Source organism: Leptolyngbya sp. AN10 (assembly GCF_050565645.1).
Taxonomy (GTDB): Bacteria; Cyanobacteriota; Cyanobacteriia; order Leptolyngbyales; family Leptolyngbyaceae; genus Leptolyngbya.
This window is the reverse complement of the sequence record NZ_JBNXVP010000001.1, coordinates 172,165-283,581: the sequence shown is the minus strand read 5'-3', so window position 1 is coordinate 283,581 and position 111,417 is coordinate 172,165. Positions and strand designations below refer to the sequence as shown.

General features: G+C 46.4%; 124 protein-coding genes and 5 pseudogenes (1 of these 129 only partly in view). 67 read left to right on the top strand and 62 right to left on the bottom strand.

Going from position 1 to position 111,417, the window contains the following annotated elements; all coding sequences use genetic code 11:
• Positions 1-101 precede the first annotated feature (101 nt).
• The 3 genes from ACQ4M5_RS01445 to ACQ4M5_RS01435 all read left to right on the top strand — a co-directional run bounded on the left by ACQ4M5_RS01445 (position 102) and on the right by ACQ4M5_RS01435 (position 3,873).
• On the top strand, positions 102-674 hold the full coding sequence (locus ACQ4M5_RS01445; protein WP_430673824.1) for a hypothetical protein: 573 nt from the start codon (positions 102-104) through the stop codon (positions 672-674).
• A 126-nt stretch (positions 675-800) separates the two neighbouring features.
• Positions 801-1,199, top strand: coding sequence for a hypothetical protein (locus tag ACQ4M5_RS01440; RefSeq protein ID WP_430673823.1), 399 nt, complete (start codon positions 801-803; stop codon positions 1,197-1,199).
• A 250-nt stretch (positions 1,200-1,449) separates the two neighbouring features.
• Positions 1,450-3,873 carry a calcium-binding protein gene (locus ACQ4M5_RS01435; RefSeq protein ID WP_430673822.1) on the top strand — a complete coding sequence of 808 codons (2,424 nt, stop codon included), beginning with the start codon at positions 1,450-1,452 and terminating at the stop codon, positions 3,871-3,873.
• 263 nt (positions 3,874-4,136) lie between these two features.
• On the opposite strand, the gene ACQ4M5_RS01430 is transcribed toward ACQ4M5_RS01435, so the two are convergent.
• Together ACQ4M5_RS01430 and ACQ4M5_RS01425 are read right to left on the bottom strand one after the other, a co-directional pair.
• Positions 4,137-6,215 carry a tetratricopeptide repeat protein gene (locus ACQ4M5_RS01430; protein ID WP_430673821.1) on the bottom strand — a complete coding sequence of 693 codons (2,079 nt, stop codon included), beginning with the start codon at positions 6,213-6,215 and terminating at the stop codon, positions 4,137-4,139.
• 15 nt (positions 6,216-6,230) lie between these two features.
• Complete coding sequence (locus ACQ4M5_RS01425) at positions 6,231-8,204, bottom strand: tetratricopeptide repeat protein (RefSeq protein ID WP_430673820.1); 1,974 nt, start codon at positions 8,202-8,204, stop codon at positions 6,231-6,233.
• Positions 8,205-8,577: 373 nt separating this feature from the next.
• Between ACQ4M5_RS01425 and ACQ4M5_RS01420 the strand changes: the two genes are divergently transcribed.
• On the top strand, positions 8,578-8,895 hold the full coding sequence (locus ACQ4M5_RS01420; protein ID WP_068394512.1) for a hypothetical protein: 318 nt from the start codon (positions 8,578-8,580) through the stop codon (positions 8,893-8,895).
• On the opposite strand, the gene ACQ4M5_RS01415 is transcribed toward ACQ4M5_RS01420, so the two are convergent.
• The 5 genes from ACQ4M5_RS01415 to ACQ4M5_RS01395 all read right to left on the bottom strand — a co-directional run bounded on the left by ACQ4M5_RS01415 (position 8,869) and on the right by ACQ4M5_RS01395 (position 13,359).
• Positions 8,869-10,356, bottom strand: a complete 1,488-nt coding sequence (locus ACQ4M5_RS01415) for an adenylate/guanylate cyclase domain-containing protein (RefSeq protein WP_430673819.1) — start codon at positions 10,354-10,356, stop codon at positions 8,869-8,871. The genes ACQ4M5_RS01420 and ACQ4M5_RS01415 overlap by 27 nt on opposite strands.
• Positions 10,353-11,399 (bottom strand): molybdopterin-dependent oxidoreductase, encoded by a 1,047-nt coding sequence (locus tag ACQ4M5_RS01410; RefSeq protein WP_430673818.1) that lies wholly within the window; start codon positions 11,397-11,399, stop codon positions 10,353-10,355. Before ACQ4M5_RS01410 ends, ACQ4M5_RS01415 begins: the two co-directional genes overlap by 4 nt.
• A gap of 54 nt (positions 11,400-11,453) precedes the next feature.
• Positions 11,454-12,116 carry a pyridoxamine 5'-phosphate oxidase family protein gene (locus ACQ4M5_RS01405; RefSeq protein WP_430673817.1) on the bottom strand — a complete coding sequence of 221 codons (663 nt, stop codon included), beginning with the start codon at positions 12,114-12,116 and terminating at the stop codon, positions 11,454-11,456.
• 105 nt (positions 12,117-12,221) lie between these two features.
• Complete coding sequence (locus ACQ4M5_RS01400) at positions 12,222-12,776, bottom strand: META domain-containing protein (RefSeq protein ID WP_430673816.1); 555 nt, start codon at positions 12,774-12,776, stop codon at positions 12,222-12,224.
• An 82-nt stretch (positions 12,777-12,858) separates the two neighbouring features.
• Positions 12,859-13,359, bottom strand: a complete 501-nt coding sequence (locus ACQ4M5_RS01395) for a hypothetical protein (RefSeq protein WP_430673815.1) — start codon at positions 13,357-13,359, stop codon at positions 12,859-12,861.
• Positions 13,360-13,714: 355 nt separating this feature from the next.
• On the opposite strand from ACQ4M5_RS01395, the gene ACQ4M5_RS01390 reads away from it, so the two are divergent.
• The 6 genes from ACQ4M5_RS01390 (at position 13,715) to egtD (ending at position 19,859) form a co-directional block, all read left to right on the top strand.
• A protein-coding gene (locus ACQ4M5_RS01390) for an IS630 family transposase (RefSeq protein ID WP_430673814.1) occupies positions 13,715-14,588 on the top strand; the annotation gives its coding sequence in 2 pieces (ribosomal slippage) (positions 13,715-14,041 and positions 14,043-14,588; 873 coding nt in all).
• Positions 14,589-14,922: 334 nt separating this feature from the next.
• The gene (locus ACQ4M5_RS01385) at positions 14,923-15,720 is read left to right on the top strand and encodes an SDR family NAD(P)-dependent oxidoreductase (RefSeq protein ID WP_430673813.1); all 798 of its coding nucleotides are present in this window, start codon (positions 14,923-14,925) and stop codon (positions 15,718-15,720) included.
• A 2-nt stretch (positions 15,721-15,722) separates the two neighbouring features.
• The gene (locus ACQ4M5_RS01380; RefSeq protein WP_430673812.1) at positions 15,723-16,283 is read left to right on the top strand and encodes an NADPH-dependent FMN reductase; all 561 of its coding nucleotides are present in this window, start codon (positions 15,723-15,725) and stop codon (positions 16,281-16,283) included.
• A complete protein-coding gene (locus ACQ4M5_RS01375; protein WP_430673811.1) occupies positions 16,280-17,833 on the top strand; it encodes a GMC oxidoreductase in 1,554 nt (517 codons plus the stop codon). The genes ACQ4M5_RS01380 and ACQ4M5_RS01375 overlap by 4 nt, the downstream gene beginning before the upstream one ends.
• Positions 17,834-17,986: 153 nt before the next feature.
• Positions 17,987-18,724 carry a DUF2808 domain-containing protein gene (locus tag ACQ4M5_RS01370; protein ID WP_430673810.1) on the top strand — a complete coding sequence of 246 codons (738 nt, stop codon included), beginning with the start codon at positions 17,987-17,989 and terminating at the stop codon, positions 18,722-18,724.
• 166 nt (positions 18,725-18,890) lie between these two features.
• Positions 18,891-19,859: an L-histidine N(alpha)-methyltransferase gene (egtD, locus tag ACQ4M5_RS01365; protein WP_430673809.1), complete on the top strand. Its 969-nt coding sequence runs from the start codon at positions 18,891-18,893 to the stop codon at positions 19,857-19,859.
• An 83-nt stretch (positions 19,860-19,942) separates the two neighbouring features.
• On the opposite strand, the gene ACQ4M5_RS01360 is transcribed toward egtD, so the two are convergent.
• Entirely contained in the window at positions 19,943-20,428 is a 486-nt protein-coding gene (locus ACQ4M5_RS01360) for a DUF2721 domain-containing protein (protein WP_430673807.1), read from the bottom strand.
• 32 nt (positions 20,429-20,460) lie between these two features.
• A complete protein-coding gene (locus tag ACQ4M5_RS01355; RefSeq protein WP_430673806.1) occupies positions 20,461-20,817 on the bottom strand; it encodes a hypothetical protein in 357 nt (118 codons plus the stop codon).
• A gap of 268 nt (positions 20,818-21,085) precedes the next feature.
• Between ACQ4M5_RS01355 and ACQ4M5_RS01350 the strand changes: the two genes are divergently transcribed.
• Together ACQ4M5_RS01350 and ACQ4M5_RS01345 are read left to right on the top strand one after the other, a co-directional pair.
• Positions 21,086-21,463 (top strand): hypothetical protein, encoded by a 378-nt coding sequence (locus tag ACQ4M5_RS01350; RefSeq protein ID WP_430673805.1) that lies wholly within the window; start codon positions 21,086-21,088, stop codon positions 21,461-21,463.
• Positions 21,464-22,720, top strand: coding sequence for a DMT family transporter (locus ACQ4M5_RS01345; protein WP_430673804.1), 1,257 nt, complete (start codon positions 21,464-21,466; stop codon positions 22,718-22,720).
• A 7-nt stretch (positions 22,721-22,727) separates the two neighbouring features.
• Here the strand turns inward: ACQ4M5_RS01345 and ACQ4M5_RS01340 are convergent, their stop codons facing one another.
• From ACQ4M5_RS01340 to ACQ4M5_RS01320, 5 genes are all read right to left on the bottom strand, one after another.
• Positions 22,728-25,379, bottom strand: a complete 2,652-nt coding sequence (locus tag ACQ4M5_RS01340; RefSeq protein WP_430673803.1) for an MGH1-like glycoside hydrolase domain-containing protein — start codon at positions 25,377-25,379, stop codon at positions 22,728-22,730.
• 212 nt (positions 25,380-25,591) lie between these two features.
• Complete coding sequence (folE, locus tag ACQ4M5_RS01335) at positions 25,592-26,206, bottom strand: GTP cyclohydrolase I FolE (protein WP_430673802.1); 615 nt, start codon at positions 26,204-26,206, stop codon at positions 25,592-25,594.
• A 169-nt stretch (positions 26,207-26,375) separates the two neighbouring features.
• Entirely contained in the window at positions 26,376-26,870 is a 495-nt protein-coding gene (locus ACQ4M5_RS01330; RefSeq protein ID WP_430673801.1) for a hypothetical protein, read from the bottom strand.
• Between the two features lie 161 nt (positions 26,871-27,031).
• Positions 27,032-28,270 (bottom strand): ATP-binding protein, encoded by a 1,239-nt coding sequence (locus ACQ4M5_RS01325; RefSeq protein ID WP_430673800.1) that lies wholly within the window; start codon positions 28,268-28,270, stop codon positions 27,032-27,034.
• A gap of 124 nt (positions 28,271-28,394) precedes the next feature.
• Positions 28,395-28,991, bottom strand: coding sequence for a Crp/Fnr family transcriptional regulator (locus tag ACQ4M5_RS01320; RefSeq protein ID WP_430673799.1), 597 nt, complete (start codon positions 28,989-28,991; stop codon positions 28,395-28,397).
• A 144-nt stretch (positions 28,992-29,135) separates the two neighbouring features.
• Between ACQ4M5_RS01320 and ACQ4M5_RS01315 the strand changes: the two genes are divergently transcribed.
• The 9 genes from ACQ4M5_RS01315 to ACQ4M5_RS01275 all read left to right on the top strand — a co-directional run bounded on the left by ACQ4M5_RS01315 (position 29,136) and on the right by ACQ4M5_RS01275 (position 37,629).
• Complete coding sequence (locus tag ACQ4M5_RS01315; RefSeq protein ID WP_430673798.1) at positions 29,136-29,546, top strand: response regulator transcription factor; 411 nt, start codon at positions 29,136-29,138, stop codon at positions 29,544-29,546.
• 136 nt (positions 29,547-29,682) lie between these two features.
• On the top strand, positions 29,683-31,104 hold the full coding sequence (locus tag ACQ4M5_RS01310; RefSeq protein ID WP_430673797.1) for an NAD(P)/FAD-dependent oxidoreductase: 1,422 nt from the start codon (positions 29,683-29,685) through the stop codon (positions 31,102-31,104).
• A 42-nt stretch (positions 31,105-31,146) separates the two neighbouring features.
• Complete coding sequence (locus ACQ4M5_RS01305) at positions 31,147-31,644, top strand: MauE/DoxX family redox-associated membrane protein (RefSeq protein WP_430673796.1); 498 nt, start codon at positions 31,147-31,149, stop codon at positions 31,642-31,644.
• A 56-nt stretch (positions 31,645-31,700) separates the two neighbouring features.
• Positions 31,701-32,471: an SDR family oxidoreductase gene (locus ACQ4M5_RS01300; protein ID WP_430673795.1), complete on the top strand. Its 771-nt coding sequence runs from the start codon at positions 31,701-31,703 to the stop codon at positions 32,469-32,471.
• A 180-nt stretch (positions 32,472-32,651) separates the two neighbouring features.
• Positions 32,652-34,370, top strand: coding sequence for a GAF domain-containing sensor histidine kinase (locus ACQ4M5_RS01295; RefSeq protein WP_430673794.1), 1,719 nt, complete (start codon positions 32,652-32,654; stop codon positions 34,368-34,370).
• A 24-nt stretch (positions 34,371-34,394) separates the two neighbouring features.
• Complete coding sequence (locus ACQ4M5_RS01290; RefSeq protein ID WP_430673793.1) at positions 34,395-35,030, top strand: response regulator; 636 nt, start codon at positions 34,395-34,397, stop codon at positions 35,028-35,030.
• A 128-nt stretch (positions 35,031-35,158) separates the two neighbouring features.
• Positions 35,159-35,698 (top strand): DsbA family protein, encoded by a 540-nt coding sequence (locus ACQ4M5_RS01285; protein ID WP_430673792.1) that lies wholly within the window; start codon positions 35,159-35,161, stop codon positions 35,696-35,698.
• A 32-nt stretch (positions 35,699-35,730) separates the two neighbouring features.
• The gene (locus ACQ4M5_RS01280) at positions 35,731-36,996 is read left to right on the top strand and encodes an ATP-binding protein (protein WP_430673791.1); all 1,266 of its coding nucleotides are present in this window, start codon (positions 35,731-35,733) and stop codon (positions 36,994-36,996) included.
• A gap of 117 nt (positions 36,997-37,113) precedes the next feature.
• On the top strand, positions 37,114-37,629 hold the full coding sequence (locus ACQ4M5_RS01275; protein WP_430673790.1) for a DM13 domain-containing protein: 516 nt from the start codon (positions 37,114-37,116) through the stop codon (positions 37,627-37,629).
• 74 nt (positions 37,630-37,703) lie between these two features.
• Here ACQ4M5_RS01275 and ACQ4M5_RS01270 read toward each other — a convergent pair whose 3' ends face one another.
• On the bottom strand, positions 37,704-38,261 hold the full coding sequence (locus ACQ4M5_RS01270; protein WP_430673789.1) for a chlorite dismutase family protein: 558 nt from the start codon (positions 38,259-38,261) through the stop codon (positions 37,704-37,706).
• A 215-nt stretch (positions 38,262-38,476) separates the two neighbouring features.
• Between ACQ4M5_RS01270 and msrA the strand changes: the two genes are divergently transcribed.
• The 6 genes and pseudogenes from msrA to fbp all read left to right on the top strand — a co-directional run bounded on the left by msrA (position 38,477) and on the right by fbp (position 45,330).
• Entirely contained in the window at positions 38,477-39,229 is a 753-nt protein-coding gene (msrA, locus tag ACQ4M5_RS01265; RefSeq protein WP_430673788.1) for a peptide-methionine (S)-S-oxide reductase MsrA, read from the top strand.
• Between the two features lie 24 nt (positions 39,230-39,253).
• Entirely contained in the window at positions 39,254-40,285 is a 1,032-nt protein-coding gene (locus tag ACQ4M5_RS01260; RefSeq protein ID WP_430673787.1) for a glucokinase, read from the top strand.
• 15 nt (positions 40,286-40,300) lie between these two features.
• Entirely contained in the window at positions 40,301-43,189 is a 2,889-nt protein-coding gene (locus ACQ4M5_RS01255; RefSeq protein WP_430673786.1) for a bifunctional transaldolase/phosoglucose isomerase, read from the top strand.
• Between the two features lie 46 nt (positions 43,190-43,235).
• Positions 43,236-44,225 (top strand): annotated as a pseudogene (gene gnd, locus ACQ4M5_RS01250) (phosphogluconate dehydrogenase (NAD(+)-dependent, decarboxylating)).
• Positions 44,222-44,344, top strand: coding sequence for a hypothetical protein (locus ACQ4M5_RS01245; protein ID WP_430673785.1), 123 nt, complete (start codon positions 44,222-44,224; stop codon positions 44,342-44,344). Before gnd ends, ACQ4M5_RS01245 begins: the two are co-directional and overlap by 4 nt.
• Positions 44,341-45,330 (top strand): class 1 fructose-bisphosphatase, encoded by a 990-nt coding sequence (gene fbp / locus ACQ4M5_RS01240; RefSeq protein WP_430673784.1) that lies wholly within the window; start codon positions 44,341-44,343, stop codon positions 45,328-45,330. The genes ACQ4M5_RS01245 and fbp overlap by 4 nt, the downstream gene beginning before the upstream one ends.
• Before the next feature lie 43 nt (positions 45,331-45,373).
• On the opposite strand, the gene ACQ4M5_RS01235 is transcribed toward fbp, so the two are convergent.
• Positions 45,374-45,973, bottom strand: coding sequence for a Crp/Fnr family transcriptional regulator (locus tag ACQ4M5_RS01235; protein WP_430673783.1), 600 nt, complete (start codon positions 45,971-45,973; stop codon positions 45,374-45,376).
• Positions 45,974-46,332: 359 nt separating this feature from the next.
• Here ACQ4M5_RS01235 and ACQ4M5_RS01230 point away from each other — a divergent pair, with 359 nt between their 5' ends.
• Positions 46,333-46,983, top strand: coding sequence for a class I fructose-bisphosphate aldolase (locus ACQ4M5_RS01230; protein ID WP_430673782.1), 651 nt, complete (start codon positions 46,333-46,335; stop codon positions 46,981-46,983).
• Here the strand turns inward: ACQ4M5_RS01230 and ACQ4M5_RS01225 are convergent.
• The gene (locus tag ACQ4M5_RS01225; protein WP_430673781.1) at positions 46,945-48,120 is read right to left on the bottom strand and encodes a transposase; all 1,176 of its coding nucleotides are present in this window, start codon (positions 48,118-48,120) and stop codon (positions 46,945-46,947) included. The two genes, ACQ4M5_RS01230 and ACQ4M5_RS01225, sit on opposite strands and share 39 nt — an antisense overlap.
• A gap of 221 nt (positions 48,121-48,341) precedes the next feature.
• Between ACQ4M5_RS01225 and ACQ4M5_RS01220 the strand changes: the two genes are divergently transcribed.
• From ACQ4M5_RS01220 to ACQ4M5_RS01180, 9 genes and pseudogenes are all read left to right on the top strand, one after another.
• Positions 48,342-48,542, top strand: coding sequence for a hypothetical protein (locus ACQ4M5_RS01220; RefSeq protein ID WP_430673780.1), 201 nt, complete (start codon positions 48,342-48,344; stop codon positions 48,540-48,542).
• 174 nt (positions 48,543-48,716) lie between these two features.
• Positions 48,717-49,019 (top strand): hypothetical protein, encoded by a 303-nt coding sequence (locus ACQ4M5_RS01215; RefSeq protein ID WP_430673779.1) that lies wholly within the window; start codon positions 48,717-48,719, stop codon positions 49,017-49,019.
• 81 nt (positions 49,020-49,100) lie between these two features.
• Positions 49,101-49,709, top strand: a complete 609-nt coding sequence (locus ACQ4M5_RS01210) for a thioredoxin family protein (protein ID WP_430673778.1) — start codon at positions 49,101-49,103, stop codon at positions 49,707-49,709.
• A gap of 5 nt (positions 49,710-49,714) precedes the next feature.
• Positions 49,715-50,407 carry a cytochrome c biogenesis CcdA family protein gene (locus tag ACQ4M5_RS01205; protein ID WP_430673777.1) on the top strand — a complete coding sequence of 231 codons (693 nt, stop codon included), beginning with the start codon at positions 49,715-49,717 and terminating at the stop codon, positions 50,405-50,407.
• An 11-nt stretch (positions 50,408-50,418) separates the two neighbouring features.
• The gene (locus ACQ4M5_RS01200; RefSeq protein WP_430673776.1) at positions 50,419-51,027 is read left to right on the top strand and encodes a cytochrome b/b6 domain-containing protein; all 609 of its coding nucleotides are present in this window, start codon (positions 50,419-50,421) and stop codon (positions 51,025-51,027) included.
• A gap of 13 nt (positions 51,028-51,040) precedes the next feature.
• On the top strand, positions 51,041-51,742 hold the full coding sequence (locus tag ACQ4M5_RS01195; protein ID WP_430673775.1) for a molybdopterin-dependent oxidoreductase: 702 nt from the start codon (positions 51,041-51,043) through the stop codon (positions 51,740-51,742).
• Positions 51,743-51,818: 76 nt separating this feature from the next.
• Positions 51,819-52,931, top strand: a complete 1,113-nt coding sequence (locus ACQ4M5_RS01190) for a sensor histidine kinase (protein ID WP_430673774.1) — start codon at positions 51,819-51,821, stop codon at positions 52,929-52,931.
• A 2-nt stretch (positions 52,932-52,933) separates the two neighbouring features.
• A complete protein-coding gene (locus tag ACQ4M5_RS01185; RefSeq protein WP_430673773.1) occupies positions 52,934-53,611 on the top strand; it encodes a response regulator transcription factor in 678 nt (225 codons plus the stop codon).
• Positions 53,612-53,671: 60 nt separating this feature from the next.
• Positions 53,672-54,439, top strand: a pseudogene (locus ACQ4M5_RS01180) (IS1 family transposase).
• On the opposite strand, the gene ACQ4M5_RS01175 reads toward ACQ4M5_RS01180, so the two are convergent.
• A complete protein-coding gene (locus tag ACQ4M5_RS01175) occupies positions 54,371-55,864 on the bottom strand; it encodes an ABC transporter permease (protein WP_430673772.1) in 1,494 nt (497 codons plus the stop codon). The pseudogene ACQ4M5_RS01180 and the gene ACQ4M5_RS01175 overlap by 69 nt on opposite strands.
• Positions 55,864-56,589, bottom strand: a complete 726-nt coding sequence (locus ACQ4M5_RS01170; RefSeq protein ID WP_430673771.1) for an ABC transporter ATP-binding protein — start codon at positions 56,587-56,589, stop codon at positions 55,864-55,866. Before ACQ4M5_RS01170 ends, ACQ4M5_RS01175 begins: the two co-directional genes overlap by 1 nt.
• 251 nt (positions 56,590-56,840) lie before the next feature.
• Here ACQ4M5_RS01170 and ACQ4M5_RS01165 point away from each other — a divergent pair, with 251 nt between their 5' ends.
• The 3 genes from ACQ4M5_RS01165 to ACQ4M5_RS01155 all read left to right on the top strand — a co-directional run bounded on the left by ACQ4M5_RS01165 (position 56,841) and on the right by ACQ4M5_RS01155 (position 58,082).
• Positions 56,841-57,263 (top strand): universal stress protein, encoded by a 423-nt coding sequence (locus ACQ4M5_RS01165; RefSeq protein ID WP_430673770.1) that lies wholly within the window; start codon positions 56,841-56,843, stop codon positions 57,261-57,263.
• A gap of 270 nt (positions 57,264-57,533) precedes the next feature.
• Positions 57,534-57,761, top strand: a complete 228-nt coding sequence (locus tag ACQ4M5_RS01160; protein WP_430673769.1) for a hypothetical protein — start codon at positions 57,534-57,536, stop codon at positions 57,759-57,761.
• 24 nt (positions 57,762-57,785) lie between these two features.
• Positions 57,786-58,082 (top strand): PIN domain-containing protein, encoded by a 297-nt coding sequence (locus ACQ4M5_RS01155; RefSeq protein ID WP_430673768.1) that lies wholly within the window; start codon positions 57,786-57,788, stop codon positions 58,080-58,082.
• A 7-nt stretch (positions 58,083-58,089) separates the two neighbouring features.
• Here ACQ4M5_RS01155 and ACQ4M5_RS01150 read toward each other — a convergent pair whose 3' ends face one another.
• The gene (locus ACQ4M5_RS01150) at positions 58,090-58,590 is read right to left on the bottom strand and encodes a universal stress protein (RefSeq protein ID WP_430673767.1); all 501 of its coding nucleotides are present in this window, start codon (positions 58,588-58,590) and stop codon (positions 58,090-58,092) included.
• 79 nt (positions 58,591-58,669) lie between these two features.
• Between ACQ4M5_RS01150 and ACQ4M5_RS01145 the strand changes: the two genes are divergently transcribed.
• From ACQ4M5_RS01145 to ACQ4M5_RS01125, 5 genes are all read left to right on the top strand, one after another.
• On the top strand, positions 58,670-59,209 hold the full coding sequence (locus ACQ4M5_RS01145; RefSeq protein ID WP_430673766.1) for a GNAT family N-acetyltransferase: 540 nt from the start codon (positions 58,670-58,672) through the stop codon (positions 59,207-59,209).
• Between the two features lie 99 nt (positions 59,210-59,308).
• Positions 59,309-59,767, top strand: coding sequence for a GNAT family N-acetyltransferase (locus tag ACQ4M5_RS01140; protein WP_430673765.1), 459 nt, complete (start codon positions 59,309-59,311; stop codon positions 59,765-59,767).
• A 248-nt stretch (positions 59,768-60,015) separates the two neighbouring features.
• Positions 60,016-62,367: a response regulator gene (locus ACQ4M5_RS01135; protein WP_430673764.1), complete on the top strand. Its 2,352-nt coding sequence runs from the start codon at positions 60,016-60,018 to the stop codon at positions 62,365-62,367.
• Between the two features lie 85 nt (positions 62,368-62,452).
• The gene (locus ACQ4M5_RS01130; RefSeq protein WP_430673763.1) at positions 62,453-62,686 is read left to right on the top strand and encodes a hypothetical protein; all 234 of its coding nucleotides are present in this window, start codon (positions 62,453-62,455) and stop codon (positions 62,684-62,686) included.
• A gap of 30 nt (positions 62,687-62,716) precedes the next feature.
• Entirely contained in the window at positions 62,717-62,887 is a 171-nt protein-coding gene (locus ACQ4M5_RS01125) for a hypothetical protein (RefSeq protein ID WP_430673762.1), read from the top strand.
• Between the two features lie 142 nt (positions 62,888-63,029).
• On the opposite strand, the gene ACQ4M5_RS01120 is transcribed toward ACQ4M5_RS01125, so the two are convergent.
• Positions 63,030-63,566 (bottom strand): universal stress protein, encoded by a 537-nt coding sequence (locus tag ACQ4M5_RS01120; protein WP_430673761.1) that lies wholly within the window; start codon positions 63,564-63,566, stop codon positions 63,030-63,032.
• Positions 63,567-64,055: 489 nt separating this feature from the next.
• On the opposite strand from ACQ4M5_RS01120, the pseudogene ACQ4M5_RS01115 reads away from it, so the two are divergent.
• Positions 64,056-64,574: pseudogene (locus ACQ4M5_RS01115) on the top strand (universal stress protein).
• An 8-nt stretch (positions 64,575-64,582) separates the two neighbouring features.
• A complete protein-coding gene (locus tag ACQ4M5_RS01110; RefSeq protein ID WP_430673760.1) occupies positions 64,583-65,113 on the top strand; it encodes a hypothetical protein in 531 nt (176 codons plus the stop codon).
• A 169-nt stretch (positions 65,114-65,282) separates the two neighbouring features.
• Here the strand turns inward: ACQ4M5_RS01110 and ACQ4M5_RS01105 are convergent, their stop codons facing one another.
• A complete protein-coding gene (locus ACQ4M5_RS01105; RefSeq protein ID WP_430673759.1) occupies positions 65,283-65,933 on the bottom strand; it encodes a cation transporting ATPase C-terminal domain-containing protein in 651 nt (216 codons plus the stop codon).
• An 87-nt stretch (positions 65,934-66,020) separates the two neighbouring features.
• Positions 66,021-67,703, bottom strand: a complete 1,683-nt coding sequence (locus tag ACQ4M5_RS01100; RefSeq protein ID WP_430673758.1) for an ISL3 family transposase — start codon at positions 67,701-67,703, stop codon at positions 66,021-66,023.
• Between the two features lie 36 nt (positions 67,704-67,739).
• Here ACQ4M5_RS01100 and ACQ4M5_RS01095 point away from each other — a divergent pair, with 36 nt between their 5' ends.
• The gene (locus ACQ4M5_RS01095; RefSeq protein ID WP_430673757.1) at positions 67,740-67,883 is read left to right on the top strand and encodes a hypothetical protein; all 144 of its coding nucleotides are present in this window, start codon (positions 67,740-67,742) and stop codon (positions 67,881-67,883) included.
• On the opposite strand, the gene ACQ4M5_RS01090 is transcribed toward ACQ4M5_RS01095, so the two are convergent.
• From ACQ4M5_RS01090 to ACQ4M5_RS01070, 5 genes are all read right to left on the bottom strand, one after another.
• Positions 67,837-68,475 carry a catalase gene (locus ACQ4M5_RS01090; RefSeq protein WP_430673756.1) on the bottom strand — a complete coding sequence of 213 codons (639 nt, stop codon included), beginning with the start codon at positions 68,473-68,475 and terminating at the stop codon, positions 67,837-67,839. The two genes, ACQ4M5_RS01095 and ACQ4M5_RS01090, sit on opposite strands and share 47 nt — an antisense overlap.
• Positions 68,476-68,730: 255 nt before the next feature.
• The gene (locus ACQ4M5_RS01085; RefSeq protein WP_430673755.1) at positions 68,731-69,363 is read right to left on the bottom strand and encodes an isochorismatase family protein; all 633 of its coding nucleotides are present in this window, start codon (positions 69,361-69,363) and stop codon (positions 68,731-68,733) included.
• A gap of 148 nt (positions 69,364-69,511) precedes the next feature.
• Positions 69,512-70,177, bottom strand: coding sequence for a helix-turn-helix domain-containing protein (locus tag ACQ4M5_RS01080; protein WP_430673754.1), 666 nt, complete (start codon positions 70,175-70,177; stop codon positions 69,512-69,514).
• A gap of 422 nt (positions 70,178-70,599) precedes the next feature.
• Positions 70,600-70,830 (bottom strand): hypothetical protein, encoded by a 231-nt coding sequence (locus ACQ4M5_RS01075; protein ID WP_430673753.1) that lies wholly within the window; start codon positions 70,828-70,830, stop codon positions 70,600-70,602.
• A 64-nt stretch (positions 70,831-70,894) separates the two neighbouring features.
• Complete coding sequence (locus ACQ4M5_RS01070) at positions 70,895-71,437, bottom strand: DsbA family protein (protein WP_430673752.1); 543 nt, start codon at positions 71,435-71,437, stop codon at positions 70,895-70,897.
• A gap of 214 nt (positions 71,438-71,651) precedes the next feature.
• Here ACQ4M5_RS01070 and ACQ4M5_RS01065 point away from each other — a divergent pair, with 214 nt between their 5' ends.
• Positions 71,652-72,107: a DMT family transporter gene (locus ACQ4M5_RS01065; protein WP_430673751.1), complete on the top strand. Its 456-nt coding sequence runs from the start codon at positions 71,652-71,654 to the stop codon at positions 72,105-72,107.
• Positions 72,108-72,313: 206 nt separating this feature from the next.
• On the opposite strand, the gene ACQ4M5_RS01060 is transcribed toward ACQ4M5_RS01065, so the two are convergent.
• The 7 genes from ACQ4M5_RS01060 to ACQ4M5_RS01030 form a co-directional block, all read right to left on the bottom strand.
• A complete protein-coding gene (locus ACQ4M5_RS01060) occupies positions 72,314-72,871 on the bottom strand; it encodes an antibiotic biosynthesis monooxygenase (protein ID WP_430673750.1) in 558 nt (185 codons plus the stop codon).
• Positions 72,872-72,878: 7 nt separating this feature from the next.
• Positions 72,879-74,438: an iron uptake porin gene (locus tag ACQ4M5_RS01055; RefSeq protein ID WP_430673749.1), complete on the bottom strand. Its 1,560-nt coding sequence runs from the start codon at positions 74,436-74,438 to the stop codon at positions 72,879-72,881.
• A 28-nt stretch (positions 74,439-74,466) separates the two neighbouring features.
• Positions 74,467-75,054: an isochorismatase family protein gene (locus ACQ4M5_RS01050; RefSeq protein ID WP_430673748.1), complete on the bottom strand. Its 588-nt coding sequence runs from the start codon at positions 75,052-75,054 to the stop codon at positions 74,467-74,469.
• Positions 75,055-75,064: 10 nt separating this feature from the next.
• The gene (locus ACQ4M5_RS01045; RefSeq protein WP_430673747.1) at positions 75,065-75,652 is read right to left on the bottom strand and encodes a cytochrome b; all 588 of its coding nucleotides are present in this window, start codon (positions 75,650-75,652) and stop codon (positions 75,065-75,067) included.
• 12 nt (positions 75,653-75,664) lie between these two features.
• The gene (locus ACQ4M5_RS01040) at positions 75,665-76,399 is read right to left on the bottom strand and encodes an SDR family oxidoreductase (protein WP_430673746.1); all 735 of its coding nucleotides are present in this window, start codon (positions 76,397-76,399) and stop codon (positions 75,665-75,667) included.
• Between the two features lie 28 nt (positions 76,400-76,427).
• The gene (locus tag ACQ4M5_RS01035; protein WP_430673745.1) at positions 76,428-76,682 is read right to left on the bottom strand and encodes a CDGSH iron-sulfur domain-containing protein; all 255 of its coding nucleotides are present in this window, start codon (positions 76,680-76,682) and stop codon (positions 76,428-76,430) included.
• 148 nt (positions 76,683-76,830) lie between these two features.
• A complete protein-coding gene (locus tag ACQ4M5_RS01030) occupies positions 76,831-77,730 on the bottom strand; it encodes a helix-turn-helix domain-containing protein (protein ID WP_430673744.1) in 900 nt (299 codons plus the stop codon).
• A gap of 439 nt (positions 77,731-78,169) precedes the next feature.
• Between ACQ4M5_RS01030 and ACQ4M5_RS01025 the strand changes: the two genes are divergently transcribed.
• The 6 genes from ACQ4M5_RS01025 (at position 78,170) to ACQ4M5_RS01000 (ending at position 83,550) form a co-directional block, all read left to right on the top strand.
• Positions 78,170-79,072, top strand: coding sequence for a helix-turn-helix domain-containing protein (locus ACQ4M5_RS01025; protein WP_430673743.1), 903 nt, complete (start codon positions 78,170-78,172; stop codon positions 79,070-79,072).
• A gap of 121 nt (positions 79,073-79,193) precedes the next feature.
• On the top strand, positions 79,194-79,838 hold the full coding sequence (locus ACQ4M5_RS01020; protein WP_430673742.1) for an FMN-dependent NADH-azoreductase: 645 nt from the start codon (positions 79,194-79,196) through the stop codon (positions 79,836-79,838).
• Positions 79,839-79,852: 14 nt separating this feature from the next.
• Positions 79,853-81,013, top strand: a complete 1,161-nt coding sequence (locus ACQ4M5_RS01015) for an MFS transporter (protein WP_430673741.1) — start codon at positions 79,853-79,855, stop codon at positions 81,011-81,013.
• A gap of 42 nt (positions 81,014-81,055) precedes the next feature.
• Positions 81,056-81,589: a DUF2808 domain-containing protein gene (locus ACQ4M5_RS01010; protein ID WP_430673740.1), complete on the top strand. Its 534-nt coding sequence runs from the start codon at positions 81,056-81,058 to the stop codon at positions 81,587-81,589.
• Positions 81,590-81,618: 29 nt separating this feature from the next.
• Positions 81,619-83,160: an iron uptake porin gene (locus tag ACQ4M5_RS01005; RefSeq protein ID WP_430673739.1), complete on the top strand. Its 1,542-nt coding sequence runs from the start codon at positions 81,619-81,621 to the stop codon at positions 83,158-83,160.
• A 33-nt stretch (positions 83,161-83,193) separates the two neighbouring features.
• Positions 83,194-83,550 (top strand): hypothetical protein, encoded by a 357-nt coding sequence (locus ACQ4M5_RS01000; RefSeq protein ID WP_430673738.1) that lies wholly within the window; start codon positions 83,194-83,196, stop codon positions 83,548-83,550.
• 66 nt (positions 83,551-83,616) lie between these two features.
• Here the strand turns inward: ACQ4M5_RS01000 and ACQ4M5_RS00995 are convergent, their stop codons facing one another.
• From ACQ4M5_RS00995 to ACQ4M5_RS00970, 6 genes and pseudogenes are all read right to left on the bottom strand, one after another.
• On the bottom strand, positions 83,617-84,258 hold the full coding sequence (locus ACQ4M5_RS00995) for a response regulator (protein WP_430673737.1): 642 nt from the start codon (positions 84,256-84,258) through the stop codon (positions 83,617-83,619).
• Positions 84,259-84,344: 86 nt separating this feature from the next.
• Positions 84,345-85,043: a Uma2 family endonuclease gene (locus ACQ4M5_RS00990; RefSeq protein WP_430673736.1), complete on the bottom strand. Its 699-nt coding sequence runs from the start codon at positions 85,041-85,043 to the stop codon at positions 84,345-84,347.
• A 5-nt stretch (positions 85,044-85,048) separates the two neighbouring features.
• Positions 85,049-85,396 (bottom strand): HepT-like ribonuclease domain-containing protein, encoded by a 348-nt coding sequence (locus ACQ4M5_RS00985; protein ID WP_430673735.1) that lies wholly within the window; start codon positions 85,394-85,396, stop codon positions 85,049-85,051.
• A complete protein-coding gene (locus ACQ4M5_RS00980; RefSeq protein ID WP_430673734.1) occupies positions 85,383-85,700 on the bottom strand; it encodes a nucleotidyltransferase family protein in 318 nt (105 codons plus the stop codon). Before ACQ4M5_RS00980 ends, ACQ4M5_RS00985 begins: the two co-directional genes overlap by 14 nt.
• 31 nt (positions 85,701-85,731) lie before the next feature.
• A complete protein-coding gene (locus ACQ4M5_RS00975; RefSeq protein ID WP_430673733.1) occupies positions 85,732-88,491 on the bottom strand; it encodes a GAF domain-containing protein in 2,760 nt (919 codons plus the stop codon).
• Positions 88,492-88,566: 75 nt separating this feature from the next.
• A pseudogene (locus ACQ4M5_RS00970) lies at positions 88,567-88,917 on the bottom strand (TolC family protein); the annotation flags it as partial.
• A gap of 152 nt (positions 88,918-89,069) precedes the next feature.
• Between ACQ4M5_RS00970 and ACQ4M5_RS00965 the strand changes: the two are divergent.
• Positions 89,070-89,237: a response regulator transcription factor gene (locus ACQ4M5_RS00965; protein ID WP_430673732.1), complete on the top strand. Its 168-nt coding sequence runs from the start codon at positions 89,070-89,072 to the stop codon at positions 89,235-89,237.
• On the opposite strand, the gene ACQ4M5_RS00960 is transcribed toward ACQ4M5_RS00965, so the two are convergent.
• Positions 89,234-90,184 carry a proline dehydrogenase family protein gene (locus ACQ4M5_RS00960; protein ID WP_430673731.1) on the bottom strand — a complete coding sequence of 317 codons (951 nt, stop codon included), beginning with the start codon at positions 90,182-90,184 and terminating at the stop codon, positions 89,234-89,236. The two genes, ACQ4M5_RS00965 and ACQ4M5_RS00960, sit on opposite strands and share 4 nt — an antisense overlap.
• A gap of 245 nt (positions 90,185-90,429) precedes the next feature.
• Positions 90,430-91,011 (bottom strand): GNAT family N-acetyltransferase, encoded by a 582-nt coding sequence (locus tag ACQ4M5_RS00955; RefSeq protein ID WP_430673730.1) that lies wholly within the window; start codon positions 91,009-91,011, stop codon positions 90,430-90,432.
• 247 nt (positions 91,012-91,258) lie between these two features.
• Between ACQ4M5_RS00955 and ACQ4M5_RS00950 the strand changes: the two genes are divergently transcribed.
• A complete protein-coding gene (locus ACQ4M5_RS00950; RefSeq protein ID WP_430674082.1) occupies positions 91,259-91,567 on the top strand; it encodes a zinc-binding dehydrogenase in 309 nt (102 codons plus the stop codon).
• Here ACQ4M5_RS00950 and ACQ4M5_RS00945 read toward each other — a convergent pair.
• Positions 91,554-91,898 (bottom strand): hypothetical protein, encoded by a 345-nt coding sequence (locus ACQ4M5_RS00945; RefSeq protein ID WP_430673729.1) that lies wholly within the window; start codon positions 91,896-91,898, stop codon positions 91,554-91,556. The genes ACQ4M5_RS00950 and ACQ4M5_RS00945 overlap by 14 nt on opposite strands.
• On the opposite strand from ACQ4M5_RS00945, the gene ACQ4M5_RS00940 reads away from it, so the two are divergent.
• Genes ACQ4M5_RS00940 through ACQ4M5_RS00930 form a run of 3 tightly spaced genes read left to right on the top strand, consistent with a single transcriptional unit; the run spans position 91,890 to position 93,277 of the window.
• Entirely contained in the window at positions 91,890-92,336 is a 447-nt protein-coding gene (locus ACQ4M5_RS00940) for a transposase family protein (protein WP_430673728.1), read from the top strand. The two genes, ACQ4M5_RS00945 and ACQ4M5_RS00940, sit on opposite strands and share 9 nt — an antisense overlap.
• A complete protein-coding gene (locus tag ACQ4M5_RS00935; protein ID WP_430673727.1) occupies positions 92,296-93,093 on the top strand; it encodes an ISL3 family transposase in 798 nt (265 codons plus the stop codon). Before ACQ4M5_RS00940 ends, ACQ4M5_RS00935 begins: the two co-directional genes overlap by 41 nt.
• A gap of 37 nt (positions 93,094-93,130) precedes the next feature.
• Entirely contained in the window at positions 93,131-93,277 is a 147-nt protein-coding gene (locus tag ACQ4M5_RS00930; protein WP_430673726.1) for a hypothetical protein, read from the top strand.
• Here ACQ4M5_RS00930 and ACQ4M5_RS00925 read toward each other — a convergent pair.
• Positions 93,261-93,779: an SH3 domain-containing protein gene (locus ACQ4M5_RS00925; RefSeq protein ID WP_430673725.1), complete on the bottom strand. Its 519-nt coding sequence runs from the start codon at positions 93,777-93,779 to the stop codon at positions 93,261-93,263. The genes ACQ4M5_RS00930 and ACQ4M5_RS00925 overlap by 17 nt on opposite strands.
• Positions 93,780-93,951: 172 nt before the next feature.
• Here ACQ4M5_RS00925 and ACQ4M5_RS00920 point away from each other — a divergent pair, with 172 nt between their 5' ends.
• The 3 genes from ACQ4M5_RS00920 (at position 93,952) to ACQ4M5_RS00910 (ending at position 96,316) form a co-directional block, all read left to right on the top strand.
• Positions 93,952-95,262 (top strand): hypothetical protein, encoded by a 1,311-nt coding sequence (locus ACQ4M5_RS00920; RefSeq protein WP_430673724.1) that lies wholly within the window; start codon positions 93,952-93,954, stop codon positions 95,260-95,262.
• Positions 95,263-95,358: 96 nt separating this feature from the next.
• On the top strand, positions 95,359-95,913 hold the full coding sequence (locus tag ACQ4M5_RS00915) for a DUF4189 domain-containing protein (protein WP_430673723.1): 555 nt from the start codon (positions 95,359-95,361) through the stop codon (positions 95,911-95,913).
• Positions 95,914-95,980: 67 nt separating this feature from the next.
• Entirely contained in the window at positions 95,981-96,316 is a 336-nt protein-coding gene (locus ACQ4M5_RS00910) for a tetratricopeptide repeat protein (protein WP_430673722.1), read from the top strand.
• Positions 96,317-96,320: 4 nt separating this feature from the next.
• Here the strand turns inward: ACQ4M5_RS00910 and ACQ4M5_RS00905 are convergent.
• Positions 96,321-97,174 (bottom strand): annotated as a pseudogene (locus ACQ4M5_RS00905) (IS5 family transposase).
• Positions 97,175-97,206: 32 nt separating this feature from the next.
• On the opposite strand from ACQ4M5_RS00905, the gene ACQ4M5_RS00900 reads away from it, so the two are divergent.
• From ACQ4M5_RS00900 to ACQ4M5_RS00890, 3 genes are all read left to right on the top strand, one after another.
• A complete protein-coding gene (locus ACQ4M5_RS00900) occupies positions 97,207-98,616 on the top strand; it encodes a tetratricopeptide repeat protein (RefSeq protein ID WP_430673721.1) in 1,410 nt (469 codons plus the stop codon).
• 94 nt (positions 98,617-98,710) lie between these two features.
• The gene (locus ACQ4M5_RS00895) at positions 98,711-99,175 is read left to right on the top strand and encodes a hypothetical protein (RefSeq protein ID WP_430673720.1); all 465 of its coding nucleotides are present in this window, start codon (positions 98,711-98,713) and stop codon (positions 99,173-99,175) included.
• A gap of 157 nt (positions 99,176-99,332) precedes the next feature.
• Positions 99,333-100,025, top strand: coding sequence for a hypothetical protein (locus tag ACQ4M5_RS00890; protein WP_430673719.1), 693 nt, complete (start codon positions 99,333-99,335; stop codon positions 100,023-100,025).
• A 10-nt stretch (positions 100,026-100,035) separates the two neighbouring features.
• Here ACQ4M5_RS00890 and ACQ4M5_RS00885 read toward each other — a convergent pair whose 3' ends face one another.
• From ACQ4M5_RS00885 to ACQ4M5_RS00850, 8 genes are all read right to left on the bottom strand, one after another.
• The gene (locus tag ACQ4M5_RS00885) at positions 100,036-100,359 is read right to left on the bottom strand and encodes a hypothetical protein (RefSeq protein WP_430673718.1); all 324 of its coding nucleotides are present in this window, start codon (positions 100,357-100,359) and stop codon (positions 100,036-100,038) included.
• A 55-nt stretch (positions 100,360-100,414) separates the two neighbouring features.
• Positions 100,415-100,678, bottom strand: a complete 264-nt coding sequence (locus ACQ4M5_RS00880) for a hypothetical protein (protein WP_430673717.1) — start codon at positions 100,676-100,678, stop codon at positions 100,415-100,417.
• Positions 100,679-101,680: 1,002 nt separating this feature from the next.
• Complete coding sequence (locus ACQ4M5_RS00875; RefSeq protein ID WP_430673716.1) at positions 101,681-102,043, bottom strand: hypothetical protein; 363 nt, start codon at positions 102,041-102,043, stop codon at positions 101,681-101,683.
• A gap of 265 nt (positions 102,044-102,308) precedes the next feature.
• Positions 102,309-102,812, bottom strand: a complete 504-nt coding sequence (locus tag ACQ4M5_RS00870) for a hypothetical protein (RefSeq protein ID WP_430673715.1) — start codon at positions 102,810-102,812, stop codon at positions 102,309-102,311.
• A gap of 182 nt (positions 102,813-102,994) precedes the next feature.
• The gene (locus ACQ4M5_RS00865) at positions 102,995-103,279 is read right to left on the bottom strand and encodes a hypothetical protein (protein WP_430673714.1); all 285 of its coding nucleotides are present in this window, start codon (positions 103,277-103,279) and stop codon (positions 102,995-102,997) included.
• Complete coding sequence (locus ACQ4M5_RS00860) at positions 103,276-103,575, bottom strand: hypothetical protein (protein ID WP_430673713.1); 300 nt, start codon at positions 103,573-103,575, stop codon at positions 103,276-103,278. Before ACQ4M5_RS00860 ends, ACQ4M5_RS00865 begins: the two co-directional genes overlap by 4 nt.
• Positions 103,550-103,966: a hypothetical protein gene (locus ACQ4M5_RS00855; protein ID WP_430673712.1), complete on the bottom strand. Its 417-nt coding sequence runs from the start codon at positions 103,964-103,966 to the stop codon at positions 103,550-103,552. Before ACQ4M5_RS00855 ends, ACQ4M5_RS00860 begins: the two co-directional genes overlap by 26 nt.
• 102 nt (positions 103,967-104,068) lie before the next feature.
• Positions 104,069-104,617, bottom strand: coding sequence for a hypothetical protein (locus ACQ4M5_RS00850; RefSeq protein ID WP_430673711.1), 549 nt, complete (start codon positions 104,615-104,617; stop codon positions 104,069-104,071).
• A gap of 435 nt (positions 104,618-105,052) precedes the next feature.
• Here ACQ4M5_RS00850 and ACQ4M5_RS00845 point away from each other — a divergent pair, with 435 nt between their 5' ends.
• Positions 105,053-106,159, top strand: a complete 1,107-nt coding sequence (locus ACQ4M5_RS00845) for a hypothetical protein (protein WP_430673710.1) — start codon at positions 105,053-105,055, stop codon at positions 106,157-106,159.
• Between the two features lie 25 nt (positions 106,160-106,184).
• On the opposite strand, the gene ACQ4M5_RS00840 is transcribed toward ACQ4M5_RS00845, so the two are convergent.
• From ACQ4M5_RS00840 to ACQ4M5_RS00805, 8 genes are all read right to left on the bottom strand, one after another.
• Positions 106,185-107,123 (bottom strand): hypothetical protein, encoded by a 939-nt coding sequence (locus tag ACQ4M5_RS00840; protein WP_430673709.1) that lies wholly within the window; start codon positions 107,121-107,123, stop codon positions 106,185-106,187.
• A 167-nt stretch (positions 107,124-107,290) separates the two neighbouring features.
• Positions 107,291-108,160 carry a ThiF family adenylyltransferase gene (locus tag ACQ4M5_RS00835; RefSeq protein ID WP_430673708.1) on the bottom strand — a complete coding sequence of 290 codons (870 nt, stop codon included), beginning with the start codon at positions 108,158-108,160 and terminating at the stop codon, positions 107,291-107,293.
• Positions 108,145-108,750, bottom strand: a complete 606-nt coding sequence (locus ACQ4M5_RS00830) for a hypothetical protein (RefSeq protein WP_430673707.1) — start codon at positions 108,748-108,750, stop codon at positions 108,145-108,147. Before ACQ4M5_RS00830 ends, ACQ4M5_RS00835 begins: the two co-directional genes overlap by 16 nt.
• The gene (locus ACQ4M5_RS00825) at positions 108,740-109,432 is read right to left on the bottom strand and encodes a hypothetical protein (RefSeq protein WP_430673706.1); all 693 of its coding nucleotides are present in this window, start codon (positions 109,430-109,432) and stop codon (positions 108,740-108,742) included. Before ACQ4M5_RS00825 ends, ACQ4M5_RS00830 begins: the two co-directional genes overlap by 11 nt.
• Positions 109,408-110,220 carry a hypothetical protein gene (locus tag ACQ4M5_RS00820; protein WP_430673705.1) on the bottom strand — a complete coding sequence of 271 codons (813 nt, stop codon included), beginning with the start codon at positions 110,218-110,220 and terminating at the stop codon, positions 109,408-109,410. The genes ACQ4M5_RS00825 and ACQ4M5_RS00820 overlap by 25 nt, the downstream gene beginning before the upstream one ends.
• Positions 110,221-110,232: 12 nt before the next feature.
• Positions 110,233-110,658, bottom strand: a complete 426-nt coding sequence (locus tag ACQ4M5_RS00815) for a hypothetical protein (protein ID WP_430673704.1) — start codon at positions 110,656-110,658, stop codon at positions 110,233-110,235.
• Position 110,659: 1 nt separating this feature from the next.
• On the bottom strand, positions 110,660-111,067 hold the full coding sequence (locus tag ACQ4M5_RS00810; RefSeq protein WP_430673703.1) for a hypothetical protein: 408 nt from the start codon (positions 111,065-111,067) through the stop codon (positions 110,660-110,662).
• A gap of 327 nt (positions 111,068-111,394) precedes the next feature.
• Positions 111,395-111,417: the 3' end of a sigma-70 family RNA polymerase sigma factor gene (locus tag ACQ4M5_RS00805; protein WP_430673702.1), read on the bottom strand. The gene runs 940 nt beyond the window's last position; 23 of the gene's 963 nt are visible here — the last part of the coding sequence; its start codon lies beyond the right edge, outside the window — the gene reads right to left on this strand; it ends in the stop codon at positions 111,395-111,397.

Below are 111,417 nucleotides of genomic sequence, written 5' to 3'. Positions count from 1 at the left end.
TCGAGGATATGCAATTCACAAGTTGCGTCGTCGCTTCAAGGGATTGCATATCCCGACAAAAGCCAAACTCTAAACCTGCATAGATTCAATTTTCTGGGACGATGACTCATTCACCAAGACCGAACAAGCGCATCATGGACAACCGAATCAGATCTAGACAACGCGATCGCATTTTTCGAGCCGCCTTAGCTGCAAGTTTGTCATGCTTACCCGTCATTTTGTCCAGCTCAGCCTCATTCGCTTTGAGTCAAGAACCATCGCCTGTAACCCGATCGAACATTCGCTCTTACATCGGACTAACCTACCGAACTCTACCCAAAGGATTCCAGGATAACGGAGGATGGGTCGTTAAAGGGGGTCGATATCGAGCGGATTTTGTGCAGCGAGGCAATACCAGAATGATCTGGTTTACTAAAGTTCTCAAATGGAATCGGGGTGGGGCTGTTCCGGTACGAGTGGTGGACGTGATGGAGTTACCTACATTCCCACGATCGCAGGAACTCCACTTCGCTTTTTGCACCTTCAATGGGGAAGACGATCGAGAAATTTTTGCGATCGCAGAAGCGACAGACGAAGACATCCACACCAACATTCGTCGAGCTTGGAGAGCTAACACAAAGACCGAAAAGATTGAATCGATTAGCCCTAGAGGAGTTGCTTGCAAACAGATTTAATCGCGATTCACCTATTCAACAACAAATATCACTTGCTTATTTGCGTTCTTCACCGACCAACCCTTTATGCTTCTCAATCGATCACTCCCCGCAAAAATTATCTCAAGCTTAACCTTGATCAGTCTTATGAGCCTAGCTATCGGCTGTAATCAGACTGTTCAATCTAAAGCGATTCCCTCTGCTGCTGAAACCCCTGCGCCAAAGCCCGTCATTGCTCAAAGCCCAACAGATCCACCGCAACGCTTACCCCACTCCAGCGAAATCGCAAACCCTACAATTTTAGAAGGGCGATATTGGATTGGGCACACAGGGCAAGCATTGGAAGTCGAAGGCGATTTCTACCGATACGAAACTGAAGGCGGAACACAACCTTGGCGATCGATTACCGAGCTACAAGCGGTGAAAGAAGGTGTGATCTATGACGGAAACAGCTATTGGTGCTTATCGAGCATGGCTCCTCAAGGTCAAGTTGCATCTTGTTCTGAAAAAGGCTGGATCACCCCACCAGAATCCAATCCTCTCTAACGCATCCTGCTACTCAATGTAGATCGATCGCTGTTCCTACGAGTTCAATCTATCTCGCCCCATCTAAAGTTTTCTGCATAACCTCTCGAAGTGTGAACCTAAACGACTACAGCAAGTTAAAGCTATCACTTTTTGACTGATCGAGCAGGAGTGATGGAATTGTTGATACTCGACGTGAAACTGACGAACACCAACACGATACAGGGTGTTGAAGCTGAATTCTTCACAACAATCTTCAGGAGAGAATTAAATGAGTCTAACGGGCACTGCTGGAAATGATTCGCTCATCGGCAGCACCACAAATGATACTTTGTCGGGACGAACTGGCAATGATTATTTGGATGGTCGCGATGGAGCAGATACCTATCTCTTTAGTCGGGGAGATGGTCATGATACGATTGACGACAACAGCAATGATACAAGCATTGATCAACTGCTCTTTTCTGGGACGGGGCTAACCTCTACGAATGTTGTGGTTACTCGTGTGGGAGATAGCAATGATTTGAGAATCTCCTTTGGTGGAACTTCAGATGCGGTGACGCTCAAAAAACAGGTATACGGTGACGGAAATAGCCTCAATTATGGAGTTGAGCGCGTTCGATTCAGTGATGGTGTGATCTGGACAGAGGAACAACTCTGGAACTCTTACCTAACCCAAGGTGCTGCATCCAATGATAGATTGCAAGGTACAAATCTAAGCAACACCTTAAGAGGGGGTCTGGGCAACGATTACTTGGATGGACAAGCAGGAGCAGATATCTATCTCTTCAGTCGGGGAGATGGTCGCGATACGATCGATGACAGCAGCAATGATACGAGCATTGATCAATTGGTGTTTTCGGGAACTGGACTGACAGCGGGAAATGCGATCGTCACTCGTGTGGGAGATAGCAATGATTTGAGAATTTCCTTTGGCGGAACTTCGGATGCGGTGACGCTCAAAAAACAGGTGTATGGTGGCGGAAATAGTCTCAACTACGGAGTTGAGCGCGTTCGATTCAGTGATGGTGTGATTTGGACGGAAGAACAACTCTGGAATGCTTATCTCACTCAGGGAGCCGCAGGAAACGATCGACTGGAAGGCACAAAAAGCAGTAACACACTAAGAGGCGGTTTGGGCAATGACTATCTCGATGGTCAAGCAGGAGCCGATACTTACCTGTTTAATCGCGGCGATGGTTACGATACGATCGATGACAGCAGCAATGATTCGAGCATTGATCAATTGGTGTTTTCTGGGACTGGACTGACGGCAGGAAATGCGATCGTTACTCGCATTGATGGCACGAATGATCTCCGGATTTCTTTCAAGGGCAATCTTTCCGATGCGGTAATTCTCAAAAAGCAAATTTACGGTTCTGGAAATGTTTTGAACTATGGCATCGAGCGGATCAAGTTCAGTGACGGTGTAGTGTGGACTGAAGCACAACTTTGGAATACTTACCGAAATCAGCCGAATCAGACTCTATCCGGCACACTCAACAGCGATACGCTAGTCGGTGGAGTCGGAGACGATAAACTCTCAGGTCTGGGCGGAAATGACTCGCTAAGAGGCGGTTTGGGTAGTGATTATCTCGATGGTGGCGCTGGCGCAGATACTTATCTGTTTCAGCTTGGAGACGGGGCAGATACAATCTTTGACAATAGCAATGATACAAGCCTTGATCAGCTTGTATTCTCTGGGACAGGATTGACAGCAGCAAATGCGATCGTCACTCGCATTGATGGCGCAAATGATTTGCAGATTTCTTTCGGCGGCGGTTTTTCTGAGTCGATCGTGCTGAAAAATCAACTGTTTCTTGGATTTGCCAGCAACTACGGCGTTGAAAGCATCAAGTTCAGTGATGGAACCATCTGGAACGAGGCACAACTTTGGAATAGCTATCTGACTCGTGGGGCTGCAACCGACGACGATTTGCGGGGAACTCCGGTCAGCAATACCTTACGAGGTGGACTGGGCAATGATTATCTCGATGGCGACAATGGCGCAGATACCTATCTTTTCCAGCTTGGGGATGGAGCAGATACACTCTATGACAGTAGCAATGATGCTGCGATCGATCAACTTGTTCTATCAGGGGCAGGATTGACCGCAGGAAATGTGATTGTCGATCGTATCGACGGCACGAATGATTTGCAGCTTTCGTTTAGTGGTCTTTCTGAATCGATCGTGCTGAAGAATCAACTGTTTCTTGGATTCGCCAGCAATTACGGCGTTGAAAGCATTAAGTTCAGTGATGGAACAACCTGGAATGAGGCACAACTTTGGAATGCCTATCTGACTCGTGGGGCTGCAACCGATGATAATCTGCTCGGCACACCTGGTAATAATGTCTTGCGAGGTGGACTGGGCAATGATTACCTCGATGGTAAAAATGGTGCAGACACCTATCTTTTCAGTGCGCTTGATGGTGCAGATATCATCGATGATAGTAGTCCTGATGCAAGTGTAGATGTGCTGGTATTATCGGGAGCAGGTCTCGAATCGACAAATGTTCGGGCAACTCGTGTGAATACTGACGATGTGCAGCTTTCTTTTGGTGGAAGTTCAGCATCGATTCTGCTGAAGAATCAACTCTTTAGCGGTCTTTCTGCAAACTATGGGGTTGAAAGTATCCGGTTCAGCAATGGAACGACTTGGACAGAAGCTCAACTCCGGAGTGCGCTGAGCTAAGTACTTTTGAGAGAACAAGGCAAGGATTGAGTACTTACAATCGACAAGCGATTGTAAGTACTCAATCAATTTGTTCATGCGACAGATCCTTCGCCCCTAAATCCCCCGAATCGGGGGACTTTGAAACCTGAAGAATGCTTTGTTTATAAGGGACTCTTTCTCAAAGTCCCCCACGAGTGGGGGACTTAGGGGGCTTCCAAGATCTGTGGCACTCAAAGATCAATTTGGTATAAGTACTCAATTCCTGGACACCATAAAGCAATTTAGCGATTCGATAGTAGAGCTAAGGTCGTTTCTAGTAATCGAATCGCTTCTGTAGTTCGGTTGCGTTCAGAGTAAAGTTTTGCGATCGCAATAAACCGATCAATTCGCTCAGAACTGACTCGACTCGCACGCTGGGAAAGACGCTTAGCCTGTTGAAACCCATTCAGCGCAGTTTCTAATTGTCCGGCTTCGAGTGCTGCGATCGCGATGTGATCAAATAACTCTGCTTTGAACAGGCAAAGATGATCGGGGATTTGAGCAAGCAGGTTAGCGGCTTTAGTAAAGTTACGAGCTTGAGCATAGGCGCGGATGTATCGAGCTTCGTCCAAGGCACGGTTCTCTTCAGGAGTCAGCCGTAAGATTGGGGGTAGTTTGGGTGGTGGTTGAATGGCTCTTGGCTTCTTGGATTGCTTTGATAGAATTGATGGAATCGGTGAAATTCGTCGTTGAACAGGTCTTGTGTCTGGCGCACGTTGGGGGAGATTCACATCGAATAGGACGTTGGAAAAGAACACGCCTAGAGGTGTAGAGGGTTGGTCAATGGGGAGATCGAGCGGTGGAGCAACGACCGGGACTGGCAACACTGAAATTTTAGATTGAACTCGGTTGGTTCGCTGTTGATCAATCAATCGTGTGGCTTGATCGAATTCTCCGATCGCTGCGTATTGCTCTGCAATTTGCAAATTTAACCAAGCCAGATCGGGCTGTTGAACCAGTTCAGCAAGAAGCAAGCGGACACGGGTTCGTTCTCCCACTTGAACCAGGGCGCGGATCGTGTCAATCCATTGGAATCCTAGAGACTCGCCAGATTTGACTCGCTGCATTTCAGCAATGATTTGAGTGCTGAGAGCAGACTGTTTCGCTTGGTCAGCACGTTTTGCGATCGTTGCCATTGCTTCGAGGCGCATTTGAGGATCAGCGATCGAGGTTGCGATGTCATAAGCGGCAGGAAAGAGTTCTGCATCAGTCAAAAGCTTGACAACATCAAACGATGCGCGTGAGGCTGTCCATTGATCTCGGATGGATTGGAGAAACTGTTGAGCGCTGCGACTATCACCGAGTTCTGCGGCTTGTTTTGCTAGAGCGACATAGCTCTCTCTTGCATCACGCGAATCTAAGTTTTGAACGATTTGAAGGGCTTGAGTAGTTTGACCTGCGGCAGCATAAGCGAGAACTAACGACTGCTGAAGCGGTTTTACATTGCTACGATCGACAGATTTGATCAAAGCTTCGGCTTGATTCAAGAGTGGTAAAGCTTCAGAGGATTGTTTCAGCAACGCGAGTTCGTGCCCCGCTTTGATGAGGTTCTGAATCGCTCTTGGTCTGACGGTTTCTCCAGGTTGGGCTTCAATCCTACCTAACAACTGAGCCGTGATCGGAGTTAGAATTGTTCGAGCCTTTTCGGGTTGTTCAGCTTTGCGATAAGCTTCGACAAATTGCAGCGCTTCTGCATTGTTGTTCCAGTTCAGGAGCATTCGAGCCTGGTCAAGAATTTTCACAGCTTCGGTTGCCTTGCCTTGAGTGCGATAGTTTTCAGCAAGTAGCAGCATCCATTCCGCTTTAAGAGTTGGAAGATTCCACTGCTGTTGATAGTTCATCTCGTCTTCGTCAGGTTCTGGAAAATAGTCAACCGCTGGTAGAATCCAGGCGGCTTTTGCTTGTAGTGGAATTCTTTCGAGTTGAAGCGAGATCGATCGACGATACGCTTCTGGTCTTTTAAGTTCGGAAAATAGCGCAATCGCAGCTTGATTTTTGCCAGCTTCTAAGTTCTGAATCGTTCTTAAAACTGCCATTTCAGACGCTGAGAGTTCAAGCCGCGATCGCAGCGTTTCGTTGATTTGGTTCGCCCGATCCGGACGATTCGCACGAAGGAACTCGATCGCAATTGCAGCGCGTTGCTCCGCTTGTTGGAGTGAGATTCCTCGAACCGAACCAGTTAGATAGGTGGGAGGTGCAAATTGGGAAACTGCAATAGAATTTTTGCAAGCAGGCGTGGGGCGAGTCTGGGCAATCGTGGGAACAGAAACCGATTGAGCTAGAGAGCAGGTGAGGAGTCCGATCGTAAAACGTTGCAACATAGTTATCAACTGTGATCAAATTAGAGTGAGTGCAGATTCCAGTAAAAGAGCAGCTTCTTTGAATTGATTTCGCTGGGAGTAGCGTTTCGCGATCGCGATAAGTTGCATTCTGACGAAGTTCGGGTCAGGTTGTGAAGCACGTTGATTCAAGCGATCGCCCTTTTGCAAGGCATCAAGAGCGATTTCTAACTGGTCAGCCGCGATCGCGCTTTTTGTGACCTGTGCGAGAACATCAGATTTGAATGTGCAATATTGATTTGGAATTTGTTCGATCAGGGCAGTCGCTTTCTGGAAATTTTGAGCGATCGCATAATGTTTCGCTAATGCGCCCAGAATGGCAAATCGATTTGCTGTCGCGGTTGCAAGAGAAGGCTTTGCGATCGGAATTGTTGCGGGTTTGTCGAATTGTTTTTGCTGAGCAGCAGGAATTAATACAGACGGTGGGGCGAAACGAGCGGAAGAAAAGAACGATCCCAGTCCACTAATGGGTAATGGAGCAAGTTCAAAATGAGCTTCGTACTGATTTGTAGTCGGAGGATTAGTCAGAGCCGCAACTTCACGATCGACGTTAATGGCATCTAACCGCTGATTCGCAGTCTGAAAATCGCCAATTCGCGCATAGAGATAAGCGATCTTAAACTGAGATTTTAGATCTTTGGGTGAAACTTGACTGAGAAGTTGCCGCACTCGATTGACCGCACCAGCTTTAATTAAGTGGTCAGCCACTTCAAACATTGAAGTATTCGATTTAGAAGCAGACTGCAACATTTGAGTCACGATTCGATTCGCGATCGTCGATTGATTCGCACGATCGGCATATTTCACGATCGTTGCCAGCGATTTGAGCCGAAATAATGGAGCCTGAATCGAAGCTGTGACCTGTTGAGCTAGATCGAACTTGCCTGCTTTTGCATAGAATTCGACAATCTCCGGTAGTACGGTCAGCGGTTGTCTGTCAAAGCTCCAGGCTTTTGTCGCTTCAGGTCGAATCCGCTGAATGGCTTGGATTGCTAAACGATCGTCCCCCAATTCTGCCGCCTGTTTTGCCACTAACGCATGGGCTAAATCTATTTGATTGGGTTGCAGCAATTTGGTCACTTCAAATGCTTTTGTCGATCGACCCGAAGCAGCATAACCCAAGGCTAATAATTGAACGGACGACTGATAAATTGAGGTTGGAGATTTCCGCAACAACGTTTCCGCTTGAGTGAGATAGGAAAGTGATTTTTGCGATTGACCGAGTAGTGCAAGTTGATGCCCCAAATTCACTAGACTGAAAATTTTGGCGGAGTCGTCAAGCGATCGTGCTTCAGCTTCGATTCGAGCAGGTACAGTGTCGAGTATCGATCGTGCAATGTCCGGTTTTCCCAACTTGCGATAAGCTTCTGCCACTCGAATTAAGGTTACAGTCCTGATTTTGCCTGTACGAAGTCGAGCTTTCTCTAATAGCTCTAGTGCTTGCTTTTGATGGTTTGCTTCTTGATGTTGAGCCACTAAATTTAACAGCCAATCGGTTTTCTCTAATTCAAGGTAGCTCGAAGACTCTGGCATTGTTTCGAGTACTTTGAGTACCCATTGTGTTCTATCTTTCAACGGCAGTTCTAGAAGCTGAAGAGACACAGCAGGCGAGCTTATCCATGAAGGTTCAACCCTTGGAAAAAGCGCGATCGCATCATTTGTTCTTCCGACCGCTAGATTCTGCAACAGCTTTAATGTCGTCAAAGCTTCGGGTGAAAGCTTCATCTGCAATCGAATCGTGTCATTAATTTGATCGAGACGATCCGGACGATTAGCGCGAAGAAACTCGATCGCGATCTCAGCTTGCCAGATTGCTCGAATTTGCTGTTCAAACTCCGGTGAAATTGGCAAACGAGTCACTTGATCCGAAAGCCCTGGAGGATAGGGACTTTGACAAGCCGTTTGAGCGACTGCGGGGACTGCGATCAATGGAACCAAAGAGAGAAGCCCGATCGTAAACCGTTGAAACATAGTGTTCGACTAATTCGAGAGAATTTTTCGGTTATAGGGTTTCGCGATCGCAGACAGTTGCACTTTTACAAACGCAGAGATGCTATCCTGAAATTTGTCTGTTGGACTCTGGATTATCCTAACATTGACTGCGGGATCGACGACAAAGAGCGTCGGACGCGACACAATTTCCTCACCATTTGTTCGAGTTCCGCAATTCGCGTCTCCGCTGTGTGGATTTAAGTTCCACGTTTAGGAAGGTTATGGAAGCTCACAGAAATTTTTGATCAGAAATCAGATAGGGCTGCATAACCTCTCTTACAGATAAACCTAACTAGCGTTTGCGACAAGATAGGATTGATCAATTGCACTTAGATTTATCAAATTCAATAGTATGAAAAACATTCAAGTCATCGATCGCGCTGTGAACTGTGCTTATGATGTTTATCGTGCGACCGATGAGGAATTTCTCAAGATCTTTCCAGCACCCGATCAAGATATTCAGTTCAATGATGAGATTGAAGACGATCCTGAAATTCGGCAAATTCTCGCCCGACTATGGAAGAGACGCTTAAACAAATCAGAGGTGCAAGGCATTCACGGAACTCTATTCTATCAACTTCCTGAGAAAAAGCCGTTTTACCCGAACAGAAAGGAGCAGGATTTGACAGCCAATCGGAGTCGATCACAAGATTGCGAGAACTGGGTGTAGCTGATAGATTGCGATCGCAGTGACCTTTCCTTTCACTTTCACAGCATCCTTAACTAGCTCCAGGTAAAATATGTCAGGGTTAGACAGAGCCTCAACCACAGCATCTGTAACTAGGATCTCACAATTGTACTGTTTCGTTAATCCTTCAATTCGAGAAGACACATTCACCGCATCCCCAATCACCGTCGAATCAATCCGCGACACAAATCCAATCGTTCCCATCACGACTTCGCCATAGTGAATCCCAATCCCGCTTTCTACAGGTTGAAGCCCCTGGTGTAGCCGTTTTTGATTAAAAGTCTTGAGTGCTGCTTGCATTGCGATCGCAGCTTTCAAAGCACCATCTGTATGCGGCTCATCAAACAGTGCCATTACCGCATCGCCAATGTACTTATCAATGAAACCACCATTTTCCTCGATCGCTGCTCCAACACAAGCAATGTACTCATTCAAAAAATGAAAAGTCTCCTCAGCCGTTTGAGATTCTGACAGCGAAGTATAGCCGCAAATATCCGAAAATAAAATCGTCATATTTCGCTTCGCATACTCACCGACTGCAATATTCTCAATCCCACGCGGTGCAATCACTTGTAGAAACTTCTCTGGCACAAATCGCTCAAAAGAATCCAATGTCTGCTGCAATTGTCCAAACGAAATCTGAAGCGAATCAGACATCTCATTAAACGATCGAGCTAGAGCACCTAATTCATCTCGACTGCGGATCGGAACACGATGCGTCAAATCACCCGCAGCAATTTGAGCCGCACTCTGACGCAATTTTAGAATCGGCTGACTCAATCGCCATGCTAGATAGTAAGCAGCAGTGCCTCCGAAAAATAATGCGATCGCGCCAACTGCCAAAGTTCTCTTCACCGTCTTAGTAATTTGTGCATCGAGACTTCGCAGTGTAACACCAACCCGAAAAACTCCAACGACAGTTGGTGGACTTGTTGAAGTAACAATATCTGCCGCTGCTTCGATAATTGGCTCACCTTCCTGTCCTCGCAGCTTCTTCGGTGGAAATTCAATGTTCCGTAAAAGGTAAGTTTCCGAAATTCTCACCTGAGAATTCTGATGATTACTAAGGCGAATCGCGTTCTGGCTCACCGTAACAGGCACAACATCTGTAACGAACGAACCTGCAAGCTCAGGAGGAGCCGCCGCCGCGATTTGTTGTTTCTTCAAATCATGCACCATCGCATAGACCAAATCCTCATCGCCTTTGAGAAAGATGTTGAGCTTAATCCGCATATTTGCCCAATTCTCTTCAACCACTTCGCCCTGGAGTGTAGAACCAAATCCTAGCGCTAATGATTTCGCTTGCTGGATTTTTTGAGATCGATAAAACTCAGTCTCCGCGCTGATCCATAGCCAAGTCATCACAGTGACGATCGCAACAATCAAAATCGTCACTGCAACAATGATCCGAGTCTGAATCGATCGAAAAGCAACTCCTCTCATCGCTTCACAACCTCCACCGAAATAGATTCAACAAAAGGCAGCCACTCTAAATTGCGATCGAACTGACTGTCGCAATTTTTCCCATACGCTAAGGTCAGTGGACCCCCTTTTTTGGTCGTAATGGCTTGTTGACTAGCTCCCCAACGATAAGCCAGCATGACATCGCAATTGTTGATTAATTCGGCAGAGAGCAATGTTGATTTTTGTAGATTGTTCTTGTCCATTGCTTTGCGGCGAATTCGGATAGCAGTCTGAGCAGAAAGCTTGATCTTCTGACTCCGCAATAGATCTTTGAGCTTGACACCTGTTAACTGAACAGGCTCCGAACTCCAATTATGCTTGTAGCCAAAAATGCGAGTAAAGCGATGTTTGGGAAGCCGCTCTAAAGCAGCAAGATTCAGAGTTTTGCTCCCAATCTGCAATCGTAATGGCTCGTTGCCAACAATTAAATGCGTGACGTAGTAGACCCAAGTGCCATTTTCAGTCTTGACCTTTGAGCTAAGATCAAAAATTAACTGCAAAGGTCCACCATCATTACGACGCATTGGCTGACCATTTTCAGTGATTGCAAGCATTGCATTTTGCTCACGCACTTGTTGAAGTGTTGCGATCGTGTAATAGTCATCTGCTGCAACGCTAGTGATTTCGATCTGGCTATTTTCTGGAGCTTCGACGTTGACTCCTGCTTGCTTGAGGAGCCGCTCAACTGAAACTCCTCGATATGCAGCTACCTGAGTCTTATCAGGAAAGGGGGCAGCAGTATTGAGTTCGTGAGTTGCAAGTGCTTCGATCTGAGACCAGTTGAGAGTAATCGGTTCGGGAATTTGACCTTGGATAGTAAGTTTCCAGTTTTTTGTCAAGTCTTTGCTTTGCTTCTGGAGTAGTTTTTTGTTTTGTGCGATCGCTTCTTGTCTCTGGCTTGCGATCTGCTCTTTACTAATCCGAGACTGACAACTAGCGAGTCCAATGAGCAGGACACTAAGACAAACTAGTTTCGGGAGTCTTTTGCGCTTGAATAGGAACTCCATCTCTTTCATGAGCATTGAAACGTTGACTACGATTCAGAATGCCCAAACAGAGAGATTTGCCAACAGTAGCTATTCTGGCTCTAAACCCTCTTGACTCCAAGGACGTGGACAATCTTTTGCTTTGAAAGCATCCCCGCCTTTGTGCTGCACATCATCTGTGCCCCAATGAATCTTCTTGTCGAGCTTTTCCAGCAGAGGAATATGTTTGGAGCAGTGAATATAGGCTTCTTCTACTTCAACTAAGATCCAGCGCTCAGGACTCCGACCTCCGCGAATCTGGCTTGCTTCAATCACCTCTGAAGATACATTCGGCAGATGAGGTAGTTCATCATTTTCAACAACACAAGCTTTTCCGTTCACGTGCAAGCCAACCGTATAACGGAAAAAATCAATAAAAATCATCCCAATGTGCGGATTTTCTAAGATGTTCCCGACACTCGCCATCACGCCATTCCCTCGATATTCTGGATATACAAGTGTCTTATCGTCTAGTACTTTAACAAAGCCAGGATCACCTGCTCTAACTGAACAGTCACACTCTCCATGTGCATCAGATGTTGCAATAAATAGTAGCTCCTGATGTCCAATGAATTCGCGCATCAAGGGATTGAGGTAGGTTAGCATCTGCTTGTTGTAGAAGGCTAACGCACGCCGAGTTGTACCGAATTTTGCTTGGGCTAGGTGTTCACCTTTGGAGCCTGGTAATTGGATGTTGCCTTTTGCTGGAATCATAAATATTTTAGGTTAAGAAGCTCAATCGCTCATACGGTTTGAGATTTCGATCATATGCAACAATCAAAGCTAGATAGCACAGTTTTGTCAGTCAATCAGTCTATCTCAATCGTCAGGTAGTCTGAATGTCAGTACCCCTGTCTGATTTCCTTGTTGGAAGAACAGCTTCACGTTCTGAGCATGATTGATGATTTCATATCGTCGCACAGTTCCTAGTTTTGCTAGAAAACTCCGTTCAAGCTGCATTTGTGAGGGTGAACACATCTTCTCTGTCGTCGCAATTCCCCCAATTTTGATTCGATTCCGTGATGCTTCGTAAGCAGCAGAATATTCATTACATCCAGCAGATCCACCGATTGAATCTGCTGTGAATCTTAGTGTGATTGGCTGTGTTGTGGTTTGAGTTGTTGATCCGATTGTGATTGAGTGCAGTTGCCAATCTGTGTTTTGAAGCTGCAATCGCATTGGTGTAAAACCCAGAAATCCTTTACCAGTGATCCCTTCAAATGCAGATAAGTCAGGCTGATAGATGATATTGTCGGGACGGGGAATGGTGGCTATTGTAGATTGAGTCAGAATGCTAGAGAAACCCACGATCGTAATCGCGCCGACTAACATTGGGGTAAGTCTTTTGAAGGTAAAGCCGAATTTTTGCAACATCTTCTGAACTGGGTCACGTAATCATATCGATTCTGAGCTAGGTTGATAAGAATATTGATTGTGTTACAAATTTAGATACTGATCAACGACAAGTGCCTGCGGTCGATCGTACAAAATTCCCCCGGCTCAAATAGTGAACGATCTGCATTTGCTGGGGCTGTCCACGAGTGGGACGCAAGCTGGCGTAGAGTCCGTGTGTAGAACTGCTAACAGAATAGAGCCGGAACCCATTGTTAGATTGACCGCGAAACACACCTGTAAAGGGAAACTTAGAATAGTCTGCATCTGGAGCAATTTCCTCCAGATTATTGACTAGGACTCGATTCAAGAGAGTTTGGAGGTTTCCTGCGAGATCGCGACGCTGCACCGTCATGTTGATCGAAGTTCCGATCGGATTTTGAGGGCGATCAGACGTGGAATTTGGCACGATGCCATTGAATCGATAGATCAAGCGAGTGCCTTGACCGAGCGGAATCGCGGCTTCGCAAGTAATGGGTTTGGGTAAGACTTGAGCCGTTGCAGGCAAAACTGTACCTGCTACCAATCCAGCTAAAAATACAGGCGCGAAAACTTTAGATGCCATAGGATAACTCAATTTTGATTAGGGTAATACCGTAGAGTAGAGAACTTTGTTAGGTTTACGTTCATCACTGATGAGGATATGCAGACCATCGTGCGCTCGAACAGCAATTCTTATTATGACTTTTGACTATTCAAGACAATGAGAACGTGATAGTGTAATGGAATCAAAAGTCACCTGAGCGAGTCGAAGGCGTTGACTTCCACCCGCAAGTTCGACGGCATCATTGAGTTCTGCTGATTTGCACGAAGTTGTGAAAATACGCATGGTCAACTGCCGCCAAATGCTTGCATATATAGCTGTAGCCAACTGAGCTAGGACGATAGAGTATAAGCATCCTGATTCTTCCAATCGCGCAATGGCAAAAGCATACAGTGAGGACTTCCGCCGCAAAGTGATGCAGGCAATCGAGATGGACGGCTTGAAGAAGAGCGAAGCGAGTCAACTGTTCAACATCAGTCGCAACACGATTAACTTGTGGTGTCAGCGCAAAGCTCAAACCGGAGACATCTTGCCGAAGCCACGACAAACACCGCCCGTTCCCAGCAAAATCAGCGATTGGGAGAAGTTTGAGGCATTTGTGCAGGCGAATCACGACAAGACGCAAGCCGAACTGGCTCAACTGTGGGGCGGCGTGAGTCAGCGCACGATCTCACGAGTCTTACAGAAGATCAACCATACGCGCAAAAAAAACGTATGGCGACCAGCAACGTGACGAAGCGCGGCAGCGTGCATTCCGCAATCAAATTGGGGACTTAAAAGCCCCGCATCTCGTGTACGTCGATGAGTCGGGGATGGATGAGCGCGACGACTACGGCTATGGCTATGCCCGACGCGGAGAACGAGTCCATGCCCTCAAATCCGGCAACCGCCAAGGACGCATCAATATGATCGCAGATTATCGCAACGCTCAACTGATTGCTCCGTTCACCGTCGAAGGCTCCTGTAATCGAGTGGTGTTCGAGACCTGGCTCGAAACTTGTTTGCTTCCGGTCTTGCATCCCGGTGATTGTGTCATTCTCGACAGTGCCACCTTTCATCATGGCGGTCGCATTGCCGAACTCATCGATTCGGTCGGCGCTCAACTCGTCTACTTGCCGCCCTACTCACCCGACCTCAATCGCATTGAAAAGTGTTGGGCATGGCTAAAAAGTCGAACTCGCAAACAGTTACACCACGCGGAGTCATTACGCCATGCCATTGAATGGGTGCTGCACCAAGCCGCGTCTTAACTGGATTGGCTACAGCTATATGTCGCCGCTTTTTTCCCGAATAGTTCTGCGTCTGTTGTTGCGGGTCTTGCGGACGTTGAATGGGGCGCTTCGTGCCATCGATCATTACGCGCTCAACCTCCGGAAGGCGAAACGTTTTCGCACGATGATCGCCCACGACCCATCCGAGAATGCTCGGTTGAAAGTGATCGACAAGCTCTAGCTTATCGAGAATGCTGCAAGATTTGAGTTAAATTATCAGCTTTATCTCAACATCTCCTTAGCACCCTCTCATTTTTAACTCATTGCTTTCAGCCATAATCATTGCACACTCAATTCATTTAGGAGCGCAGTGATGAAGCTGGGAGGAAAAGTGGCACTCGTGACGGGGAGTAGCCAAGGAATTGGGCAAGCAATCGTTTTGCGACTTGCTGAGGCAGGAGCAGATGTTGTGATTCACTACCGCTCTCATCCAAAAGGTGCAGAAGAGACGTTAGAAAAAGTAAATGCGATCGATAGGCAATGCTATCTGGCTGAATGTCCTAGCTCTGATAGTTACACTGTTAGAGCAGATTTAGGTAGCGTCGATGAGATTCGGCAATTGCTGGCGGAGAGCATTGACCATTTTGGGAAGGTTGATATTTTAGTCAATAATGCTGGGATTGAGAATCACGCTCCATTCTGGGAAGTGACAGAAGCAGATTATGATGCAGTGATGAATGTGAATTTGAAAGGTGTTTTCTTCGCGACACAAGCTTTTGTCCGGCATTTAATCGAAACAAAGCGATCGGGAAAAGTGATCGATATTAGCTCGGTTCATGAAGAACTGCCTTTTCCGAATTTCACTGCTTACTGTGCAAGTAAAGGCGGTATGAGAATGATGACTCGCAATCTTGCCGTTGAGCTAGGGGCATTGGGAATCACAATTAATAATGTTGCTCCGGGAGCGATCGAGACTCCCATCAATACCAAACTATTGAACGATCCAGAGAAGCTAGGTGCATTGCTCAACAACATTCCACTGGGTCGTTTGGGACAACCACAAGATGTTGCATCTCTTGTCACTTTTCTTGCCTCTTCAGATGCAGATTACATCACAGGCAGCACTTTTGTTGTCGATGGTGGGTTACTTTGGAACTATCAGGAGCAGTAATCATGAATGCACCTTTGTTTATTCCTGTGATTCTGGGCACACCTCGTCAAGGTCGCCAGAGTGAGTTAGTTGCTCAATTTGTCGTCAAGCAAGTTTCTGCACGAGAAGGAGTTCAAACTGAGTTAATTGATATTCGGGATCTTGCTATTTCGATCAATGATGCAGGTGAAGCTATCAAAGATCCACAGTTCTCCGCCACAATAGAACGCGCAGATGGCTTAATTCTAGTTGTCCCTGAGTACAATCACGGCTATCCTGGCTTGCTCAAGCATGTTCTGGATACTTGCTTAAAAGAGTATATTCACAAGGCAGTTGGATTGTGCGGCGTTTCGGTAGGTGCGTTTGGTGGAACGCGGGTGATTCAGAATCTTTTACCTGTGATGCGCGAACTTGGGTTAGTCACAACTTTCTATGATCTCAATTTTAGTAATGTTCAGTCTTTGTTTGATGAGTCAGGTCAATTGATTGATGAGGACACTCAAATTCGTCGGCTCGATCGCTTCATGGATGAATTGGTGTGGATGGCGACTGTACTGCGATATGGACGGCAGGAGACACGATGAGTCACTACGACGTTATTATCATTGGCACAGGTGCGGGAGGCGGAACACTCGCCCATCGTCTCGCTCCAACTGGAAAGAAGATTTTAGTTCTGGAGCGAGGAACTTTCTTGCCTAGAGAGAAGGAAAACTGGGATACGGTTGAGGTTTTTCAGCGCGATCGCTATCACATGACTGAAGTTTGGCAAGACCAAGACGGACAGCCATTACATCCTGGAACGGGTTACTTTGTTGGTGGCAATACTAAAGTTTATGGGGGTGCGCTGTTTCGATGGCGCGAGCAAGATTTTGAGCAAGTCCAACATCAGGGCGGTATTTCTCCAGAATCGCCTTTAAAGTATCGCGATTTTGAACCTTACTACACACAAGCAGAGGCACTTTACGAAGTACATGGACAGCGAGGGTTAGACCCAACTGATCCAACTGCTAGTCAAGATTATCCTTTTCCAGCAATTCAGCATGAGCCTCGAATTCAAGAAATTCATGACGATCTACAAGCGAAAGGATTTCATCCGTTTTATATTCCTCTAGCTATCAAGCTCAATGAAGCAAATCGCCGTTTGAGTGATTGCATTCGCTGTAATACTTGTGATGGCTTTCCTTGCTTAGTCAATGCTAAAGCGGATGCTGATCTCAATTGTATTCGCCCTGCTGTCGATCGCGCTGATAATCTCACATTACTGACTTCTGCCAAGGTGCTGCGATTGCATACTAGCCTGTCAGGGCGAGAAGTCACTGCCGTAGAAGTTGATGCCGCAGGACAGGTTCAAACCTTTTCTGCGGATATTGTAGTTGTAGCTTGTGGCGCAATTAACTCGGCTGCGCTATTACTGCGATCACATAATGAGCAGCACCCAAATGGTTTAGCGAATCGTTCCGATCAAGTCGGACGAAACTTGATGAAACATCAGAATGGCGCGATCGTAGGTTTAACGAAAAAGCCAAACCTTACCCAATTTCAGAAAACAATGGTGATCAATGATTTCTACTGGGGAGAGAAAGGATTTAACTATCCGATGGGGCATGTGCAACTCTTTGGAAAAGTCAATGCAGATTTGATTGCACTAGATTCACCTTCGATCCCTGGCATTTCATTTCAAAACCATGAAGTCTTTACTGCCGTTGCTAGTCACTCAGTCGATTGGTGGCTTACAGCAGAGGATTTACCCGACCCAAACAATCGAGTTCAAATCAAAGGAGATACAATTCAGCTTCGCTATCAGGACAATAATACTGTTGCTTTCGAGCGCTTACTGCATCGCTGGACTGAAGTACTGAAATCGATCAATTGTGGTGAACGAATCTTACCTTGCTCGTTCTACTTCCGCAAAAGGATTCCATTGCAGGGTGTAGCTCATCAATGTGGCACTTGTTGCTATGGAGAAGACCCGGAGACCTCAGTGCTTGATCTAAATTGTCGAACTCATGATGTAGACAATCTCTATGTTGTGGATGGGAGTTTTTTCTGCTCTAGTGCTGCTGTGAATCCCACTTTGACGATCATCGCAAATGCGCTTCGCGTAGGCGATCATCTCATTGATCGAATGAAATAATCTGGTAGATTCTCATCTTCCTTTCAGTAAACGTTTATCTAACTCGAGCTTTGGCTTCAGGTAAATCTCAGACTGGCAACGTTTAATCAGACTCAAGCTTCGAGTCAATCTTGACGAGACGCAACCTATTTCTAATTCTATGGAGATTTGACCATGCTATTTCAGAAATTTGCGATTGGGACAATATTTGCGATCGCTGCAACGATTGGAACTCAAACCTCAGCTTTTTCACAGACAAACTTCAAAAACCCGACTCATCCTTACCTCTCAGAGATCGGAAACACTCAAACAACTATCTCACGTCGATCGTCTCAAAACCAGTTCAAGAACCCCACTCAACCTAAATTGTCTGAAATTGGCAATCTCAAATCGATGCAGCCTCCAATGGCTCAAACGCTTGACAATCCCATGAGCCAAGCTCCGATGAACAATGGACGAGCCTACTTCTCTCATCCTCCTCGATTAGTTCGTGCCTACACTTCTCAACCCCAAGCTTATGTTCCATCGACCTACGAATTTACGTTGACCGTTCCTGCCAATGCTGGACAGCCCCTGAAAGCAGTTCGGATTGCCCAAGAACAAAATTTGAGAACCGTAAAATTTGATGTGGGCAGAAGTAAGGCGTTTGCAGGAGGACGATTTGCAGCAGGGGCAGAAATTCCGCTAGCGAGTGTCGGTGGTGGGAAGTCTACTCCTGGGGAAGCTACGATCGTGTTTGATCAGCCTGTACAGCCTGGAAGTACTGTGACGGTTGCACTAGAGGCAAAAGCAAATCCAGATTTTGGAGGTATTTATGAATTCGGTGTGACTGTGTTTCCAGCAGGCGAGGACAGTTTAGGTCAATTTTTGGGATTTGGACGGCTCAGCTTCTACAGTGGCGGCGCAGACTAAGCTTTTTTGCCACGAGATGAGCTTCACTAAATTGAGTTTCAACATACAGTCGCGGCTACTATCATTCTTTCTTAGCAATGGTGGTAGCCATTTTCTTACTTCAGAAATGATGACCATAAAATACACTAAGCAACTAGACGATTCCCGCTTTCGTTGGATCTCTTTAATGGATGCAAATACGTTCATTGATACAGGCGAAGAAGTCATTCAAGGACTTGAAAGCACACCAAAAATCTTGCCTTGTCGTTATTTTTATGACGATCGCGGCTCTCATCTCTTCGAGCAAATCTGTGATACGCCAGAATACTATCCAACTCGCACCGAGCAGAGCATTCTAGAAGCTTATGCAGTGGATATTGTGAAGCTTACAGGAATAAGCGAATTGATTGAACTGGGAAGCGGTAGCTCACGAAAAACTCGTGTACTTCTCGAAGCTTATTCTCAACTGGGTCAGCCCCTACACTACTCTCCAATCGATGTTAGCGCAGGCATTCTAAAAAGTACTGCACTAGAGCTACTGACTCAATATCCAACGCTACATCTGTGTGGTCTAGCAGGAACCTATGAGCAGGTACTAGCAGATCTACCATCTCCATCATTGGAGAATCGAATGTTGATCTTTCTGGGTAGTACATTAGGCAATTTGGATAAACCTGCTCGCGATCGCTTTCTCACCCAAATTCAACAAGCCTTAAAACCTAGAGAATTCTTCCTACTTGGCGTTGATTTGCAGAAATCGATCGAAGTGATTGAAGATGCTTACAACGATGCTCAAGGAGTTACCGCAGCTTTCAATCTCAACATTCTCCGACATCTAAATCATCGCTTTCTAGGTAACTTTGATCTCACGCAATTTCAGCATCTTGCATTCTACAATTCTGTAGAACAGCGGATTGAGATGCACTTGAAGAGCCTGACTGCTCAAACAATTGATCTCAAAACATTGAATCATCAAGTCAGACTCGAAGCAGGAGAAACGATTCGGACAGAACTCTCGCACAAGTTTCATTTACCGACACTCACGATCGAACTTGAAAACCACGCACTAAAACCGCTCCAAATCTGGACTGATCCACAAACTTGGTTTGGATTGCTTCTCTGCCAGCGTCAAAGCTTAGGTTCGGATTGCCCATAGTTCGATGATTTAATACTTAAAAAAGGACAAAGCTCTTATGAAAGCTTTGTCCACATAGATATGATGCGACTGTAAAAAAAGATTTATTGCTGGCTTGGGAGAGTACTAAGATGTACCTCATAGCAAAGCGCCCGATGAGAAATGCGAACTGCTAAAGCGGTGAGAAAAACACCTGCCAGCAGCACACCTGTTCCAACTAAAAATAGAATTAACGCAATTGTCCCGATAACTTCAGCATTAATAGCAACTGAGAACGCGATCGCAAACATTGTCAGAATCAGAATTGCAGTCGCGCCATAGGTTAGCAAGACTGCTCTCTGGATCAGGCGATGACGACGAACCAGTAGAGGAACCTGACGATCGATCTCTTCCAGCCGTTCTGAGTCGAGATGGTTTTTTGCCTGACTGAAGCGCAATAGCTCAAACTGTTCATGAGACAACGCACGAATCCGTTGTCCGATCGCCGCATATCTTAGTAAAATTCCATTTTGGAACAACATGCAAGCGGTAATCATGACCACTGGGGCAATGATTAGCTGAATTGTTTGGGCAATGTCCGCAGCACTCATCGAATAAAACCTGAAAGCTGAATAAGAAACGTTTAATGCAAGTTCAATTCTCGCAGTTGATTGTCTAACGCGCTGAGGTAAGCCACGTTATTCAAGGTAGACGCGGGTAGCAGATTGGCAGCGATCGCGGCTTGCACAATGTCTCGGTTACTTACCTTTCCAGAAACATGATCCTGGATTAGCGTTCCATAGCCACTGATGCCTTGATTTTTGAAGTGCCCACGGTAAGCAAACGTTGCAAGATCAAATGGACTAAGCTGGATAATTTCTTGCGTCGTTGTCATACTGTAGCTCATTGCTCCTTGTGAATTAGTCTGAGCATTTGCTGAAACTTCTGAGAGAGTGGACAATAACATGAAAGAGAACAATGCTAGTAGAAAGTATTTCATAGTGACTCAAGTTTGAAGAATCAAGTAGGTGTTCGTCCTGCTGAATCACTTAAGAATGACAAATCAACCTGAGCATGGTCTGATGAAATCGTGAGAATTAACTGAGAAATGCCGTTTTACAGCAACAGCACAGTTTCCTGAGAAGAAGCTGAAATCAACCTGAACGTTCTATCTACAAAAATTCAACAACTTCTTAAGTTCAGCATAATCCTTTCTCAGGATTCATGCCTATGCTGAAAGTATCGAAATTATTTAGGACCTCACCGCTATGAAACTTTCTGCTTTACTTGCAACTGCGGCTTTAGTCGGGACGGTAACGCTCTGGGATGCTCCTTTGAAAGCAGTTAATCCTCAGTTAGTACAAGTATCTGCTCAAGAAATGAAAGATAGTACAGGTTTAACGATTCAGCAAAAGATCGCGAGAATCACTCAACACAAAGGACAGTTTGGCGGCGGTGATGAACTGCGACGCTATTTCTTTGGCGATTTGGAGCCGATTTCTGTGCAGCCCGGAGGTGCAGGAATGGTTGTCAATCTCTACAACAAGGCGAACAACATTACGTTTGCTTACTGTGCGACTTATGATGTTGTCGTCGCTCTAAAAACCGGAAGAGTGATGCAATTCGCATCTAGCGAAGTCAAATGATTGCAGTGCGAACGAGGAAGCATTAAATTCCTGCTAGAGTACAGTTTCACTCTGGATTATCCGTTTGAAAAAGGGCGCAAGTCCGGGCGAGTCGTACCAAGTCCTCTAGGATGGAACTTTGTTCAACTCGCCCGGACTTTTAATGGCAAAACGAACGCTAAAGAACTCACTCGATTCCTTCAAAAGATTGTGCCAAACTCAATACAACTCACTCGATTCCCAGCAAGACTTCCTGGTCAACTTTACCTTTGGCTTGCTGTTTTAATTTTTGGAGCTTCTAGCGCTGTGACTCGTAAGATCACTCAGCTTGGCGCTCAACATTTTATCGATGGGCAGAATCCAATTTCATTATGCAATGTTTTGTTTGTAGGTAATCTTTGTGCATTGCTTGTATTGCTTGCGTTGTATAACAGACAATGGAATCGAGCTAATCTAAAGCAGTTATCTCGGCGAGACTGGCTAAATCTAAGCATCGTTTCGCTGTTATCAGGCGCGATCGCACCCGCTTTGTTGTTTCAAGCTCTGGCATTGTCACCCGTTAACAATGTTGTGTTAATCGGGCGATTAGAGCCACCGCTTACATTTGCGCTATCGGTTTGGTTCCTTCAAGAACGCTCAAATCGCTGGGAGGCATTTGGAACCATTACTGCATTTATTGGTGTTTTCTTGACGATCGCGTTGCGGTCATCCTCGCAAATGATGCGGGTCGGCATTTTTAGCATTGGAGTTGGTGAACTATTTGCAGCAATTGCTGCGATCGCATTAGCAATCTCGACAATTATTGGGAAAAAACAGCTTTCTCAGGTTCCTTTAGGTATTTACGGAATTTTTCGGACTGCACTAGGAACGATCGTTTTCTTCTTTGCCGCATTACTTTTATATGGAGATCACCATTTTGCAGGCATCTTCTCGCCATTTCTGTGGCGCTGGATGTTGGTTTATGGATCAATCATTGTTGTGCTTGGGCAGTCATTCTGGATTCGGGGATTGAGAGCTTCTACTGTTTCGACTGCCTCGATCGTGAGTTCATTTACGCCAATCATCGGTGTTCTTGCTGCCTATTGGATTTTAGATGAAGTGCCAACTCAAGCTCAGTACATTGGCGGAAGTGTTATCTTAGCAGGTCTATTGCTTGGTCAGGTTGGCAACTTTCGGATTGCTCGACGGACAATACGCCATCAAACTTCGGTACAAACTGATTCACAACAAAGCGAATCAATGGAGGTTGAAAATGGAATCGGCTTCAAAGGCATCTAGGCTGTTCTCATTTCTCATGCTCGCTAATCTGGTGGATCAGCTTTGCAACTAGCCCTGTCCATCCTGTTTGATGACTTGCTCCAATTCCAGCCCCGTTATCGCCATGAAAGTACTCATAGAACAAAATCAAATCGCACCAGTGAGGATTACTCTGAAACGCTTCAGTGCCTCCATAAACTGGACGCTGCTCAGATGAGTTTCTGAGAAAGATTTGAGTGAGACGCTGAGATAGCTCTGAAGCAACCTCTGATAGAGTGAGCCATTTTCCTGATCCTGTCGGGCACTCGACCTTGAAGCTATCGCCTAGATAGTCGTGAAACTTTTGGAGCGATTCGATCAGGAGAAAGTTCACTGGAAACCAGATCGGACCTCGCCAGTTAGAATTACCCCCAAATAGTCCACTCGTCGATTCTGCGGGTTCATAGTTCACTCGAGACTCTGTTCCATTGGCATAAAAGCGGTAGGGATGGGCTGCATGATATCGAGAAATCGCACGAATGCCGTAATCACTCAGAAATTCAGTTTCATCTAGCATTTTCTGCAAAATTCGACTGAGCTTTTCTTTAGATACGATCGCTAATAGTCTCCTTGCTTTCATGCCAAGCGTATCCATGCAAGCGACATTCTTGCGTAAGTCAGGACGGTTTTGGGTAAACCACTCCAGCCGTTTTTTGAAGTTGGGAAGCTGCTCTAGTGTCTCTGGCTCCAAAAGTTCAACCGCAAAAAGCGGGATGAGTCCCACCATCGATCGAACTTTCATTTCGATTTGTCGATCGTCGGGCAAGTGCAGCACATCATAGTAAAATCCATCTTCCTCATTCCATAATGAAGCTTCCATCTTTCCAATGTGGTTCATTGCATCTGCAATGTAAAGGTAATGTTCAAAAAATTTGGTGGCAATATCTTCGTAAACAGGATTTATCTTTGCAAGTTCTAGCGCAATTTCCAGCATATTCAGACAATACATTCCCATCCAACTCGTACCATCAGATTGGTTGATGTATCCACCTGTTGGAAGTTCAGCACTGCGATCGAAGACTCCAATGTTATCCAGCCCTAAGAATCCGCCCTGAAAAACGTTATTGCCCTTCAAATCTTTGCGGTTCACCCACCAAGTAAAGTTCAGCATCAATTTCTGAAAGACGCGCTCTAGAAATTGTCGATCGGCTCTACCATAAAACTTCTGTTCAAGCTGATAAACGCGCCAAGCTGCCCACGCATGAACAGGCGGATTCACATCTCCAAATGCCCATTCATAAGCTGGAATCTGCCCATTTGGGTGCATATACCATTCGCGGGTTAGTACATCTAGCTGATACTTGGCAAAATCTGGATCGATCATAGCTAGAGAAATGCAGTGAAATGCTAAATCCCAAGCAGCAAACCAAGGATATTCCCACTTGTCGCACATTGATAAAATATCATCGGTGTAGAGATGAAACCATTCTCGATTTCTGCCTTGATGCCGCTCTGCTGGAGGCGTTGGAGCGGCAGAATCCCCTTTCAGCCAATTATCCACAATGTAATGATAGTATTGCTTACACCAAAGCATTCCAGCGAATGCTTGACGCTGAACAGCTTGCATATCTTCGCTCAATGGCAGTGGTGTAATTCGATGATAGAATTCGTCTGCTTCTTGTTTGCGACGGGCAAATATAGTCGTAAATTCGTCGCCAAATGGATTAATTAGACTAGGAGTATCACTTAGTCTTAGTTGGATAGTTTGAGCTTCTCCAGGAGCGATCGCTAAAACATGATGTAATGCTGCTTTGGTTCCAGTTTGATGCGGATTGACTGTATCCTTCTGACCTTGAACAACATAATCATTGATGCCATCTTTTACATAGCGAGAATGATTGGGAACACCAAACAATCGCTCATTGTTTGTTTCATTCTCTGTAAATAGCATCTTTGCGCTATTTTGAGCATAAAGCCATCGTTCCCCTAGCGTAGGATGCCATGCCTCAATAATATTACCTTGCTCAGACTGGATCGCTTGTAGAGTTGGTTTATCTGTTTCTCCATTCCATAACCATGTGTTGCGAAACCAGAGCGTCGGCAAAAGATGAAGGGTTCTCAGTTCAGTCCCTCGATTAATTGCCGTAATTTGGATCAAAATATCATCTGCGCTTTGTTTTGCATATTCGACAAAAACATCAAAGTAGCGATTCTCATTAAATATTCCTGTATCTAGTAACTCAAACTCTGGCTCTTGGCGATTTCGATGGCGGTTTTCTTCTACCAATTGAGTGTAGGGAAAAGCATGATGAGGATACTTGTACAATGCCTTCATGTAAGAATGAGTGGGTGTATTGTCCAAGTAGAAGTAATATTCTTTGACATCTTCTCCATGATTGCCTTCGTTGCCAGTTAGCCCAAACAATCGCTCTTTTAGGATAGAATCTTCACCGTTCCAAAGCGCGATCGCAAAACACAGCCGCTGATGGTTATCTGAAATGCCCAGCAAGCCATCTTCACCCCAACGGCAAGCTCTTGATCGAGCTTGATCATGACTAAAGTAATCCCAAGCAGCACCATAAGCACTGTAATCTTCGCGGACTGTTCCCCATTGACGATCGCTCAGATACGATCCCCATCTGCGCCAGTGAACCTTGCGAGACGATGCTTGTTGCAAGCGTTGTTCTTCTACGGTTGTCATGATGATAAGCAAGTGAGTTACAATAGATTAGAGCGTTCTTGTAGAGTCTAAAGCCACGATCGTATTCTCTTCCTTCTCCAATAATCTACAGGTCAAATTCAGAATAGGCACCTCTTGGTAGCAATGCCGACAAAACCAATAAACATGATGTCTATCAACATGACGCAGAGCCAGATTAGAGCAGAATGGACATTGAATCGCGCTCGTGTGCTTCACCAGAATGCAGGTTGATGGCGAATCAAGCTCAGAAACTCTTCGCGTGTTCTCTGATCTGCTTGAAATACGCCAATCATTGTACTGGTAACTGTCCAAGCACCAGACTTCTGTACTCCCCGCATTGCCATACACATATGAGTTGCTTCGATGACAACAGCAACCCCTTGAGGCTCCAGCACAGTCTGAATCGCATCTGCAATTTGACGAGTTAGCCGTTCTTGCACTTGTAAGCGTCGTGAATACATTTCGACAATTCGAGCCAGTTTGCTCAAACCAACCACTTTTTGATTGGGAATATAAGCAATATGCGCTCGACCTACGAAGGGCAGCAGATGATGTTCACAGAGGCTGAACATATCAATATCTCGAACTAATACCATTTCATGATGCCCTTCATCAAAAATTGCACCATTGATCAGTTCTTCTAGCGATCGCTGATAGCCACTCGTCAAAAACTGCATTGCTTTAGCAACACGATCGGGCGTTTTGAGTAATCCTTCTCGATTTGGGTCTTCACCAACACCTGAGAGAAGAATTTTTACTGCCTCTGTCATTGTCGTTTGGTTAGGAGCCACTTCGGAATTTTGCTGATTGTAAGAGGTCGCAGTCATATATCAATTCAGAAGATAGCAGAAGTCAGTCGATGAGGGATTTAATTGGTTCAGGTGATCTCAACTCGCATCGTTGATTTTTCCGCAAGTATCATCCATACCTCAATATGGAGGAAGCGGTAGATGTGATGCACTCAGACAGCTACCGCTTCCTCCATTTCGGCACAATTTAACCGCGCCCTGGCACTTGAATTCTGGCAGTTCCTACCGGAATCTCGCCTTGCAGTCCTACACGCTTCGCAGTGACTCCATACAGCAAGATTTCGCCCTCTTCTTCCACCGTCTCTGTTCCAATGATGTTAATTTGCAGAAGCTGTCCAGGTTCAACAGGTCGATCAAACGCGATCGCAACTTGTCTTTGATTTGATGTAACTTTCGCTGCAACTTCTTTTCCAGATCCGTCTGTCACCTGAATACGGCTGAATTTTCTCATTTGCGGTGGGATAGAAACCATCACGTCTTCCAAAGCCATCCCCACCACCATCACCTGAATGACATGGTTATCATTGAGCAATCCAGAACTGCTGATAAACGGGGCGGTAAACTTAAACGCCATGCTATCCAGTGCGACAGGTGCGATCGTTGGAGCAGAGGATAGAACGGGAGAGATGGTTGAAGCTGCAAGCAACAGTGCAGATAAGCCGCCAAACATTAGCTGTTTCATACTTGTTTTCGCTGAATAAAGTTCTCGATGATAGGTTCCAGCGAAGTTCTCTAAGCTTGCTGAAGGAACCTGATCTCTATACTGAACCCTCACCCTGAGAATTTACTGATAACACCCTGAGAATTTCTGAATGATTGACTGAGAATTCGTTTGTCGATCGTTCAACTAACAAATGGTAACTGAACACTAATCGTTGTTCCTGTTTTACAAGAATCAATGATCAGTTTACCGCGATGGGCTGTAACGATTCGTTTGACGATCGCTAACCCTAATCCAGTTCCAGAAGGCTTGGTTGAGTAAAAAGGCGTGGTCAGTTGGGGTAGAACTTCTGGTGGAATCGGAGTGCCCCCATTATGAATGTTGATGCAAATCAGTTTTGAGCAGAAGCGTCTCGTAATTTCGCAACTGACCTTCTCTCCAGGAGAAATCGCTTCAAAAGCATTCCGAACTAGATTAATGAAGACCTGTTTGAGCTTATCTTGATCTGCTAAAATATAGATATCTGATGTATCACAGATTAGCTCTATCCCTCGCTCGGTTGCTTCTGGCATTTCTCTAAGTTCAACTAGGAGTTCATTCAAGAACTGATTTAGATTCAGCTTTGATCGTTTTAGAACTTGTGGCTTTGTGTAAAGTAAGATTTCGGTTAGTAAATGCTTCAAGCGATGAGCTTCATTCAGCGCGAGTATTAATCGCTTTTGATCGGTGACTCCGGGCAGGAGCTTTCGAGCATAGTTCAAACCCATCTCGATCGTCGTGAGAGGACTGCGGATTTCATGAACAATTTGAGTAGTGAATTCTCCGATTTCAGCCAACCGTTCTTGATTTGCCAGTTTTGATTGGATTCTCTGTAGCTCTCTGACTCGTGGCGCTGCTTTGCAGATATCGCAAGGGTCGAGGTGCTGCTGATACAGTTGGTGATTGTCGATCGCCATTGCAGCCTGCTCTGCATACTGTCGAACGCTCGAAATCTTTTCTGTGCTGTGCTGGCAAGGCTGATGATGAAATGCGTATAGCGTCCCAACCACTTTGCCATAAATCGTTCGTAGCGGAATACCTAGAGCATAAGTGTAGCTTCCGAGTTGGTCTTGGTAGTCGAGTTGATGCTCAATTTCATCGATAGAGCAAAGTACTCCATGCTGAACGAGCAGCGCCGTAATCTCTCCATATAGAGAAGGGTTAGCTTCTGCCGTTTGCAGAGGTAGGCTGCTGGCTATCACTTGACCGCCTGTGCCTTCACAGACTGTAATGATCGACCAGTCTGAGTTCAGAAGTTGGCAGACATCACAGGTGATTCGGTACAAATACCGGTTGAGGATATAGGCGCGTTCATCTAATTCTGCTAGAGATTCTAAAACATGCTCCTGCTGTTCTACTGGCTGGCTGTCCTGCAAGTCCATAATCCATCTCCAGCAATCTCGTCAGAAGAATAATGTCAAAAGCTTAGAGGAGAAGGGTTGCATCAGTCCTTGATTTAAATCAAGTTTGAGCATCTTTCAGATTTTCTTAAGAATCTTGCTGTTTCTACATCAACGTGAGTAGACGCTTATTTCGCTGAATGATTCCTTGAGCTTCTAGTTGAGTCAGAGATCGAGATAATGCTTCAGGTGTGATCCCCAGATCGTAGGCGATCGACTTAAGCGGTTGTTCTAACAAAATGCTGTTCTGATTCGCAGGCATGATAAATCTCAAGTAGTGCAGCACTCGCTCCCGCGCTGGATGGATTCCGCGTAGCTCCAACATCACCTTAGTCGAGTGTAATCGGTGTGCAAGCTGCGACATAAAAGAGTGAGCGAGATCAGGATGCTGCTGAAGCGCCGCTAGAAACGACTGCTTTGGAAATGCTAAAACTTCGGTGGGTTCTTCCGCGATCGCAGTACAGGCATAGTGGTCGATAAACAGTACTACCTCTGCTAAAACTTGCCCCACAGTGACTTGATAATGATTCACGACTTGACCGCGCTCGGTGTAATGCAATAACCGAATTCGTCCAGTCTTAATCGCATACATCGCCGTAGAAACTTCACCCAAATGAAACAGAGGTTCTTTAGGTTGCAAAACTTGATGCTTCACAACTGACTGTAACGATTTGGGTAGCTGATCGAAATCTGAGAAGTTCATAGGGTTGTGGGAATTGAAGAAGCAATATCACTTTTAGCATATTTCAAAGGTTGACTTGATTCAGCGAGTTCTAATCTTCTTCTCAGGCTATCCGCAGTTTCATCAGACAGAATAATAAGCATCGAACTCTTTTTGTGCTGCTGTATGAAAACACATATTTTGCTCATCGAGGATCAGGTTAATCTAGCCCACTTCATTGCTTTAGAGTTACTAGCCGAAGGGTATAAAGTCAGCGTCGAGCATCATGCCAAAATCGGGCTGACAGCAGCCCAAGTTCTATGCCCTGACATAATTATATTGAGCTGGGATTTTCCTGGAGAAAGTGCCTCAAAAATTTATCACCAACTTAGGTCAATGGGAAATCAAATCTCGATCGTAGGAATGACCGTTGATGCGAGAAACCATACCATAGATCACTTGAAAAAAGATGGAATCATTTGGCTGATGAAGCCTTTTTCGATGCAAGATCTCCTCAATGCGATCCATCAAATTGACAGTAAAGCGTTTCCTCGTGTAGAGCATCCCCAAGCTGAGAAATTGCTGAGAACAGTCTGAGAATTTACTTATCAAATTATCAGCTTGAACTACAAAAATTCTTAGCTATCTATCATTCCTGACCAAGCTCACTCAGACACAATGAGCAAGAGCACTTCTCTGATACGACCGCTTCACCCTACGACAGGATATCGAGATGCGTGAACCGACTCTACCCACTGTAATCTTGGGCGCTGGCTTTACTGGATTGTTTGCAGCATTACATCTCTGCCATCGCCGCTATCCTCGGCATATTATACTCATCGATCGCTCAGAACGTTTTGCGTTTAAGCCTCTGCTGTATGAACTCTTGAGCGGCGAGATGATGGATATTCAAGTCCAGCCTCGGTATGCTGATCTGTTTGAGTGCGATAGTGTGACAGTTGTTCAAGACGAGATTCATACAATTGACTTAGAACAACAACAAATCAAGCTGGTATCAGGACTCTCTTATCGCTATAGCAATCTTGTTTTAGGACTAGGCAGCGTTCCAACTTACTTTGGCATTAAAGGGGCTGAAGACTATACGTTCGCGTTTCGGAATGGCGAAGATGCGATCGCATTACGACGGCAGTTACGAGATTGCCTGCAACGAGCAACTCAAGCGGATGATGAACAACGACAAGCACTACTAACAATTGCGATTGTGGGTGCTGGACCTTCAGGACTAGAAATGGCAGCCACATTAGCCGACTTGCTGCCGCAGTGGTACGACCGATTACACGGCGATCCCAAAGAAATCCGAATCGTTGTGCTAAATCGGAGCCACGAAATCCTCAAAGGGGATATCAATGGTCATCTGCGAGAAATTGTTCAGAAAGCACTCCAAACTCGATCGGTCGAAATCATTCAAGGGGTCGCAGTAAAATCTGTTTCAGCCGACGCGCTGGAATATGAGCAAGCGCATGAAATTAAAGTACTGCGGACTGCAACGATCATTTGGACAGCAGGCAATGGAGTGCATCCCCTGATTCAAACATTAGCCGTTTCACCTGAAAACCGCGATCGCACAGGTCGGCTAAATATTACTCCGACGCTCCAACTTCCTGATTTCCCTGAAGTATTTGTGGGTGGAGATTGTGCTGTTCTAGAAAAACCCCTACCTGCGACGGCTCAAGTTGCCTATCAGCAGGGAGCCGCGATCGCACACAACTTAAATGCGATCGCGCGAGGTCAACCCCTGAGACCTGCGACGGTTGCACTCCGAGGCACATTAATGAAGTTGGGCTTAGGCGAGAGCGTTGCGAATCTCTTCGATCGAGTTCCGATTACTGGGCGAGCAGGTCATGTTGTCCGGCATGGAACTTACCTCGAACTGTTACCAGTCTATGTTCACAATTTCAAAGCAACAGTAGGATGGCTCACGGATGAAGTGTTTCAGCGTCAGAGTCGATCTGCCTCTAAGCCTCGGATGCCAACCCGTTTGATTCAGAGGTTTGGAGATGTTGCGGCTGCGATCATCGTGATGAGTAGTGGATTATTGCTCTGGCGTGCTGCACAACCTTCTCAGTTTGAACAGACACTGCGATCGACACATCTGCCTGCGTTGCTCGATCGACTTCAGCAAAAACAAGGATAAACCTTACAATTTTTACCCTTCACTAAACCCAGGAAAACGCTCATGATTTTAGACACCCAGACTCAACCGGCGTTACGCAGCGAACAGCGTTTATTTCGACAATCCATTACGACAATGCGCTTTCTGTTAGGGCTTTTCTTTGTCCTTTCAGGCATTGCAAACTATCTCTACTTCAATGCTCCAGGCGGCTTTTTTGAAACAGTGACGCAACTCAAACTGAAGCTCTGGGGATGGGGCTTTGAGGGAATCGGTCCGTTACCACCATTGTTAGCCTATCCCTATGCTTACCTCTTGCCGATGGTTGAAATGGTCGTAGGGGCATTGTTTATGATCAATCGGTTTGTGCGCTGGGCAGGTATTGTAATGATGCTCATGCTGTTTAGCTTTATTCTCGCATTTGGTTTGATCGGACCAGATGGATTGCTTCCCAATAATCAAGGCAACTGGGATAAGAATGTATTTATGCTTGTGGGTGCTTGGATCTGTACAGCCTATGATCATTACCTTGTCGTTCGACGAGAAAAATCAGGTGAATTGTAGGCGCAACTCAAGTTTTATTTTCTAGAACAATCTGCACACATCAACGGAAATTCATCATGACTACATTGACCGGAAAGGTAGCGCTAGTGACTGGCGGAACTTCTGGAATTGGAAAAGCAACCGCGATCGCATTTGCTCAAGCTGGCGCAAAAGTCGTAGTTGCTGGGCGCAGACAATCGGAAGGAGAAGCAGTTGTTGATAAAATCCAGGCGAATGGCGGAGAAGCGTTTTTCATCAGAACTGATGTCAGCAACGAAGCGCAGGTTGAAACGTTAATTGAAACTGCAATGACAACTTATGGACGACTAGATCTTGCGTTCAACAATGCAGGTGTCGAGGGCGAGTTTGGTATTTCAACTGCGGAGCAAACGGCGGAACACTATCAGCAGGTGTTTGATATCAATGTGAAAGGCGTACTGCTTTCGATGAAACATGAAATTGCGGCAATGCTAGCTAGTGGAGGTGGTGCGATCGTGAATACGGCTTCGGTTGCGAGTACAATTGGGCTTCCTGGTGTCGGAATTTATGTTGCTAGTAAACACGCGGTACTCGGACTGACTCGCTCTGCGGCGTTGGAATACGCGCAACAAGGAATTCGGATTAATGCAATTAGTCCTGGTAGCGTGGAAACAGAGATGTTGCAACGTGCGGCTGGAGATCCCGCAGAAGCATCTGCGGGACGAACCTTCTTGAAAAACTTGCACCCGATCGGACGATTTGCAACACCCGAAGAAATCGCGGCTACAGTAGTGTTTCTTGTGTCTTCTGATGCTGCATTTGTGACGGGTGCAAATCTACTTGCAGATGGCGGTTGGACAGCACAGTAGTTCTATATTTGATACGATCGAAACCCAGAAGAATTACGGACAGTTACAGGGCTGTCCGTAATTCTTCTGGGCAAATGTTGTTTGAGGCTTGCTTTTTAGATCCACTGAAAATAAGATGGGTATAGCACGAACCATGAAAAATTGCTCCCTCACTATCATTCGTTTAATCATTCAATTCCCATGCTGCACAAGCGCGATCGCCTACTGGAAGCAACTGCTAGAGCCGCCAATGTACTGCTGACTTTAGATCAGATTGATGGAGCAATCAGCACTGCTTTGATGATGATTCTGGAAGCGATCGAGTGCGATCGCGTTGCAGTTCTAGAAAACAACTATATTGCCTCTTCCAAATTTCCAAGTTCCTCAACCACCATCTATGAGCAGTTTGCCCCCGGATTTGAAATATCCAATCGCTCGATCAGCGAAGTTCAGACAACCGAGGTAGATGCTACATTTGCTGCATTTGTAGAGCAGCACTTTCTCAACGGAGATGGGTTTGGTGGACTGGTGGAGGAATGGTGCGAACCACTGCGGAGTACGTTTGCGGCTGCGGGAATTCAGTCGGGTTACTCGATCGCGATTCGGGTAAATGGACATTGGTGGGGAGTTCTCTGTCTTGACTACTACCGCGCTCCGATTGAGATCACCCCGGCTGAAGTTGCGGTCATGCGAACGATCGCAGATTGTATGGGCAGCGCGATTCAGCGCGATCGCACTCAAAAAATGATTCTGCAAGCAGAGCAAAATCGAGCGATAGAACTGGCAAGAGTCAATGATGCTATGCGTCGTAGCATTAGTTGGCTGGCTCGTGATCCTGATATGAGTTCCTTCCTGGGGCATCTGCTGCAAGAATTTGCAGAACAGTTCGATGCTCAGGATGCTCAGATTGTTCTCTACAGTCCGCAAGATCGTACATTGCAAACCTTAGTCGGGTTACGGGATGGTGAGATTACTGCTGTCCTTCCCTACACCTCAAAGGTTCCTGCCGAACTGTGGCGCGGTTGGGAAGTACTACTACGATCGCCAAAGCCTAGACCTTTTAGTCTGGATGCAGAGGCTCATCTATTTTTGCCAGACTGTTTAGAGTCTCACCGTAAGCGCAACAATCAAGGCGTTGTCTGTACTTTGCTGTGGCAAGATGAACAGCCGCTAGGATTTATTGAGTTTGGGTATCGTAGTCGCGAAACCTTTTCAGAAAATGAACTGGAATTAGTTCAGTCACTCGCACAGCAAGCAACCTTAGCAATTCAATTGACCCGACTTGCAGAAGAAGCTCAGCAAGCAGCCCTCTTACAAGAGCGGACTCGCATGGCGCGGGAAATTCATGACACCTTAGCACAGGCATTTGCTGGAATTTTGATGCAGCTACAGGCGGTCAACTACTTTGCAACGGCTCAACCAGAACAAGCTCAATCTCACTTGCTCAATGCTCAAACGATCGCACAGGAAGGGCTAGCTGAAGCTCGGCGTTCAGTTTGGACGCTCTATCTCGAAACGACCGAATACGAAGACTTGGCACAAGCGATCGCTAAATTTATCGAACAACCTTCATTCAAGCAAGCCGCCTCAATTCAGTTCATCACAGAAGGAAGTCCCTACCGTCTGCATCCTGATTTGGGGTTGAATTTACTCCGAATTGCTCAAGAATCTCTCACCAATGCGATTCGCCATGCCAGTGCTCAAACCGTTCAAATTAAGCTGATCTACAGTCCCCATACCTTACAGCTTAGTGTTCACGATGATGGTTGCGGCTTTGAACCACAATCCCCGACTCAAGGATTTGGCTTGCTCGGAATGCAGCAGCGGGCATCTCGAATTGGAGCCACTTGGAATCTGATGAGTCAGCTAGGAAATGGAACGACGATTACTGTAATGTTAACTCATCCTGAAACGCGCTAGCTTTTACAATCTCACTGCTCTGTTATGCTGAATGAATCGACTAAAACTATCAAAATTCTGATTGCTGACGATCACCCGATCGTGAGTCAAGGGCTAGTTGCAATCTTGAACGATCAGCCAGATATGCAGGTTGTTGCTCAAGCTATGAACGGACGGGAGGCGATCGAACAGTTTCGTATTCTTCAGCCTGATGTCACTCTGCTTGATTTACGGATGCCAGAGGTCGGAGGTGTGGAAGCAATCACAACGATTCGCGCTGAATTTCCTGATGCCGCGATTATCATGTTTTCTATTTATGAAACCGATGAAGATATCTATCAGGGACTACGGGCGGGAGCGAAAGCTTATTTGCTGAAAGATACTCCCTGCCAGGAAATTTTAGAAGTGATTCGAGCTGTTAATGATGGGCAGCGATATATTCCAGCAGAAATTGGGACGAAGTTAGCGGCTCGGATGGAGCGTCCAAGTTTGAGCGATCGCGAATTTGAGGTCTTAGGATTAATGGCAAGAGGCAAAAACAACAAAGCGATCGCGGCTAACCTCGGAATTACTGAAAATACTGTTAAATTTCATGTGACTAATGTCATGATCAAACTGGGAGCCAGCGATCGTACTCATGCAGTCGTGAATGCGCTTCAGCAGGGTTTGATCAAGCTTTAATTTTAAGACCCTACCCATTTGGGTAGGTGAAAAGTCATCGCCTAGTTTAGTAATAAATTGAAGCATTTCCAATAAAGTACTCAATATCACCAGATAGCTACACGCTATCGTTATTTGAAGTTTTCCTGATGGCTCTATCTAATGAACCAAATTATCTTATGCTTCCTGTGAGCGATCGTGATCATTGCCAAGGTGATCCTACCGCAAAGATCACATTAGTTCAGTATGGTGACTATCAATGCCCTAGCTGTCAAGTGGCAGGTCAAATCATTCTATCGATTCAACAGCAATTAGGGGAGCAAATCCGATTCGTATTTCGTCACTTCCCACAAGTAAATCTTCACCCCCAAGCCCATCATGCTGCGGAAGCGGCAGAAGCTGCGGCTTCACAGAACAAGTTTTGGGAAATGCACCATCACCTACTGCACCATCAATCCCAACTTGCAGATGGTGATTTGGTTCAATATGCGATCGCGCTGTATCTTGATGTCAACCAGTTCTTAGCAGAAATGACAAGTGATTATCACATTGCGCGTGTCCAAGCAGATATTGAAAGTGGACTACAAAGCGGTGTTATCAAAACACCAACTTTCTTTATTAATGGTCTGAAATATAGTGATCAGCAATGCCTGGAAACGTTGCTAGAGACAGTTATATGCGCTCTATAAAGGTAGATTGACTCAAATCGAGACGATTGATTATGCCTAGACAGCCCCATTCATCTGTGAGTTTCTCGGAACTATCCCCTTTTACCCCAGGTCAACTAGATTTGGATCGCTTTACTACTTTGAACTACCAATCAGGCGATTTAGGAGACTACTTGAATGAAATTGTGCAGAGTGTTAGTCGATTGATTCAGTCGGATTGGACGATCGTTACGCTCTGTCAGGGAAAAATCGGTCAGGTGATTGTCAGTAGCATTGATTTGGCGCAGTCTAGCTTCTCAGTTCACGGAACACTAGCAGAAACAGTGATTGAATCTGGGCGATCGCTCATGATCGAAGACAGCCGCAATAGCTTGCAATATACTAATCTAGCAAGCGAATATCTTGCTTATTTAGGTGTTCCTCTAGCAACAAGAAATCAACAAATTATCGGTACAATCTGTTCTTTCCTCCGAGAGCCGCGTTCATTTACGGAGTCTGAAGTTAAGGTTATTGAATCATTTGCGGAGAGAGCCGCGACTGCGATCGGGAATTTCTGGCTCTATCAACAACAATTGCGATTTAATGAACAGTTGTCTCAGAAAGTTGCAGCTTGCTCAATGGATCTTAAACTCTCGCAAGAGAAGCTAGTTGAGCAGGAGCGATTGGCTGCGATTGGCGAATTTACGTCGATGATTGTGCATGAGATCCGAAATCCACTGACTACGATCGAAATGGGATTGAGATACGCTCAAAAAGTCTTACAGTCCGATTCTGATCAACAGCGTTTAATGCTTGCTTTGGGAGAATCTCACCGACTTCAGAATCTTTTGACTGAAATTCTGCACTATGCGAAACCCCAAGTTCTGCACCTCTCAAGATTTAACCTGGGTCAGTTCTTTGATGATTTGCTCATCCAAATTCAAGAGTTGCCTGAAGCTCCTGAACGCTGTATTACTTACATAAATGACTTTCCAGAAGCAGAAGTGATGGCAGATGTTGATAAGCTTAAACAAGTTTTCTTAAATTTATTTCGAAATGCTTTTGAAGCGATCGCGCTTCAAGAAACAGTTCGTTGCGAGATCGTTCAAGGTAGCAATCCAAGTCGAATTTGTATTCGGATTCAGAATGGCGGAACTCCAATTCCACCAGAGCTTTTACCTCAAATCACGACTCCATTCTGCTCGACGAAGCCTTCTGGCACAGGCTTAGGATTGGCAATTTCAAAGCGAATCATTGTCGCACATGGAGGAGAATTAGCGATCGCGTCTTCCAACTCAGGAACAACCGTCAGCATTTTTCTACCGTGCGAAGTTCAATAATCTGGCTTGAATATGAGAGGATTTTAATCGATCGCTCATCTTCAATTCATATCAGTTTGCGATATTCACTTTCATAAGTCAAACTCACGAAAGCCCTACACGGAAGAGATTTTTGATATGAAACGGCATTTTCGTTACATTCTACTATCCAGCCTGATTGCAGTCCTGATTGCAAGTTGTGGGAGTACAACGACCTCGACTTCTAGTTCATCGCCCCAAAGCACCAGTGTCGCCTCTCCAACCCCGACCGCTTCAGTATCTGCAATGGCAAAATCGACTGTCATTTCATCTGGTAATTTTGTCAGTGGTGAACACCCAACCCAGGGAAAAATCGAAATTGTCAACCAGAACGGCAAGCGCATTCTGAAATTGAGCGAGCAGTTTAAGACTTCGACTTCTGGACCTGATCTTGTCGTCGCGTTGCATCGATCGATGAATGTGATCGGAGAAACAACTCCTCCAGCTTATTCACTCAAAGAGGGAGACTATACTGTTCTAGCACCTTTGAAACAATATAGTGGAGCGCAGAGCTATGAGATCCCAGACAGTATCAACTTAGCTAACTTTCAGTCGGCAGTCATTTGGTGTCGTCGCTTTAACGCTACCTTTGGTTCTGCTGCTTTGAAGTCTTGATGATCTCAATCTTTACCATGATTACAATCTTTCTAGGAGGGTGGTGCTCTGGAGGTGTTCTCTTAAAACACCCTCTAGGCTCTGTAATCTCGGTTTAGACGAACCTCAACTTCACGCTCTACATATTGCCATTCTTTACTTGCACGCATCCGAACTAATAGTTCATCAAATGCTTGTGTATGTTCCGGTGCGAATTCAAACCACGTCAGAAAGTCAAACGCTTCGCCTAGATCTCGACAGTGCATGAGCCGACGAGCAACCCCTGGAAGATACTCCAATCCTACAGCCGTATGATGGGATTCTTCCTCAAAAATTGCTCGTCGTTCATCTTGTGCCATATCCCACCACTGAGCAGATTTTTTGATCGGAATCAACACCGCAGAAACGGCTTCTGAGCGATCGAGTTCAGGCTGCACGGCTCGAAGCGTACTAATCTCATCTCGGTTAGCATAGCGAATGTTGCTTGTAAAACTTTGCAGAACCCATGAACTGTCTGAGGGTGCTTCTGTGATAGCATCATTGACCACATCTAGCCGTTCAACTGCTTCTAACCCAGTCCCCAATATTGCACGTACCTCGACCACGCGCCAATCGCCCTGCCGACCTCCAATGAACGAATATCTATTGTTCATGACATTTACTCCAGTAAGTTACCAGGTTGTCTAATCGCTTCTAAACTCTCTCCCGCTAGGATAGCTCCAAACTAGCTGTTTTTGCGAAATCCGTATCTAGATTCTTTTTCTCAGTAAACTCTGCCGAAATTATCAGGATAGATTCATTTGATTCTCAGATACATCACGCAAGATAAGAAGCATACCTAATCCGAATCACAGAGAGTCTCAATAGTATGAGATCGCAACAATTAATTCGATCCCTGATCCCTGCTTTATCGATCGTATTTTTATGCGCGATCGCACTCACCTTGATTAGCCGAACAACGCTCCGAAACCCACTATCTCAGGCAAGTCATGAATCACCTACAAGTATCGGAATATTTCCCGATCCCACACTCGATATCCCCGCTTCTAACTCAGGTCAAAAACAGACCATTGTTTTAGCGGGTGGGTGTTTTTGGGGCGTAGAAGCTGTTTTCGAGCAATTGAAGGGTGTTTCCCAAGTTGTATCTGGCTACTCAGGCGGCAGTGCTGAAACTGCAAACTATAGCCAAGTCAGCTTGGGCAAAACGCCCCATGCAGAATCAGTAGGAATTACCTACGATCCCACTCAGATTTCCTATGGTCAATTGCTGAAAGTCTACTTTGCAGTGGCTCATGATCCCACTCAGCTTAATCAGCAGTATCCCGATCGTGGAACTCAGTATCGCTCCGCAATCTTTTTTGCGACCGATAAGCAGAAGCAAGTTGCACAAGCCTACATTGAGCAACTCAATCAAGCACAGAGCTTTCGTAAGCCAATTGTGACGCAGGTTGTTCCTTTAGAGAAATTCTATGCGGCTGAGACTGACCACCAAAATTTTGTCAAGCATAACCCAAACTATCCCTATGTGGTTGTCCATGACTTGCCAAAGCTGAAGCGACTCGAAAAGCGGTTTCCTAACCTATATCGAGATCAGCTTAAGTTATCTACAACAAGTCAGTAAGTATTCAATCGAGAAGGTGCTAGCATGATCATTCTGGCAGGAGACGTAGGAGGAACAAAGACAATTCTGCGTCTAACAGAAGCGCGATCGTCACAAACTTTATGCGAAGGGCGATATCGTAGTCAAGAGTTTTCCGATCTGAGCGAAGTTGTATCTAAATTTTTAGCCACTGCAACTCAAACACTTCAACAGTCTATTCATCCTGAGATAGCTTGCTTTGCGATCGCAGGTCCCGTCGTCAACAATTCTTCAGTCCTGACCAATCTCGGTTGGTCTTTAGAAGCATCACGCCTCAGTCAAGAGACTAAGATTCCAAACATCTCTTTGATCAATGATTTTGAGGCAGTCGGCTATGGAATATTAGAACTGAGTGCCAGTGATGTCTGTACGCTGCAAGCTGGCGATTTACGTCCTCATGCACTGATCGCGATGCTTGGAGCAGGTACAGGTTTAGGTGAAGGCTTTTTACTGTATCAGGGTGAGCGCTACCGGGTTTATGCTTCAGAAGGTGGACATGCTGACTTTGCTCCACATACTGAGTTAGAGTGTCAGCTATTGCACTATTTGTTAGAGCGATCGACGACTCAGCATGTCTCTGTCGAACAGATAGTCTCTGGCAATGGAATTCTAGCAATCTATCAATTTCTGCGTCATCATACTGGACTGGATCAGCTTCTATCCGGGGACGATGTTGATTTAACCTCAAAGATCTCTGATGCCGCGCTTACTGCACAAGATCCGTTAGCAGAGAAAGCGTTACAGATATTTGTTAAAGCCTATGGTGCAGAAGCAGGAAACCTTGCTTTGAAGCTTCTACCCTATGGAGGTATTTATATTGCAGGGGGTATTGCCGCTAAGATTCTGCCGTTGATGCAAGACGGGACTTTTTTAAAAGCATTTCTGAGTAAAGGCAGAATGAGTTCGCTCCTCGAAAAGATCCCAGTTCATATTGTCCTCAATCCTTATGTTGGTCTGATAGGTGCAACAAGATATGCCAGAACAATGGCAATCGAATTCTACCCGCATCACAGTAATTCTCTCATTGATTTGAGTTAGGAGGAATTTTGAGCAATGACTCAATCTATTGCACAGAACGAAGATCAGTCCATGAATTCGCTTCATTTTTTACAGCATCATGGACAATCAATTTGGTTAGATTACATTCGTCGCAGCTTACTGACCAGTGGTGAGCTTCAGGAATTAGTTGATTCTGGCACAGTACAGGGCGTAACCTCTAATCCTGCTATTTTCCAAACTGCGATCGCAGGCAGCACTGACTATGATGAAGCGATTGATGCACTTGAAAAAGCAGAAGATCGTGATGCGTTATCTCTGTATGAAGAACTCGCGATCGCAGATATTCAGGCTGCTGCGGACATCTTAATGCCAATCTACACTCGCACCCAAAAGCGGGATGGGTATGTGAGTTTGGAAGTGTCTCCCTATCTCGCCTATGATACTGTTGGGACAATTGCTGAAGCCCATCGTCTCTGGCAAGCTGTCGCACGACCTAATTTGATGATTAAAGTGCCTGCCACTTCTGAGGGAATTGCTGCGGTTGAGACATTGATCGGGAGTGGAATTAATGTAAACGTGACTCTGCTATTCTCTCAGGCTGCGTATAAAGCTGTAGCAGAGGCTTATATTACCGGGTTGGAAAGATTTTCTGCTCAAGGTGGGGATGTTAGCCAGATTGCAAGCGTCGCAAGCTTTTTTATTAGTCGAATTGATACTGCGATCGATGGATTGCTCAATGCAAAACTGAATCAAGATCCAGAGATTCATTTGCAAAATGTTCTCAAAAGTTTGCTAGGGAAATGTGCGATCGCAAATGCGAAATTGACGTATCGTAAATATCACGATCTCTATCAAAGTCCTCGTTGGTGGTCACTTGCCACACAGGGTGCACAGCCTCAACGATTGTTATGGGCAAGCACAGGCAGCAAAAATCCATACTATCGAGATGTCGTGTATATAGAAGAATTGATTGGCGCGGATACTGTGAACACTGTACCGCCTGTGACTTTAGCAGCTTTTATTGATCATGGACAGCCTCGCCTGAGCTTGATTGAACAGCCTGAAGTTGCAGAAACGATGTTATTCATGCTGCAACAGGTTGGTATTTCTCTGCCGCACATTGCAGAGAATCTGCTAGCACAAGGCGTAAAACTTTTTCAGGATGCGTTTGATGCACTTTTAAGTGCAGTCGCTCGGAAGCGAGAAGTGGTTTTGGGGAATCAAATCGATCGTATGTCTTATTGCCTTCCTGCTGCCCTCGCTGAATCTGTTCAGGCACATCTCACGGACTGGCGACAGAGCGGAAAAATTCGTCGTCTGTGGGCACAGGATGCCTCACTTTGGACAGATGCAGATGAAAATTATTGGTTAGGCTGGTTGGGGATTACAGACGATCAGCTTGCTCATCTTGAGCCACTCAATCAGCTTGCTCAAACGATTCGAGAACAACGGTTTAGTCACATTGTGTTGCTGGGTATGGGAGGATCGTCTCTTGGTCCTGAAGTGCTGAAGAAAACATTTGGCAAAGTTTCAGACTTTCCAGAATTGCATGTACTAGATTCGACTGATCCTGTTCAAATTCAAAGCATTGAGAATCAAATCGATCTCGCTCAAACCTTATTCATCGTCTCTAGCAAATCAGGAAGTATACTAGAGCCTCATCTCTTCAAGCAATACTTCTTCGATCGAGTACAGCAAATTGTAGGATCTAGCTTGGCTGGAAGACAATTTATAGCAATCACTGATCCTGGCTCTAAGCTGCAACAAATTGCTACAGCCGATCGCTTCTTCCAAACTTTTCTAGGACTGCCTTGTATTGGTGGGCGCTACTCGGTTCTGTCGAATTTTGGCATAGTTCCTGCTGCACTAATGGGCATTGATGTTGCAGAATTTTTGCGTCTAACCGAGGAGATGGTGCATTCCTGTGCCCCCTCTGTTCCTGCTGAGGACAATCCGGGCGTTATTCTTGGAACGATTCTAGGAGTCCTTGCAAATCAAGGATGTGACAAAGCTACATTCATTGCTTCACCGGGGATCGCTAGTTTGGGAGCTTGGCTAGAGCAATTGCTGGCAGAGTCAACCGGAAAGATTGGCAAAGGGATCATTCCGATTGATCAAGAAGAGATCGCAGAACCTGAAAATTACGGCAGCGATCGCCTTTTTATCTATATTCGGTTAGAATCTGCCCCTGATCCAGCGCAAGATTTGGCTGTCCTTGCTCTGGAGCAGGCTGGATTTCCGGTCGTAAGAATTTCACTTGCACATCCCGATTACATTGGGCAAGAATTTTTTCGATGGGAAATCGCGACTGCCGTTGCTGGAGCAACTCTGAACATCAATCCTTTTGACCAACCTGATGTTGAATCGAGCAAACTTGCGACAAAGCAGTTAATGCTAGATTACGAAAACACTGGAATTCTGGAGATTGAAGAGCCGCTTATCGTTCAATCAGGAATTCAGATCTATGCCGATCCTAAAAATGCTGCTGCCCTTGCGAAAGCAACCACAGAGAACTCCCTAACAAGCTACTTGTCGGCACATTTGAATCGGCTCAAAGCAGGAGACTATTTTGCTCTACTTGCCTATATTGAAATGAATGATCTGCATTACGAGTACCTGCAATCAATTCGTCACATGATTCGTGATGCAAAGCAAGTTGCAACCTGTTTAGGATTTGGACCAAGATTTCTTCACTCTACAGGGCAAGCATACAAAGGCGGAGCGAATACAGGAGTGTTTTTACAACTTACAAGCGATGATACGACTGATCTTGTTGTTCCTGGGCGGAATTATAGTTTTGGAATTGTCAAAGCAGCGCAGGCACGTGGAGATTTTCAAGTTCTAGCAGAGCGCAATCGACGAGCTTTGAGACTGCATCTCGGTAGCAATATAGAGGCAGATTTAGAAACTCTCAAGACAGCAGTGCAAGCGGCATTGTCATAGCTCTTCAAGTTTGATCTACTGTTGTCAGTTTTTACAGGAGAATGTCATGCAAATTGGTGTGTTTGGACTGGGACGCATGGGCGCAAACATTGCTCGTCGGTTACTAAAAGATGGGCATGAGTGCGTCGTTTTCAATCGGAATCTAGATAAAGTAAAACAACTTGCTACAGAGGGGGCGAAGGGAGCAAACACGCTGGATGAATTGATTGAACAATTGATTCCCCCTCGCGTGATTTGGGTGATGTTGCCAGCGGGAGCAGTCACCGAAGAAAGCATTCTAGAAGTTACGATGAAACTGTCTCCTGGAGATATCCTCATTGATGGCGGCAACTCTTACTACAAAGACGATGTTCGTTGATCGAAATGGCTTCACGATCGCAATATTCACTACATTGATGTGGGAACAAGCGGCGGAATCTGGGGGCTAGAACGAGGCTACTGCCTCATGATTGGAGGCGAAGCTTCTATCGTTGAAAAGCTCGATCCAATCTTCCGTTCTCTAGCTCCCGGAATGGGCAGTATCTCAAGGACTCCAGGGCAAGAACATTTGAAGTCTACGGCGGAAGCAGGATATTTATATTGTGGGTCTAGTGGCGCAGGACACTTTGTAAAAATGATTCACAATGGCATTGAATATGCACTGATGCAATCTTATGCAGAAGGATTTGATATTCTGCGTAATGCCAATTCTCCTGAAGTCAGTGAAGTGCATAGCTATGACTTTAATGTATCTGAGATTGCAGAAGTTTGGAGACGAGGAAGCGTAGTCGGGTCATGGTTGTTAGATCTCGCTGCGATCGCATTAACTGAGAATCCAACGCTCTCTAACTACACAGGCTATGTGCAAGACTCTGGCGAAGGGCGCTGGACAATTATGGCAGCGATCGAGTCTGCTGTTCCCGCAGAGGTTTTATCTGCTGCATTGTATGCTCGGTTTCGTTCTAGACAGGAACATACTTTTGCTGAGAAGGTTCTGTCTGCAATGCGCCAGCAGTTTGGAGGGCATGTGGAGCAAATTGTGGAGCAACAGAAATGACATCATCAAATTTGTTAGCTCCTGCTATTCCGCCTTGTGCGGTAGGAAGTTGGGGTCATGAAGAAGCAGACGACTTGTTGTACAAAGACCAGCGGCAATGGTGGGGAATCGGAATATGATTACGCAAGCAATGACCCTCGATCGACAACTTTGGCAACAGCAGCAAGAATTCAATATTCCAGTAGAACTCTCGATCGTAATGAGTCAAATGGGCTATGCTGCCAAGATTCTGACTCGTGAGATTAGCCGCGCTGCTCTAGTTGGGCAGTTGGGATTGGTTGGTGACAAAAATGCGACTGGAGATGCTCAGAAGAAACTTGATGTTTTCAGCAATCAGACGATTATTGAAGCCTTTTCAGACACGGGTTTAGTTGCTGCTCTTGTTTCTGAGGAACTAGAAACCCCTCAATTTATGGACTGTCGCAATAGTACGCCTTACATTCTTTGTATTGATCCGCTGGATGGCTCATCCAATATCGATAGTAGCGGAGCATTGGGAACAATCTTTGGTTTGTATCGCCGGAATACTCACAACGGGTGTTGCAGCTTAGAGGAAGATATTCTGCGGCGAGGAACCGAAATGGTCGCAGCGGGCTATATTCTCTATGGCACAAGTACTATTTTGGTCTACACCTGTGGTCATGGAGTGAATGGCTTTACTTTGGATACTAGCTTGGGTGAATTTCTCCACTCTCACAGCAACTTGCGTTGTCCAGGTGATGGGAAATACTACAGCGCAAATCTCAGCTACGCTCAACACTGGCAACCTCATATTCAAAAGTTCATAACTCATCTAAATCAGCAACAATCATCCTTGCGTTACAGTGGTGCGCTCGTTGCAGATGTCCATCGTAGTTTGATTGAAGGAGGAATTTATCTCTATCCCTCTACTCCCGATTATCCTGATGGCAAGCTGCGATTATTGTATGAATGTGCGCCTCTTGCATTTATTGTTGAGCAAGCTGGCGGTGCAGCCCTGACTGAAACTCAGAGAGTTTTAGAGATTCAGGCGGAAACGATTCATCAGAGATCGCCATTGATCATCGGGAGTAAGGCAGCAATTTCACTTTACGAGCAATTCCTTCAAGCGACTCATCAGGCATGATTTTTTAGCGTGAAACTGGTCTAATAGGTTTCACGCTAAAAAATCACTCATGCAGTACGATCGTTCGCTTAGTTCGAGTGATTATGTTCTCTAATTCTAATTGCTTCAAGATTCGAGATAAGCTTTCAGGACTCACTCCTAACTCTTGAGAGATACTTTTTAGGGGACGATCAAGCTGTACTGTTCCTCCGTTTGAATCTGTCAGATACCGAAGATAATGCAATATTCGTTCGCGGGTTGATCTCATTCCACGCACCTCTAACATCACTTTAGTGCGATGCAAGCGGTGCGCCATTTGCTCCATAAACGCATTCGACAGCGTGAAATCTTGTCTCAAGGCTGACCAAAACTCTGATTTTGGAAATGTAATCACTTGGGTTTGCTCTTCTGCGATCGCGCTACATAAATGCACCTCATCAAACAGAGCAACTTCTGCAAAAAACTCTCCCGCATACACTCGATAATAGTCAATCTCTTGACCATCGTTACCGTAGCGAAGCACCCGAATTGCGCCAGATTGCAGCATAAAGATGGAGTGAGTCGGATCAGATTGGTGGAAGAGATGCTCTCCTGATTCCAGGGTTTGATGGGTCGCTATCGATCGTAACTGAGCCGGAAGCTTTTCAAGATCCAGAAAATTCATAGCACTATGAGAAAGGACAAACCACCTTGATTTAGGAATTCATAGCCACTTCAGAGAATATGTCTGATAGCAGGTTGCTTGAGTACGCTAAGGACAGGATTCACCTACTATCGCTAAAATTGTTTAATTTAGGCTGAGATAGATTTGAGTAATCGATAAAAGATTATGTAGCTGTCCAGATTTAGTCAAAAGCCAATACATTGCTTCCTGAAAAGTAGCTGAATCTCCTCTGATATCTTTCTCAGGCAACTTTCACAGAATTCCTAGCTAAATCTCAGAACAGTATCAGGCTAAGTTGAGATACTGCAAAAGCAGAGCGCATCAATCTTCAATCAATAGTAAAGTGGGGACATATAGCTATGACTCAACACACTCAAGAGATTCTCAGTTGGTATGGTAGTGATAATCCTGGTACACTGACTAATCTTGCCCGATTGCTCAATCATGGAAAATTAGCGGGCACAGGTAAGCTCGTAATTCTCCCTGTTGATCAAGGCTTTGAACATGGTCCTGCCCGCAGTTTTGCGCTTAATCCATCTGCATATGATCCGCGCTATCATTTCCAACTTGCGATCGACGCTGGTTGTAGTGCTTATGCTGCACCACTTGGCTTTCTAGAAGCTGGCGCACGCGAGTTTGCAGGTCAAATTCCATTGATTCTGAAGGTGAATGATCATGATGTCCTGCTTGATGAAGCTGATCCTCATCAAGCCTTGACGAGCAGTGTTCAAGATGCACTGCGGCTAGGGTGTGTGGGCATTGGATTTACAATCTACCCAGGCTCATCCTATCGATTAGAGATGTACGGTCAGATTCGTGCGTTAGCGGAGGAAGCAAAGCATTATGGATTAGCTGTGATTATCTGGTCGTATCCTCGTGGATCAGAACTGAGCAAAGCAGGAGAAACAGCGATCGATGTTACTGCTTATGCGGCTCATATTGCGGCTCAACTCGGCGCACACATCATTAACTCAGATCTTGCACCATTCCTGATAGGCGGGATTGGGTAGCGACTTGAGAACAATCTCAAACTGATAGCCAGCAGCAATCGGAACTGCTTTTTGTAGATATCGGAGGAATTGGAACCACAACACAGAAGGAAATAAAATCGACAAAGCTAAATCACTTGCAACCTTCCAATCGAGTTGAGAGAGCAAGGTACTTTGGTGAATCCAATAGACCAAGAGGTAGGCAATCAGAGCCAAAATCAACCAGCGGTAGACCCCTTGCTGAGTCGATTGACCAAAGCGATGCAGCCCGAAGCGATGTTTGATAGTTTTGAAGAAGGCTTCAATCGCCCACCGTTTGCGACCCAAACGCACGAGATAAACCCCAGAGTAAGGATAAGTGGAGACAACAAAGCGCAGTTCTCGCTTGCCATCGGCTTGCTTCAGCCAGAACCAGGAAACTGTGAGCGGGAAGTCAATGCCATCAATCTTAATTTGCGCTCCCCGCTTGCCCTGACGGTAAAGCTGTTTGAGGTTAGTGCCATCTTGTAATTTGCGGGTGCAGCGCATTCCCACCACCGCTCGCCACCCCCGGTGTTTCACAGCATTGAGGAATTCAATTGTGCCAAACTCAGTGTCGGCAAGCACAATCACAGGCGCACTCGCACTCAAGACAGTTGGGACTGTTGCTAGTAGCCTACAGGCTAACTGCGATGGACTGGCTTGCCCTTTACCTCTCCAGACTCGAAAACTCCAGGGAACCCGCCAATTGCCGTAGTTAAGATACAACACAACCAGATGCAGTCCACGTTTGCCATTCAGCATTCGCACCCAAGGGTCAGGCTTCTCTGGGTCTTCGGTGGGCGTACTCAGATGCAAAAACGTGCCGCATTTCTCCAGCGTTGTTAGGTCGATGAGTACTCGCAGTGGCAGGTCTTTGCGGAGGGGATGCTGGTTCAGTTGGTCAAAGATTGCCTTGCGGGTCGTGCGGATCACGCCGCGCGTAGACCACGAATAATGATTCAAAAATCGGCTGAGCGAACTGGCAGATTTCACCTGGGTGTGCTGGGGCAAAGGGTGTCCGAGTGCTTCGAGAAATAGCCCGAATAGTGCATTCAAACTGGCTTTTTGATAGACACTAGGCATCAAGCAGAGAAGACTATAAACTAGCGATTGGGCGTGTACAGCGATGGTTTCCATAACCGTCTCATCTTTTTTCTACGCCCTTTCTTTCAGATTTCGAGCCGTTTGGCAACCCCTAATGAGAATGGTGCAAGATCTAAGTTAAAGTAAAGCTTCCTTCTGATCACATTGAACAAGATGCAGCGCGGAAAGTTTACGAGAAGCAAAATATTCCGATTTCAAAGCTGGAAGAGCGAGTTCGCCATGTCGTTCAGTGTACTTTTAATGGGCGACGCATCGTGATTTTCTCTGGTGGAACGATAGATAGTGATGATACCCTGCTTGAGGGGATTCGAGCAATTCATGCGGGAGGCGGTTTTGGCTCGATTATTGGACGCAACTCATTTCAGCGATCGTACTCCGAAGCCCTAGCGTTACTCAAATCTATTACAGATATCTACAGCAGCGAAGCAATGAATCTTGCTGCCACGACACTTTAGATCTCACAGCTTCCACACTCAGGAATTTCTCAGGTTAAACTCATGCAATTCTAGGGGTAATTTAATGCTTCTTTTAGCTTTGCCAATCATACTTCAATCAGACGTAAGTGCTTTTATAAAAAGAATGTCCTTCTACGAAAGCACGTCTTATCTCTATGTAGGTTATTAACAAACATGAACTCAAAAATTATTGCTACACTACTCGGTCTTGCCTTAATAGGAAGTCTCGCAGCTTGCTCTGCTTCTGAAAGTCAGAAGCCTGGTACTACTAACACAGCGCAGCCTGATGCCATGAAACAAGGTGATGCCATGAAACAAGGTGATGCCATGAAGAAAGAGGGTGACGCGATGAAACAGGGCGATGCAATGAAACAGGGCGATGTAATGAAACAGGGCGATGCAATGAAGAAACAACCTGACGCGATGAAGAAAGAGGGTGATGCGATGAAGAAAGAGGGTGAGCCTGCAAAACCATAGTGCCCTATTAGCAGAATCTTCTTGGTTAATCGTGAAATTTTCTGAGGAGGGATCGAGCAATTATCTAACTTGGAGAGTCTTATGGGAAAAATCTTCAATCAGCGTCGTCAGCTTCTGCTCTACTTGGGTCTAGGTGTGTTCGGTGCTGGAGCGGCAACTGCCCTAAGACCACAATCTAGAAAAACTGAGCTATCCCCAATCGCATCACCTAACCTTGCTCCTAATCAAGACTCCACCAGCCTGAATTCCTCTGGAAGCTCATTACCTGATTTCCAGGGAATTCAGCATTGGTTAAATTCCTCTCCACTGTCGATCGCAGATCTCAAGGGAAATGTCGTTCTGATCCAGTTTTGGACATTTGCCTGCATTAATTGTCAGCGAACCCTTCCATACATTACTCAATGGCATCGTCAGTACGCTGCACAAGGCTTAAAAGTAATTGGAATTCATACCCCAGAATTTGCATTTGAACGCGATCTAAACAACATTGAACGAGCTTTAGAAAAGCACAAAATTACTTATCCTATCCCGATCGATAACGAGTACAAAACCTGGAAAGCTTATCAAAACGAATACTGGCCTCATCTATTTTTGGCTGATCGGCAAGGTTTGATTCGTTACGATCGCATTGGAGAAGGGGCATATGATACGACTGAGCAAACGATTCAAAAGCTTCTAAAATCAGGATAGTTGCGATGAACATATCGACCCTCTCAGTGCAAATTGCAATTCTTGCAGGACTTCTTACTGTTCTATCTCCCTGCGTCTTACCGATTCTTCCGGTGTTGATCGGACGATCTTTACACTCTCATCGCTATGGTCCAGTTGCGATCGTAATCGGGCTAGTTGGCGGTTTTGCTGTAGCAGGAAGTTTGCTTGGAATTAGTGCAAGCTGGTTAACTGGAGTTGCTAATTTTCTGCGCTACGTTGCGATCGCAGTTCTTCTGGGACTTGGCATTCTCGCCCTATTTCCCAAATGGAGTTATGCTCTGTTCAGCTATCTCCCGGTTCAAAGATGGACGCAGGAGCGATCGCGAAGCGGATTATGGGGCGAGTTTTGGCTTGGAACTCAACTTGGACTACTCTGGACTCCCTGCGCTGGACCTGTACTCGGTGGAATTTTAGTTCTCGCTGTTGTCCATCATCAAGTGATGAGTGCTTTTAGCTTGCTGCTGGCGTATGGGTTGGGGGCTGCTATTCCATTGCTCGTGATTGCTTATGGCGGACGAACACTGACACAACGATTGCTAGGATTACGATCGCACAGTTTGATGCTGCAAAAGGTTGGCGGCATTGTTGTGATTTTGAGTGCGATCGCAATTTCGCTAGGTTGGGATGTGCAAATCCAGCTATGGCTTGCACCGTTTTTTCCTAAAGCTTCACTCTGAGGAATTGTGATATGGATTCTGCTAAACCCGCAAAGCGTTCAAAATCTCCACCTATCCCCTCTCAAGCCCTGCTTGCTAAACTTTTCCACTGGACGAATCTAATCAGCTTGTTCATCATGCTTCTTAGTGGTCTGCAAATTTACAATGCAAACCCAGTTTTTGGTGGACGAGCAGGATGGCACTTTCCTAGTTTTCTAACGCTGGGTGGCTGGCTAGGGGGTGGACGGAATTGGCATTTTTCAGCTATGTGGATCTATTCGCTGAATCTTCTCTGGTATGGGCTTTACGTTGCGATTTCTCGCCGTTGGCAGCGGCGATATGCAAGTGGGAGTGACATTAAAGCACTGCGCGTGAGTCAGAATGTTAAACGAAAGAACTATGCGCTTCATCGGATTGTCTACACGCTGATCATTCCGATTCTGGTTTTGTCGATCGCATCCGGTCTAGCAATGTACAAGCCTGCTCAATTTCATGGGTTGTATAGTCTATTTGTCAATTGGCAAACCCTTCGCACAATTCACTTTATTACAGTTCCGATTGTCATTGCATTTACAGTTATACATTCGCTGCTGGCACTGAGAGTTGGCACAATCCGGCTTGTCCAATCTATATTCTTGTGAGGATCATTGAACAGTGTCTCAGTTCATCTCTCGTCGCCAATTACTCCAGTGGTCTGGATTCTCAGGGGCTAGCTTACTTCTCAGCAGTTGTGGTTCAAGTTTCGGGTCGCGTGAAGTTGGACAAGCCTTTGAACCCTTGAATCAAGTCACACAAGCTTTACTCTTAAGCCAGAAGCCTGTGCCTGAATTCTCTATCCAGCAAATTGAACCTGATAAACTGCTGATCAACACATTCGACCAGACCCCACAAATCGACCTCGCACAATATCGGCTCTCGATCGTGGGAGAAGTTAATCATCCGATGCAATTAAGCCTTGCCAATCTTCAATCCCTGCCATTTACCTCAATGGTGATCCAGCATGTCTGTGTAGAAGGATGGGCAGCGATCGTGCAATGGGGAGGAGTCCGACTTCAGGATTTATTGCGGCTGGTACAACCCAAATCAAATGCTCGGTACGTCTACTTTAAATCTGCTGATGGCTACTATGAAAGTTGGGATCTAGCTTCAGCAATGCACCCTCAAACCTTGATGGCATATCAGAAGAACGGACAGCCAATCCCTGTCGATAATGGTGCGCCTTTGCGGTTAGCTTCTCCGGTCAAATTAGGATACAAGCAAAGTAAATGGGTGACTCAAATCATGCTGACTCAGCAACTAATGCCCGAAAAAGGATATTGGGAAGATCAGGGGTATGAATGGTTTGGAGGATTGTAGAATAGATATCATTCAATACATTTTTGGGATTTCAGTTTAAGCTGAAGTTAATTCTCTCTAAACATGAGTAAAGTCGATGAATCCGCTGGGTCAGGTTTTAAATCGTGGGGGTCGGCGGCGGCGATGGCTTGATCCCGCCTCATTGCAGTTTCGGCTGATGGCAACTGTTGTCGTGATTTGCGCGATCGCGCTTGCGAGCTACAAACTGTTCAGTCATTGGAGCATTCAGACTGTTCTCATGATGTACTCAGATCAGTTGACTGAGGCGCAGTTTCTCATGATTGCAGAGCAGCTTGCTCGGCTGACTTTAATCGTCATCATCGGAATGGCACTCATCATTCTGGGAGGAATTTGGCTACTGCTGCGCCCCTTGCATCAATTGAAACACTGGGTTCAAATTACTACAACGACCGATCTTCAGCCTAATCCTTTCAATGTGCGACATACACCTAGCGAGATTCGCGTCTTAGCACAGGCATGGAATGAAACGCTGACCCAACGAGCCGGAATCAAACAGCAGCAGCGTCAATTTATTAGCAATGTGGCACATGAACTGCGATCGCCGTTGAGTGTTGTATATGGGTATCTTCAACGCACAGCCAAGCGCATTCCAATGTCTCCAACTCAACAAGAAAGCCTCGAAATGGCAACGGTAGAAGCTGAGCGAATGACCCTCATTCTGCAAGATTTGATTGATCTTGCAAGGGCAGAAAGTCTAGATGTCTCTCTCCCCAAAGAGCCGTTGATTCTGAATGAGTTTGTGCGGGACATCGCCAACATGACGGAAAAGTTTGATCATCCCAATCTCCAAACTGACATTGCACCCCTACCGATTCGAGTGCAAACGCATCGAGATTATCTGATGCAAGTCTTAGATCATCTGATTCAGAATGCTGTACGCCATTCTCAGCCAGATTCTCCTATCCTCATTCGACTCAAGCAGATGAACGATTCTGCGATCATTCAAGTCAGCGATCGCGGAGAAGGCATTCCTCAATCAGAACAAGCGTTAATTTTTGAACCCTTTCATCGCATTGACCCTTCTCGCAGTCGTGCAACTGGGGGAACGGGGCTAGGTCTTGCGATCGTCAAAATCCTGATTGAAAAAATGGGTGGTACGCTCTCCCTCGACTCTGAACCTGGCGTTGGCACAACCTTTACATTGACCTTACCGACGATAGGACGTTGAGCATGAGCATTCCAAAGATTTTGCTGGTCGAAGATGAAGTACAGCTTGCTAGATTTATTGCTTTAGAACTAGAGAGCGAAGGATATCAAGTGAGTGTTGCTCATGACGGAATGACCGGGTTAATGTTAGCTCGTGAAAACTTACCTGATCTAGCACTGCTCGATTGGATGCTTCCTGGACTGTCGGGTGTCGAACTTTGCCGTCGATTGAGAGCGACTGGATTTAAAGCACCAATTATTTTCTTGACTGCGAAAGACGAAGTAGAAGATCGTGTTGCTGGGTTGGATGCTGGAGCCGATGACTATGTGACCAAGCCGTTTAGTATTGAAGAGCTACTAGCAAGAGTTCGCGCTCATCTGCGTCGAAATCAAGAGGTAGACGAAGACACAGTGCAGTTTGAAGCATTAATGCTCAATCGAAAAACGCGAGAGGTCTATCGAGGATCTCGATCGATTACATTAACGGCAAAAGAGTTCGATTTACTGGACTACTTTTTGCGCCATCCTCGCCAAGTCCTAACCCGCGATCAAATTCTGGAAAATGTCTGGGGCTACGATTTTGTTGGAGACTCTAACATTGTTGAGGTCTATGTTCGGTATCTGCGCTTGAAACTAGAAGAAACTCAAGAATCCCGGCTGATTCATACTGTACGCGGAGTTGGCTATGCTTTGAGAGGATAGTGTTCTAGACCTGTGTATTCCATGCGAAAATAAAAGCGTTCTCTAGCTGTTCTTACCAATATGGTACTTGAACCCGTTTGCTATCCGAGTTGCAACAGTACAAACGTTGTGAAAAATGGTAAAAGTGATGAAGGTAAACAACGGTATCGGTGCCGTAATGCTGAGTGCTCTCGTCGTTCTTTTATTCGTGATTACAGCTACCGAGGGTACTTGCCCGAAGTCAAACAACAGATTAGTGATATGGCAGTGAATGGCAGTGGAATTCGAGATACAGCACGAGTGCTGAAAATCAGTTCAACGACGGTGGTTGAGGAATTAAAAAAAGATCGCCCGAATCGAACAAGTCAACACCGTGCTACTTCAACAGATGGCGAGTTCACCGACGAGTGCAATGGTGGTCAAAGTGGAAGACAGCGGAACTGGATAAGATGTGGAGTTTTGTGCAGTCTAAGCAACACAGCGTTGGTTGTGGCACGCAATCGAACATCGTACTGGTGCGGTACTGGCTTACGTTCTTGCCCCGCATGAAGATGTAGCACTCAAACAACTTCAGCAATTGCTTGCTTCATTTGCCATTGAGCGTTTCTACACCGATAGTTGGGGCGCATACTTGCCATTGTTAGACTCCCAAAAGCATACGATTGGTAAGAAGAACACGCAACGGATTGAGCGCTGATCTTTTGACACTCCGCACTCGAATCAAGCAGTTAGCTCGAAAAACGCTGCCTGCGGCACTGCGAAGCACACTGCTTTTCTCAGTCAATTTGGCTGCACGATGTGGTAATTGGATTGTTCATCAACCGCTATGAATTTGGTCGAGCAGCATGATAGTTCATCCACAGATCTAGAACATGATCGAAATTGCACATCAATCAGATAGCTAATCGAATCTTGAGAGTAGCGCCCGACGATCAACATTGCGATCGCTAAAGCAATTCCCACAATCGACAAAAGCGCCTGAATCGGTTTGCGTTCTAAATTCCTTAAAATAATTCGTCCCACAGGCGAGAGCAGTCCTTGTAAGCCTAGTTTCTCTATCAAAGTGCGACGAAAATGGGCTGGAGGCTCTGGACGCATCGCTTCAGCAGGAGGTAAGGCAACAGCATGTTTTACAGCAACAAAAGCGCCAATGATTGCAGCACTTGCACTAATTGCGATCGCGCCCAAAACCAATCCCAAACTAATCTGATAGTTCAAAAATGGAAAATGATAGTAGCGAACGTAAATACTTAACATTCCTGAACCCATCCAGAGTCCAACCCCTGTCCCAATCAACCCTCCCAGACAAACAATCACCAGGACTAATTTCAGAAAGTGCCATCCTACACTCCAATTACCATAGCCAAAGGCTTTGAGAATCGCAATTTGATCGCGTTGAGTACCAATCAATCGAGAAAGTAGAATATGCAATAAAAACGCCGCAATTCCCAGAAAAATGCTGGGGACAACGAGCGCATGAGTCTTGAGTTGACTGATTTCTTCAGAAATAAATTTAGTCGAAACTTGATCGGCTTGTTTATAGGCTCCAAATCCACCATAGGATTTCAGCAATTGGTCAAGTTGAAAAATAACACCGTCTGGATCTGCTCCTGGACTGAGGGAGAGAACGACATCATTAAATGCACCATCCAAATTAAAAGCAGTTGAGAGTGCTTTTCTCCCTATCCAAAACACCCCAAAGCGCTGATTATCCGGCAGCACATCACCCCCGCGAATTTCATACACATATTCTGGCGATAGTGCGATTCCGACAATGCTCAATCGTTGCCAACGCCCGTTAATAATTGCACCAATACGATCGCCAATTTTTAACTGATTCGCATTTGCAAATGCCTCACTAACGAGTACTTCTTCTGAACGCCCAGGCTCAAGATAGCGTCCTTGCCGAATATACAAATCATTGAGCATGGGGATGGATTGCTCTGGCACAGAGACAAGTCGCCCGATCGCAGGTTCTTTCCGCCCCGGAACATCCAACGTAACATCTACGACCACTCTCGATTGAACTTGAGCGACCCCTGGAATCGCTTGAATCTGTTCTATCAAGGGTTCAGGCGCACGTTTGAGTTGAGCAAAAACCTGAGCTAATCGATACTGCTGATAGTAAACAGACTGTGATGTGGCAAGAGATTGATAGGCACTGATCATGGTAATAAAGATCGCAACGCCACAGGCAACGACTAATGCGATCGCAATTACCTGACCTCGCATTTTCCACAGATCTCGCATCACTTTGTAATTCAGTGCATTCATTACCACTCCAGTTCTGATGGGACTAATTTATGTGCGTTATCTTGAATGTTCGTAATTTCTCCACTTCGCATCGTAATGATTCGATCTGCCATGCCTGCAATTCCGGCATTGTGGGTAATCACGGCAGTTGTTGTTCCTAGCTCTCGATTCACTTGTGCGAGTGCTTCTAACACTAGTTTTCCAGTTTGGAAGTCAAGCGCACCAGTCGGTTCATCACAAAGCAGGACTTCAGGACGTTTTGCGATCGCTCTAGCAATGGCAACTCGTTGTTGTTCCCCGCCGGACATCTGTGCTGGAAAATGATCCAAGCGATCGCTCAATCCCACTAGCTCCAAAGCTTTCTCAGGCTTCATTGGATGTCGAGCAATCTCGGTGACGAGTGCCACATTTTCCCGCGCTGTCAGGCTTGGAATCAAATTGTAGAACTGAAAAATAAATCCGACAGAATCCCGTCGAAATCGAGTGAGAACAGCATCATTTGCAAAGGTTAAATCCTGATTGCGAAAGTAGAAATGTCCGCTCGAAGGCAGATCTAAACCTCCTAAAATATTCAGCAAGGTTGATTTGCCGCTTCCAGACGGTCCCAACAGCACGACAAATTCGCTTTCATAGAGATCAAGATTCACCGATCGCAGGGCATGAACTTCTACTTCTCCCATTCGATACACTTTACTAATGCCTTCAACATGAAAAATTACAGGAGTCTTAGTCCGGGAGAGGTTCATAATGGTACAGATGACGATAGTGGTGAATGTGATCGACTAACCATACAGTTGAAATGCAGTCGCAATTCGCTGGAGCATCGGATGAATTTGAGGCTGCCGACATTGAACCAACATAGGCAAACGACTCGTTATTCTTCTCTAGTTGTAGGCAAAAAAGTTGAGGAACTTGTGAGGATATAAATCGCTTGTCCTCACAAGTTCCTCAACTTGCTGCATTATGATAAATTCTGTAGCAGGATAGGTAAAAATCAATGTTTCAAAGAATTTTAGTCGTGCTTGAAGAGGCTCAGTCTCGATCTTGTGTTTTTAATACAGCACTTCGATTCGCTCAAGCAAATCATGCTCATCTCTGTTTAGTAGATTTGCTAGAAGAAAATATGCGATCGCTAGCAGAAACTGCAAGAGATGCTGGCATCCGAGTTGAGATTTCAGAACTCGCTGAAAAGACCGATCGAGCCTTGATTAATACAGCAGAAAATTGGTATGCAGACTTAATTGTAATGGCTCATGCACTCCACCCAGTATTGATCCCACTGTTACCCTGTACCGTTCTAATTGTCCAGCAAGAAAATAATGGGACGATTTCAATGACGATGCAACTGAAATCACAAGCTCCAGATTTAGCCGTGAGACAGCGATTAGAGCGATCGCTTGAACTGATACCAAGTTCTTGAATACTGGGGCATCTGAGAGACTGTTATCAGAATTTCAGTCGATTTCGGGATTGCCAACATCAACAAAAACTGGGGTGGGCAGTGCAGCAAGCAGTCGCAGCGCGAACTTCAATATATGATTCGCAAGCAAGATCAGCAAGCAATTCTAGCAGGGAAGGAGCGCTGGAAGAAGATTCACAAAGCCATGCGAAACAATCCTAAACTGAAGCACAAGTTCCTCAAAATCTTTCCTCATAAATTAAGACAGAACGCAACAGGAGGTTAATGATTATGACTAGCTTCCAATCTACTATCCAAGCGGATGCTCCTTATTTTGTTCTAGCAACTGCACCTATTGATTCTTCAGCCGTTGCGGGTAGCTTTCTCGTGGTCTTTTGTCTATTTTTCTTAATCGCGAGTGTTGTTCATCGCCGAGATCAACGGGATGCAGAACAACTCGAAGCCGATCGAGAATTTCTAGAACACATCTGGCAGATGAATTCTAATCTTGAACGCTAAATTTAACTTTGCAGGGCTTCTTGGATGAAAAAAGTTTTTGTCCTTGATACGAATGTGCTGCTGCATGACCCAAATGCACTCTTCTGCTTTGAAGAACTCGATCGCTTTAAGAAGAATTCAGATATTACTGGACGTAATGCTCGTCATGTCTCTCGTACTTTAGATGCCTTACGAGAAAAGGGACATTTGATCGATGGGATTCCATTAGAGCAGGGTGGAACGTTGCGGGTTGCACTTTGTCAGAAAGAGACATTGCGATCGCTTCCTCGCAAGCTTCCTCGCAGATCGAAATTCTCACATTTCGATTCATTCACAACTTAACTTCGATTTAAGATACACTGCCGACTGTTGCAGGTTGCTCTTGAGTTTGAGCAATGCCTTGAATTGTCAACACATGACAAGGAGCATGATGCAAGACATAGTTACTGACACTTCCCAGCCAGAATTCTCGAAACCCACTCAAGCCACGTCGCCCAATCACGATTAAATCAGCATTCCAAGTCTTTGCTAAAGTACAAATCACTTTGCCTGGATCACCAATGTTTTGAGAGAATTCAGTCGAAATTCCTGCTTTGTCTGCTTGTTCTTTGAGCGATCGCAATTTTTCAATTCCTGCCTGCTCTCGTTCTTGCCAGCGTTTCAAATAGCTTTGTGTGATCGATTGTGGAATTCCGACATAAGGATCACTCGGATAGACTTCATCAAAAGGGGCAAGAGCGTGAAAGATCATCAATTCTGCTTGATTAGTTTTTGCGAGAGCAAGGGCTTGGCTAAAAATGATCGGAGTCGAGTCAGAATGATCGATCGCGACTAAGATTTTGTGGAACATGGAGAGAACCTCAACGGATTACGATACCTTAAGTTATAGAGACTAAATTTGAGAAACTTGTGAGGTTCAAGGTTTCACGATGAATATGAAGAGTGTTATCAGGAGCGAAACGGATGATGATGTCGAGGTCATCAGTGAAGTAACTGCTGCCGCATTTCAGACTTTGGAAATTAGTAACCACACTGAGCAATTTATTATCCAGGCACTTCGCACTGCTAAAGTTCTCGCGGTATCGCTCGTCGCAGAACTGGAGGGTCGTGTTGTCGGTCATATTGCCTTTTCACCCGTCATGATTTCGGATGGCACTCAGGACTGGTATGGTCTTGGACCTCTTTCGGTGTTACCAGCGTACCAGCGGCAGGGTATTGGTAAAGCGCTGATTCAGGAAGGACTGTCGCGACTGAAAGAACTGAATGCAAAAGGCTGTTGTCTTGTAGGACATCCGGAGTACTACAAGAAAGTCGGGTTTCAGAATATTGCGGGGCTTGTTTATGAAGGTGTGCGTCAGGAAGTTTTCTTTGCATTGTCTTTCGATGGGCATTATCCGCAGGGTACTGTTACTTTCCATGAGGGATTCAAAGCGGAGAATCCACAGGATGATGCAAGCAGGATTTCGTGAGGATTAGGAAGTTTTTGCGCGGCAGTTGCGGTCTTGTCTGTGTTACTAAGTGAGGAACTATTCTATTCTTAAGAGGATTGGTCAGGGAGAACACTTTGTATGTCCGAGTTCGACCTCGAAATAACGCTGCGCGAGATCACTAAGGAAAACTGGCGTGATGTCCTCCGCTTAAAAGTAGCCCCACACCAAGAGCAGTTCGTGGCATCGAACGCTGCGTCGATCGCAGAAGCGCATTTTAATCCAGAGGTTGCTTGGTTCCGTGCGATCTACGCTGGCGATGTGGCAGTTGGTTTTTTGATGTTAGAAGACAACGTAGCTCAGCAAGCGTACTTTCTGTGGCGGTTTATGATTGGTGAGCAATATCAAGGGCATGGGTACGGACGAAAGGCGCTGGAGTTGCTCTTCGCGTATGTCAAGACGCGCCCTGGAGCGGATGCGGTTGAGACAAGCTGTGTTCCAGCCAAAGGTGGTCCCGGTCCGTTCTACGAGAAGATGGGTTTTGTCTACACTGGAACAGAAGAAGAGGACGGCGAACTGTGTATGCGACGTGAATTGTGATCTAGAAATGGTGTGTGGGTAGCGATCTGGCACAAAGACAAACGATCGCGGAACCGCAGGCATCGTCCCCGTTACGAATCCCACCTCAACGACGATCTTCAAAGCACTCATCTCGCTCAACATTCCAAAAAAAGCTCTCGGCTTATGGTGGAGTAGATACTTTGTTAACGATTTGTAACCATTGTTCAACCCTAAAATTTAGACCTTCTAGACTGCAAAAAGGGAGTTCAGCAGTCGGGAAGCGTTCTATGAAAATTCTAGTCATTGAGGACGATGAATTAACGGCTCAGGCACTTACAACCATTCTCACCACTCACAATTATGTGGTTGAAACCGCAGGAACCGGAGCATCTGGATTAGCCCTCTTGGAGAGTTTTGAATACGATTTATTGATTCTAGATGTAGGCTTACCGGATCTCGACGGGATCGAACTCTGTCAGCAAATTCGCTCAAACTCGATCACGATTCCCATTTTGCTCCTAACGGCTCACGACAACCACCACGATCGAGCATTAGGCTTAGATGCTGGAGCCGATGATTACCTCGTTAAACCGTTTCATGAAGAAGAATTAGTTGCCCGAATTCGCGCCCTACTCAGACGTGCTAATGTTGCAGCCTCCCCGATACTCGAATGGGGAGCGTTACAACTCAATCCTAGCACTTGCGAAGTTCAATACCGCTCCACTCCACTCATTCTCACTCCCAAAGAATACGCGCTACTTGAACTGTTCCTCCGAAATGGACGACGTGTCTTCAGTTGTAGCAACATTCTGGAACACCTGTGGACTTATGAAGATACGCCCGGTGAAGAAGCCGTCAGAACTCACATTAAAGGGTTACGACAGAAGCTCAAATCCGCAGGTGCAGCGGCTGACCTCATCGAGACAGTTTATGGCATTGGATATCGTTTGAAACCACTGAGTTCAACGGACTCGACAAACCAGACAATCGCACAAGAACTAAGATCAAAACTTAGTGTCATTTGGAACACGCACAAGAACCGAGTAAATCAACAGATCGTTGTGATTGAGCAAGTCGCTTGTCAAGCAAATTTGGAACTCCAGGCACAGGCAGTTCAGCAAGCTCACACCTTAGCTGGCTCCTTAGGTTCACTTGGGTTTCCTGAAGGTTCAAAGCTAGCAAAAGAGATGGAATCCATCTTAGTAAAACCCGCTTTGAAGCCAAAAAACTTACAGCACCTGAGAGAACTCATTTCAAAATTGCGTCGGATCATTGATCTCCCTACATCGACTCATGATTCGATTTGCCCAGAGCCTAGTCCTATCGAGCTAAAGACTCATCAGCCTCTAATTTTGATTGTTTCACGCGATCGCGATTTCATTGAGCCGCTCCAAAAAGAAATCCCACTCTGGAGCTATCGAAGCACCACCGCTTCAACACCCAACAATGCCGCTAAGCTCTGTGAAAATGAATCCCCTAGTCTAGTTCTGCTCGATTTGGACTGCTTTGATTCGCTAGAAACAGGACTCGAATTACTTTCGTTATTTCAAAACTATTCTCCTGCTATTCCCACAATCGTCTTCACCGCTCAAAACGACCTCACTGAACGCATAGAAGTCGCTCGAAGAGGGGGACGATTGTTACTCGATCGAACCGCTTCAACCTCACAGATTCTTGAAGCGATCGCACAAGTCATGCGGCGCACTTCCCCCACTCAAGCGAGAGTACTTGTGGTCGATGATGATGTTGCATTACTAGAAGCATTAAGCACAGTGCTGCAACCCTGGGGATTGCAAGTCTTTACGCTGAACAATCCCCATCAGTTCTGGAACACATTGGAAGCCGTGAAACCTGATGTACTCGTTCTCGATCTAGAATTTCCTGACCTAAATGGGATTGAACTCTGCCAATTCGTTCGCAATGATTTGCGCTGGAATCAACTCCCGATCGTGGTTCTTACCGCTCATTCAGAATCCGAAACGATCGCTCAAGTCTTTGCAGCAGGAGCCGATGATTTTATTAGTAAACCAATTGTAGAAGCAGAGCTAGTCGCAAGACTGCTCAACCGATTAGACCGAGTGAAATTATTGCGGCAATTACTAGAAATTGATCCCCTCACAGGCGTAATGAATCGACAGAAGTCAACGCAAGATCTCGAAGCCTTCTTCAAATCGTCCGATCGATCTCAGCAACCGATTGCGATCGCGGTGATTGATGTCGATCATCTACGCGATGTGAATGCTCAGTACGGTCATGCAGCAGGCGATGCTGTGCTGCGGCAATTTGGGCATTTGCTCCGACAATCTTTCTGTAGTGAAGACGTAGTGGCACGATGGGGTGGCGAAGAATTTGTGATTGGCATGTATGGAATGACTCGTGAGGCAGGAGTACAGCGTCTCATTCAGGTGCTGGAACAAATTGATCACCAGGCGATGCTGATTGATACCGGAGAAACCGTTTCTGTGACCTTTAGTGCAGGAGTTGCTCAGTATCCTGAAGATGGCAAAGACCTCAAAACCTTGTATCGAGTTGCAGATTTAGCCCTGCGTCAAGCCAAACAATTGCGAGAAAAGGTCTACCCGCAGCGTTCAATGAGTTCGATTCTTCCCGCTGAGCCAGAAACTTCTTTGAAACCTTGATCCAACTTCCTCACAAGTTCCTCACAGTCTTTTCGTATCGTAAGACCAGAGCAAATTAGCTCGAATCAAAACAGGAGGGCAAAGTATGTCAACGATTGATAAACAACCCTTGGAAGAACAAGTGCGAGAAACCACCACTCAACAACGTCTGGATGAGGAATATCGTAATCAAACTGTTCATCGCCGAGCTGAAGATGCACTCGAAACGATGGCAGCCAATGACCTTGACCAAGCGACACGAGAAGCTGTGACGCAAGAGCGGCAACATGAAGAACAACTGCAAGAAAAAGCTCACCTGCGAGCCGCAAGTAACAGCTAGCTGACACCCTTTGATTTGAGGAGAAGTATTATGTCTAACCGCATTCAATCCACTTGGCAAACGATTAAAGCCATTCCAAACAATGTGCGGATGTTTATGTCTGAAGCAATGGTGCGGATTTTTGGTGTGAGTGATGATGACTATCCCGCAACAGGAGTACAACCCTTTGAAGGTGAGCCTGCGAAAGATAAGCATTTCTAGAATGTGAATCCAGTCGTTGAGTTGGGGTGAATTTGCCTCAACTCATTTCTTTTGAATCTCGATCGCACAAAGATCTCAAACCCTTCTTCAGAGCTAGAAGAAGGGTTTGGATTCAAACTCATGATGATGCGAGATCGCCACTTCAAGCGTAAGCAAATTCATTTTCTGCATCCTGTTCAGCCTTTAAGTCAGCAGGTTTCTGAATCACTAGCACTGAACAAATTGCATGATGCACCACATAGTTACTCACACTGCCTAGCATCACCTCCTGCAACCCAGAGCGCCCCCTCCGACCTATCAAAATCGCGTCTGCTTCCCAATCTTTTGCCATTTGACAAATCTCTTTGCCGGGACTGCCATAAGTAAGACAGTAATCCGCAGCAATATTTGACTGATGAGCTTGATGAACCATTGCCCGAAGTCGATCGAGATGTCGCTGCTCAAACTCTTGCCGTTCTTGTGCATAGCCTTGTATCAACTCCTGATAGACGGCTTCATCAACGACAAACCCAACATTTGTCAATGCGAATGGATAACTCGGAAAATCCTCTTCAGCAGAAGATAAAACATGGAAAAATCTAAGTTGAGCTTTCAAAGCTTCTGCCAGTGAGATTGCTTTCTCAATCACGAGATCACTCTGCTTAGATTCATCGATCGCAACTAGAATTTTATCGAACATAGAATATGATCCTCTGACCTCTAACTCCTCTGTTGTAAATCAAAGTTGTGAGAAACTTGTGAGGAATACCAATGCACGCAATGGTTTCTCAATGCAACAAAAATTCAAGCTCGTTGCGCTCTGAAGTGCTACTATATAAGCAGATTCGTAAAAAGTCTCCACTCCCAAAAGCCAGCAGTTCAACCGTCTACAGCGAGTGTCGATGTGTTAGCTAGCCCAAAGCCAAGCTCTGATTGTAGGCAGCTAGGAGTCGTAATACGAAATCCAATGTCTGAAGGTTATAGAGAAAACTTAAATTGAATAGTTCACCTGGCAAAGGGGATTGATTACGATCAATCTCCTCTGTTTTTGGATCAATTTGGATGGTTTTCCTAAACAGAATCTGTATTCCTCACAACTTCCCCAAGTTCTCACTGTATAACAAACATAGATGCTGAACAGCCAATGCAGGCTTGACACCACAATTCAGCTTTAGCTAGGAGTGCCCCTATGTTGAAAAAGATTCTCGTCGCTTTAGGTGATTCCGCAATGAGCGAAATCGTATTTGAACAAGCGCTCACGATCGCACGAGCCTTTAATGCTCACCTGATGATTCTGCATGTTCTAGCGGTCGATGAGGCTGGATTGCCGTTGCAGAATTTTTTACAGGGTGATAAGCCTATAAGCTTACGCTCCGGAAAACAACTTCAACAAGAATGGCAAACCTATCAAACAGAATGGCAAACTCGATTGCAGTCCTATGTGCAGCAGGCAGAAAGTGTGGGTGTCCCTGCTGAATTGTCGCAGAGCTATGGCACTCCTAGTCATGTCATTTGTGATTAGGATTGGGCTTGGAATGCCGAATTGATTGTACTCGGTCGGCAAGGACAAAGCCATGTTCCAGGCTGGATGATGGGAAGTGTGAGTGCTTATGTTACTCAACATACGACTTGCTCAGTCTACCTGGTGTCTGTTCAGCAAAAAACAGAATCGACTTCAATTCACGATCGTGAATTGACCGAAGTTTAATCCACGCTATGATGTCTCAACAATTCACCAAACTTGCGATCGCTCTCGTGCCTTGCGTTACTGAAGTTGTTATCGTTTCAGCAATGCAAGCTCAGCCTCCTACTTTAGCCACACTGAGCGATGGGAACTATCAAATCTGTACACAACCTCCTCCCAAAGATTGGCAGCAAGGTGAAGGAGTTTGTCTCGTTTTTCGCAAGCAGAATCAGCAAATTGAAGGGTACTATGGTTATCCGCACTCGGATGGCTTTGTCTGTCTACGCGGACTGTTGAATGACGGTCAAATTATCGGACAGGCTTATCTCGTGTCTTGGGAGGGGAGTCAATGGAGAAACCCTCCAAACAAAGCATTCTTTTGGGATGAAGAACAGCAACTTCAGTTAGCTCAAGGGAAAGTGATTGAGCAGAATCGCCAAGCTGAATCGCATCGAATTCTGTTCCAGAAGGCAACGTTGAACTTTCAATCCTTCTATCTATATCCCAAGCCGCAGATGACTTCTTCGCAACAACTGTGTGATTGGAGTTTTGCCCGATCGTGAAAGAGGCATACAAGTTTACTTTTTTAGCAACCCTAATGCGCGGCTCCCATAGGGTTTCTAACTTCTGCCCTTGCGTTTCTGACGATAGCCAATCACTTGATCGACTGCCTTTTCTATCCGCCCCCTGCCGATGGCTGATACCAATTGAGAATCACGACGACCGCTCCGCTTAGATACCAGTATTACGAAGGCTTGAGCGCTTGCGCGTCAGCCGTTTGCGAAACTCGTCCGCCATTAGAACAATCGGGGGGCAGACGAGTAACGCCAGCCAGTGGATCGGTTGCAAGGCAGTGGTAGAAAAAATCGATGCTAGGGGAGGAAGATAAATGATAGCGAAAATCAGCAGCCATTCTGCTGCAATGCCAAGCCAGATCAAGCGATTGCTGAAAAAGCCCAAGCGGAAGATCGATACTCGTTCTGAACGGCAAGCAAATACATTTCCCACTTGAGTCGCGACGATCGCAGCTAACGTCATCGTCATCGCTTGATAGTAAACCGTCATCGTTCTAGCATCCGCAGAATGCGTCACAATACTGGGTGTGATCGCTTGCAACTCGCTAAAGCTATAGCCCTGGGTAAACCACACGAAGAAAAATCCTGCCATCCCTAGCACCCCTTCGATTGGACCGAGAAAGCAGTAGGCTCGCATCAGCAATTCTCGATCGAGCAGTGGCTTCGATTTCTCGCGGGGCGGTTGCTGCATCGTTCCCATCTCAGGAACTTCCGCTCCCAATGCTAGAGCAAGCACCATGTCTGTTCCTAAATCAATTGCCAGAATTTGCAGAATCACCAACGCGGGCGGAATCTTGAACAACACCATGAACAGAAATGGGAAGAACTCCGGGACATTGGATGCCAAGATATACGGGCACTTGTCCACTTTTGGTGATCTAGTATTGAGAGGTAACTAACTTGTTAGCAAAAATCGCTGCTCTAGTAGCTTGATCCCTGCTCGACCATACATTTGCCGCTTGAGCAGTTTCAGGCGATTGATTTGTCCCTCAACAGGTCCGTTACTAATCGGCAGAGACATTGCTGCTTTTACTGCTTCATAGTCCTGCTGTAGTCCTTGACCAAATTTCTGAAAGGGCACAAGATCGCAGGTGTCTACTCGCTCCAACCAGGCATCAAATTGCTCAGATTGACGATGGCGAATCAATTTGCAAAAAGTCTCACTCAGATCGATCGCGGTTTTCAAAACTGGGGAATGCGCTCTCAACCTCTGAATGAGCCGTTTCTGTTCACGAGTGCGCTGTGTAGGATGTCGCATGACGATCCAAGTGGCTCGATTCGCGCTTAAAGGAGTCGCAGCCACTTTTGGCAAAGCCTTGCGTTTTGGCATACTAGCAACCGGGCGAACTGGAGATTGAGCGTTGAGATGCCCTGCTTCACGCAACCGATGAATATATCGGCTTAAGGTCCGTTCACTGCTCTTATAGCCTTGTCGTTTTAGTGCTCTGAATAATCCATGCGCCCGTTTGTGCTTCTGGAGATATTCAAGGATGAAGGTGCGGTAGGGTGCAGCCAGACTGTCTCCGTAGTCAGCACGTCGCTGCGGGTCAGCGAATTGAGGTTTACGCAGATCACGTTGAACCGTCCGAATTCCCAAACCAACCTGTTGAGCAATGGCAGCAGTAGACCATCCTTGCTCAAATAAACTCCAGATGGCTTGATGCTGCGCGCTACGCTTCTGCCAATGAGCAGAACCAATTGCTGCCTCAGTTTGGGGTTCAGATTCTGGCTTTGATACTAAGTTTGTCGGCATTTGATCAAGACTCGCAACCGTTTCTGAGCCAACGGACTTTGACTCAGGTTGTCCAACAGTCTTGAGTGCTTGAGTTTGAGTTCTCAAGACCTGCTCTAATACTTCTGCAAGATTCTGCATCAAGTGAAAACGGTCTGCAACTTGAGTAGCACTCGGTGCACCTGCTGTGATTCCACTTCGGTACGACGAGGAGCGATCTCGTGACACGATTTCGATACCTGGATACTGGCTCAACCATTGAGAAATTGGCTCAGCAGATCGTCCAGATAGTAGCGCAATCGGTCTATGGGTTTCTAAGTCCACAATAATCGTGCCGTAGCTGACGCACTTGCGAAAAGCAAAATCATCAACCCCCACAATCTTAGGCGTTGTAACCTGCGGAGGCGGTAAGCGCATTACCAATCGTAGTATGGTATTGCGGCTCACAGCACAATGCAACTTCTGACTCAATCTGATTCCGGCTGCACCTCCTAAGACCAAGCCGATTTCACTCAATTGAGTATTCAAGCGCTGAGTGCGTCGTGCCCAAGGTGCTGCGATCTGATGCAATCGCTCACTGAAGATCCGACGGGGACAGGAGGCGTTATCACAGAAGAATTTTCGCACTTCAAATTGCATCACCACCCGATAGTCTGCCCACGGTAAATCTCCAAGTGTTCGTTGATATCGGCTATGCACTCGAACTGCTTGCTGCTGACAAACCGGGCATAGTGCAAATGCTTGGGTTGAGCAAAGTTCAATTTGCACTTGCTTCTGAACGCGATCTAGTTCATAGTTCTGAATCTGTAGGTGTTCTGAGTCGGGAAGTAGGTCTAAAAGTTCCACGAATTATCTGAAGAGTTGCTTGCTCCATTCTAGCTAATGCTTCACCAAAAGTGGACAAGTGCCCAGCAAGCTCGTCAGGAAAAACGCTATGCAGAGAGCGACGCGATTCGCGATCGACTTCAAGCAGTTGGCATTACTCTTGTTGACCAACCGGATGGACAGACTCGCTGGTATCAGTAGAGCGTCCGCAGTCAAAGATTGACTTGCTGCGGCTTGGGCTGATGGTTGAACCAAAAAGAACGAGTTTGGAAACATTACAGTCAACGAGTTGAACAGTTAAAGAGGCATTGGGCGACCCATACAAGAACAAAACAATCCCTTTCTGAGTGCGAATAAAGTCGCTGAACTTCATCGGGTCACGCACAAAGAAGACGGGTGTATTGTTGCCGACAAGATCCCAATTGCCCTCTTCAGTGTAGAACTTCACCGCAAAGCCGCGCACATCTCGTTCTGCATCCGCAGCACCCCGCTCTCCAGCCACCGTAGAGAATCGCGCCAAGACTTCGGTTTGCTTGCCAATTTCAGAGAATAACGTTGCTCTAGTGTATTGGGTAATATCCTGAGTCACAGTGAATGTGCCGTATGCACCTGAGCCTTTCGCGTGAACGACTCGCTCCGGAATCCACTCTCGATTGAAGTGCGCCATCTTCTCAACAAGGTAGAAGTCTTGCATCAATAGCGGACCTCGTTCTCCGGCAGTTAAAGAATTCTGATTATCGCTGACTGGAATTCCTGCATCGGTTGTCAGTCTCTCTTTCGGTGTTTCGGGCATCGTATTTCATCCTTCTCATTTAGAGATGAATCATTGAACTGTTTCAGCCTTTTCAAAAACTCTACTCACACCCTTACCAGGCAGCGCTCGCAGCATGAACTGCCGTTACTGATTGCTGTCTCGCTTCTTCACCAATATTCAAATTCTGGTTTTGGTCAGGATCGAGAAATAGAGCGATCTCCACGCGGACTGCTATCGATGTGCAAAAAATGGGACATCGTTGATTTGGTGAATAAAAACGGTACAGACTTGGAACTAAGATTTTCGGTGAGCCATACCAGCAAGGACATAGCCAAAATTTGGTAGACGATCGGCAAAGATTTGTCCCATTCCGGGTGCAGTGGGAAGCGTCCAATCTTTCTGCAACTCAGCCGCGATCGCAATCGTATTGACGCATTTCACGCCTGCTTGAGTCATTCGTGCGATCGCAGCAGCTTGTGTGGTCGTGTTCCAGGTTCCAGACGCATCAATCACAGCGTAAACATCGTAGCCCGCACCCACAGCAGAAATCGCTGGAAATGCTAAGCAAACATCAGTGGTGACTCCTGCCATGATTAGCTTTCTGCGTCCGGTTTGTTCGACTGCTTGCACAAAAGCTGGATCATTCCAGGCGTTGATAATAACGCGATCAACGATCGGAACGCCCGGAAGTGCCTGAATCAGTTCAGGAAACAGCGGACCATTCGCACCATTTGGATTACTGGTGGTAAGAATCGTGGGCAAGTTGAACAGCTTTGCAACTTCTGCTAAATACAAGGCGTTATTCTTCAGATTGACCGGATCAATATCCGTTACTCCGAAAAGCATTGTCCCAACTTGATGATCGATCAGCAGCATGGCTGCATTGCTCGGAGTCAGTTGCTCAAAAAACTTGGGGTCAGTGACCATAACTTTTGTTCCTCATTGAAACGGAGAATGAAGCGAAACAGGAGCAAAATCCGAACTTCTAAAAGGTATTAAAGACAGTTATCCGAGTAAAGTCTTTCCTTTTCCTGCTCGAAAATTGCCGATTCTTGCGATCGTTCAAGCAGATTCGTTACTGTTGCTCCCGATAAGCTTTGGGAGACGTATGCACATACTGGCGAAATACAGTCGAGAAGCGGCTCTGATGGCAGAAACCTGTGAGATAAGCAATTTCTGCGATCGGGAGATTCGTCGTTTTGAGTAATTGCTTGGCGCGTTCTAGGCGTTGATGGACAATGTAACAGTGAGGCGTGAGTCCGATCGAGTGTTTGAATAAGCGAATGAAATGATAGGGACTCATCTGAACTAATCGAGCCAGGGTGTCAATGCACAATTCCTCATCTAAGTGGGCATGGATGTACTCGATCGCAACTTGCAGCTTAGACTGTCCTCCCCGAATCTCTGGCAGCACAAAGGAAGTATTTGAGTAGTAGCGCAGGAGGTGCGCCGCCAGCATCGTTGCCGCAGCATCAGCGTAGAGTGCGTCTACGACACTGGGGTTTAGAACCGCAGACTTGAGAACCAAACCTAACTGCTGAATCAACGGATCTTGCGGACGAAAAGCGGGAAGAATTTCGAGCCGCTCTGGATCAATCCAATCGTGAGCGAAACTAGCAACGAATTCAGGTTCGAGATAGAGATGAAACACTTGAGCCGAAGTCAGCGTCCGAATAGTTCGCTGCACACCAGCAGGATTGATCCAAAACACATCTCCAGGGGCAAAACAGCCCTTTTCCATTTTGTGATCGATGACACGCTCTACTTTGGCAGGTGTACCAAGAGTGAAGTACCCCACCGCCTATGCGGATGGGGCTTCCAGTTTCATCGGTCAAAGCCACTTTCGGGAGTTCCCAATCCTGGTCTTACTTGTCCTCCGGAGGTTTGGTACACGCGCTGTGACCCTGACTCCCGTAGCAGATTGCTCCGCTACCCTGGCAGACTCCCTGCTTCCCAAGGAGTTTGATTGTGATTCGACAAACGCATCTTGGATTTACGGAAATCTCCAACCAGCGGACTTGTTTCTTCCCCCTTTCTCATGCTCGTTGCAGGGCTAAAAGCCTTTTGTTGTCAGCCATGTGGGCGGGTCAACGACCAATACAACTTTACCAGATTTTCTTGCTTCGTTGGTGAGAGATTGCGCCCTCGATCGAGGGCGCATCGCTATCCATCCCCATCGCATAGGCGGATGGGGAATTCCGCGAGTTCGTTAAGGCTAATAACGTGCTTCGAGAAAGTATGCTCTGGGGCTTCACAAAGCGGAATTTGGTAGTTAGCAACTTGAATCTGTTTCCAGTTCAATCGAATACTGCTGACTTGCGCGGTGTCGGGCATGACTTGAAGCAACTCTTGCTCTTGAGTGGGATCAATGATCAAAGAAGACTGCTTCAGCATAATCAAGCCCTAATTCGGTGTAAACGCTTACCCCTCCTATGATTGAGCCAGGAGTTGAGCGACCTCAACGAGATACCTGTTCACAGATCGCACTTCTCAGTGCAGAATGTTGCCAATCACCTGTAAACCGCAATCCATTGATGAAAAATGTGGGCGTGCAAATCACTCCACTTTTCTCACCACTTTCGCAATCGCGTCGAACACGCGGAACATACACATCGCTGGACATCTCCCGCAAAAAGCGATTGATATCTAATTCCAGTGCTACGGCGTGTTCAATCAGACTAGCATCATCAAAGCAGTGACGATGCCTCATCAAGCGATCGTGCATTTCCCAAAATTTGCCCTGTGCGCCTGCGGCTTCGGCAGCTTCGGCAGCGTGTTGAGCAGTCGGGTGACGATCCAGGCAGGGAAAATGACGAAACACAAAGCAAACTGGAGCGAACTGCATTTGAATCGATTGGATCAACTCGTATGCCTCAACACAGTTGACACAGGCATAATCGCCATATTCCACAAGCGTCACGCTGGCTTCAGACCCTCCTTGGCAATGGTCTTCGGCTTGAACGGGTGGAATGAGTTGAAACCTGGGTTCGGCGTGGGACATTGAGCGCTCCTCGCGATCCAATGCAACTGATGTTTACTGTACGCGAAACTTTCAGTTTTGTGATTCTCAAAAATCGTAGACTTTAACCTAGCAAATCAGCTAGGTAGCGATTTTTTTGACAATCTGCGAGAATGCAGTTCTGTCGAATCAACACCACTTGGCTCACGCTCGCATCGCTTCATTACACACCAAGTCGAATCGGAGTCTTCACAGTATGAATGGACGAACGACCTATCTTCTTGCTGCCCTTGCAGGTGGAGCAATTCTACCTGTCCAAGTCGCTTTGAATACGCTGCTGAGGCGGTATGTGGGTGAACCGATGCAGGTGACGTTTATTTCGTATCTGGCAGGAACCTTAACCTCGCTTGTGGTTTGTTTTGCGGCACGATATCCGATGCCTGCTTCGAGCGCACTGATGCAGACTTCTTGGTGGATGTGGATCGGCGGATGTTTGGGAACGCTGTACGTTTGGTCTACGATTTTTGCGACCCCAAGAATTGGAGCCGCGCTTGCACTGGCACTGACGATCGCAGGTCAGATGATTGCTGCCTTGTTTCTCGATCATTTTGGTGCGATCGGGCTTGCAAAATACCCAGCGAGTCCGATTCGGATTGCAGGCGTTGTATTTGTCATCTTGGGCGTTTCGTTAGTCTCAGTTGCAAAGCGATAATTGAGACTAACGAAACGCGATTTTCTTTAGCACCGATCGCGAAGAGATCGCAATTCTTCGCTAAGGTGAGGGTAGCAATTCAATGAGACCCACTGATATCCGGGAGCTTTGGCGGAAAGCTTGAAGAAGAGATATTTGCGGACGATCTGGTAACACCTTCTTTGGACAACTGTCTTTCAATACTGCGATCTTGTCTTGTGGTTTTTCTAAGATGGGTATAGCCATCCCTTAAACAGTCGCGTAACCTGCGGCATAACAATCCATGTCATTAGTGGCATCATAATACTGATGCTGACTAGCGTTGCTAGCCAAGCGGGTAGAGTGCTGGTAATCGGTCGAAGCAAGGTTGGTAAGATTGAAATCATGGGGTAGATTCCGATCGCACTGACGATCGCAGTTTTCCACTTCGGGGGTGGTGCAACGTTGGGCGCTTCAGGTAAGGCAAACCAAGCCTCTAAGCCATTGACCCGCGATACTTGAGGCGTTTCTGTGAGCGCATCGGCTCGTGCGATCCAACCCTGGCAGATCGAAGAGACTTCCCATTCCTGCAAGTGAATCAGTGTATCAAATCGCATGATCAATTGCCATTCGCCTCGTCGATTCTTGGGATGCAAAACTTCGCTTCCTAAGTAGCCCGGAAACGTACTAGCGGCTAGAGTGACACCGCGAACGGCTGCCTCAAAATCAGCTTCATATCCGGGTTTAACTCGACGAGCGATAGCAACGACAGCAGGCGCAGAATGATTAGAAGGGAGTTCTTTCATAGTGATGTTAGAAAGTAAAAACAGTGCGGAGAGTTCCAGTCACGATCGTTCCATTACTACTCTGATTCGCTGAATGGGTAATCACCTGAATGAACGGAGTGAGTCGAATGCTGTTCGTTAGCGGAATGTTATAGAACGCTTCGAGATTGGTCTGTGTCGCGTTTCCTATTTCTGTCAAAATGAAAGGCTGAACGATTCCGAGTCCAGCTAAATCGCCTTTCGCAAACAAGTTCTGAAGAGAAACTCCGGCAGACCAGTAACTAGGGCGAATGTTGCCGACGGTCGTATCAGGATAGGAAGCATACCCATAGCGACCAAAGATTCCAATCTGTGGCGTAATTGCCCAATCAAAGTTTGCTCCTAGCGCCTGAAAATTACTGCCTAAGACCTTGCCGCCGCTATATTGCAATCGGACGGTTAGCGATCGCGTGGGTGCATACTCTAGTTCCACAACTCCCATGTAAGGATCGCCAAACAATCCCCCTCGCGCACCGCCGCCAGCGATCGGAAAGAGGCGAATGTCTCCAGGACTGCCGCCACCGATGAATCGCTGATTTTCGGGCAAGTTTTCCTCCGCACTACTCGCAATATAAACTGCGCGAAGGCTTAAAGCACCTTGATTGGGCTTCCAGTCGATCGCGGCTCCTGCCCCTCCAGGTCTCGGCAACAGCACGAAATTATTGATCAGAGATTGAGTTGAGAAATCTCGGAAGCTAATATTCGCGAATCGGTTTTTGTCGATGAAATCACCCGCTACCATTCTTGCACCTACAGTCACGCTCAGGTCTTGACTGGGTGTAAAGGTGTAGTACAAACGAGCAAGCGAAAGCTGTGAAGTGCCAGGAATCGCAAAATCGGGTGTACTGCCTAGATTGGGTTCTAACAATCCAGCCGCATTATCGTTGATGCCTGGACTCGCAGAAAGTAACCGCAGCTTTAACAAATCAGTGCCCTTGAAACTGGTATTGAGATCGAAGCTGAGACGATAGAGAACGGTTGGATTGAGTTGATCACGAGTGACGATCGCGCCTCTTGGACTAATGATACGCTCTCCCGAAAATCCGCCTGCATTCACCGCCAAAATTGCTTGTCCTGATAGTCGTGTTGTGGTTGAAAATTGCTGAGATTCTAGATTCGGAGTCCGAGCTTCTAACCGCTCAACTCGGTTTTGCAATGCCATCAGTTCAGCCGCAAATTCTGACCGAAGGCGTTGTAGAGCGATTAAACTCTCATTCGTTAATCCGTTTATGGATTGGATGCGATTCAAGCAGGTGTTGAGTGCAACAGCAAATTCTTGACGTGAGAGCGGCTGTTCGCCCCTGAAGCGTCGATCGAGATCGCCTGTGATGCACTGATATTGTTCGATTAGCGATCGTACTGCTAAATATGCCCAGCTTGACGGAAGAACATCGGACAATTGATCAACCGAGGTAAGCGCTTCTGATTGAGAAGATTCTGACGAGGCAACAGTCGGAACATCAGAGATAGTTTGAGCAAAGGCAAATGAGCGAGTGAGCCAAAGCCACAATCCCAAGAGTATTACGACGTGAATCCCTAGTTGCTTCATTTTCCACATCTCAGTTTGATTTGATCCATTACAGGCGATTTCCCCAGTAGCTGAGTTCTTGATAGAGTTGTCCGATTGCTGGACCTTCTGGCGTTTCCCAATCTTTCATGATTTCCGAGGCGATCGATGCCCAAGACACCATGACGGCTCCTGCTTGAGTCATTCGCAACAAAGCAGCCGTTTCATTCAACGAAGTATCAGAACCCGATACGTCAACAACTACATAGCATTCATAGCCTGCTTCTAAAAGATCCAGGGTGAGTTGGAGGGTGCAAATGTCCAGAGAGATACCTCCTAGCAACACCTTGTTGCGTCCCAGACTTGTTAGCTTGTCATGGAAGTTTGGTTCATCCCATGCGCTGGGAGTGTGACGCTCGATCCGAACAGCATGATCCGCATGAGCAATTACTTCTGGAAAAAATTTGCCGCGAAATCCACCTTCTTCTCCGAGCATAATGGTTGGCAAGTTAAAGATTTTTGATAGGCGCGCAAATGCTTCTGCATTTTTCCGAAGCAAGTCATGGTTAATCGTTTTCAACCCTGGAAGGAAGCCATCTAAGAAATCAACCAGAATGACAACGCAATTGTCACGAGTTAGTTTTTCACAATAATTCATGGCAGATTCCTCAAGTTTCTTTTGTCGTTTTCTTTGCTTTCATGAACCCTGTGAATCTTCGCCAGTTAGCTTTCGCCACTTTCCACTGAAACACCAGATGCACTGCAATAAAAGCTAGAAAGGTATACGCCAGCCAGAAATGCAGCGATCGACCCACTTCAACCATTGCATCGTTTTGAGGAAATAGATCGGGCAAGGGCAATCCGAAAAATTTGACATTGTTCGATCGAAAGGAATTGGAGAAGAAAAATCCAGCGATCGGGACTGCCCACATAAACACATACATCAAAGTATGCAGTGCAAAATTCTTCCACCATTGCGGCGAGAATTTAGGCAGTCGCTTTGTGTATTTCTTCCACATCACTTGAATCAGCGTGAGAATGCGCCAAGTCAGTAGCGCCATTGTTAATACGCCGATCGACTTATGAAAGTCGTAAAGCAGTCCTCGAAATGTAGTTCTTGGTAGCTGTGCCATGAACGTGCCACCGACAAATAAAACGAGATAGCAACCTGCCATCCACCAATGAACCGACATCAATCGCTGAAAAGCAGAATTGAGCTTTGGCTTCTTGGCGATCGCGTTTTGGAGTGAACTCATAGTGAATGCCTCTTACAGGATGCCGCCATTAACTTGAATCGTCTGCCCGTTGACCCATCGCGCCTCATCAGAGGCAAGAAAGGCAACCACATCAGCAATATCAGTAGGTTGTCCTAACCGACCGAGCGGAGTCGATCGCACTAAATGGTCTAGAGCATCCGCAGGCATGATCAATCCGTCTGTATTCGTCACTCCAGGCGATACGAGATTGACCGTGATGCCTCGATGTCCTAGTTCTTTGGAGAGCGCAAAACTGAATTGCTCGATCGCGGCTTTGCTCGCAGCATAAACGCCACCCATCGGAATACTTTGCCGAGTTGCACCACTCGATAAACTGATGATGCGCCCACCGTTGCTCAAGTGTTGTGCAGCCGCTTGCAAGGCAAAGAATGTGCCTTTGGCATTGGTGTTGAATACTTTGTCAAAGTCAGATTCGGTCATCTCTGTGGTGAGCTTGTACACAGACACACCGACATTATTGACGACGATATCAAGTTGTCCAAAGGTGTGAACCACTTTCTCGAACAGCGATCGCGTTTCTGCAATGTTGCTAATGTCCGATTGAATCGCAATTGCCTCTACCCCAAATTCTTTCAGGGTTGCAACGACTGCTTCTGCTTTGTCTCGATTGCCTGCATAGGTTAGAGCAACCGTTGCTCCTTCGCGCCCTAAACGTTGCGCGATTGCTTGACCAATTCCCCGCGATCCGCCTGTCACGATCGCCGCTTTTCCGTTCAAAGATGACATAAAATTTCTCCTGAATCTGAGGTGTCCACTACGCCAGCGATCGATGAGAGCCATCACATAAAGGAGCCGTGTTTGTGTGTTTGCAGAGACACAGCGCAACTTTTTTAGGCTCCGTTACTTCAAACTTGGTCGGCACAAAACCAGTTCCTTTGTGAGCGCCATTACAAAACGGTTGATTGCTGGAATGTCCGCAGCTACACCAATAGTAAGTTCCAGCTTCAAGCTCTAAAACTGTGGGTTTTTTATCGACAATAATAGGTTGCAAATCTAAATCAGAACTCATCGTGCCCTCCTAAATAGAGTGATTGGTCGTGACGGTGAAGCTTGAGCAAGTCACGGGTTGCTTAAATAAAGATTAAGATGATCAAGCAAGCTAAGTCTTTCCTTTTCTTGCCCAAATCTTGCTGAATCTTGCAGTCAACCATAGAAATTTACTGCTGCTCCCGATAAGCACTCGGAGAAGTATGCAGATATTGACGAAAGACAGTAGAAAATCGACTCTGATGACAAAAGCCTGTACGGTGCGCGATTTCTGCGATCGACAAGTTAGTAGATTTCAACAATTGCTGAGCTTGTTCTAACCGTTGACGAACAATATAAGCATGGGGTGTCAATCCCATTGATTGTTTGAACAGACGCACGAAGTAGTAGGAACTGATTTGCACAAGCTTTGCCAAGATATCAATCGAGAGGTCTTCATCGAGATGAGCATGAATATACTCGATCGCGACTTGTAGCTTCGCTTGACTAAATCCATTTGCTTCTGGTTGTAGCTCTTTAGAAACCGTGGAATAGTGACGCAACAAATGAGCCGCTAACATCGTTGCTGCCGCATCTGCATAAAGGGCATCAATGGCAGTGCCACTGTTCAAAGCAGTCTTGAGCGTGAATCCAAGCTGACGAATCAGCGGATCGTGGGGATGAAAATCGGGCAGGATTTCAACGCGATCGGGATTAATGTAGTCTTGGGCAAAGCAACTGACGAATTCAGGTTCAAGATAGAGGTGCAGAATGTGAGCTGGATTAATGACCCGAATTGTTCTGTACAGACCTGCGGGATTGATCCAGAATACTTCACCGTCTGTAAAGCGATCTCCCTGCACCTGATTGTCGATTAATCGCTCTAATCGGGTAGGCGCACCTAAGTTAAGACTAATGACGTGCTTGGATAGAGTATGCTCAGGGCATTCTAGTGCCGGAAGCTCATAGTAGGAAACGTTGAGATGCTTCCAGTTCAACTCAACACTGCTTGATCGAGGAGCATACGGCAGAATCCGACTCAACTCCTTTTCCCGAATGGGGTTAATGATCGGTGCCAATCGTTTGAGCATAGGGACTCTTCCAAAATTTTGATTGGAATCTACTGCTGAGTCAGAAGTTTAGCGATCTCGGTTTGTAAGGCATCGTTTTGCTTTAATAAGAAAAGTTAGGATGCAGATTCAAATCAGGAAAGTGACGCAACCTAACGAGCGGCATCGAGTGAAAGATGGGTTCGGCTTTGGTCATTGGGTAATCCTCACAACTGCGATTCACGGCAACTGACTTTTACTGTACGCCGCTTTCCAATTTTTGTGATTCCCTAAATTCGCAGACTTTGACCTAGCAAATCTGATAGGTGAACTTCAAAACCGAATAAATCCGCGTCGTATCGCAATCACAACGGCTTCGGTGCGATCGCTTGCCTGCAATTTATCGATCAAGCGGCAATTTTTCAATTAAAGTGAGAGTGCAGACGAATGATGTCTACCGCATGAAGGAGTAGCGCAAACGATGGGCGCTGTAGATCCACTGGTGATTGATTTTGCGAGAGAAGGGGATGTGTTCAGGCTTTATCCTGAAATGCCCCTGCTGTCGAGCGATCGTGCAGGCTGGAATGGTGTTCAACTTCGATACCATCGGCATCCCCCCTACCAACTGGCGAAAAATTATTCACAGCAACATCGCATTATTATTCACGATCGCAGTCCTTCACCGCCGATGGTTGAGGAGATGATTGAGCATCGCTTTCAAACTAAACAATTTAATCACGGTGATGTGACGATTGTGCCAGCGAATACCCTCAATGCTGCTTACTGGAATACAGAGTACGAATTCATTACCCTAAGTTTTGAGCCAAGTACATTTGCACGTTATACGTTTGATGCGCCTGATACTGCCAATATCGAATTTATTCCCAACTTCAGCAATCCTGATCCATTAATTCACAGCATTGGATTTGCACTCAAGTCAGAACTTGAATCGAGTGGCGTGAACAGTCGGCTTTATGTAGACTCGTTGACGGCTGCCCTGATGAATCATTTACTGCGACGTTATTCAGTCCAGAAATCGATCAACCAAACTCCTCATCATGGTTTATCAAAACGGCAATTGCAGCAGATTATTGATTTTATCGATCAGCGTCTTGACCAGGATTTAGCACTGGAAGATCTTGCAGCCATAGTGCAGATGAGTCCGAGTTACTTCTCCAACTTATTTAAGCGATCAACTGGGCTTGCGCCACATCAATACGTAATCCAATGCAGAATTGAGCGATCAAAACGATTGTTGCAGCAGGGTCAAATGTCAATTGCAGAAGTCGCTCATGCGCTGGGCTTTGCTCATCAAAGTCATCTTAGCCGTCACTTCAAACGGCTCGTGGGTGTCACCCCGAAAGTATTTTTGCGAAGTCAGTGAGAATGTGTCCGAAATCTCAAGAACGTGCAAGACTGCACAGAGCGAAATTTATAGAGTGAACTTATCAGGCTGAAGCAGAGGCAACTTTGCTGGGCTTGGTCTCCGTTCGTTGGGCTGACTGATGACACACATTCTCCATTTAGATTCCAGTCCGAGAGGCGATCGCTCCGTCTCTCGAACCTTGACCAAACAGTTCGTTCATCTGTGGAAGCAATTTCACCCGAACGTGACTATCACCTATCGCGATCTGGGGCATCATCCGGTTTCTCCAATCGATGAAGCTTGGATTGCAGCCGCTTTTAGTTCGCCGCATGAACGAACTCCACCGCTAGAAACTGCCTTGATGGTTTCCGATGAATTAATTGATGAGCTACTCGCCGCAGACCTGCTCGTTTTCGGCATTCCGATGTACAACTATAGCGTTCCTGCTAACTTCAAAGCCTACATTGATCAAATTGTGCGGGTACAACGAACATTTACCATCGGTTCTGATGGCTATGAAGGATTAGTACATGGAAAAAAGGCGTTAGTCATCACTACACGCGGCGGAAGTTATGCGGGTGGACCGCTCGATTTTCAAGAACCGTATTTACGGGCAGTCTTTGAATTCATCGGGATTGTAGACATTACTTTTATTCATGCCGAAAATCTGTCAATGGGGGCAGAAGAGCGGCAATTCTCGATCGCAGGAGCGCATCAAGCAATTCAACACACGATCGGAGCTTGGCAATCGAGCTACAGCCTGAGCAATTCATCTTACTGGTAGAGACTAAAACGCTTATGAATCGCAACATCGTTTGGCTGATGGCAATCACCAGCGGGGCTGCTGCTGCAAATTTGTATTACAATCAACCGCTTCTTGCAGCAATGGGTCAAAGCCTCGATGCTTCTGTTCAAGCAGTCGGGTTAATTCCGACGTTAGGACAGGTTGGATACGCCTTGGGTAATTTTTTCATTGTTCCGCTCGGTGATTTGCTAGAGCGAAGACGCTTGATCGTTAATATGCTGATTGGAACAGCTCTCGCGTTGGCGGCAGCCGCTGTTTCTCCTACGATTAGTTGGTTAGTCGCTGCGAGTCTCATTATCGGAATCACCACGATCGTTCCTCAAATCACGGTTCCTTTTGCTGCGCTACTAGCTCCGATCGCAGTGCGCGGTAAAGTTGTCGGAACAGTCATGAGCGGTCTGCTGATTGGGATTCTGCTAGCACGAACGATTAGCGGCTTTGTTGGTGCAGAACTCGGTTGGCGATCGATGTACTGGATTGCGAGTGGCGTGATGTTGTTGTTGGCGATCGTGCTATTCTGGGTGCTGCCGAGAAGTCAACCTGCGGTAGTGCTGACGTATCGACAGCTAATGCAATCAATGATGAAGCTGGTTCGAGAGCCTGTCTTACAAGAAGCTTCAATTACAGGAGCAATGGCTTTTGGAGCCTTTAGCGTCTTTTGGAGTACCTTAATTTTTTTCTTGGAACAGCCGCCTTATCGGTATGGCAGTGGAGTTGCAGGATTGTTCGGATTGATTGGAGTCATCGGAGCCGTAGCCGCACCATTCGCTGGCAAACTAGCTGATCGTAGAAGTCCGAGAGTTGCGATCGTACTTGGCTTGATCACAACCGTTGTGTCTTTCCTGGTGTTCTGGTTATTCGGATACCAACTGTGGGGATTGGTTATGGGCGTGATTCTATTAGATTTGGGGGTTCAAGTCGCAACTGTATCGAATCAGGCATTGATCTATAGGTTGCCCGATGAACTGCATAGCCGATTAAATGCGCTATTCATCACGTTCTACTTTGTCGGTGGCGCAGCGGGTTCATTCCTTGGGGCTTATAGCTGGAATCTTTGGCGCTGGAACGGTGTTTGTGCAGCAGGCTTGTTGCTCTCTCTAATTGCTTTTGCACCCCTTCTAATCAAGCGTCAACCTCAACTATCTGCAAAGTAGGACAGTCATCTGAAAAAGGAGCTTTTTACAATGTTCAAATTCATGACCTCGTTAATAGCAGGAACAACTGTCACTATCTCAGTTCTATCTCTGCCCGTGCTTGCAGGACAGTCGAGCAACGGTCGTACTTTCTTCGATCGCTCACCTCGCTTAGTCAGAAGCTTTACCAGTCGCCCAATCTCCCGGTTTCCCTCAACCTATGAATTTACAATCACGGTTCCTGAAAATGCGGGTGCGCCGCTGCAAGCGGTGACAATCAGCCAAAATAGCACTGAAGGCGTTGAATTCGATCCGAGCAAGAGCGTTGCGTTTTTGGGCGATCGCTATGGTGTAGGTGCACAGTTGCCGCTGTCGGGTATCGGCGGAACTGAGTCGAGCAGTCCAAGGAAAAGCACGATCGTTTTTAATCAGCCTGTACAACCGGGATCAACCGTGACTATCGCGCTTGAAGCAAAACGCAATCCGAATTCAGGTGGAATTTATCTATTTGGTGTGACGGCTCATCCGGTTGGAGATAAAGCGGATGGGTTGTTTCTAGGTTATGGACGACTGACTTTCTATGACCAAGGCGGCTGAACCGTTAGCAAATTTCCACCTGAGTAACAATGCTAAATTATCGTTCAATAGCAGCAATCGCATTTTTCCTTTGTCTCTTTTCTCCGAGTGCGATCGCTCAATCCACACCAGCCAGTATAGATTCTCTTTCAAGTCCGGTTACGTCTGTGACTCAACTCAGCGATGTTCAATCAACCGATTGGGCATTACAGGCACTACGATCGATCAGCGATCAGTACGGGTGCATTGCAGGCAATCCGAACGGCACTTTTCGCGGTCATCAACCTCTCAGCCGCTTTGAATTTGCAGCAGCATTAAATCTCTGTCTGACTCGCCTGAATGAACGAATCATGAGCGCTCACATCAAGCAAACGGATCTAGAAATACTGCGGCGATTGCAAATTGAATTCAGTAGCGAGTTAACAACTTTGCGTGGTCGAGTCCATGAGATCGAAGCCCGAACTACAACTCTCGAAAAACAACAATTTTCAACCACGACCAAGCTTCAAGGTATTGTCGTGATGGCGGCTAATGCTGGAGGATTTACAGGAAATCGCATCGTTGACATTCGGGGGAATCCGATCACGGGCGCTCAACCGAATGCAACGCTATTGTATCGAGCCAGCCTTGTCTTAGATACAAGCTTTACCGGGAAGGATTTGCTGCGAATCTTGGTTGAGGCGGGCAGCGAGGGTATCGGTGACAATGCGGCTGGATTTCTCGAACCGACCTTGGGCAGCGTTTTGGATTATTCAGCCAAACCGCCCACAGGTAGTACCTTGGGATTGAGCCGAGTGATGTACACATTCAATCCTGCTTCAGATCTCGAAGTTTCTGTTGGACCTGTGATCACACTGACTGATTTTGTCGATCGCAATCGTTACGCCAATACAAGCTTTCAGGATTTCAGTACATTAGCATTTGTCAATAACTATGTGTTGTTTCCAGTCAGTGGTCTGGGGGCGGGGGGTGCAATTCGATGGAAGCTAGGAAACGGAGCATTCAACATCAATGCTGGCTATGTAGCGCTAGAAGCCCAAAATCCGAGCAATCAAGGTCTAGTTCGAGGGATAAGTCCGATTAGCCAGGCTCTCTATCCCAGCAGTCGGGGTGAAAGTGGTTTGTTTGGTGATACTCATCAAGGCATCGTGGAACTGGAGTACGCGCCTCTTGATGCTTTTTCGCTGCGGTTGCAGTATGCAGGGGGGCGAGTGTTAGACAATCGCTTTGATGCGATCGGGGCGAATCTCGAATGGAGCGTCTCACCTCGATTCGCCGTGTTTGGGCGCTATGGGTACAGTTGGTACAACAACACCGTACTTGGCGATCTCAATCCTCAATATTGGATGGCTGGGATCACGCTGAAGGATTTATTCAAACCTGGCGCATTTGCTGGAATCGCTGTTGGACAACCATTTATTGAACGCAACCTTGGAACAGGCACTCAAACAAATATTGAGGCGTTCTACAGCTTTCCAGTCAATGACAATCTTCGGCTTTCTCCAGTTGTACAAGTGATTACGAATCCGTCGAACCAGACAAGTAACGGCACGATCTTCACGGGGACGCTTCGTACCGTGCTTTTCTTTTAACCCATTTTTTAACTCACTTGTAGGAGGATGAACATGAATTGGAAACTCACACTCGTGCTCGTAACCACTGTCCTATTTCCGATGCCAATGGTTCAAGCAGCATCAACCACAGCAAACTCAACGATTAGTCCGATTCCTTCAAACGTTGCGATCTCGTCGATGTCACCTTACGAGTTGGTATTTATGGCATACCAAGGGCGTTTCCGAGAGCAAGGATTGCGTGGCTATGGTGTATTTGTCGATAGCTGTAATCAAGGCAATCTGACTGCAAATGATTTGGTGCAAACAGCAATCAAGGCGAAGCTTCTCCCAAAAAGTATCCTAGATGATGTTGCCTACATGAATGCGGTGGATGCAAATATGAAAGCGTTCAAAAATAGTTCAAGGTAATGAGCAGAACATCAACCAGGCTCCAAGAAAATGCAAAACGTTAAGTGCCGCCTGCTCAAAGGGTTATCAGAAGCGAATAAATCCGCGTCGCATTGCAATCACCACTGCTTCAGTCCGATCGCTTGCCCCCAGTTTATCAATCAAGTTTGCAACGTGAAACCGAATCGTATGTTCCGTAATGCTTAAAGCTGCGCTCATTGTCTTATTGTTGTGCCCAGTTGCCATAAGTTCTAAAACTTGACGTTCGCGATCGCTGAGTTGCGGACGTTCTGCATGAGTAATATATTTTTCACTGATGCGATTGGGAACGTAGCGCTTACCTTCACACACTGCCCGAATCACTTCCATGATTTCTTCCAGTGGCGTATCCTTGAGCAAGTAGGCTCTAGCTCCTGCGCGAAGTCCTTGGTAAATGTCTTCGTCGGTTTCGTAGATCGTCAGCATGATAATACAGGCATCAGGAAACTCGGCGCGAATTGCCGCGATCGCATCGACTCCCTTGACTTCTGGCATTCGCAAATCGAGAATCGCAACATCCGGCTGAACGGCGCGAAATTGTGCGATCGCATCGCGCCCATTGCTGACTTCGGCAACCACTTCCATATCGTCTTGGTCATCAAGGACGGCAATCAAGCCCCGCCGCACCACAGGATGATCATCGGCAATCAAGAGGCGAATCGGACGGGCAATGGGTGAAGCAGAAACCATAATGAGTTACCAAGCTCTGTTTTAGATTTTCTAAAGAAATGTAGCGTTTGGCAACTACTAAATTGGCTAGGGGCGGTGCGAGAAATTTATGCGATCGATTGAAACTGCTGCATGATCCAGCGATTCACTTCGGTATCATCGAGCGTTTGACTCTGCCGCAACGCTTCCTCGATCGTGTTCATCGTGAGTTCTGGAAGCACTTGCGAGGCTCGAATTTCCCAACTGCCCCCATCTTTCACAGCAAACGCGATCATGGTTGCATTCTGCACATCTACCACCCAGTACTCCCGGACTCCTAAACGTTCATACAGCAGGCGTTTTTGTCCTAGATCATCACTTAGCGTGGACAGGGAAATCTCGATCGCTAAGGTCGGTGCGCCATACGTTTCGACGCTGATTAATTCAGTTGTTTTCGGGGGAAACGGATCAGGAATATCGTCTGCGATGTAAAAGGCTAAATCGGGCTGAGATTCTCGCACTCCAACGCGGCGAAAACTCGTATTTGTAAACCCTTTGAGTCGAATATTTCTAACAATGCCAAATAAGCTAACGACTTGAGAGAGCAGCGTGTTGTCCTGTCCATGCCCTGATCCCGTCCCTATCGTTTCAATCCTCATCCAACCCGCATCGTAATAGCACTGGGCTTTTTCCAACTCCGGTCGATCGTTGAGTCGATCCTTCGGAGCTTCGCTGAGCGAATCGCAGACTGCAATAAATTCTTCCCAGGTCGCCTGCACCCAAGTATCTGTGATTAGATTTTGTGGAGATGACAGGATATTCACCATTTTGATTAATCTCCTTCGGACTCTTGAGGCAAAAGTGGTTTAAGCAGTTCGAGCAATTCAGGAATACTGTTCTGAACGACTCCCCAAAGGATACCAAAGTCGATGCGATCGTATTCATGTGCTACCGTATCCCTCATTCCTGCCATATTGCTCCAGGGGATTTCTGAATGTTGAGACCGAAACTCAGACGAGAGGCGTTTCGTTGCTTCACCGATGATCAAAACTTGATACAAAATGGCAGATACTCGCATTTTATCCGCCTGTAACTCAGAGCGATCGCAGCCTTGAGCATAAGACAAAATCTGCTGTCCGGCTTCATAAATATCTAACAATGAGGCATCATCCCGCGACATAAATCAGCTTCGCTGTTCCTAAAATTTCTTTGCGCCGAATCCAGTTATGGCTCTGTTCGATCGAGGCTTTGGTCAACAAATCGACTTTGCGATCGAAGAGTTGCTCTAGCTCCCGTTTGATCTCAACGAATTCAAATCCCCACTCGGCATCCGGGGCAAACGTCACCATCACATCCACATCACTATCCGGGCGAAAATCATCACGCAGCACAGAGCCAAACAAATAGAACTCGCGAATTTTCCAGCGTTGGCAAAATTGGGCGATTTCGGCTTGGGACAGTGGAATTTGGATTGTCGGTTGCACGAGGAAGATCTCCTGATCAACTTGTCTAAATTTAACTCAAATCCTGAAGCGGCTTGCTGGCTCCTTCGGATGGAAGGTAATCACTGAGCGTAGAAGGCGTTAGTTCTGAGGAAGCCGTTGGAACGACGATCGCAATCTCGGTTCCGATTCCCAATCGACTTGCGATCGTCAGCGTTGTGCCTAAATATTCTGCGCGTTGTCGCATCGTGCCAATGCCAAATCCGTGAATCGGTTGGGTCAGGTCAAACCCACCGCCGTTGTCGCGAATGCGGAGTGATAGGTGATTGGATTCGTAGCGCAAGAGGATGTCGATCGCTGAAGCACGAGCATGACGCAGGGCGTTGTTGATCGCTTCTTGAGCCAGACGTAGGAGATTTTGCCCGATGTCGGGATCGAGGCGATAAGGTGTACCGAGGATTTGGACGATCGCTTCAGTGGCACGATCGCGAGTCAGGCGTTCTGCAAGTTCGGGTAAAGCGGTTTCGAGGGCTTCATACTCGGCGCGTTGGTCGTAGAGTGTCCAAACCGAGCGGCGGGCTTCGGTGAGTCCTTGACGGGCAAGCTCGATCGCGATGTTGAATTGCTCGACGGCTCGATCGGGGTTGCGTTTGACAAAGTATTGGGTGGCTTGCAGTTGGATCAGGATGCCGCCGAAGGTTTGGGCGAGCGTGTCATGGATGTCTTGAGCAATGCGGTTGCGTTCTTGCAGCAGGGAAGCGTGTTTGGCTTCTTCGGCAAGTCGGGTGAGTGCGATCGCAAGCGTTGCTTGTTGTGCTAGAGCCTCAATCAATTCAAGTTCCTCACGGCTGAATGTGGAACGCTCGGTAGAAAATAGAACTAGTAGTCCTAATGGATCGTCGCCTAACATGAGTAGAAGATTGATGGCGGACTGAATCCCAAATTGCTGTCCCCATTGGCGCTGCATCTCTAACTCATCCCCAGCAAAAAATTGAGATAGATTGTCTAGAGTAATGATTACAGGTTGCCTAGTTTGTAGAAGCAAATTCCAAGCAGTATCGTCTTGGGGAGGATGACCCTCAGTAAGATAGCCTCTGTCTGGGAGATCGTGCTGAAGATACAGCGTTCCCTGTTCGATCAGCAGGTGCATTTGCAAGGTTTGAGCGGTGGGGTCATACAGTTCGACCCAAGCGGTGTAGAGATTGAGTTGCTGAATGATTTCTAAGACAACGTGACCTAAAAAGCCGTTGAGGTCGGGATCGGCAGCAAGGCGATCGAGCGAATTTTTTAATGCTTGATTTGTTTTTGCTAATTCTGTGACCCGATCTTGTTCTGCTTTGAGTAAGGCTTGCTGTGCTTCTCGCAATTCGGTGATGTCAATTTGTGTCCCCCATCCGCCTGTGACGCGACCGTTTTCGATAAAGCTGATCCCGCTATTGAGGAAATATCGCTTTTGTCCACTAGCATCAATCTCCTCTGATTCAGCATTGCGAACCCGACAACCATTCTCTACAAAGGTACGAACGAAGTCGCGATTTTTTTCTGATTCACTCACATGAATTTGTGAGATTCGCATTCCAACAACGTCTTCCCCCTTCTCCAATCCATACATTGCTGCACACGCATCGTTTGCTTGAGCAAAAGTAAAGTTTTGATAGATTTGCTCAATTTGTTCTTCAACGGGTGAAGCAGGCGAAATCGGCTGATCGAGTTGCCAACGGTAAATGCCCTCATTACTGATCTCAAATAGCGATCGATACAATGCCTCAGATTTCCTGAGTTCGTCATCTTTTGCCTGACGCTCGATCGCCGCTGCAAGGCTGTCTGCCGCAATCCTCAAAATCGCAATTTCCGCTTGATCATAAAGCCGAGGTTCATGGCAATTATCAAACCCAAATTCTCCCCAGCACTGCCCCTCTACCATAATTGGGACAACGAGAAGAGAAGTACATCCTTGTGCTGCCAAAATACTGCGAGACGGCTCTTCGATATCAGCGACTAAAAAATTCGCAGTTTCTCCCCGCGCATACTGTTCATGGAAGGAAGCAAAATTGCTCCAAAGCATGAGCGATTCCATCTCCGGTGTAGAGTCCAAAGTTAAACCAATCTCTGGGCGAGACCACTCCACCGGAGTATAAATCACATCTGATCCGGGAACTTCTTGAATCAGACTACAGCGATCGCTCCCCACCGCTTCCCCTAGCAGCCGAACGACATCGGGAAGAACAGCCGTGTAGTCAGGCGATCGCAAAAGTAGATTAGCAACTTGAGCGATCGCGCTGAGCAATTGGGCACGCTCTTGAGCGGCGCGATCCTTCTCTTGCAGTAGTTCCTGTTGTACTGCAAAGAAAACATTCATATCAGCAGCAATCTCAACAATTTCCTCGACTGCACCAGTCGCATTCCGAATCGGAGCATAATGTCCGCGCCCATAATCGAGTTTGCCACCCTCACCGTCTCTTGAAGCATCATAGCTGTTTGGCGGTTCGACGATTGCTTCTCCCGCAAACGCCCGCCGCATATAAGATAGGGTGCCATTCTCAATCAATTGAATATTGTCAAAAATTGGTGCTCCGTGCTGATTTAGTGCGTCGATCGACAACCCATAAAGATTTTCAGCCGCCGCATTCATCTGGCTGATATAACCATTGGTGTTAATCAACATCATGCTAATCGGTGCATTCTCAAAGATTTGCCGATATCGCAATTCGGATTTGTCCAGCCGCTGGTTTTCTTGCTGAAGGGTTTCGAGACGTGACTGCACCTGAGCCAGTTCAGCACGAAGGCAGGCGTTTTCTTGCTGGAGTTGAGCGATCGAAGGTTGAGGAATCATAGGAAGGACGATTACGGGTGGATTGTTCGCGTCACCGTGCCAAATGCAAACCTCCTAGAGTCTACCAGGAATGAGTTAGTTTCTGTTCTGCGATGGAGTCTGAAGTAGCTTGCTTTCATCGATCGCGCTTTTCCAAGTCTCTAGCGTGATGCCCAGTGCTTGTTCTAAACGTGACAGTGTATCTAGAAGTTCAATCCGAGCGTTGACTTCATCATTCTGAGCGGCGACAACTCCATTTTGAAGCGATATCACCTCAAAAATATCTGTGCCTCGCCCCAGTCGAAATCGCTCATTTGCGTTTGCGAGTCGTTGTTCTGCGAGTTCTCTCGCTTGACGGGCGGAAGTAATGCGATCGCGTGCCGCACTGACATCGCGCAATCGACTCTCTACCTCAATTTTGATCGATTCTCTGAGCTTTGTCAGATTGTTCTGCTGCTGTAGATTCCATAGCTCCGGAGTTCAGATACACCTAGCTTGCACCGGGATTGATGAAAAAAGTTGTATCCTACTCGCCTCCGAATGAGACTCCATCACAACTAGAGAGTTTAGCAACGCTGACTCCACGGGAGTAATGAGTCTTGAGCTTGATCGCAACTGGAGCCAACAATCGTGAGATTGCTGAGATTTTATGTATCACTGAAAAGCCAGTAAAGAACCATGTCACCAATATTTTAGGTCGATTGAATTTGCGCGATCGTACTCAAGCCGCCGTGTTTGCTCATTCTGCTACCCTACTCGATTCCTAGCTCTCTGACTGATACTTTGCAGCATCGACGATCGCTTGATAAATATTCGCTGGATGCTCTGCTAACCGATTGCAGAGATACAAATGCCACTCCTGACCGTAGGGCAAGTACACACGAGTTTGATAGCCATACTGCTGCATTTTTTTCAATCGCTCTGGTGTCACTCCTTTCAGCATCTCAAATTCGATGGGGTCGGGTTCGATGCCTTGCGTTTGAATAATCTCGTGTGCATATTGCAATGGAACGGGATCATGGGTCGCGATCGAGCAGGGATGCCCACTTATCAATAGTCGCTCCATTAACTGTCGATAAGATTCATCGAGTTCTACACCACGCGATTTTGCCAACGCTGCCGGAGCCGCATAAGCGCCTTTCACTAATCGAATTTTTCCAGGACGCTGCAAGGCTTGTTCCAAATCATCAGGTGTGCGATGCAGATATGCTTGTAAAGTAATGCCAACATTCTCAAACGTTTCACAAAGCTGTTGATGAATGTCTAAAATTGTGTCTGTTCGGTCTGTTCCTTCCATACTAATCATCATTTCTAGCCCTGTGCTTTGGGCTGCTTTAGCTAAGATGCAAGCATTTTTGTATCCTAACTCCGCATCCATCACCATGCCAATATGAGAAAGATCTAAAGAGACCGACGAATTTAGATTCTGAGCCGCGATCGCATCAATCACACGGAGAAATTCTTGAGTCGCCTGCTGTGCCATCTCAGCGTCACGAGTACTTTCGCCCATGTAATCGATCGTCACGGCGAATCCCTGCTGATTGAGAGAGATTGCCGTCTCTACACACTCGGTCAGCGTTTCCCCACCAATAAAGCGCTGCGCTGCATACAGCAAAGGTTGATAAAGCAACGGGTGTTGAAGCACATAGGCTTTGATGTCCTCGTTTAATGCTATCTGCTTCAGGGTTTCTGCAACTTTAAACTCGATCGTCATACTACACCTCAACTTCTTATAACCAGTTTAGGAGTGAATCAAGGCATTGCACTCCAGATCATCTTTGTATCGGCAAACATCCGAAAACGGCAACCTTTGCCATCCCACGATTGAGCAATGATTGATAGAATCTTGACCCTCATGGAATAGTAACACTGCCCCTTCGTTCATCGATCGCCTGATTGACCTTCAATACAACAATGCCTCAACAATTTGCTAAATTTGAACGATCGATATGAAGGCTCTCAACGACCTGATTCGATAAAAATTTGCGCCACTGAATCAGACCAATCCTTTTTCAAGATTGCCCACAATGCCACGTCCTCAAATTCTCCCCACTTTCGCACTCGTTGACGCAGCACCCCTTCTTGTACAAGCCCATTTTTTTGCAAGACCTTCCCTGACCCTGGATTTCTTACCATGTGGTAGGCATACAGCCGATTCAGTCCCAGTACTTCAAACCCAAACCGGATGATCGGTTTTAATGCTTCACTCATGTAGCCCTGCCCCCACGCTTCCACTGCCAGCCAAAAACTTAATTCCGCCTGAGAATGTTCACGCTCAATGTCGCGAATTTCAATGATGCCGATTAACATTGAATCAAGTTTCTGCTCGATCGCAAACGTGATCGCGTGTCCCGCTTCAAATTTAGCAATCTGTCGAGTAATATAGCGTTCCGCCTCGCCATCAGGATAGGGATGCGGAATCGAAATCATGGTGTCCGCAATCTCACGCATATTTGCAACCGCTTGAATTGAAGCAGCATCACCACGAGATAGTGGACGTAAAATCAATCTCTCGGTTTGAAGGATAGAGTAGCTACACATGAAACAATTCAAAGTCTAAAGGAGCAATGCCTTTAGGATAGGCAAAGCGCGATCGCAGTATCAAGAGACGGCATCGCACTGTTGGAGAAATGCTGGACTGATGAGAGCTAGAAAACGATTAAGACATTACATTCAGAAGTTATCGAAATTCTACTTTGGCTAGGTTATTCCCCAACAACTCTATTGGGTTTGATATGGTTGGCAATGACAATCTTCAGATGCTTTCAAAGCTGCAAAACTCAATGGAATTGTTGTATCGATCGTTTCTCTATCTCAGCAAGACTTGACCCTACTCCACGCAAAAGGGCTAACCCTGCATTTAGTGTTCATGTTGATTCCCATGTTGTTCAACGTGAATCGGGTTCATCACGGAGAAATCCTGTCACAACTGGCTCAAATCGTAGATCAGGGCAGAATACGTCCGCTTCTAGATTCTAAAATCTTTGACCTGACTGAAATTGCTTCTGCTCATCAATATGCTGAATCCGGTGAAGCAATTGGGAAGGTTGTGCTAACGCAATCATTCAACTATCAGGACTCCTTCAATTTGCCTTAGCAATATCAGCCCGTTCTAACCATTCAGTGAAAGAGAGCAGGGCTGGCTCTTCTGAAGTTACGGTGACATCCACATCACACCCTCCTTCACCGATAAAGCGAAATAACGGTACTCCCTGCGACCAAAACTGCTCCAGCGTTTCTAAGGGAACCGATATCGCACTGCATTTACGCCCGGTAGTGTTGCTCCAAGCTGCTGCCATCTCATCCAATGTCATCGCGTCCCCAACAACGTCGATCGCTTGTCCAAGATAGGTTGGGTCTATCGACTGAGTTATGCTAATGTCATCTGAAATACAAATTACAAATCGATGCAACCCCTCTTGACCCAATTGCTTAACCTACCTGGAATGGAAGTCGAAGACTATCACGATAGAGGCGAATACCTGGTTCTGGAAGTCGAAGCAGCGCGCGCAAGTGCAATTTGCCCCCGATGTCAGCAGAGCAGTTCGCAGTTGCATCAAAATCATTGGCATCGAGTGAGAGATTTGAGCATCAGCGACCGAGTAGTCTGGTTGAATCTGAATCGACGACAGTTCAAATGCCAACCTTGCGGCAAGCCGTTTAGCGAGGAATTCGAGTTTGTGGGCAAACGTCGCCCGTACACGCATCGATTTGCGGAAATGATCGTGCAACAAGTGCGACACAGCAATATGCACAGCGTGGGAGTCAATCACGAGTTGAGCGATGAAGCGGTCTGGTCGATGGTGGAATATGTCAGTAAAAAAAATGCAAGTGGACGTGAGCAACCTGCGGCGACTCGGCATTGACGAAATTGCGTTGCGAAAAGGGCAGAAAGATTTTGTGGTGGTGCTGGTGGATTTAGACCGCCATCAGTTGATTGGACTTGCTCCGTCACGCAAGCAAGCTGACATTCAGCAGGTTCTGGAAGTTTGGGGTAGTGAAGTACTTGATCAGATCGTGGAAGTGAGTATCGATCTGTCCGGGAACTATCGTAGTTTAGTTCGCAAGCAGATGCCAAATGCTCAAATTGTGGCAGACCGCTTTCATATAATGCAATTGGTCAGTCAGGAACTCAACACGCTCCGCAATCAAGAAATTCGTGCCATTGCCGCAATTCCATCTGCAAACGAGGGCGCTGAAATTGCCAAGCTCCTGAAATCGAGCAAATACGCACTGCTCAAACCGGAGGAGAACTTAACTGATAAGCAGAAAGCGACCTTGCGGCAGGTGCAAGAAGTCTCGCCCACTCTGGCACACCTACATCAGCAAAAAGAAGACCTCAGACAGATTTTCGAGACAGCAACCGACTGGGAGAACGGTATGACGAAGCTTGCCAGTTGGTTAGTTGAGGCAGAAACGACCTTCCAAAACAGTGTTGCCACGATAGACCGCTGGTTTGAAGAAGTGTCGAACTACTTCGAGCATCGGACGACCAGTGGCATCGTCGAAGGGATCAACAACAAACTCAAGTTGATTAAGCGCTCTGGATATGGATTCAGGAACTTCGCGAATTTTGAGTTGCGTTGTCTCATTTGCTGGCATTTAGATTTTGGCTCTGCATAACTCAGTCGATAGACCCGATAGGTTTGAGGATTAGAAAATGCGATCGCAGCAACCTTGGCAATATCATCGACAGCAACCATCTGAAGTTTGCGCTTCCCCAAAAACGAGTGGAAATGCTAATTTGAATCCCGATCGAGTAAAATCTCAACTACTGCATCTTTCGGTGATTAGTCCATTCTGCTAAGTAGATCGCCTCGAACCCAGCCCGAAGCCTGATTTGGAAAAGTAACCCAATACCAGGAATAGCTTCCTTCTCGCTGGGTTCGTCCATCGTCAATCTCGACAATATCTCCACCAATTCCATAGTGCAGGATGCGAGAGGTCGTGGTCGGAGCCGAACGAACATTGATTTGACTGTCGCGATCGCCTTTTAACATTGCATAGGTGCGATCAGTTGGATTGAATCTAACCATGTCGTAGCGCAGCCAACCGTTTTCGGTTCCTTCGATCTCAGATTGGACGTAGTACCATGTCCAACCCCTATCGTCGAGTGCTGCATTGAGAACTTCAACCGTGCCGTTCCGACCTACGGAGTCGATCACTGGAGCCGTGCTGGATGCGCTCGATCGTAGATTGGCATTGGTTACAACTGTAGCGGGACGCGCCATTGCAGGCAGAACGGAGAGTAACAACGCTCCAAGACTACTGATGATGATTGGAGCCTGAAGGAATTTTGTATTGAGCATTAAAGCCACCTAATTTCAAGTTAAAGATTGCGCTACTAAAGGTTAGAGTCCCTGATCAGAGAGGTTATGCAATTGCTTGATAGGACTTGCATAACCTGATTCATCGTGAACCATAGAACAACGAAAGAGTCTCGGTCTTAGCTCTTTCATCGTTCTTCTCAATCTAACAATCATGCTGAATCTTAAATCATGGTTTCTTCTACCCTTTATTGTTGCTGCTTCTTGCACTACGGTCGCGGCTCATCCTTCTCCGGAACTAGAAAACTGTCGTGACTTCGATCTTCCCGTTGAGCAAGCTAACCTCCAAGTCAAACAACGCGCCAATCAGTTGCAGCGCGATCGAAGTGAGTTCTTTGGACAAAAAGTAATCGATTCAGTAAGCGATCAACGCATTACATTAACGACCGCTTTTGACAGCTTGAGCGGACAGGATAAGCGGCAAGTTCTCCGCACGCTAAAGCTAGAAGGCTCAACCTACGAAGTCTATTCAGCAGATGCGCGACTAGTTTCGACGCAATATGATCGTTGTACTCATACTTATCTGTTGAGTGAAAGCGATCGCTTTCGTTGGTATTACACTCGAAATCCCATTCAACTGCCAACGATCGAACAGTTGAACGAGGCGTTACGCAATGCAGGACGACCCTCATGGCGCAAAGTGAATCAAAGCATTTCTCCTGAAGATGAACGCCGCGCTAGAGTCAAATTTTGGCAGACTGTCGGCTACGACAAAGTAAATCAAGACTGGTGGATCGCCTGGGTTCCAGAAGGGGGCTACTTTGAAGTGAATATTCGCAACACGGATAGTTTAGCGCAGGTCAAGTCTTACTTAGCAACTGCATTTCGTCAGTATCGTTATGTTGTCGTTCACACCGATGGAACGCCGCTGTATGACACTGCGGTTTTGGGCAATCCGTGGATGCTACTGCTTGGAAAAACTTCTGCGCCTGCGGGGTGGCGGGTTGGTGCGTGCGATCGTGATGGTTCTTTGCTGTGTGTCGATCGCGCTCAAACTCGTTTAGGCAGCATTGAGTTGCAGCGTTGGCGGTACAGTGATGATAAACTCCTGCTCCTAGCGCGGGAGTTTGATCAGTATGGATTAGTTCCAGGGTTATTTACCTATGCAAATCCACGCGATAAAGAGAATGTGCTAACTGCATTGAGAGCGGTGATTTCAGATGACTACAAAACGATCGAACGTGAACGCACTAGTAAGTATGGCAAGGGCTATAGAATTCAGATTCAGCCGCCTGAAGAAGTGAAGTTTGGTTCAGTTCCCGGATTGAGATATGGCTTTCAAGGGATTGATGCGGCAGGTAGAGTTCGCGAGAAGTCTGTGAGCTATATGGCTTTCGAGGGTGAGGAGTTGAAGATTGTAAGGACGGGCTTTGATCCATCCGCACAGAGTAGCGTGTTTAGGGAACTTGCAAATTTAGAGCAGTTTGAGCCGCACCTCAGAACGATCGTCGAGAATCTCAAGTAGCTCGACCAATGGAACTGCATAACCTTCCAATTCGGAAATCCTAAACCCATTCAAGAGCAACCCAAGTCAAACCACAATCAATTCCCATTCATGTTCATGAATTTCACCAGACGGTCTTCTCTATCTACACAACTCACTCTGCCTGCTTTGTCGATCGTGCTAACCAGTGCCCTGTTCTCGAATGCACCAGCACACGCTCAGAACGTTTGTCCTCCAGGAACATATCAGCAAGGTGGAGGCAATGCAGGATGGGTTGGCTGTGCCCCAATTCCAGAGAATGCCCCGGCTCCAAGCCAACCTTCTCGACCCTCTGGACGCTGGGTGCAGTCTCATGGTGCGCTCGTCTGGGGAAACTATCCGGACGGTAAACCCAATTTTGCTTGGACAGCGCAGTATAACAGTCAAGACCAAGCAGCGACCGAGGCAATGAAGATCTGCACAACTAAACTTCAAAATTGTCGTCATGCTGGCTCATTTAGTAATGGATTTTTGGTGATTGTGAAAGGCGACAACAGTAGTTTATATCAGGGGTTTGCAGGAAAGCGACCACGAGCAGAGCGCAATGCTCGTAAAGCCTGTCAAGCGGCTGGAGGAAAAGACTGCAAGGTTGAGTATGTTGTAGATAGCTCGCCCAGATTCTACCGATACTAGCGTTCATTCCGAAATCATCGATGATCCATCCAGACAAGCACTCAACTGAGCAATCTCAAGTAACCATATGAACAATCGAATTACAAAAAACAAAATTGTTGCATCATTGGTCGCAAGCTTAATCCTTGGAGTGCAGTTCCCATTATTAGCACAGACTAATAGCGCTAATCTTTCAGTGAACCCAGATCAAAATGCCTCACAATCTGAAGCAACACGTCTCGCAAAGCAAGCAAATCAGTTGTCACAACAAGGCAAATTTCGAGAAGCGATTCCTCTGCTTGAACAAGCTCTCAAACTCCAAGAAGCCTCTCTTAGAAAAGACCATCCGGAGATTGGGATACTTCTGAACGAGCTAGCCTTGCTCTATACTAGAGCGTATCTGCAAAGTCTAAATGTAAGGTAGCGCCTCATTTGAGCCAAATCATAATGGCAGCGATCGTCAGCATTGCAAGATAGTTCTCTGCTCGTTTTTCATAGCGTGTTGCTACCCGTCGAGCTTGCTTAAGTCGATTGATCAGACGTTCAATCCGGTTGCGCTCTCGATACAGTCCGCGATTGAATCGCGGTTTACGCTTGGCGTTCTTGCGCTTGGGAATCACGGGAGTCGTGTGCTGGCGGCGCAGGGTACGACGAATTGAATCGGCATCATAGCCTTTGTCGCCAACGAGATAATGCGGTCGTTGCTTCGGTCTGCCGCGTCCTCTGCGCTTGATGCGTGGCGCGGCTTCGTTCAGTTTGCCGAATCCTGTGACATCATGGCTCTGTCCCGGCAGCACCACGAACTGCATCGGTTTGCCGAGTCCTTCAGCTTGGATTTGAATCTTGGTGCTGAAACCGCCTTTGGATCGTCCCAGTGCTTCCTGTTCCTGCAATTGCTCGGTCGTTAGACGTTGCTCTGTGGGCGATTGATCCCCCTTTTTGCTCCTGCTGCATGTTGATGGGCGCGAACGATGGTGCTATCGATGAAATGCACTTCCCAATCAATCTGATGCTCCGCATCGCTTTGCTGCTGGAGTTGATCTAAAATCTGCTGCCAGACTCCTTGATGTCGCCAGCGGTAGAAGCGACTCGACACCGTGCCGCGTGACCCGTAGCGCTCTGGCAAGTCTGCCCAAGGTGCGCCTGTGCGATGAATCCACAAGATGCCATTGAGAACTTGACGATGATCGTTTGCTGGTCTGCCTGTTCGGGCGGGTTTGGGCAGTAACGGTTGCAGTTTCGCCCATTGTGCGTCACTCAATTCGCCTCGGTGCTGTGCCATTGTTCTCAGTCCATCTGTTTCCAGATGTTAGAGTGCCCACTACCGCTCGAACAGTCACACCAGATTTAGGGTCGATTCAGAGTTTGCAGATACGCCCTAATCAAGGGCAGTATGCAAAAGCAGCACCTCTCTATCAGCGATCGCTACAGATTCATGAAGCGTATTTCGGCTCAAATCATCCCAATGTTGTCACCGTCCTGAATAACTTTGCCATGCTCTATCACTATCAAGGGCAGTATGTAAAAGCAGAGCCACTTTACCTACGCGCTCTAACAATTCGGGAGACGGCATTCGGCAAAGAGCATCTTTCACTGGCAACTCCTTTGGGCAATCTAGCAGAATTGTATCGAGTTCAAGGACAATACGCGAAAGCACTGCCTTACTATCAGCGATCGCTGCGGATTCAAGAAACAGCACTGGGTAAAAACCATCCAAGCCTTGCGACCGTTCTCAACAATCTAGGCGTTTTTTCACTTCAGCAAGGACAATACTCTCAAGCAGAATCCCTGTTTGTCCGTGCCCTCAATATTCAAGAAACAAATTTAAGACCGGATCACCCTGCGATCGCGCAGAGTTTAAGCAATCTAGCGACTGCTCTCTTGTACCAAGGACGATACGCTGCATCAGAACCCCTGTTTGTCCGCGCCCTTACCATTCAAGAAACCGTACTCGGCAAAACTCATCCTGATGTTGCTGTGGCTTTGCACAATCTAGCAGGAATGTATCAGGAGCAAGGAAAGTATGCTGCATCAGAACCGCTTTATCTGCGTGCACTCAGCATTCGGGAACAAGCGCTAGGACAAAATCATCCCGATGTTGCTGCTACGCTCACCGCTTTAGCAGTGCTGTATCGCAATCAGAAGCAACCTGCTAAAGCAGAATCATCTTATTTGCGTGCCATCCGAATCAATGAAACGATTTTTGGCAACGATCATCCCGATGTTGCGTCGAGCCTTCAGCATCTTGCAACTTTGTACCGCGATCGCAAAGATTATACTGCATCAGAGCCGCTTTATTTACGGGCATTGAGCATTCGCGAAGCTCGACTCGGAGCAACTCATCCCGATGTCGGCAGTACGCTCAATACTCTGGCATTGCTGTATCAAGAACAGAAATTGTTTTCTAAAGCGGAACCCCTGCTGCTGCGGGCACTGAGCATCTATGAAGCTCGATTGGGTAAAGAACATTCTAGAATTGCAACCGTTCTGCATAATTTAGCAAATCTATATGCCCTCCAGAAACAACCCAGTAAAGCAGAACCTCTGTTTCATCGGGCGCTTAAGATATCTGAAGCAACGTTAGGAGAAACTCATCCTGACACAATTACCACAATGAGAACAATTGCTGTTTTCTACGGAGCGCTGGGAAATTCTGCTAGAGCGCAGGAATTTATCGATCGCGCCATACGCGCAGAACAGAGGTCTCAAGCCAATGTTCGTTAAGATTGCATAACCTCTCAATTTGGAAACTCTAAATTCAGATACATGATATCTGAGGCACTACAAGCCTTTCTTACACAATTACTCACCGAAGACGATGTTCAGCAAAGTATTCTCACTCAAATCTATCTCGACGTTTCTTGCTTTAAGCACCTTGACGGTTACATTCGCGATCGCAAGTGCGAATGTTGCAACGGCTCAAACTCGCGAACAATCCGTTGATGGTGTGACCGATTGGTTGTTTGGCAATTTGCATCCACAACTCAACCGCCGGAAATTGCGATCGGATGAATATCAGTATATCCGGGAGTGGAATGCGATTCGTGCTGTGATCAATCAGGGTGGACTACAGTACCAAAGAGCAAATCCAAATCATCGAGCCTGCGATATTCCAGATTGGTACTATTCAAACGATGACGAGGCTTTGAGAGAACGTCTTGCGGACGCTGTTTTTTATAGTCGATATCCTGAACGAAAAGGAAGACCGATCGCACCAGATGAGCGAGGCGCAATGCGAGTATGGCTGAAGTTGAAAAACTCGATGTACGTTGCGTATTGCTAGAAGTTTGACAGACTTCGGCTCTACCTAAGACTCACCTCCATGAGAAAATGATGCCCAGTTCTCCGGATCTGGGCATTCACATGAAACGGTACTTTTCGTCTCAAATGCTGTTCCTAGTTCTACTACCCGCACATCTTGTATCTCTCGCTTCAGTCAAATGATGAAACAAACTCTAATTCTGATGAGCTTCCTGGTTGCCTCTCCAGCCATCGTGCTAGCTGATTCTCCTGCTGTTCAAGCGCAACAACAGTCAAACTGGCAGTCATTTCTTCGGCGTGTTGTTTCTCGTTCTCCGCTTCCTCGAAAAAGAGGAGGGGGTCGTGATCCGTATTACGGTTGGAAAGTGCTAACCCCTGGTGTGCAGTCAAAACAAATTTGGGCGCTGCAACCAAGCTTAGTCTGGCAAAGTGAACCAAACGCGAGTTTTGTTCCCGATCGTGTAGAGATTCTTCCAAGAAGTTCAAATTCTCCGATTTGGAGCCAACGAGCGCAACTGAATCGAACGATTCCAATTACAGCTAAATTAGAACCTGGTAAAGCCTACTTTTTGAGATTAGTAAAGTGGAATGCTGATCTTAAAAAAGACGAAATCATCGTGGGTTGGGACTTTGAAGTCATGCCAAATGCTCAACGCCAAAAAGTTACCACAGCACTCAACCGCATCGATAACAAGCTCAAACCTCTAGCACGATTACAGCGACGGATTGAGGTGTTTGCGAGTTACGGCTTGTGGTCTGATGTGATTCAAGAGATTGATCGATCGACTCTGCCTGCTAGCGATCGTCAAGCAGCAATGAACGAGTTGCTCACTCAACTAGAGGATGCTGAATCAAACCGTACTGGGAAATAACAGATAAGGTTCATCTGCGTGGTGGAATGGAAGGACGACGACTCCGAATCCGCCGGGTCAGTCGGATGAGTCCGAACCCTATCGTTCCACCCCACAATGGTGCGCCGATGTAAGGAGGCATACCTGGTAGAAACCACATCCCCGGTATCGCCAGCACATGGAACACTTCATACCACCACGGCTTTGCCGCACCGCGCATACCCCAAGCCAACATAACAAAAGCAAAACAGAACAGAGTATATGCAATCGCGCAGAGCGGAACAAACACCCAGTAATGCCACCGCGACGATCGTGGCAAGGGAGGCTGGATGACTGGAGGTTCACGTTTGGGCATAGTTGCTTGTTGAAGTTCTGAGTATGTGAATTGGTAAAGTTTCCAATGGTGTCAACTATTCAGCCTTCATACATTTAAGCATGGCGCTTCGTGCTTTCATAAATCCAGTCATACTGGCACGAAAAACCTCTTTGCCATCAAGGTGCAGTGTGACTTCATTCTCTGCATTCGCATGACGCATCATCCCCACCATGTCAGTTAAGACCAGAATTCCAGAGTTTTTGCCGTAGGGTATGAGTGCCGCATTGATGGGTACAGGTTTAGCTCCCTTGAATGTGAGAGTGGGTTGTATCTCTCTAATTTCAGTCGTTGCAGGCATTCCAGTCCCTTGAAATAGGATTGCACCTCTGCCCTTTTGACTCGGACCAGAGAACAACACAATGTTAGATACTTTAGGGGTTTCATTGAATAAAGCAAGCTGGTCAGCCGAGCGGTTGCCTGAGTGTTGAGATCTTGCATATTGTTCTCCTGTGAGAATGTTGATATGTAGAATGCAGTAGAAAGTTTTACGGCTAAATCAACTCAGCGATGCGCTGAATCTGCTCTAGATTGATTCCAAACAAGTAGCCCCCTTAGCCGGGTTAACGCTTCTTTGATACTAGCTCTGACGGTGATTTTAGGGTCTATCGCGATCGAGAAATGAGCAAGTTCTGCCGCAGGATTTGTAGACATGACAATAGACCCCGAATCATCTTAAGGAACATCACGTGTGATGGAATGAATGACTACGTTTGTTTAAGGTAGAAAAGAACCTCCCAGACGTTGTTCTGCAACGCAGTCTGCATAATGTCTTTTAACAGGTGTTCGCCTACAGACGTTTCATCGATGTCTTCAAGGTCATCTAGATTGAAGCTATCGACTGAGATTGCAAAGACTGTTGAGTTTCGGGAGTCTCCGAATTTTTTGGCAGCCGTGTAGAGTTTTTGGCAGAGGTTGTCATCTAGGCACTCAATCCACAACTGGGTATGAGTGTAGGTTCTGAGGTGCTGTATCGAGGAAGGAAGTGAGATCATGTAAGGTTTAATTAGGCTGCATGAGTTCGAGTGCTAGGTTTTGGCAACACAATTTGCCGTTTGGAATCTGCTTAAACCGATGAATAGATCAATCGAGAGCATCGCTCGATCTAGATTTGGATCCAGATTCTATTTCATTTTTTACGCTGCTGCTCCCGGTCGGGAGCACAGTCAACCATGATCTGTGTAGGTTCAACCTTTTATTTGTGATGTTCGTAAAGTGCTGAAAAGCTTCTTGTTATTACAAATAAAGGCGTGGTTTTTAACAGGTCAATGTTTTATTGGAATTGGTTGGGACAGTCTGGGCGTTAATAAGCATCTTCTGGAAATAGATACTCGCCTGCATCGAGATAGTCAATACCCAGAACATCCCGATAACCAGAGGATGCCCAGTGCAAATTGCAGTATTTGCCAGCGTATGCGCCACACGAGTGGCGTTCTTGTCCTTGCTCGTTACAGCGACAGCACTTCCAACGTGAGAAGTAGTGCCATTCCTGCTCAAACCGAATGCGGCTTTCATCGTGATCAGGAGATGCTACGAGTTGTGCTGCAGCAGAAGCTAGTTCGTGCCATGTGGAAGCTGAAGGGTGATCGATTGCAAGCTTCAGTTGTTCAATCCATCCGTTGCGCTTGAGTAAAGCGGCTTCGCAGGCTTCAATTAAAGTTTCCATGAAAGTTGAGATTGAGTGAATTAGGGTCTGAATTCTTGGATACAAGATGTCTTGCTTATGGCACAAATAGTGGTTCTAGCTTTCCGGAGTCAAGTTCTCGTCGTTTATGCCGATTGCGATCTGGGTTTAACCCGGACTACTCGATCGAAGTTTGTTGTTGTTCAGTAACGAACCGGTTTGATCGAGCAGTTGTTTAGCTAGCGCTGATGGTCGCTCGAAGCTATAGGGTTTGGCATAAAAATCTCTTTCTGTCAGAATACTGCCTTTATGGAAGCCAATCCAGACATTCTTGGAGCGATCGAAACACAGGTTCAACCCGTTGATCACCGTAAGTTAGCCCAGTTCGATTAAACCAGAGGTAATACTGATTTTTGTCTGCGTCGAATTGAACACTGCCAACAAAGGTATCTTTCTCGAAAACAAAGTACTCTTTACCTTGTCCGGTGGAATATCCATCGGTCTGAACTTCATAAGTTTTGTGAGGATGGAGATCTGGTGTCCGCTTTTTGGGAATGGGTTCGGATTGATAAACGGGTACTCGACGAGAAACTACTGTAATCACTGCCTCTGCTGCTGTCTTGATTTCTTCTGCGCTGGCAATGAGCAAGTCACTGGTTTGATGCTCGCTCTCACTGTTACTACTATCAGCAACAGTAATGAGTAACTGAGCGATTGTGATCAACTCAGATGATCCAGACTGTAGAAATTGTTTGAGGAGCGGTTTGAGATTCTCTGGAATAGAGTCGGGAATGGGGTTGCTATGAAGCATAAGCAGGTTTGAGATCGGTTATTGGTACGCTACTCTATTAGCGATTGACTTCTTGACGTACTGGAAACGACGGATTGAGGCGATGAGTTTTGGAACAACTGGGATCAGTGATCAAATCAAGGCTGACTCATTGTGAAATTTTTCCAATACATTGCTAACTGTTGCCTTGCGCTCTTGTAATTCTACTGAGCAATTGCTTCTAGGCATTGATTGATCTCTGCAATTAAAACTCCCCGATCTGGTGTTAAATCCTCTGGATAGCAATTCACATACAGATGTTGACCTCTAGGTCTGGAGTCGCTATTCCAAAACTTACCACCGAATCCGAGATGACCTTGAAAGCGGTACTCAAGAACTAAAGCTTGAAGTTGGCTATCAAGAAAGTCGCCTAATCCGGTCGGTGGTGCTCCTGCTTTTTCTACAAGAATTTTGTAAATAGCTTTTGCCCGTTCTTCGGTTAGTTTCATTGCTTAAGATAGGTAATTCCGGTTGCACTAGCTTGAAACTGCGGTGTATCATCTCTGGCTGGATCATTTGGGGGAATTGGTTCGACTGAACAGTCGCCGCGAATCCAGTATTCATTATCTTCTTGAAAATCATCGAAATCAACGAGGGTATAAATCCCTTCGATCAGACGGTCGCTATCGGTCGATAGCTGAAAATCTGCAGGAACGCTGACTAAGCAGCTAAATTCTTTTCGGGTTTTAACGGTTAAGTTAACTCGAACGACGATGGGATCAGGAGCTTGGGACTCGGTTGTCATAAATAATTGCTCTAAATGGAGTGAGAATTGGAGCCAGAAAAGTTAAACATCGATCGTAATCATCGGGGTTCCAGTAGCATCTGGATTTCAAGTCTTCGAACGTACAGGAACGAAAGCATAGCTGAACTTTTTCTTCATGCATCCAGTATCTTTCAATTTCTGCTTGCGTTGATAACCCGTTTCCGTCAATAAAAAAGTGTCGAAATACGACTGTGGCGTGTTCTGCAAGCGGACGATTAGGTGGAAATCCTCCGCCAAACTCTAGCTTGAAAATTTCTTTGAGCGCAGAGGCAATGATCAAACAACCGCCGTCAAGAGGACCGTACTGACGGAGTGAAACTTGTTCGTAAAACGCATTGGATTGAAGCGTTTTCTGCAGTGTTTTTGACAAGAGTGCTTCTGTGTGCATATGCTTTAGTTTGTGCGAACGACGATCGCAGGTTTGAGCGCGATGTCGAAACGCGATGTCGTCCAATGTTACAGGACAATTGAATTAGGACACGAGCCTTAGATTGTTGTAATCTCTAAAGATTTCTGCATAAGATTGCGATTGCAACACATCAGTGGGAATTTCATCGATCGATAAATCCCAGTCGTTTGTCCAGTCAAGCCATTCTTCTGAGGTCGGTTCCCAATAGAGTAAGCCAGCCGCATTTGAATAATCTGGCTTTAGTCCTTCTCGTTCAAGCCACTGATCGTATTCAGCGAGAACCTGCAGCAGCTGTTTTGCTTCTAGCAAATTTGCAACGTGCCACTCAAAGGCAGGCATGGGTACTTGAGGGATATGCCAGATTTTAAGTTGAGGCTGGGATTCTGGTGTTGGTAAAGGTTGCGTCTGGGCAGTTAAGTTACCCTGAACGCGTCGAACTGGGTTGAATCGGTCAATGGCTTGCCCTACGGACAGTCCGAAGATCTGGTGCTTGATTTGGAATTGATCATAACTTTGTAGCAGTCCAATAACCGTTGCTTCAGCCTGAGCGGTTTCTAGCGCGATTGATATTGGAAAGCTAAAGACACCATGGTTCCAGGTTAGGTTGATCATAACTGTGTTCCGAATTGGATTAATCGAGTAGATCGTAATGAATGATTTGCTGACCGTTGTTTAATTTTTGTAACAGATAAACGCAGTTGTTTCACCGATTTTACTGCTGTTTGCAAAGCCCTTGAACGTGAACGGACATTAATTCAGCGATCGGTGATTACATCTGCAATTTCGTCACAAATCTACCTTTTGTTAGAGGGAAGATTTCTCGGCTGATTTCTATCTTAGGAGCATTAGACTTTGTTTTGCTGCTGCTATAGTTTTCAGCTAGAGATGATTTTGAGATCTAGTTGCAATATCACATGGTTCTGCGCTAGCAACGGTAGTGCTGAGTCTAACGCTTTACGCCAATATTAATTCGCGTGAGGGCTTTCTTCACTGATTTTTGTTGGATATTTCCATTAACAAACTTTGCTACGGTAGGAGCTAATTCGTATGGCATTAGATGCGAGAGTTGAAAATTTCAGCTCTCAGGATTCGGCAGGAGCAGACGCATTATTGTTTGATGCTGCTTCTGAGAATTCGTTTGAGAGTAGTGGATCAGTTTTTCGTCGTTCTGAGGTGATTGATTCGCTCAGGAGCGTTTTTCAAGAAGCAAGAGAGTCTTTTCAAGAAAATAGGTCGCAAGTTCGCGAAACGCTTGGCGAAGATCAAGAAGCGTTTAATCGGATTTTTGAGGAGAGTCGCTCTGCGTTTGAGGTTGCCCGTCAAGGATTTGAAGAGATTCGCGAGTCCGCTGAGCAGCGGTTTTCTGAGGCTCGATCCCTGTCCGAAGATGAATTAGGTGGGTTTCGCGAACAGGTACAATCACTTTTTGATTCGGTGAATGATCGATTCGAAGAAGTGATTACGAACGAATCAGAGTCGATCGATTCGAGTGACGATAAAGATTTTTCATCTGGAGACGAGACGGAAATTCCTGTAGGAGATGAAGATTCTTCACCTGACGTGAATCAAAACGGCGAAGAATCATCTGATCAAGGTGACGAGAACGGTGAAGATGTAACCAATGAATCGTCGGAAGAGGTTACAGATCAAGCTTTAGACTTTAATCAGGTTGATCTAGATACCGTAATCGATCAAAGAACTCTTGATCCAGCAGCTAATCTGCGAGACCGTCTGGGTGAAAATGGAGATGTTTTAGATGGGGGCGGCGGCAATAATGTTGTGATCGGGGCTGGCGGGTCAGACATCTTTTTAGCCAATAGCGACGGTGCGTTTAATACGATCACAACCGGCAGCGGTGAAGATCTCGTTGTTCTCGGCAAAGACACGACCAACCGAATCTTTGATTTCGATCCCGCTGCCGATCAGTTTGGGCTGGATGGAATCTTATTTAGCGACCTTGTGATCGGACAAGGCAGCAATCCAGACAACGGCGGACTTAACCAGCCGTTGGATTCAGATAACAATGCGCTCGTCATCGATAGGAACACAAACAACATCCTTGCGTCGCTCACTTTCGCAAATGCTGGAGAATTGTCGGAAGACAATTTCATTACGGTTACTCCGGAGGAACTCGAGTCATTGTTAACGGCTTAAGCTCTGTTGTTTCACCCAGCATTTTCTAGAAGAAGCATCCTTGTTCTCCGATGATGATGCTTGTTCCACCCCGCTTATGACGAACCATAATTGGCTCGAAACGCCATTGATTAGCTTCATCTTGCTCGGTGTCTTCTAGATTTGTTGCAACTAGAGGGTCGGTTTGCCCTGCTGCAAAAATTTCGTCCGCAAGCTGTTTGGTTGACTTTGGCTGATCAAGGAATTGAAAAGGTCTGTAGACCCACGGTGCGAAAAGGGCACAATTTACTAGTGTTGCTTTTGCACAAATCTGTGAAATATCCATGCCATAGATAGTCAGTACATAGTTGCTTAAGACCATTATCATTCGTCCTGTTCCGCAGCACGGATCGACGGCTCGTTCGCGACGAGAATCTGTTTTACCTGCCATCAGTGTCTCAGCTTTAAATACGCAAAGATTGAGGTGGGTTGGGTAAAATTGATTGGCTTTGCCCCACTGAATGTCAGCAAGCAAATCGCCCCAATAGTCCTGCGGAAATAGCATTAGCCCACTTAGGTCAAATGTCTTAAGTAAGCGATCGCCTGCGCCTTGACAACCGCAAGGTTCGATTGGACTGCGGGGCTGTCCTTTGTGGCCGAGTCCAAACAGTAACCAGTCGAGAAAGAATTCAATGTATTCAGTGCTACTCCAGCTTTGCCAGCGCCCTGTGCCTTGATTGGGAATGCAGTCTAAGCAATGCTCTAAATGTTGACGAACTAAAAGCTGCGAGGTGAATTGAATTTTGGGGATCGGGGCAGTGAGCAAATCACCTTTTTTGACGGTGATTGCCCAATAATGCCAACGTCCCCAAATTAAATCATCGAGTCCGATTAGCTCGTTCAGTAGCCAACCATGCTGTAGTGGGAGTTGCGGTATACAGCGAGGTATTGCTTTTGTTTTTTGCCACGCTTGCCATTGATGGCGCAGTTCAGTTAGCCGAGTCATGATTTACGGGAGAAGTGAAGAGTGATTCATAAAGTTGCTTTTTCTTTGCCTACGCGATCCAACGATGGCTTCATTCTTTCTAGATTGTTGAGCAAAGATTTCGGCTTTAACTGATTGAATCCGTTTGTTTTCGTGCAAAATCTCCAGATTTTGCACGAAAACGAGTGTCAATCTGGAAAGTAACTCAGAATGTTTGTGGGCGTAATATACCGAGCGTTAGCACTATGAGCTTTAAGATCGAAGTAGGCGGCAAAGATTTTGAGCTGCCGAACGAGCAATAAGTCATTGAGTAACGCAGCAGCTTCAGTTGCTACGCGCTGATTGATTACAAGTGATTGAGCATTTTCCAGCGTTATTTCACGACAGGATCTAAGTTGCGAGTGTTTTTCGTCAACGCGCTCTTCTAGGAGTTCCGGATGTTGAATATGTGGTGCGGGTAATGCCCCAACAAAGATTGGACGGGTCGCTTTCTTCGAACCGCTGGATGGATAAATAATCCCTTGAACCAAGTCGGATTTATTGCTGCAGCATCCGAGTAAAACTTGTCCAGAAGTTTCTGCATTTCCGCAGTCAAGCCACCAGCGATATTGCCCGTTTCCGTAACCTGGGCAATAACGAGGAAACAGCTTGGCAATGCTTTGACGTGCGGATGCTCGGTCAACACATCCTAGGATGATTGTTAAATGCCGAAAACCGTGACCGAGCAAGTTAGGTTCAAACGATCGAGGAACCGCTTTGACTTCAATTCCCCAAGCCAAGCCGTATCTTAGGGATAAAACTTCTGCTTTGTTCAAGCCTAGATCTGCGTCTGTAAAATTCTGTCGCGGGATGTTTCCTGGCTCTACGTGGTCAAAATCGACGAAGGTAACCGAGACTTTCTGATGAAGTTCTCGCAGTAATCGAGCGATGCGAATGACGCTTGGCGCAAGCCAACTTCCGGTGCCCCCGCATCCGACCAGGAACAAAGAAATCTCCTCGTATTCTGGCAAAATCACGGGCAACGCGTTGACTGCATCGAGGTTTAGTCGTGGATCCATGTGACCGTTGCTCCACACGTTAAGGTTTGAGGCAATTCAAAGACCCAAGAAGCGGGAATTTCCCAAAAATAGCCATAAACGCCAACTCGAAGCAGAAGAGTTGCTGCATCTGCAAGATTACCTAAAACTCCATAAATCCGGAATCCCTGATCCTCAGCGTTGTCATCCTGAGAGAATCGAGTTTGCATGATGTGGTGTGAATGAATGTTGACAAGTGAGTGGGCATAGGCACTATGGCTATCATCTTGCAGCGGACGACAGTGATGAGAGCTAGTTTCTTGGTCGGGGCAGTCTAGAATCCACTGTGAGTCTTCGTATCGTAGATAAAACAGAATTTCGCTAGTCCCAATTGCTTGGGATTGATGAAGCATTGCCTCGACAAACGATCCTGGAATTTTGGGATAAGTCCAGTGAAAGTGAGGATCAAGCTGAGGTAATCCCCGAATTTCACAGTTGCTAATTGGGAGCAGCAGCGAAATTCCTGGTTTTACCGCTTGAAGAAAAACGCCATTTCCGCCAAAAATGTAGTTGAATAACGTCTTGTTTGCGACAGGCTGGCTGGAATTAGCCAGTAAATAGTTAACGAGCATAAACTTGTCCAAAAATTAAGTCTTCGATCGAGCAGTTTAGTTTGACCAAATCCCGCAGCGGATAGTGCTGCTTTTTGTGAGAGGCTAAATTCTGCAGTTGTAAGCTGATATTTTCGGGGTGTTTTTGGGACTTTCCGTTTACGAGATGGGTGTTGAAGGCAGCCTGAAAAAACAACTTTTGGGCAGTTGAGAGCGTTGCCATTGCTGTTTCAGGGGGACGGTTACTGCCGAAGCACAATAATCCTGAATGGTAGACATTTGGCAGCGGAACGTGGTATGTAACGGCTTGTGGGTGGAAAGTTTTACCAGCAACTGCCCAAAGATAATACTTTTTGCCGAGTCCTAGAAATACCATTGAAGGCAGCGGAATCTCTAGCAGGGTGTCTTGAAACTCAATGCGATGTTTTTGAGCCGGAATGAATTGAGTAATCCAGGTGCCTTTGCGGCTGACTCCACTACGAACAATGTTGTCAGGCATCCAGCCAGAGTCACCAGGTTCCTGGTCAAACGCGGCTTTGACAACGGTGGGAGAAAGGAGTTTAAATTGGGTTGATTCGTTTTCTCTCCAGCAAAACAGGTATTGTCCAGCTAGAAAATAGAGAGCACCTTCAACTTCTTGAATAACCTGCCAAGCGGCAGAGCCAAGCAGATCTTTGATTAGGCTTTCGTGCAAAGATTCCATAGTTCAAAAACACGTTCAAAGTGGGTTTGTGACAGGCAGAGGTAGTTTACAACAGCTTCAATCTGGTTAAGAACCGGGGCCGCGTCTTTCCATTCTTGTGCCCAAAACTTGAGGGTTGCAATCGACCAACATCGGTCTTCTTCGTAAATCATTTCCGTGTCCCAACAGTCTAGGAAAATATTATTAGAACACCCGCTTGCATGAATGAGTGCTGTCCCTAGATGCTTGAGCGGCGTTTCTTCTTGTTCACACAAATTCTGCAACTGTTCAAAATCAATCTGATCAAGCCCAATTGTGGGAGTGTGAGCAATAACAAAGTCTTGAGCAGATGTGGAGTCCATTCTGCTCAGATCGCTTTGGACTTCGGCATGCAGGTTTTCATCAACAAGGTACATGAGCGATTGAATTTCGAACGGATAGTCTTCGATATCTCCCTCTCCTTGCCAGGTGCACCAGCCAAAGGTGCGAATTGGAATATAGTCCTCTAGAAATTCAGAGTGTTCTTCACTTTCTGAATCCCAAAAAGTGTCGACATCATAGAGGGGAAATAATCGATCGTCTACAAGTCGGAAGAACTCCAGTTCGGCGGCTCTGCGTGTTTCAAGCGGATTTTCACCGTTTGAGTGAATGCACTCCCATTGCGTGTATTCTTGCGGAAAAAAGTAGCGAAACATTCCTTCTGTTTGGCTAGCGTCGAGTAGGGATTGTAGATAAACAACAGCAGATCGTCCGGACAACGGAAGTGTGAACTTGTCTAACTGCTCGATCGCAGCTCCAAGAAAACTCACGGCTTTATCTCCCTAGACACCCGGAATCGGGGTTTTGCTTGGGGTTGCCTCTGCTGCTTTCAGAAATTCTAGGGTAGTGTGAGTTTGATGGTTCCAAGTTCGACCGTCTTCAACGGCTTGCTGAATGGCGCGGCAGTGCCGAATACAATAGTGGGTGAAGTCGGAATGAAACGCTTGTCGCTTCAGGTGCCAAGAGAGCGAGATTGCCGGATTGACTGCTGGTGCTGCTTGAATCAAATGCGGAACTGGGTTTCCGTTTGATCCTGCACGTTTGATGACTTTGATCACAGTTGGTTCTCCTTTCTTCTGAATCCGTTCGAAGCGAGCATTCGCAACTCCTGGATAAAAAGGAGATAAGATTTCTTGAAGCTGTTTGTCTGATTTAACGTAACAGTCCTCGACCTCGATTTTCTGTCCTTCTATTTCTATTTGTGCCATACTAGCCTCCGAGGGCGTTAAATAAGTCAAGTTGGTGATCGCTCTTGGGGTTTGCAACTTCGGTTGGTTGCACCGAGTCTGAGGGTTGATCCAGCCTTAGGGCATCTACTGATTGGGTAGGCTGACTCGACGACTGTGCTTGGATTCGCTTCTCGCGTTCCGGTAGTTCGGCTTGAAGTTGATCCAAAACAGTCTGAATTGGTCCGGGAAGCGGTGCAAGTTCCGACAACCGAACGAACTTAAGAATAGGAGGATCGTTATGCGTTTTTGCGCCGATGCAAACCAGCGGTCCAGCGCTATTGCCGTCGTTTGGAAAAATTTTTAGTCCAACAGAGACGTAGCACTCGCCCCATTGGTAAGGCTCTGAGAGCGTCTTGTCCTCAGCATCGGAAGGTGTGGGTTTTGGCATAAAAAATGATTTAACTGCGCGTTGCGGCTGCGGTAGCAGTCCTGTGCCAGTAGCACCTACGGCGTTAGTGCTGCAGTATAAAATCCTTTGATTTCGATGGGATTGAAAACTGAGTAAGAAGAACTATGGTTTAGGTCTTGCTCCAACGATCGATTTGCCGTTTATGAACACGTTTTCACTACATGGGTTTATGGCTGTCTCAAATTATGCGTTGAATTGCTGTAGAGTCACGCTAGTCATGCTGTTCCTAATTATCAACAACCTCTAAATTTTGCTGTCGGCTAGTGCATTAGATAAAGCAGGACAGTTTCCTGTATTCGGAAGGGGTTATTGAATCAGGCTTTTCAGAC

Coding starts and splice junctions, on each gene's coding strand:
- ACQ4M5_RS01445 (WP_430673824.1), top strand. CDS start 102: ATGACTCATTCACCAAGACCGAACAAGCGCATCATGGACAACCGAATC.
- ACQ4M5_RS01440 (WP_430673823.1), top strand. CDS start 801: ATGAGCCTAGCTATCGGCTGTAATCAGACTGTTCAATCTAAAGCGATT.
- ACQ4M5_RS01435 (WP_430673822.1), top strand. CDS start 1,450: ATGAGTCTAACGGGCACTGCTGGAAATGATTCGCTCATCGGCAGCACC.
- ACQ4M5_RS01430 (WP_430673821.1), bottom strand. CDS start 6,215: ATGTTGCAACGTTTTACGATCGGACTCCTCACCTGCTCTCTAGCTCAA.
- ACQ4M5_RS01425 (WP_430673820.1), bottom strand. CDS start 8,204: ATGTTTCAACGGTTTACGATCGGGCTTCTCTCTTTGGTTCCATTGATC.
- ACQ4M5_RS01420 (WP_068394512.1), top strand. CDS start 8,578: ATGAAAAACATTCAAGTCATCGATCGCGCTGTGAACTGTGCTTATGAT.
- ACQ4M5_RS01415 (WP_430673819.1), bottom strand. CDS start 10,356: ATGAGAGGAGTTGCTTTTCGATCGATTCAGACTCGGATCATTGTTGCA.
- ACQ4M5_RS01410 (WP_430673818.1), bottom strand. CDS start 11,399: ATGCTCATGAAAGAGATGGAGTTCCTATTCAAGCGCAAAAGACTCCCG.
- ACQ4M5_RS01405 (WP_430673817.1), bottom strand. CDS start 12,116: ATGATTCCAGCAAAAGGCAACATCCAATTACCAGGCTCCAAAGGTGAA.
- ACQ4M5_RS01400 (WP_430673816.1), bottom strand. CDS start 12,776: ATGTTGCAAAAATTCGGCTTTACCTTCAAAAGACTTACCCCAATGTTA.
- ACQ4M5_RS01395 (WP_430673815.1), bottom strand. CDS start 13,359: ATGGCATCTAAAGTTTTCGCGCCTGTATTTTTAGCTGGATTGGTAGCA.
- ACQ4M5_RS01385 (WP_430673813.1), top strand. CDS start 14,923: ATGAAGCTGGGAGGAAAAGTGGCACTCGTGACGGGGAGTAGCCAAGGA.
- ACQ4M5_RS01380 (WP_430673812.1), top strand. CDS start 15,723: ATGAATGCACCTTTGTTTATTCCTGTGATTCTGGGCACACCTCGTCAA.
- ACQ4M5_RS01375 (WP_430673811.1), top strand. CDS start 16,280: ATGAGTCACTACGACGTTATTATCATTGGCACAGGTGCGGGAGGCGGA.
- ACQ4M5_RS01370 (WP_430673810.1), top strand. CDS start 17,987: ATGCTATTTCAGAAATTTGCGATTGGGACAATATTTGCGATCGCTGCA.
- egtD (WP_430673809.1), top strand. CDS start 18,891: ATGGATGCAAATACGTTCATTGATACAGGCGAAGAAGTCATTCAAGGA.
- ACQ4M5_RS01360 (WP_430673807.1), bottom strand. CDS start 20,428: ATGAGTGCTGCGGACATTGCCCAAACAATTCAGCTAATCATTGCCCCA.
- ACQ4M5_RS01355 (WP_430673806.1), bottom strand. CDS start 20,817: ATGAAATACTTTCTACTAGCATTGTTCTCTTTCATGTTATTGTCCACT.
- ACQ4M5_RS01350 (WP_430673805.1), top strand. CDS start 21,086: ATGAAACTTTCTGCTTTACTTGCAACTGCGGCTTTAGTCGGGACGGTA.
- ACQ4M5_RS01340 (WP_430673803.1), bottom strand. CDS start 25,379: ATGACAACCGTAGAAGAACAACGCTTGCAACAAGCATCGTCTCGCAAG.
- folE (WP_430673802.1), bottom strand. CDS start 26,206: ATGACTGCGACCTCTTACAATCAGCAAAATTCCGAAGTGGCTCCTAAC.
- ACQ4M5_RS01330 (WP_430673801.1), bottom strand. CDS start 26,870: ATGAAACAGCTAATGTTTGGCGGCTTATCTGCACTGTTGCTTGCAGCT.
- ACQ4M5_RS01325 (WP_430673800.1), bottom strand. CDS start 28,270: ATGGACTTGCAGGACAGCCAGCCAGTAGAACAGCAGGAGCATGTTTTA.
- ACQ4M5_RS01320 (WP_430673799.1), bottom strand. CDS start 28,991: ATGAACTTCTCAGATTTCGATCAGCTACCCAAATCGTTACAGTCAGTT.
- ACQ4M5_RS01315 (WP_430673798.1), top strand. CDS start 29,136: ATGAAAACACATATTTTGCTCATCGAGGATCAGGTTAATCTAGCCCAC.
- ACQ4M5_RS01310 (WP_430673797.1), top strand. CDS start 29,683: ATGCGTGAACCGACTCTACCCACTGTAATCTTGGGCGCTGGCTTTACT.
- ACQ4M5_RS01305 (WP_430673796.1), top strand. CDS start 31,147: ATGATTTTAGACACCCAGACTCAACCGGCGTTACGCAGCGAACAGCGT.
- ACQ4M5_RS01300 (WP_430673795.1), top strand. CDS start 31,701: ATGACTACATTGACCGGAAAGGTAGCGCTAGTGACTGGCGGAACTTCT.
- ACQ4M5_RS01295 (WP_430673794.1), top strand. CDS start 32,652: ATGCTGCACAAGCGCGATCGCCTACTGGAAGCAACTGCTAGAGCCGCC.
- ACQ4M5_RS01290 (WP_430673793.1), top strand. CDS start 34,395: ATGCTGAATGAATCGACTAAAACTATCAAAATTCTGATTGCTGACGAT.
- ACQ4M5_RS01285 (WP_430673792.1), top strand. CDS start 35,159: ATGGCTCTATCTAATGAACCAAATTATCTTATGCTTCCTGTGAGCGAT.
- ACQ4M5_RS01280 (WP_430673791.1), top strand. CDS start 35,731: ATGCCTAGACAGCCCCATTCATCTGTGAGTTTCTCGGAACTATCCCCT.
- ACQ4M5_RS01275 (WP_430673790.1), top strand. CDS start 37,114: ATGAAACGGCATTTTCGTTACATTCTACTATCCAGCCTGATTGCAGTC.
- ACQ4M5_RS01270 (WP_430673789.1), bottom strand. CDS start 38,261: ATGAACAATAGATATTCGTTCATTGGAGGTCGGCAGGGCGATTGGCGC.
- msrA (WP_430673788.1), top strand. CDS start 38,477: ATGAGATCGCAACAATTAATTCGATCCCTGATCCCTGCTTTATCGATC.
- ACQ4M5_RS01260 (WP_430673787.1), top strand. CDS start 39,254: ATGATCATTCTGGCAGGAGACGTAGGAGGAACAAAGACAATTCTGCGT.
- ACQ4M5_RS01255 (WP_430673786.1), top strand. CDS start 40,301: ATGACTCAATCTATTGCACAGAACGAAGATCAGTCCATGAATTCGCTT.
- ACQ4M5_RS01245 (WP_430673785.1), top strand. CDS start 44,222: ATGACATCATCAAATTTGTTAGCTCCTGCTATTCCGCCTTGTGCGGTA.
- fbp (WP_430673784.1), top strand. CDS start 44,341: ATGATTACGCAAGCAATGACCCTCGATCGACAACTTTGGCAACAGCAG.
- ACQ4M5_RS01235 (WP_430673783.1), bottom strand. CDS start 45,973: ATGAATTTTCTGGATCTTGAAAAGCTTCCGGCTCAGTTACGATCGATA.
- ACQ4M5_RS01230 (WP_430673782.1), top strand. CDS start 46,333: ATGACTCAACACACTCAAGAGATTCTCAGTTGGTATGGTAGTGATAAT.
- ACQ4M5_RS01225 (WP_430673781.1), bottom strand. CDS start 48,120: ATGGAAACCATCGCTGTACACGCCCAATCGCTAGTTTATAGTCTTCTC.
- ACQ4M5_RS01215 (WP_430673779.1), top strand. CDS start 48,717: ATGAACTCAAAAATTATTGCTACACTACTCGGTCTTGCCTTAATAGGA.
- ACQ4M5_RS01210 (WP_430673778.1), top strand. CDS start 49,101: ATGGGAAAAATCTTCAATCAGCGTCGTCAGCTTCTGCTCTACTTGGGT.
- ACQ4M5_RS01205 (WP_430673777.1), top strand. CDS start 49,715: ATGAACATATCGACCCTCTCAGTGCAAATTGCAATTCTTGCAGGACTT.
- ACQ4M5_RS01200 (WP_430673776.1), top strand. CDS start 50,419: ATGGATTCTGCTAAACCCGCAAAGCGTTCAAAATCTCCACCTATCCCC.
- ACQ4M5_RS01190 (WP_430673774.1), top strand. CDS start 51,819: ATGAATCCGCTGGGTCAGGTTTTAAATCGTGGGGGTCGGCGGCGGCGA.
- ACQ4M5_RS01185 (WP_430673773.1), top strand. CDS start 52,934: ATGAGCATTCCAAAGATTTTGCTGGTCGAAGATGAAGTACAGCTTGCT.
- ACQ4M5_RS01175 (WP_430673772.1), bottom strand. CDS start 55,864: ATGAATGCACTGAATTACAAAGTGATGCGAGATCTGTGGAAAATGCGA.
- ACQ4M5_RS01170 (WP_430673771.1), bottom strand. CDS start 56,589: ATGAACCTCTCCCGGACTAAGACTCCTGTAATTTTTCATGTTGAAGGC.
- ACQ4M5_RS01165 (WP_430673770.1), top strand. CDS start 56,841: ATGTTTCAAAGAATTTTAGTCGTGCTTGAAGAGGCTCAGTCTCGATCT.
- ACQ4M5_RS01160 (WP_430673769.1), top strand. CDS start 57,534: ATGACTAGCTTCCAATCTACTATCCAAGCGGATGCTCCTTATTTTGTT.
- ACQ4M5_RS01155 (WP_430673768.1), top strand. CDS start 57,786: ATGAAAAAAGTTTTTGTCCTTGATACGAATGTGCTGCTGCATGACCCA.
- ACQ4M5_RS01150 (WP_430673767.1), bottom strand. CDS start 58,590: ATGTTCCACAAAATCTTAGTCGCGATCGATCATTCTGACTCGACTCCG.
- ACQ4M5_RS01145 (WP_430673766.1), top strand. CDS start 58,670: ATGAATATGAAGAGTGTTATCAGGAGCGAAACGGATGATGATGTCGAG.
- ACQ4M5_RS01140 (WP_430673765.1), top strand. CDS start 59,309: ATGTCCGAGTTCGACCTCGAAATAACGCTGCGCGAGATCACTAAGGAA.
- ACQ4M5_RS01135 (WP_430673764.1), top strand. CDS start 60,016: ATGAAAATTCTAGTCATTGAGGACGATGAATTAACGGCTCAGGCACTT.
- ACQ4M5_RS01130 (WP_430673763.1), top strand. CDS start 62,453: ATGTCAACGATTGATAAACAACCCTTGGAAGAACAAGTGCGAGAAACC.
- ACQ4M5_RS01125 (WP_430673762.1), top strand. CDS start 62,717: ATGTCTAACCGCATTCAATCCACTTGGCAAACGATTAAAGCCATTCCA.
- ACQ4M5_RS01120 (WP_430673761.1), bottom strand. CDS start 63,566: ATGTTCGATAAAATTCTAGTTGCGATCGATGAATCTAAGCAGAGTGAT.
- ACQ4M5_RS01110 (WP_430673760.1), top strand. CDS start 64,583: ATGATGTCTCAACAATTCACCAAACTTGCGATCGCTCTCGTGCCTTGC.
- ACQ4M5_RS01105 (WP_430673759.1), bottom strand. CDS start 65,933: ATGGTGTTGTTCAAGATTCCGCCCGCGTTGGTGATTCTGCAAATTCTG.
- ACQ4M5_RS01095 (WP_430673757.1), top strand. CDS start 67,740: ATGCTTCACCAAAAGTGGACAAGTGCCCAGCAAGCTCGTCAGGAAAAA.
- ACQ4M5_RS01090 (WP_430673756.1), bottom strand. CDS start 68,475: ATGCCCGAAACACCGAAAGAGAGACTGACAACCGATGCAGGAATTCCA.
- ACQ4M5_RS01085 (WP_430673755.1), bottom strand. CDS start 69,363: ATGGTCACTGACCCCAAGTTTTTTGAGCAACTGACTCCGAGCAATGCA.
- ACQ4M5_RS01080 (WP_430673754.1), bottom strand. CDS start 70,177: ATGGAAAAGGGCTGTTTTGCCCCTGGAGATGTGTTTTGGATCAATCCT.
- ACQ4M5_RS01075 (WP_430673753.1), bottom strand. CDS start 70,830: ATGCTGAAGCAGTCTTCTTTGATCATTGATCCCACTCAAGAGCAAGAG.
- ACQ4M5_RS01070 (WP_430673752.1), bottom strand. CDS start 71,437: ATGTCCCACGCCGAACCCAGGTTTCAACTCATTCCACCCGTTCAAGCC.
- ACQ4M5_RS01065 (WP_430673751.1), top strand. CDS start 71,652: ATGAATGGACGAACGACCTATCTTCTTGCTGCCCTTGCAGGTGGAGCA.
- ACQ4M5_RS01060 (WP_430673750.1), bottom strand. CDS start 72,871: ATGAAAGAACTCCCTTCTAATCATTCTGCGCCTGCTGTCGTTGCTATC.
- ACQ4M5_RS01055 (WP_430673749.1), bottom strand. CDS start 74,438: ATGAAGCAACTAGGGATTCACGTCGTAATACTCTTGGGATTGTGGCTT.
- ACQ4M5_RS01050 (WP_430673748.1), bottom strand. CDS start 75,054: ATGAATTATTGTGAAAAACTAACTCGTGACAATTGCGTTGTCATTCTG.
- ACQ4M5_RS01045 (WP_430673747.1), bottom strand. CDS start 75,652: ATGAGTTCACTCCAAAACGCGATCGCCAAGAAGCCAAAGCTCAATTCT.
- ACQ4M5_RS01040 (WP_430673746.1), bottom strand. CDS start 76,399: ATGTCATCTTTGAACGGAAAAGCGGCGATCGTGACAGGCGGATCGCGG.
- ACQ4M5_RS01035 (WP_430673745.1), bottom strand. CDS start 76,682: ATGAGTTCTGATTTAGATTTGCAACCTATTATTGTCGATAAAAAACCC.
- ACQ4M5_RS01030 (WP_430673744.1), bottom strand. CDS start 77,730: ATGCTCAAACGATTGGCACCGATCATTAACCCCATTCGGGAAAAGGAG.
- ACQ4M5_RS01025 (WP_430673743.1), top strand. CDS start 78,170: ATGGGCGCTGTAGATCCACTGGTGATTGATTTTGCGAGAGAAGGGGAT.
- ACQ4M5_RS01020 (WP_430673742.1), top strand. CDS start 79,194: ATGACACACATTCTCCATTTAGATTCCAGTCCGAGAGGCGATCGCTCC.
- ACQ4M5_RS01015 (WP_430673741.1), top strand. CDS start 79,853: ATGAATCGCAACATCGTTTGGCTGATGGCAATCACCAGCGGGGCTGCT.
- ACQ4M5_RS01010 (WP_430673740.1), top strand. CDS start 81,056: ATGACCTCGTTAATAGCAGGAACAACTGTCACTATCTCAGTTCTATCT.
- ACQ4M5_RS01005 (WP_430673739.1), top strand. CDS start 81,619: ATGCTAAATTATCGTTCAATAGCAGCAATCGCATTTTTCCTTTGTCTC.
- ACQ4M5_RS01000 (WP_430673738.1), top strand. CDS start 83,194: ATGAATTGGAAACTCACACTCGTGCTCGTAACCACTGTCCTATTTCCG.
- ACQ4M5_RS00995 (WP_430673737.1), bottom strand. CDS start 84,258: ATGGTTTCTGCTTCACCCATTGCCCGTCCGATTCGCCTCTTGATTGCC.
- ACQ4M5_RS00990 (WP_430673736.1), bottom strand. CDS start 85,043: ATGGTGAATATCCTGTCATCTCCACAAAATCTAATCACAGATACTTGG.
- ACQ4M5_RS00985 (WP_430673735.1), bottom strand. CDS start 85,396: ATGTCGCGGGATGATGCCTCATTGTTAGATATTTATGAAGCCGGACAG.
- ACQ4M5_RS00975 (WP_430673733.1), bottom strand. CDS start 88,491: ATGATTCCTCAACCTTCGATCGCTCAACTCCAGCAAGAAAACGCCTGC.
- ACQ4M5_RS00960 (WP_430673731.1), bottom strand. CDS start 90,184: ATGACGATCGAGTTTAAAGTTGCAGAAACCCTGAAGCAGATAGCATTA.
- ACQ4M5_RS00955 (WP_430673730.1), bottom strand. CDS start 91,011: ATGTGTAGCTACTCTATCCTTCAAACCGAGAGATTGATTTTACGTCCA.
- ACQ4M5_RS00935 (WP_430673727.1), top strand. CDS start 92,296: ATGCAAGTGGACGTGAGCAACCTGCGGCGACTCGGCATTGACGAAATT.
- ACQ4M5_RS00930 (WP_430673726.1), top strand. CDS start 93,131: ATGCGATCGCAGCAACCTTGGCAATATCATCGACAGCAACCATCTGAA.
- ACQ4M5_RS00925 (WP_430673725.1), bottom strand. CDS start 93,779: ATGCTCAATACAAAATTCCTTCAGGCTCCAATCATCATCAGTAGTCTT.
- ACQ4M5_RS00920 (WP_430673724.1), top strand. CDS start 93,952: ATGCTGAATCTTAAATCATGGTTTCTTCTACCCTTTATTGTTGCTGCT.
- ACQ4M5_RS00915 (WP_430673723.1), top strand. CDS start 95,359: ATGAATTTCACCAGACGGTCTTCTCTATCTACACAACTCACTCTGCCT.
- ACQ4M5_RS00910 (WP_430673722.1), top strand. CDS start 95,981: ATGAACAATCGAATTACAAAAAACAAAATTGTTGCATCATTGGTCGCA.
- ACQ4M5_RS00895 (WP_430673720.1), top strand. CDS start 98,711: ATGTTCAGCAAAGTATTCTCACTCAAATCTATCTCGACGTTTCTTGCT.
- ACQ4M5_RS00890 (WP_430673719.1), top strand. CDS start 99,333: ATGATGAAACAAACTCTAATTCTGATGAGCTTCCTGGTTGCCTCTCCA.
- ACQ4M5_RS00885 (WP_430673718.1), bottom strand. CDS start 100,359: ATGCCCAAACGTGAACCTCCAGTCATCCAGCCTCCCTTGCCACGATCG.
- ACQ4M5_RS00880 (WP_430673717.1), bottom strand. CDS start 100,678: ATGCCTGCAACGACTGAAATTAGAGAGATACAACCCACTCTCACATTC.
- ACQ4M5_RS00875 (WP_430673716.1), bottom strand. CDS start 102,043: ATGGAAACTTTAATTGAAGCCTGCGAAGCCGCTTTACTCAAGCGCAAC.
- ACQ4M5_RS00870 (WP_430673715.1), bottom strand. CDS start 102,812: ATGCTTCATAGCAACCCCATTCCCGACTCTATTCCAGAGAATCTCAAA.
- ACQ4M5_RS00865 (WP_430673714.1), bottom strand. CDS start 103,279: ATGAAACTAACCGAAGAACGGGCAAAAGCTATTTACAAAATTCTTGTA.
- ACQ4M5_RS00860 (WP_430673713.1), bottom strand. CDS start 103,575: ATGACAACCGAGTCCCAAGCTCCTGATCCCATCGTCGTTCGAGTTAAC.
- ACQ4M5_RS00850 (WP_430673711.1), bottom strand. CDS start 104,617: ATGATCAACCTAACCTGGAACCATGGTGTCTTTAGCTTTCCAATATCA.
- ACQ4M5_RS00845 (WP_430673710.1), top strand. CDS start 105,053: ATGGCATTAGATGCGAGAGTTGAAAATTTCAGCTCTCAGGATTCGGCA.
- ACQ4M5_RS00840 (WP_430673709.1), bottom strand. CDS start 107,123: ATGACTCGGCTAACTGAACTGCGCCATCAATGGCAAGCGTGGCAAAAA.
- ACQ4M5_RS00835 (WP_430673708.1), bottom strand. CDS start 108,160: ATGGATCCACGACTAAACCTCGATGCAGTCAACGCGTTGCCCGTGATT.
- ACQ4M5_RS00830 (WP_430673707.1), bottom strand. CDS start 108,750: ATGCTCGTTAACTATTTACTGGCTAATTCCAGCCAGCCTGTCGCAAAC.
- ACQ4M5_RS00825 (WP_430673706.1), bottom strand. CDS start 109,432: ATGGAATCTTTGCACGAAAGCCTAATCAAAGATCTGCTTGGCTCTGCC.
- ACQ4M5_RS00815 (WP_430673704.1), bottom strand. CDS start 110,658: ATGGCACAAATAGAAATAGAAGGACAGAAAATCGAGGTCGAGGACTGT.
- ACQ4M5_RS00810 (WP_430673703.1), bottom strand. CDS start 111,067: ATGCCAAAACCCACACCTTCCGATGCTGAGGACAAGACGCTCTCAGAG.